We start from the raw sequence: 115,343 nt of genomic DNA on the forward strand, positions 1-115,343 counted from the left end.
ATGTAGGATAGAATACACGCATATGAAAACATTTGAGGAAGGACTAATGCCCAATGAAGATTATTGACGCCCACATCCACTTTTGCCAGGAGCCTTACTTTGACCAGATTGCAGAATTGGCGGGCCATAAAAATACCAGTGCACATCTGAAAGACCAATATGCTGCCCATAATATTGTCCATGGTGTGGTCATGGGCAACCGGAGTCTGGAGCTCTGCGAGCATGATTACCCTGACTATCTTAGCTATTGCATCGGACTGGATAGCACCTGCTTTAAAGTGGAAGAGGTGGTGCAGCAAGCGTATTTGGTAGAAAAACATTTGCAAAGAAAAAATTGTGTAGGCATTAAGCTATATCCAGGCTACAATCACTTTTATATTTACGATCCGGTGGTTGACCCGTTTTATCAGCTGGCAATGCAGTATAAAAAACCAGTGGCCGTTCATACCGGATTGACTGCTACCAGCAATGCCTTGTTGAAATACAGTCATCCTATGACTTTGGATGAGGCAGCGGTACGCTATCCTCATGTTCAGTTTGTTATGTGTCATATTGGCAATCCCTGGCTTGTAGACGCTATCGCGGTTATTGAGAAAAATGAAAATGTAGCTGCCGACCTTTCGGGAATTTTGGAAGGCCGGATCGATAGCATGCCGGATTTTTTCGAAAAAAAGCATGGCTATATTAACTTCTTAAAAGTATGGTTGGAATACCTGGACAACTATGAACGCCTGCTGTATGGGACAGATTGGCCGCTGGCTAATATCTCCAACTATATTGAGTTTGTTGCGCATATTATTCCAGAAAAACATCATGACAAAGTGTTTTTTAACAACGCCAACAGGATTTATGATTTAGGTCTTTGACAGTATCAAAGCTAATGAAATTGTAGTGCATCCTTCGTTAAACTATAAAAAGAGGGCTGATCTAAATTATTTAGGTCAGCCCTCTATTAGTCTTTCGTTTAAAGAGTTGGCAGTTTGTGCTCACCAGCTAGTTCTTTCTCATACTCACAATCATATTATATACTAAATTGAGTATAAGGATGATGCTAGGATGGCTTTTGAAAATCTGACAGAGAATCCTCAAGATTCTACAATTGTTTTAACCATTGTAGGATTGTTTCTTGCTCAAGGATTAAATGCTGTGAATGCTGGTTTACTTGGACGAATTCTTATTTATCTAGGCGAAGTAGTGGCACTGATTGCCGTCTTGACGGCAGCCAAGGAGGCCGAAGAAAATACCCTGGCTAAACAAGTGGAAGCAACAAAAGAAAATAAAATAACGACAGTCAGTAAGGAAGATGCGGCGAAAACTGATGGAGATAATATCAGAGAAATAATTAGCGAATTGCAGCAGCGAAATCAATATTTACAGGATCAGATCTGGGCATTGCAAGAAGAATTATTAAGGATACAAAATAAGCAGTAAGCTATCTCAAAAACCGGATACATTATTTCCAATTTGCCGTTGCCTTGGAATTTTTTTATTAAAAATAAACTTGCTATTAGTTCGGTGACGAACTATACTTATAGTAATAATTACAAAAGTGAGAAGACTGTTTATGATGAATAAATATTTAGCTATATCTAAAATCTCAAAAATTAGAAATGAAGTTATCGACTACATTGAGTGTGAACTAAGAAAGCGTGGTATTGAGGGACTTGTAGTATCCCATGGCAATATATTAGATATACTCTATGAGAATCATAGAAAATTAACTATGAAAGAAATAAGTGAAGGAATTGGCCGTTCAAAGTCTACAGTTACTCAGTTAGTTGATAGATTGTTGAAAGCTGGATATGTTACGAAAGAATCAAACTTAGAAGACAAAAGATACTCATATATAGTATTAACTGAAAAGGGGTTAAGCATAAAAACAGACTTCAAAGAGATTTCACAAAATGTAATGAAAGAGTTCTTTAAAGATTTTAATGAAGAGGAAATTGAAATATTACTTTCATTATTAGATCGGGTAATATATAATTTTACCCGTTAATTTTTACAGTAATAGTTCGGCGGCGAACTACTGCTGTAAATTAAAGTGGGGGAATACAAATAGGAAAGATATATTTTAAGGGAGTGTTAACAATGAATGAGACTATAAGAATAATAGAAAATCTTAAAACCGTTAGAAATTTTTCTGATAGAAATATACCAAAGGAACATTTGTCAGTTATATTAAAATCATGCGTAAATGCAGCTACAGCATCAGCCAGACAGACCTATTCAATTATAGTTGTAGATGATAAAGAAGTCATGAAGGAAATCGGATATGTTGGCAGCATAATGCTTGTATTCTGTGTTGATTATAATAGAGTAATCGATGCTGCTGAATATTTGGGATTTCAATATAAACAGGGAATACCTATTGTAGATTTTATAACTGGTAGTACGGATACAATTCTTGCTGCACAAACGGCTGCTATTGTTGGAAAATCCCTTGGAATTGATTCTTTTTTCAGTAATTGCGTACACAGAGGAAATATTGATAGAATGTACAAGTTGCTAAATCTTCCTGAGAAATATTGTTTTCCTCTAATTACATTACTACTTGGTTATTCAGATGAGAAAAAGTCAAAATTAACAAAGAAAGGACGATTAAGTGGACCAGGTATAATACACTTTCATAAATACCAGAGATTAAATAATCAAGGATTGGAAAATATAGTTTTAGAATATGATAGTAAAGAGAAACACTTTCTATCATTAATTGATGATTGGAGAGAAAAAGGATACAATCATTATCTAGAATATTTTTATGAAAAATGGTGCGGATGCCTCAGGCAAGATGAGAAAAATGAGTATCAGATAAAAGCGAATAATTCATATAATCAAGTAGAAGAAATGCTAATCAAGACGGGATTTTTATCAGATGATATTCATAGAAAAACGCCTGCAAAGTAGCTTGACTTTGCAGGCGTTGCATTTAAATATTTTGCTGATTTTCACGCTACTTTTTTGCTTGCAATCCAAGGGAAAAGTAATATAATTAGAAATAGGTGGAAATTAAAAAGTCGCCGTGTCCTAAGAGTGTTGGAGCACTCTCAGGCACGAGCAGGTGTATAGGCACCTACACGTAACAGTTACCTGTCTACGACGACAATTTATTATACCGTGATCTTTCCTTGAAAACAAGGGATGGTATGTTCGGGATAGTAGGATTGTAGCTCTGGCAGAGGCTGAGCGTCTGCATGCAATCAAGATGAAGCAAAGCGCATGTGTAGGTTTAAAAAACCTCGCATGGGCTTTTTAATTTCTCCCATTATACTAGCTGTGTGCTGGCTTCTTCTATTCGTATCTTTAGGTAGAAGAAGCCCCCATGCAGTATGAATATGGGGGGATATAAATTGGTATCAATAAAAGCTAAGAGAAAAATGATAAGCCGGCGCTGCCAAAGGAATTTGAAAGAAAGAGTGGAGACCATTCAACCCCAGAAGGGGAGAGAAGAGATTAACGTGCCCATTAAAAGTATGCTTACCGGCCAATGGATGGATAAAGGGGATGCATTACGTGATTGGCAAGAATTTATTTTTATGCGCCAAGAGAAAGCAGAAGAGAAGTTACAATTTGGTGCCTTCTCGAGTGAATATACAACGATAATGGAACAAGTCGATCAACTATTAGAAGGGCAGCCGGGAAAAGTGAGTGAAGCCGTTACCCAGTTAGTTGTGACAGCTACGTATATGCACTATAACAAGGGCTTTTTTGATGGCATGAAGATTGGCATGGTTATGGGGAATTTATAGGTAGATATACTATTTAGGTACTAAGGTGATTTTATGAATGAACTTGAATTATTGCTGTCTAGTAAATGAGTATCCTAAATTGTGGAAGTATATTGGAGAAAGAGTTTATATATACCGATGGGGAAATTCTACAAAAATTTTGGGTTTCCCCATAAAAGTGAGTTGTTTTTAAAAAGGAACCATATATAGCTATTGGTTTAATTAGAAGATGGTTGCAAAATTCTAAGTGGAATACATTAAAAAACTGCTCCGACGAACTGACCCTTAAAAATTAAATTTCCATTAGCAAACTGATGCGGCTAGCATTTCCACGTCAGTTTTATACTATACTGGAGATAATTTAAGTTTAGCTCGTAGTTATTTTAATAATTGACTAATCGTTGCTGGAAACGTAAAATATAGTTGTCAAGACAATTATATTATGATGATATAAAGGTGATATAAATGAAGTTTAAGTTAGATGATTCTTTAGGGTTTATACTAAATAAAGTTAACACAAAACTAAAAAATGAATTGTTTCAACGATTAAAAGAAAATGATATTACTCCAGAGCAATGGGCTATACTTAATTGTTTATGGGAACAAGAAGGCATTACCCCTAAAGAGTTGGCAGATATGACGTTTAAAGATAAACCGAATACGAATCGCATTCTGGAGAAACTAATCATAAAGGGGTTCATTGTTCGAAATCATCATCCAGTGGATAAGAGAGCATTTCAAATATTTTTGACAGACAGTGGGTGGGCATTGCGTGAACAATTAATTCCCAGGGTTATGCACCTATTGGATAAAGCAACAATAGGATTGGAAAAACATCAAGTATCAGAGATGAAAAAAATGTTAAATCAAATATACGATAATATTAAATGACTGTTTTTTTGTGATTTTAGTTGTCACAACAACTAAAATAGATAATAATCATAATAATTATCTATGTAAACTCATCAAGATACCCTGTTTATTATTTTAGGATTGTAGCTAATTACTCAAAGGGGGAATGTTATAAGAAGACACCTATAATTTGGACAAGTGATATTTGTGGAGCCATTATTAAATAAGAAAAGTGAGGTAGAGTATATGGAAAGCTGTTTGGTCGAAAAATTGAACTTGCGTTATGAACCTGTAGCTATTTTACTTAGCAATGAAAAACCAGAAGGGGCACTCCAGGGTAAGGAAGGGCAGTGGAGTTGCACAATTCCGTTATTTATTGCTGCGGCAAAAGGCAAAATATCAGTTTTTGAACGTAAAACGACAGTATGTAATGGCGGTAAAACAGGACTAGGGTTTGGCCAATTTCCCAATTATCCAGGTGGAATTGAATATTTTTTGTCAGTTGGTAAAAGCGGTCAATTTGAAGGGGAAGGATATAAAAAAAATCCAGAACTAGGAACAGAATATGTTGAGTGCTTACCAATAACTGATATTCCCTATCAGTATGTCGTCTTTAAACCTTTATCACAAATTGATACTACGAAGGAAATACCCGAGTTAATTGTGTTTTATGTTAATACTGATCAGTTATCATCACTTACGGTACTTGCAAACTATTATAGACCAGGAAATGAAAATGTTATGATACCTTTTAGCTCAGGGTGTCAGTCTATTTTTCTTATTCCCTACGCTGAAGCACAGAAGGAAAATCCAAGAGCAGTAGTGGGGTTGACTGATATTACAGTGCGCCCCATGGTCGAAGCTGACATGCTGTCATTTTCTGTTTCGTACAAAATGTTTTTGGACATGGAAGACAGTGTAGAGGGAAGTTTCTTGGAAAAGCACTTGTGGCATAAGCTAGTAGCGAGAATGGGAAAATAATGAAATTTCTTTGACTTTACTGCTGTTCCCAATGGTCGTTTTGAAAATAATAATACAGACAAGTGTCTGTATTATTATTTTTATCAGCGAGGTCGTGAATGTTATTGCAAGGTTAGGCAAATCATAAGATGAGACGATTTAAAGAGCGGTGGTCATATGCAAAAAAAATAAGTCCCCAATCGATTAGCCGAGGAAAAGTCGCCGTACCTTCTGCAACACGCTTACAATCCTGTAGATTGGTATCCTTGGGCGATAAAGCTTTCCAAAAGGCTAAAACAGGAGATAAGCCTGTCTTCTTATCTATTGGGTATAGCTGATTTCTTTTACAAAATTATAGAATTAAATTGAAGAGGAAAAAAAGGAGATAGTCACTGGAATGTTGGTTATACTAGGTGTCAGCAGGACGAAGAACATCGCTTCTGGCTAGTGAAACTTACTGAAAAAAAGCAATTGAGTAGGAGTGTGGAAAAAATATGGATAACGAAATTAATCCGGTCATTTGGTTCGAGATTCCTGTAGTAGACATGGGAAGAGGTAAGGCATTCTATGAAGCGGTGTTTGATCGAAAATTAACTGTTATTGACATGGGGCCGAGACAAATGGCTATGTTTCCGATGGAAATGGGGGTTCCGGGAATTGGCGGGGCACTGGTCAAAGAGGAACACTTTGTGCCATCCTACGCTGGTACGATGGTATACTTTTCTGTGGCTGACATTGCCGGTACTCTGAACAAGGTAGTTGCGAATAAAGGTAAAGAACTGATCCCTAAGACGAGTATTGGAGAATATGGTTTCTGCGCTTATTTCGAAGACAGTGAAGGCAACCGGATTGGATTACATACAATGTGATGGGATGGTAGCTCATAATCCTTTAACGGCAATTTATCAAGCAGAATTCGATTATAAAGATATATTATTTCCGAAAAAATGATAAATGGTTTGCATGCCAATGGCGGCATGCCTATAAAAGTAACATTTTATATGAAAATTTTACATTGTATATCATCAAGAAACCCGCGAATTTCGCGGGTTTCTTGATCTTGATTTTTATAATTACTGTAGGATACTGCGCGTAGTGGATAACATAACGTTGCTCATTAGTGGCAGTATAGTATAAAATAAAGTATTACGAAGTTTGTTATAAGGGGAAATTGTTTATGATCCAAACTGAGAATCGTCAAGTGACAATTCGATCATTAAAGGGGAAGCTTTTAGCTGCTTATGAATATTTAGTAAAACACAATGATCAAGAAAACGCGGTCAAAGTTAAGCAATTAGCAGGTAAATTAGTAAATAAGGAATTTGCCATTGCATTTTGCGGACATTTTTCTGCAGGGAAATCAACGATAATTAATCGCTTGGTGGGGGAAAATTTACTGCCTTCAAGCCCAATTCCAACCAGTGCCAATCTTGTAAAAGTCAAAGCGGGAGAAGAGTATGTAAAGGTATTTTTTAAAAATGAAAAACCTCGTTTATATCTCGCTCCCTATGATTATAAAATGGTAAAAAACTATTGCAAAGATGGGGACCAAATTCAGGCAATTGAAATTAGCCATTCTGATTCTAAGCTGCCAAGTCAAACCGTTATTATGGATACTCCCGGTATTGATTCTGCAGATGATGCCCATCGTATTGCCACGGAATCCGCCATTCACCTTGCTGATTTGATTTTTTATGTAATGGATTATAATCATGTTCAATCAGAATTGAATTTTATGTTTACAAAAGAGTTAACAGAGGCTGGCAAAGAGGTTTATCTTGTCATTAACCAAGTTGATAAGCATTCCAATCAGGAACTTTCCTTTTCGGAATTTAAAACAAGTGTGGTTGAATCTTTCTCATCATGGGGAGTAAAACCAGCGGATATTTTTTATACCTCTTTAAAACAAGATGATCATGAATATAATCAATTTCTAGAGCTGCAGGCTTTTTTGGCGGAGCGATTAAAGGAAAAAGATAGCTTACTCCTTCAATCTATTTTTCATTCACTGCAAAAAATCATCAAAGACCATTTGGATATAACAAAGAAGAAGAATGAAATGGAGCTAGAGCCATTCAAGGATATCTTAAATGAATTATCCGTTAAGGAGCAGGAAGATTTAGCAGATAACTACAACAGGCTGAGTGAAGAGAAAAACGCTTTAGGCGAGGGGCCCGAAAAGGCAGAAAGCGAATTTGATTCCGAGGTCAATAAAATCATGGCAAATGCCTATTTAATGCCGTTTGAAACCAGGGCGCTTGCGGAGGGCTATCTTGAATCGTGTCAGAGCGAATTTAAGGTTGGATGGCTGTTTACAAAACAAAAAACCTTAGCTGCAAGAGAGGAAAGACTAAATCTCTTTTACCAGGGAATACTCGAAAAAACAAAATCACAGATAGAGTGGCATCTTCGTGATTTTCTGTTGCGATTTTTAAAGGACAAGCGGGTTGAAAATAAAGAACTGCTCGCCAAAATCCAGAACTTCAATGTTCATTTTTCAAAGGACTTATTAGAAGCTGCTGTAAAAACGGGGGCACGTTTATCCGACACTTATGTTATAAATTACACGGATAATGTAGCAACTGAAATTAAACTTTTGGCTAAAAGCGGTTTAGCTGAGCTTAAGATCGAAATACTAAATGCCCTGCAGGATAGAAATACAGCACTCCAAGCAAGAATAACCCAAAAATCAGCAAACTTAGAACGGTATATCACTGCACTTGAGCAGGTGAAAAAATATGAGTCAGCTGAGAGTCTTGAGCAAAGGTCGCTCGAAATGCTGCTTATCGAGACAAATGGGGTGGAGGATGACCGTTTCCATTTGTTTGATCTGAAAGAAGAGGAATTTGAGGTAGTTTATGGGGAAACCGGACAGGCTGAGCAGGTGCAGAAAAAATCGAGTCTCCCGATGAACAAGCCGATCCTAAAAGAAAAAACTCCATTACCCGCTAACGCCTCAGACCGGATGAAACAGACAGCTGAAAAATTGAAGAAGACGGCACAGCTTGTTCAAGGGTTGCCAGGCTTTAAGAAGCTTGCAGGTGAACTGAAGGAAAAAGCGGAAAGATTAGATCATAAAGGTTTTACTGTTGCCTTATTCGGGGCATTTAGTGCTGGTAAATCTTCTTTTGCGAATGCGTTAATCGGAGAAAGAGTGTTACCTGTTTCACCAAATCCAATGACAGCGGCAATAAACAAAATTAAGCCGATCAATGAGTCATATTCACATGGGACTGTTCTCATTAAGCTTAAAGAGGAACGTGCGATGCTCGAAGAGGTAAATCATGCCTTGAAACTATTTGATTTTCATGGGGAGAGCTTAGCCGATGCAAGGACAAAAGTAGAAAAGCTCAATGGGCATTTGGGCCAGCAGGGTGCAGCCGAGAAGACAAATTATGCTTTTTTGCAGGCATTTACCCGGGGGTATGCTGCTTTTAGTGAACAGCTAGGTACTGTACTCAAAAAAACGGTAACGGAATTTAGTGATTATGTTGCAATAGAAGAAAAATCCTGCTTTGTCGAATGGATTGATCTTTATTATGATTGTCCGTTAACCCGTAAAGGAATTACTTTAGTCGATACCCCGGGGGCGGATTCCATTAATGCCCGTCACACGGGAGTGGCCTTTGAATTTATCAAAAATTCAGATGCGATTTTGTTTGTAACCTACTATAATCATGCATTTTCAAAAGCAGATCGAGAGTTTTTAATTCAGTTGGGGCGTGTAAAGGATTCATTTCAATTAGATAAAATGTTTTTTATGATAAATGCCATTGATTTAGCCGATAACGAGGAAGAAAAGGAAACCGTTACTCTATATGTCCACGAGCAGCTAATGAAATATGGAGTCAGAAATCCTCACTTATATCCATTATCAAGCTTACAGGCACTGAAAGAAAAAGAGGAAAAGACAACCCTTCCCGTTTCAGGAATGTCAGCTTTTGAGGAGGCTTTTTATCATTTTATTACCAATGATTTGGCTAACTTGGCGGCTCGAGCATCTGAAAATGAACTGAACCGTGTTTCTCGTTTAGTAGCAAAGCTCATTGATAGTACCAGAGAGGATGCTGCAGTTAAGCAGCGAAAACGGGCAAATATCCAAGCGGAGAAAGCGGGTATAAACGAAATTCTTGTTAAGCAGACGGCACAAGATTTAAAAAACCGCCTGTATCAGGAAACAGAAGAATTAATTTATTATATCAAGCAGCGGGTATTTTTACGTTTTACTGATTTCTTTAAAGAAGCATTCAATCCTACTGTGTTACGCGATGATGGCCGTAACCTGAAAAAAGTTCTGCAGAATGCACTGGACGAATTACTCGAACAAATTGGGTTTGACTTTGCCCAGGAAATGAGAGCAACGACGGTAAGACTGGATCGCTTTGCTGAAAAAATAACAGCAGAGTATCAAGAAATGCTTGTCGAAAAGATTCGTGAGATGAATCAGGATTTATCTTTTTCCCTTTTTGAATTTGAGAATAAAGCACAAATTGATTTTGAAGTCGCTTTCAAAGATATTCAGTACGGGCTGTTTTCGCAAGCAATGGCTTATTTTAAAAATCCAAAATCATTTTTTGAAAAAAATGAAAGTAAATTAATGAGTGATGAGATGTATCGTGTGCTGAGCTCTGCAGCAGATGAGTATTTACAGAATGAACAAAAACGGATACAGGCTCTATATGGAAATGTCATGGAAGATGAGCTTGAACAATTAATCTCGCACATGACGGAACAGGCTGATGACTTTTATTTAAGTTTGCTCTCAGCCTTAGATGGCGGAGTTCCAGCCGAACAGCTAATGGAGATCCAGCAAAATTTAACAGAACTTAAATAAAGGATGAAAGCTGGAATGAACGATTAGCTGTCAAGGCTCGGAGGTATACCAATAGAGATTAGCCAAAGAAAAGTCGCCAGATCTTATGCAGCGTGCTTACACTCCGTGGATTGGTTCCTATGGAAAGGCAAGCAGTTCATGATTTTGAGATAACTTATAGAAACCTGCATGGAAAATGTTTCCATGCAGGTTTCGTTCAATTCTTGAAATAATAACAAGCAAGTCTATACTACACCTAACGTGAGTTGTAGACCTTTAAGATTTTTCAGTACTCAATTCCATTACTTTTTTATTGTTCTTTAATACTGTGTTCGGTTAATTCAGAAAGTTTTTCAATTCTTTCATTAACCATACTTCTAAAGCAATTTGGAAGATGGTCTCTGTGTGCTCGGTGTATAGCAACACATTCTATGCATTTTCCATGATGCTTACATGCTTTTTTACAGGTGCAATGGTCTACTTTCCCTATGCTTTCTCTCAGTTCTGCTACAAATTCATCTTGAAGTTTATACCCTAGTGAGCGTTCATCTCTTTTAAATGCCTCCATGGCTTCTTTTTCTTTTGGATTATTATCAATAATCATTATAAGCCCCTCCACATAATATAAGATGTTGATTAATGCCCCCTTATTAATTATAATTGTTTCATTGATATATTTAAAATTGATATCTAATATAGGAGATATAAGGTGTAGTTATATGTATATTAATTTGGAACTTTATCGTGTATTCTATGTGACTGCTACGATAGGAAGCATATCAAAAGCTGCTAAAGAACTTTGTACATCCCAACCAGCGGTAAGCCAATCTATTAAAATGTTAGAATATAAGCTGGGCGGTCAATTATTTATTAGAACTCCTAAAGGAGTTAAATTAACTGATGAAGGAAATGTCTTTTTTAAATATATTGAACAAGGATATAGCTTTTTCAAAACTGCGGAGCAAAAATTTTTGGAAATGCAGAACCTTCAAGCTGGGCAAATAAGAATTGGTGTAAGCGATACACTTTGTAAATATTATCTTATTTCATATTTGGAAAAGTACACAGTGGCATATCCAGACATAAGAATTCATGTAACTAATCAAACTACGTTTGAAATTATTGATTTGTTGAAAGGGGGAAAAATCGATTTAGGAGTTATAAATCTTCCAATAAAAGATGATTGTTCTCTTGAATTGACACAAACTCTCAAAATTCAGGACTGCTTTATTGTGGGAAAAAAGTTTAAGCATCTTAGCTTATTACCTATTTCGCTAAAAAAATTAGTAGAGTATCCAATGATGCTACTAGAAAAAGATAGTAATTCAAGAAATTTTATTGACAACTATGCTGAAGCAAATGGTACAAAATTATGCCCCGAAATTGAACTAGGTTCTGTAGACCTTTTAGTGGAATTTGCTAAAAGAGGTTTAGGAATTTCTTGTGTAATCAAAAATTTTATAAAGGAAGAGCTAGAAAATGAAGAAGTTTTTGAAATGACTGTACAGGAAGAAATACCTGAAAGAGCGATTGGGGTTGTTCAATTGAAAGGAACTCCAGTTTCTACAGCTGTAAAGAAGTTTATTGAAATTTTAACAAATTAAAAAAATTGAGAGAACAATTACCAATCTTGGAAGACATAATATTAGTTGGTTTTTTATTGCTATAAGATATAAATTTAAGAAAAGTATTAGCGTAATGCTAATACTTTTTTTACATATTACTTAAGAACATGCCATGTAATGGAACTAACTTTGGAGGTGTTTTTGTGGACAAAAAGCCAAATAGATTGATAAATGAAAAGAGTCCATATTTGCTCCAATTGCCTATAACCCAGTCGATTGGCACCCTTGGGGTGATGAGGCATTCGAAAAAGCGAAACGAGAAGACAAGTCTGTGTCTTAAGCATAGGCTATTCCACTTGCCATTGATGGCGCGTGTGTAATAGACACCCAAATAACTGACGTGAATCGTTCTACTGGCAACAGCTAAAACGCCTTCAGCCTGATATTTAGAAGGGCTGAGGGCGTTTGTTTTAGACAATTGGGCAGGATTTTGGAGCGCTTCGTGTCCAACGAAACTAAAAGAGATTACTAACGATTTAGTTAGTGTTAGCTATCTGTTTTTTTTGCTATTTTTATAAATTCTTCCATAGCTTTGGTGATATATTTATTTTGTTTATTGTAGAAGAATACGTTGCGGAATGTGTGAGAACTATTTATTTTGTAATATAGCATATCTGAAGAGTAGTTTGTTTTTTGAGCTAAGGTATCGCTAATGATGGTAATTCCCATGCCAGAACAAGAAACATTATAAGCTGTAGCTAACTGATCTAATTCCAAAATGATTTTGGGTGTTATGCCGTGTTCTTGGAAAATTTTATCTGCACGAATTCGCGTATCGTTTCCGGCCCTTAAAAAAATGCATGGATCGTGGGTAAATAGTGACAAAGGCACGGGCTTTGTCGCTGGTTTTAAGTGTATCCCTTTGCGGATATCGTCTATTGATAATTGGTATTCTTGGGCAAGACTGTTTGAAGGAAATTTTTGAGGAACGGTAAGAATTAGACATTCACGGTAGAAAAAGTGTTTTTCACAGATTAGTTCATTCTGGGGGTTATTATCAAATACAAAATCAAGTGAGCCCGAAAATAGTTGATCTTCTAAATGGGTACTATTGGCTTCCGCTAGATTTACTTTAATAGAAGGGTATTTAGTGGTGAATTTGGTGATGATTGCCGGAAGAATATATGAAGCAAAAACATTACTTGCGCCAATAGAAAGGCGGCCTGTTTTTAATTGGTTTAAATTGCTGAGATAGTTTTCAAACCGATTTTCAATATCCATAATTTTTTCTATGGATTTTACATACTCGGTGCCGGCTTCTGTTAAGTGAACAGGGTTACTGCTTCGGTCAAATATACAACATCCGAGGCGCTTTTCAATTTTTTTGATTGAAGCGCTTAAAGCTGGTTGGCTGATATAGAGATTTTGTGCTGCTTTTGAAAAGCTTTGTTCTTTGTATACTTCATAAATATATTCTTTTCCTCTAAACATGATGCCTCCACAATATAACCAAATGGTTATATTATTTATACTAATATATGTATTTGATTCTATTGTAACTGAAATTTATAATGGAATCAAGGTTGCCGCAGTATTAGCGGCTGCGGCAATTCGGTTTGTTGAGAAGCCGTTAGTGAGAAGAAACTGCGCCGTTTGCCCCGGGGAAAACACCATCATTGAATCCACTTTGGGGGCTTACGCCGCGTAAAGAGACACCATGGGACGGGGTTATTGACATACAAGGTTGTCACAACTTCGTTCTCCTGAAAACTCACGGATATGTTAATGCATGACGAGGGGAATGGTTCCGCTGACATAACTTAATTCCATTAACAAACTGGCGCGGCTAGTATTTACACGTCATTTAGGGACTATACTGGAGATAATAAAGGTAGTTTAGCCTGGCACTTCGGGTAAGCGGCCATAGAGTCCTTAGTATACTAGAACCAGAAATGAAACTAAATTTAAGAGGAGATATACTATGGAATCTAAAATTGTAAGCGGTCTTTTAATTTACAAGCTAAGCATGATTCAAACAGTTGCTTTGGCTCTTGGTGTGTACTTTCTGGGTTCATTTATTCGACGTAAAATACCAGTACTGATACGCCTTAGTATTCCGGCACCTGTTATTGGTGGGTTAATTTTTGCTGGTTTATCCACTTTCCTGCGTATACAGGGGATTTTAGGATTTGAATTGGATAGTACAATGCAAACAGTTCTAATGATTATGTTTTTTTGTACAATTGGCATGGGTGCCAGTGTCACGCTGCTGAAAAAAGGCGGTATGCCGCTAATTATTTTCTTTTTGTTATCCGTTGTATTGGCGGTGCTTCAAAACGTTGTTGGCATAGCTCTTGCCAAGGCTACCGGCATTGATCCGCTTTTTGGTATTATTAGTGGCGCAGTAACGTTGATGGGGGGGCTGGGGACAGGTGGTGCCTTTGGGCCGCTTTTTGAAGAGTGGGGAGTAACTGGAGCTACTACTGCTGCCATAGCATGCGCAACCTTTGGTATGGTTGCAGGCAGCTTGATGGGCGGCCCCTTAGGTGAATTATTAATAAAAAAATACAAGGTGCCTACTCCGTTACAAAATGGTATTGCAGCTGCTACTAGCATAGCTGTAGAGTCGGAAGAAGACTCTGTTAGCAGCGATAGTCTAATAAAAACACTGGGCTTCGTACTTGCTGCAATGGGGTTAGGCTCTATCCTCAGTTTCTACTTAACCGAAGCAGGAATTACACTTCCGGGTTATATTGGGGCCATGATTGTGGCTGCTATAATACGTAACTTGGGCGATCTCACTAAGACTTATGAAATCAAGGGTAGTGCGCTTGAAGTAATTTCAGATATTTCGTTGGCTGTCTATTTAACCATGGCAATTAATGGTCTAAAACTGTGGGAGCTCATTAATCTTGCCTTTCCCTTACTGATAATCTTGCTTGGACAAGTTGTTTTAATGGCCTTCTTCTGTTGGCTTGTTGTTTACTTTGTTATGGGACGCAACTATGATGCCGCACAAACCTCTGTAGGAATGGTTGGTTTCGGTATGGGAGCCACACCGAATGCCTTAGTAAACATGGCATCTTTAAGCGAAAAATACGGTCCTGCCCCTCAAGCCATCATGATTGTTTCGTTGGTAGGAGCCTTCCTTATTGACTTTGCTAATGCATTGATTATCACTGGCATGGCATCAATGTTTCGATAATGGCATTCGATTTGTAAAAACTAGATTTCCTTTAACAAAAGCCAGCCGAAGTACATCGGTCAAGCTATTGACTAAGAAATGTCGAAGGGGAAGGTTCTGCTGACATAGTTAATAATATTAAATTTCCATTAACAAACTGGCGTGGCTATCATTTCCACGTCAGTGAATGAGCTAACAAATACTCAGAAGAAGCCATTACCAAGGTAATGGATATCCTGTTATTAATCCTGCCATTGCAACTAATTTATTGCGCTGCATAGCGAACGCCTATCCAACCAGACTTCCAGTAAATTCTACCAGTGTATCGTTAGTCCTAGTATCTTTGAGTCCACATAGTAAAATAACAGGTGAATTCTTACCGCTTTTTTCATGAAAATTCCCTTTCCAGGCGGGCAAGGTGGTTTTTAAAAATTTTCTCTATTCAAAGAAGAGAATCAGGTCTCATTCTTAACTCTTAATAGGTGTTAATAAAATCCTATATTTTTATTATATATAAAGTTACAATAAGCTATAGGAATTTATTAAAGTATTAGAAGGTGTTATTTTGATACAAAGTTTTATGAAAGCAGATTACACTTCCAATTTTTTAAATGGCAAATTGCCTCGCTTATTTTCAGCTAGCAAAATAGATGCTAGTTATAGCGTCTATCCCCGTATCTTGCATAAACATGAAGACATGTTAGAAATTCTATTAGTGCGCAGTGGCAGTGGGGTTTATATTGTGGATGAGAAGCGCTACTCTATCCAAAAAGGAGATATTATCATTTGCAATTGTAATGTTTTGCATGATGAAGATCCTAGCCAAAGCAAGAATCTGAATACCTATTGCTGTACATTAACTGATGTAGAGATCATAGGATTTGATAAAAACTGTCTGATCAATAAAACAACTTGCCCGATCATTCACAGTAATGAATTGTTTGAAACATTGGAAAATTTAATGGGAATGATTTATTTTTTGCTGGCATCTGACATAGAGCAAATGGAAGAAACTTGCTCTTATCTTGCGGTTTCTTTAGTGGCTATGTTAATGCAAATCATCCGTAAAACTGAAATGGAAGACACCGCAAATAAAAAAAACACCTATGAATTACTTGGTATCCGTATTAAGCAGTATATCGACACTCATTATGATGAACCGCTTACGCTGCAATCGATCAGTGAAGCAATGCATATTAATCCATATTATCTGGCACATGTATTTAAAGATACAATAGGCTATTCTCCCATGAGATACACTATGCGTCGTCGCATTGGTGAAGCACAGAGCCTGCTGATTACCACACGATATTCCGTTACACAGGTTGCCAATATCGTCGGCTATGATAATCCGAATCATTTTAATATTCTCTTTACCAAATACGTTGGTATGCCTCCCAGCAAATATCGTAATTCATATACTAAAGAAAAAAGATAATCGTACAATCAACGATAGAGTAGTTGCTGATCTTTCAGAATTTCAAGGGGCTTTGTTTATGGTTTAGCAGGATTTGTTAGCACTAATAAAATCTTGCTGTACAATAGACAGTAAAGCGAATATTACACTAAGAGACTGGTTCTTTGAACTGGTTTCTTGTTTTTTTGTACCTTGAAATCCAGTTCTATGTACGTGTGATAAGGAGAGCAAATAGAAGAAGATTCATGTCTATTTCTAGGGTGCTTTTGGCTGAAGACTTTCTTTGCATCTTGGCTTGACTAAACAGATTTTTGGGGCGGATTTTACAGAATAAAAATTTAAATCGCAAGATTATATAGAAACTATAGAAACAAAGTTAACGGAATTTCTTTATATATTTAAAGTGAAGCGTGAATTGTGAGAATTATGAGAATTGAAGGAATTGCAAGAAAACAAGAATTGTATAGAAAAACATACAGAATAAATCTATGATAAAAGTGTAGATTGAAATGGAAAAGAGGGCAGTCTGAGACACTTGAAAATACTGTAATCGATTAAAAAAGGGTACAACAAATAGGCCTCATTATATTTAAGCTTTCATTAGATAATAATTTCTTCCTCTTTGAATAAATACATTTAATTTAATATTGGTTGATAGGTAACATTCTGGTTATTCTTTGTATCCGGTTACACTGGATACAGAATAATAAAAAAATTAGAGGGAGGCTATTAATTGAAAATCATGAAAAAAATCTCGGTATTATTACTAGTTTTGCTAATGGTTTTTGTTGCTGCTGGATGTAGCAAAGACACCGGTTCTTCCCCAAACTCTTCAGGTAAATCTTCAGGAAGTAAAGTAGCCAAAGACATCAAGGATATTAAAATAGGTATTTCAGTTGGTACACTTAAGCAGGAGCGTTGGCAGCGTGAAATTGATATGTTTAAGGCTTATGCAAAAGATAAGGGTTTTCAAGTACTTGTCCAGTCGGCAGAGGACGATGCCCAAAAACAGGTTTCACAGTGTGAAAATCTTATAAATCAAGGTATTGATGTTCTTATCGTCCAGTCTATTGATGCAGATGCTTCTGCTCCCATTGTTAACGCAGCTCATGAAGCTAAAATTCCAGTTGTTTCTTATGACAGGTTTATCATGAACGCTGATCTTGATTATTATATTACCTTTGATTCTGTAAAAGTTGGTGAAGCTGAAGCTAAATTCGTTGTGGAAAAGGCCCCAAAAGGCAACTATATTTGGTTGAAGGGCGGTCCTGAAGATAATAATGCCCACTTAGTTGCACAGGGCCAGAGGAATGTACTTCAACCTTATATAGACAAGGGAGATATAAAGATAGTTCTTGAACAGTGGTGTAAAGGCTGGGATCCGAATGAGGCTCTCAAACATGTAGAAAACGGTCTTACTGCAGCACAAAATAATATTCAAGGTGTTATAGCATCGAATGATGGTACTGCTGGTGGAGCTATTCAAGCTATGGCCGCGCAGGGACTTGTAGGAAAGGTGCCAATCGCTGGTCAGGATGCTGATCTTGCTGCTTGCCAGAGAATTGTTGAAGGGATTCAGACAGGAACTGTTTATAAACCCATTGCCAAACTGAATCAAGCGGCTATGGATGTCGCTGTTGCTCTTGCTACGGGCAAAGATGTTAAGACTGCTGTTGATTCGAAACTGGGGCAGTGGACAAAACTTAATAATAAAACTAAGGATGTGGATAGTTTTTCGGTTGATATTATCGCTATTGATAAAAATAATATAGATGAGATTCTTATCAAAAAAGATAAATTCCAGAAAATAGAAGAAGTCTACAAAAATATTCCTAAAGATAAATGGCCTGCTATCTAGAATAATCTGATTTTACAGAATATTAATTCTTTTTGGGATGTTGATGTGGTGTATAGAGTTGTAATTTTCTTCTATGCACCACAAATATCCTTGCAATACCAGCATATTTTTTTATTCTATTTTTTCTTAGGAGGTGTAAGGATGCAAGAATATTTATTGCAGATGAAAAATATAACGAAAGAGTTTCCAGGGGTTAAAGCTTTAAGTGGTGTGAACTTTAGTGTTAAAAAAGGACAAATACATGCTCTGGTTGGTGAAAATGGAGCAGGAAAATCTACCTTAATAAAAATTTTATGCGGCGTATACCCTTATGGTTTATATGGAGGCCAGATCATTTTTAATGGGGAAGAGAAAAAGTTTCACTGTATCAAAAATGTTGAGGATGCAGGCATTGCTTGTATTCACCAGGAGTTAAACATGGTGCCCGAACTTAGCATTTCTGAAAATATTTTTTTAAATAGTAAACCGAGTAAATATGGTATTGTCAATTTTGATGAGATGTTCAAAAGAACAGCGGAATTACTCAAGGAAATAGGTCTAAATTCTGATTCGGGAATTTGTGTAAATCCCAATGATAAGATCAAAAATCTGGGGATCGGTCATAAACAACTCGTTGAAATTGCAAAAGCTCTATCTTCGAATGCGCAACTGTTGATTTTAGATGAACCTACTGCAGCGTTGTCAGAAGCTGAGGCTAAAATTCTTTTAAATATTCTTGATGGTCTAAGAAAAAAAGGCGTTACCTGTATTTATATATCTCATAAACTTGATGAAGTAATGAAAATTTGTGATACCATCACTGTTCTAAGAGATGGTCAGACGATAGAAACTCGTGATAAAAGAAGCATGAATAAAGAAACCATGATCACGTTAATGGTTGGTCGTGAACTTAAAAATATGTTTCCCAGGGTACCACATAATAGAGGTGATGTTTCTTTTGAAATTAGAAATTACAGCGTGCATCATCCTGATATTCCTGGAAAGATGCTGCTAAAGAATGTAAATATCAAAGCTTATCGGGGCGAAATCTTGGGCATTATCGGTCTGGTTGGCGCGGGAAGGACGGAATTGTTTACATCGATTTATGGAGCATTTAATGCACTGGCGGTAGGCGAAGTTTACATTGACGGAAAGAAAGTTGATATTAAAAGTCCGATGGATGCTTTAAAAAAAGGACTGTTTTTGCTAAGTGAGGATAGAAAAAAGTTAGGGCTTAATCTTATTATGAGTATTAAAGAAAATGTTATTTTGTCTTCATTCAATAAAATATCTAAGTTTGGGGTGATTAACAATGACCAGACGGTTTTTGAAGCAAAAAAATATGTTCAAGATCTTAAAATCAAAACTCCCAATGTCGAGGTTTTAGTCAATACACTGAGCGGTGGTAATCAGCAAAAAGTTGTTATTTCTAAGGGTTTGATGATGGGGCCTAAAGTTATGGTACTTGATGAGCCCACACGTGGTATTGATGTTGGCGCAAAATATGAAATCTATAAGATTATGAATCAGCTTGTAGATGAAGGCGTGACAATCATTATGATTTCTTCGGAGATGGAAGAAATATTAGGCATGAGCGATAGAATCATAACGATGAGTAATGGCATGGTGACTGGTGAATTTGATGTTTTTGAAGCCACTCAGGAAAAACTGATGCATGCGTCGGCAGGAAGGGAAGGTTAATTATGGAGAAAACAGCTTCAAGTGGGAGAACGTTATTTAGCACGGAAAAGTTTGATGTAAGAACGTATACAATGATCGCTGCGCTGATACTTATGTGGATTGGATTTACGTATTTAACAAGTAAGGGGTTTACGGATCTGAACGGTTCGTTTATCACATCAAGAAATATATCAAACCTTGTTCGTCAGATGGCTATTGTAGGAATAATGGGGACAGGTATGGTATTGGTAATTGTTACAGGTGGTATTGATCTTTCAGTGGGGTCAGTTATGGGTTTTATTGGCTGTATTGGCACAACACTTCAGGTATGGCATGGTATGGGTACGACGGAGGTAATCGCTATATGCCTTGCTCTTGGATTTTTAATTGGTCTACTTGAAGGCAGCTTAATAGCTTATACAGGGATACCAGCTTTTATCATAACACTTGGTGGCATGCTTGTGTTTAGGGGCGGGGTTCTTGGTATTACACATGGCACAACGGTTGCACCGCTGCAAAAGTCGCTGGTATATTTTGGGCAAGCTTATTTAAGTGAATTGACTAGTTTTATTATTGCGGTAGTTGCTATATTGTTTTTAGTTGGCGGCGAAATAGTAAGTCGTAAAACGAAAGAAAAATACAATAATTTAGATGAACCCTTGAATAGAATGATATTGCGCTGTATCGTCTACAGCTTATTGGTTGTGGCTACCGTGATAATACTGAACAGTTATAGAGGTATTCCTGTCCCTGTTCTTATCATGTTAGTGCTTGTTCTTATATTGACATTTATCGCTGAAAAAACAACATTTGGACGCAGAATTTACGCCATTGGTGGAAATATTGATGCGGCAAAATATTCTGGCATAAATGTTGAAAAAAATATTACCTTCGTGTATGCTCTCAACGGATTGTTAGTAGCGATAGCTGGTTTAATATTAGCGGCACGTCTCAATGCAGGCACACCCGAGGCTGGATTAAACCTTGAATTGGATGCGATTGCTGCAGCCGTTATTGGTGGAACGAGTATGACAGGTGGTGTTGGTAAAGTAGTCGGCGCGATTTTAGGGGGCTTGATTATGGCTACGATTGACAACGGCATGAGTATGATGAATTTAGATGCATATTGGCAGTATATCGTGAAAGGTCTAATTTTGGTTGCTGCTGTTTGGTTTGATATTAAAACCAAGAAGAGTAGTTCAAAAGTCAAAGTAGATACAGGTAGCTCAAATAGTAATACTACTACAGAGAAAAGTTGTACAGGAGCGGGTAAGATATAAGCAATAATAAAATTAATATCTTTAAAAGAAAACTGCAATAAGTAGCGAAAATGCCGCAGAAGCTGAAACTATTTCAGCGGCTAGTGAAGAACAAGCAGCTACCATGGATGAAATGTTGTCAGCAAGCAGTGAACTGGCAAAATTGGCTGATGAATTACATTTTTCAACTCATAAGTTTAGGGTGTAGAGTAGAATATTACAGCGAGCGTCAATCAAAGGAGGCATATAAAACCAAGTTAGGTTTTGTAATGTCTCCTTTGATTGGCTAAATAACCAGATTTTAGTTGCCAATTTTACAGCGTAAAAATATAAATCACAAGATTATATAGAAAATATGAAAACAAACGTAGCTGAAATTTTTAGCATTTTTCAAGTAAATTCGAAGTATAGGAATTACAAGAATTATAAGAACAACAAGAATTGATATGTTGAAAAACTCTTTTGCTGCTGGGCTTGAACAAAGGACTATGGCGGCAAAATTTACAGCGTAAAAATATAAATCGCAAGATTTTGTAGAAATTGTAGAAAGAAAAGTAGCTGATTTCTTTAGTATATTTCAGACAAGCTTGCATCATAAGAATTATAAGAAGAACAAGAATTATATAGTCTAAAATTTTTTTTTGCTGCTTGACTTGAATAAACAGATTATGTCGGGAATTCAGAGCATAAAAGTATAAATCGCAAGATTGTATAGAAACTGTAAAAGTAAAAAATAGTTGAATATTTACTATATTTAGAATAAACGCGAATTATAAGAATTATGAGAATTATAAGAAAAACAAGAATTGTATAGAAAGAAATACAGAATAAATTTATGATTAAGGTGTAAATCGGATATGAAAAGGGGGACAAAAATGAGAGCTTTTTATGTTGAAGCAGACTGGGCTCCCAAGGAGGGATACCAGTTGTCCGAGCGTGAGCTAAGCACTAAGCGGGCACTGAGGGGCAATTCCATTTGGAAAAATATTAAAGGATCTGTAGTTGATCGTCCCATACCCAAATACGACGACGATCAGGTATTAATTAAAGTTGGAGCGGCAGGTATCTGTGGCACGGATGCACATCTTCTGCGCCAGGATGAGAACGGCTATTCCAAATATGACGGACATTCTAAGTATCCGATTATCACAGGACATGAATTCTCTGGTGAAATTGTTGAAGTTGGTAAAAAGGTCAAAAAATTAAAAGTTGGCGATCTGGTCGGTGTGGAATCCATGCATTGGTGTGGCGAATGCGACGCTTGCCGCCGCGGGATGTTCAATCAATGTAAGGATTTAGAGGAACCAGGACTTACCTATGATGGTGGGTTCGCCGAGTATGCTGCTGTAAGAGCAAAATATTGTTATCCGCTCAATGATATTGTCAATTATTATGGCGATAAAATGACGGCGTTAGAGTTAGGGGCGCTGATTGAACCAACAGGCGTCGCATATAATGGTTTATTTGTACGCGGTGGTGGTATTCGGCCTGGCGGGCATGTGGTGGTGTTTGGTGCAGGTCCAATTGGGCTTGCCGCAATTTCACTGATGAAAACAGCAGGTGCGGCAAAATTGATTTGCTTTGAAAGCATTCCTGAAAGGGTAGAGCTGGCTAAACAATGTGGTGCCGACGCAGTCTACAATCCGTTAGATTTTAAATCGCCGGATGAGCAGGCGCAAATGCTTCTGGAACTCACCAATGGAGCTGGGATTTCGCTGTTTGCTGAATGTGCGGGCGCAACGAAATTCACCTATCCGGTGATGGGCAAGTCGCTAGCCATCGGTGGTAAAACCATTCAAATTGGGCATACCATTGGTCTTACGCCAGTTGATATTTTTAACTGGCAATGGAATGCAGCTACCATCAGCGGCTCTAACGGACAATCCGGTCAGGGGATTTATCCAGATGTCATTGCATTAATGGCGTCAGGTCGTATTGATATGCGTAAAATGGTCACGGGACGTTATCAGCTCGAAGATATTGAAGAAGGAATGAAGATTACAGCTGGAAAGGTTCTGGTTTCAACGGCATATGAAAAACGAAGCTAAAAAAGTACTCATCGTTACTTGAAGTTAAATGATAAAAAAATCAGCATTAGAAAAAACCGAAAGATACGAGAAGTAAGCTGAATTACAAAATATCAAAAATAAATAAAAAAATTAGGAGGAATATAACAATGTCGAAATGGCAAATTCCCGCAAAAGGCGGCAATATGGAAGCAGATAACGGCATCTACTATCAGAACATGACGAACCGGGAGGTGGCGGAAAGACTCAAAAAGAATGACGTCATTTTGATTCCCGTCGGTTCCACAGAAAATCATGGACCGAACTCACCTTATGGTGAAGACACATATCTTGATACGCGCCTTTGCGAACAAGTAGCAAAAGCAACCGGTTGTACGGTAGCTCAACCAATATGGTATGGTTCACATCCTTATCATCATCTGGGCATGCCTGGTACTATCATGATACCGGAAGAAACACTGGCAGATTATCTTTGCTATGTATTCGCCGGATTCTGGAATACTGGTTTTCGGAAGATGATTGTCGTCAATGGGCACGGACAAGATTATGTAATCCCATTGGCAATTCATAAGTTTGGTAAAAAATTTCAAGTACCCGGGATTGTCTTATATGTTCATTTCTGGAATTGTGCTAAAGAGCAGCTTGATATTAAAGAAAATGGTGGTCCTTACAATACGCCGTTCATTCATGCTGATGAGGTGGAACAATCCTGGTCGTTGGCTTTATTTCCTGAACTTTGCAAACAAGAATATGCTGTTGCAACCAAAGCAGCGCCCATGCTGCCGCCGGGACATATCAACAATTCGGCCGAACGTGGCGTAGGTCCGATCAAATGGTACAATGCTTTCGGGTCGGTAGGTATGGAGTGTATCTGCACGCCTGAAGGAGTAATTGGTGATCCTACACAGGCAGATGCTGAAAAGGCACGTGCTGGCGTGGAACGCACATTGGACTACTTGGAAAAGTTAGTAAATGATATTCTGGAAAAGTATCCGGCAGGTGAGCTTCCTCCTACTGAAAAAGTAACCCAACGCAAACGTGAAGATATTGAAGCTGTTATCAAAGGCCCGACTAATGGCGGTCGTCATATTTATACACTGACCTATTGATGTTTGACTTTTTTATCTATTAGAAAATGGTTGAGTAACTTATTCTATAAATTAAGAGTAAAAGGGGATAAGAAGAATGAAAAAACGTCCAACAAAATGTAAAGCTGCTTTTATGTATGGTCCGAAAGATTTAAGATTTGAGGATTTGGAATTGCCACCGCTGCAACCTTATCAGGTGCTGATTAAACTCAAAGCCTGCGGTATTTGTGGTTCCGATGTTGAATGCTATGAAGGTGAATCCGCTGAAGGACGTTACGATATAGCGCCGTATGTGCCTGGCCATGAATGGGCAGGACAGGCTGTAGAAATCGGCAGCGCTGTAACTTCAGTAAAGGTGGGTAATAAAGTTGTTGGTGACTGCGTACTGCCTTGTAACAATTGCGCAAATTGTAAAGATGGCAAAATGCCTTCTGCCTGCCTGAATATGCGTGAACTTGGTTTTCGTCCCGATTCTCCCGGCGGTTGGGGTGAATATATGATTTTAGAAGAACAATATACCCATGTAATCCCTGATGATTGGGGGTATGAATTGGGTGCTTGGGTAGAAACCTTCAATGTTGGCTATTGGGGCGTATGGGGCAACGGTTGCAATCCCGATGCTTCCGACGATATTGCCATTATTGGTGCAGGCCCCATCGGTATGTGTGCGGCAATGGTTTGTGCGGCTTCTGGTGCTAATGTTATCGCCATTGACCCTTTGGAAAAAAGACGTCAGAATATTTTGAATTATGGTGCAAATCATGTGGTAGACCCGACTGCTTGCAATGTAGAAGAAAAATTAAAAGAATTGACAAATGGACGCGGTCCCTCTGTAGTCATTGAATGTTCCGGCAATGACATCGGTATTGCTTCGCTGTTCGATATCGCTGGTCATTCTGCCCGTGTTGGTGTAGTAGGGCATTCTATTGGACGTAAAGTACCCGTAGAAATCGGCAAGACTATCTGGAAAACGCTTCGCCTTTCTGGTTCTGGCGGTACGAATAAATGGTTCCCTAAAACGATTCGCTTTATGTCACGTATTAAAGACAAATATGATTTTGCCGCTTTGAATTCTCATCACTATGATTTCTTTGAGCTGGACAAGGCTATGGATCTTGCCTGCCACCATAAAGATATTGCGCGTAAGGTTATGCTGACATTTAAGGATTAAGGTATCTGCTTTACTTAATTTTCTACAAATACAAAATCTGAGTATGAAATTGGAAAGGGTGAGTGTTATGCTTCACTCTTTCCGACTAATCAGGCAATCAAACGTTTAAAGAAGGGGGGGATAAGGATGAAACAGTGGAAACTTGCGGTATCTTCTGCTGACGAAGCACCGCATACTGCACCGATTTTACTACAGGGCGATATTTGCAGCAATCTACGAGCGGCAGCTTGCTTAGGCTATGATGCGATTGAGGTACATACCAGAGAAACCGCGGATTTAAATTATTCTGCAATTGCACAAACCGTAAAGGAGTGCGGCACAAAAGTTTGTATGGTCATTACGGGTCGACTGAACACAGAAGGTCGCTGCAACTTGATTGATGATGTGCCTTACATTACTAAAGCTGCGATGGACGGTATGAAACAGTATATTGATATGGCACAAAAACTTAATGCTGATCTTGTGGTCGGCTGGGTTAAAGGTAACATTCCACCCGGCGGTAAACGTGATAAATATATGGATAGATTGGCAAAGCATTTGAGGGAACTTGCGGATTATGGAGCAAAGCGTAATGTGAAATTAAATCTTGAAGTCATCAACCGCTATGAGGTTAATGTATTCACAACGGCTGAAGAAACGATGGAGTTTCTAGAGCACTATAAAATCGACAATTGCTATGTGCACTTGGATACCTTCCATATGGGGATTGACGAAAGTGATCCGGTCACTGCAATTCAAAGGTGTAAAGGAAAGCTCGGTTATATGCATTTTGCCGATAATTCGCGGCGTTATCCCGGAAGTGGGCAGTTTGATTTTCGGAAGATTCTTAAAACATTAGACGAAATCGGTTATGTGGGGTATTTGTCCGTAGAATGCCTGCCAGAGCCGGATGGGCAGACCGCGGCAGAAAAAGCCTCTGTTTTTTTAAAAAAATTATTTGAGGAGTAACTTTATATAACATCTTTTTTAAATCATTTAAAATATTCAGAATAGGACGACAACATAGCTAATTACAATGCAATAAAATGACCGCTAGGTCAAGTTTATTCTCCAATGGAATTTATCAAGTAGTAGAAGGGGACGATAAAGCTCATGGATAATCAAATTACAAAAGAAGAGACACTTCTCCAACAACCAGATCAATCATTAAATAAAGAGAAACCCACACCAAAATCATATTTAAGGATTATCGCACTTATATCAACATTTGGGGGATTACTCTTTGGATATGATACAGGTGTTGTTAATGGTGCTTTACTGTATATGTCGCGCCCGGATCAATTAAATCTTACTCCCTTTATGGAGGGCCTTGTTGCAAGTTCACTTCTTTTTGGAGCGGCTTTGGGAGCTGTAATGGGGGGGCGTCTGTCTGATAAATACGGTCGGAAAAAAAATATTTCTTATTTGGCTATCGTATTTTTCTTTGCGACAATCGGCTGTGCGTTAGCTCCAAATTCGGATGTCATGATTGGATTTCGTTTCTTACTCGGTTTGGCTGTAGGCGGTGCTTCAGTTACAGTGCCAACATATTTAGCAGAAATGTCTCCAGTGGAAGATCGCGGTCGTGTGGTTACACAAAATGAGCTGATGATCGTAACAGGACAATTTTTAGCATTTCTTATGAATGCGATTCTGGGGAATCTTTTTGGGTCAACTGGTCATATTTGGCGCTACATGTTATCTATTGCTACAATACCGGCTGTGGTTTTGTGGGTGGGTATGCTTACAATGCCAGAGAGCCCGCGTTGGCTGGTATCAAAAGGAAGGATCGGCGAGGCGTTAAATGTGTTAAAACGCGTACGGGATGAAGCACGTGCAGTTGTTGAATTAGGTGAGATTAAAGAACTTTCTGATGCTGAAGCGCATTTAGAAAAAGCAAATATAAAGGAGTTTGCTATAACACCTTGGATTCGCCGACTTTTATTTATTGGAATCGGAGTTGGAATTGTTCAACAAATTACGGGTGTAAATGCTATTAATTATTATGGAACGCAAATTCTGAAAGAGGCCGGCTTTAGTATGCAGGCAGCTTTGATTGCCAATACAGCAAATGGTGCTATTTCCGTAACAGCAACTTTAGTGGGTATGTGGTTATTGGGAAGACTCGGCCGACGAAAAATCTTTCTCATAGGGCTTACAATGACGACTATTACACAATGTTTCATTGGCATTTCTTCAATGACATTATCTGATCAATCTTATTTTCCTTATCTTATTCTTTCGATGACAGTTACCTTTATGGCCTTTCAGCAAGGATGCAGCGCACCTGTTACCTGGCTTATCATGTCGGAAATATTTCCTTTGCGTCTACGGGGGCTGGGAATGGGTACGGTAGTGTTTTTTTCGTGGATAGCTAATTTTACCGTCGGATTAGGTTTTCCTGTTTTATTGAGTAGCATTGGTTTGTCACAGACCTTCTTTACATTTGCCTTTGGCGGATTTATGGCCATCTTATTTGTTGCCAAATGGCTTCCCGAAACAAAGGGACGTTCTCTTGAACAATTAGAACAATGTTTTCAAAATTACAAAACTATTGATTGTAGGAAATTGGAGTAGAAAAAACGAATTTAAGATAGTTAGGAGGAGGGAAATAACTATGAAACTGGGGATAAATGAAGCTACCTGTAAAGGAAATTCTACCTTGGAAAAAGACTTACTGCTTTGTGAAAAGTACCACTATAGTTATATTGAAATTAGGCTGGATATGCTGAAAGATTATTTGAAAGGGCATTCCATAGAAGAACTGCAAAATTTCTTTAAAACAAGTCATGTCAAGCCTTATGCATTTAATTCTATTGAAGATATTAATTTTCGCACGGAGCAACAATGGGAAGAGGTAGTTGCGCTATTTACCTTCGCTTGTGAGATGGGGCAAAAAATTGGCAATCCTTATATCATTGTTGTCCCCACAATGGGTGACGATATGATCCAAAAGACGGAAAAGGAAATATTTGACGATAGTGTTAAAGTACTGCGAAAATTATCCGATATCGCCACATCATATGGAATGAAATTGGCATTTGAGCCTATCGGAAACTCACGTTGGTGTGTCCGCAATCTGGAACAATGCATGGACATTATCAATGCAGTAGATCGAAAGAATGTCGGTGTGGCATTGGATGCGTTTAATCTCTTTCTTTACAATAAGCTACAGAATATTGATTCCCTTGAACTCGTTCCGGCAGAAAAGATCTTTGTTTATCACATTGATGACAGTGAAAACTTGCCGTTGTCGGTGTTAGATCATTGCCACAGATTGTTTCCCGGTGACGGTGTTATCCCTCTTGCGGCAATTACACAAAAACTTCATGCAAAAGGCTATGATGGTATTGCTTCGGTAGAGCTTTTCCGACCAGAATATTGGGCGATGGACCCCGATGAAGTTTTTCGTTTGGCAGCAGAAAAAACAAAACAATTTTTATAATTAATATATTTTTAGGAGGAAAAACAAATGATAAAACAGCTAAAAATTGGCATAATCGGAATGGGCAGAATTGGTAAGCTGCATGGCAACAATTTAGCGTTTTCTGTGCCTAATGCAAAAATTGAAGCGGTAGCTGATCTTTTTCTAAATGATGAAATGCGTGCTTGGGCACAAGGCCTGGGCGTACATAAAATTTATGATAATCCAGCACAGATTTTTGCCGATCCGACAATTGAAGCCGTATTCATCTGCTCATCGTCAGAAGCGCATGCCGACTTAATCATTCAAGCGGCAGTGGCAAAAAAACACATTTTCTGCGAAAAACCAATTCATACTGATGCCGCTAAGATTCGCGAGGCGCTTGCAGCTGTAGAGAAAGCAGGTGTTAAACTGCAAGTCGGTTTTGTACGCCGATTTGACCATAATCATAAAAAAGTAAGAGACATCGTGGCTTCAGGCCAAGTCGGCAAACCACACATTGTAAAGGTTACTTCGCGGGATCCCGAGCAGCAACCAATGGAATATATAAGTACATCCGGCGGAATTTTTCTCGACATGACAATTCATGACTTTGATATGGCGCGTTATCTTTCCGGTAGTGAGGTGACTGAGGTCACAGCAATCGGCGCAATTAAAATTGATGAAAGAATCCGAGAATTTTCTGATGTAGATACGGCGATTGTTTTGCTCAAATTCGAAAACGGCGCTATTGGCGTAATTGATAACAGCCGGGCTGCTCACTATGGTTACGACCAGCGCGTGGAAGTGCATTGTGACAAAGGCTGCGTGCAGGATTACAATGATCTCATTGATACGACGACGATCAGTACGAAAGATGGTGTTTGCAGTGAACGACCAAAATGGTTTTTCCTCGAACGTTATAATCAAGCGTTTATCGCCGAGGCACAAGAATTTACGGCTGCGGTTTTAAATGATACCGAGCCCTCTGTTACAGGAATAGATGGGCTAATGCCTGTATTGATTGCCAAAGCCGCACAAAAATCATTGGATGAAGGACGTACTGTCAAATTAACAGAATTCGCCTAATTCATGATTCGTCTCTGCTAATACAATTCTAATGGTGATGCCACTGTGAAAAGTCTTTTGAGTTATTGATATTCATTTTGCATTTGGCTTGTTGCAGTGGCATCATTGGGTTTATGATACTGGATGGATTGAAAAACATATAGTATTAGTCCTTATATAAATACAAAGGAAGAGCCTTACTATGATGTCTATTACACTCGGGATTTATATATTTATTGTACAATTTATGTCTTTTATTATTAAGGGTCTGGTTGGTTTCGGAAACCCTCTTTTATCCAATCCGCTCATGGCAATGAAACTAGATAATAAGGTCATTACTCCTGCTAACCTGTTACTGGATACTCCAATTAATGCTTGGATTGTGTGGCAAAATCGCAAATTTTTTTCTGTAAAAAAAACTGCACCTATTGTAATTCTCATTATGCTAGGTGTCATTCCTGGTACATTATTTTTAGAAATAGGGACTCCATGGATCATTAAAGTTCTTCTCGGTGTATTTATTATTGGATTAGGTATCGAAATGGTTACCAGAAACCGCAGTGGCAATATCAAACCTAATGTAGCTCTAAAGATAATAATATCAATTGCCTCAGGTTTCATGGCGGGCTTGTTTGGCATTAATATGTTATTTTTAACTTATTTTGAACGCATTGCCATAGATCGAAATGAATTTCGCAGCAACGTATGCTTTGTCTTTCTGGTTGAAAATATATTTCGTTTTATTGTCTATGCCGCAACAGGAGTATTTCAACCAGTCGTTTTTCAGATATTTGCAATATCAGTGCCGGCAGCAGTACTGGGAGTGTTTGTAGGCAGCAAAATTGACAAAAAATTAGATGAAAAAATGGTAAACCAATTGGTAATTGCTACTTTTATCTTGGGTGGTATCAGTATTTTGATAAAAGCGCTTATTTTTAAAGAGTAGAAACTTTAAACACTTATGCCTGATGAAAAGAAATAGTAAGAGAATTCCATATACAGGTGAGGGCAATGATAAAAATTAAGAGGACATATGAAATTAAAAAATTATTACGGGAATACCCTTTAATTATGCCGGTTTACGCAATAAAACCTGCATAGAAATAATATCCATGCAGATTTAAACTGAATATTCTGTAACTTGGTGTACTTTTGTAAACGCCATGTGCATTACCGATAGCTACTGCTAAAGCATTTACGTCAGTGCCTTCATAAAACTGCTTTGCTTCTTGTACAGATGTCGCCATTATTTTGTTAGACCATGATCCAAATGCACAGCGACTGGCACTTTTGCTTTTTTAGCAGCGTCTATCATAACTGGTCCAATTAAATGTAGAGGTGAATATTTCAACCTACCTTCGGCAATTTGAAGAAAGCTCATCCCTTTAAAGTGCTACTTTTTTATTCCTGCTCAATAATCAATCTAACGTTATTAGCAGAAAAAAATCACTTCATGGCCTTTTGTTTCAGCATTATTGATTGGTTACTTTCTAAAGTCTTACAAAGTAACTATTGAGATTATTTTGCGTAACATCAATTTTAAATATAAAGATGTTTGTATTAATCTCGTAACACCTCCTGAACAAAAAACGGAAGAAGAATCTAAAACCACGCCTAATAGACGAGTAATTTGTCAGAGGTTCTTTTGTCCTATTTCCGTTTTACGCTGCTAAAACAGAAATATATTATAATTGATAATTAATTATTGATTCGGTAAATGTTGCTACTGATGAATGATTGCGTATATCTTCATAATAATGGACAATCTAACCATATAAATTATCGGGAGGCGTATTCATGGAAAATAAAACCTACTACGACCCAAAAACTAAAAATCACGACATCCACAGCCAAAATACTAACAAACCCAATAGATTAATCCACGAGAAATCCCCATACTTACTCCAACATGCCAATAATCCAGTAGATTGGTATCCATGGGGAGCAGAAGCGTTTCAGAAAGCACAGCGTGAGAATCGGCCTGTATTTTTGTCTGTAGGCTATTCTTAGCTGTGCTTAAAATAAATGATAGGATGTTACTTTAATTTACATGCCATTGGTGCCACGTCATGGAGCGAGAATGTTTCGAAGATCAGGAAGTTGCAGATGTATTAAATGCTCATTTTGTTTCTATAAAAGTGGATAGAGAAGAACGTCCAGATGTGGATGGAATCTATATGTCAGTGTGCCAGGCACTTACGGGACAAGGCGGATGGCCTTTAACGATTATTATGGGGCCAGATAAGAACCCTTTTTTTGCTGGGACATATTTTCCTAAGCATCGCAAGATGGGCAGGATGGGATTACTCGAACTCTTAACCGTAGTACATAAAAAGTGGCAAGATAATCGAGTGGAAATCCTCGAAGCTAGCGATCAAATTGTTAATATCCTTCAGCGACCTAACCAACCAAATGAAGAAGGGCAAATTGGGAAGGATATATTAGAGAAAGCTTATTTAGAGTTGGAAAGTAGCTTTGATCCTAAATATGGGGGATTTGGTACTGCGCCCAAATTTCCGACACCCCATAAAATGAATTTTTTACTTAGGTATTGGCGGCATTTTAAGAAAGAGAAAGCTCTTAACATGGTAGAGAAAACTCTCATGTCGATGTGGCAAGGCGGAATCTACGATCATTTAGGATATGGTTTTGCTAGATACTCTACAGATCAAAAGTGGTTAGTACCTCATTTTGAAAAGATGTTATATGATAATGCGTTATTATGCGATAGCTATCTTGAGGCGTATCAATGTTCTGGTAATCAAGAATTTGCTAGAATTGTTGAGGAAATCCTGACTTATGTTATGCGAGATATGATGAGCGAGAAGGGCGGATTTTTCTCGGCTGAAGATGCTGACTCTGAAGGGGTGGAAGGCAAGTTCTACGTATTCACTAGAAAAGAAGTAGTGGATATAGTAGGGGAAGAAGCAGGGACTGTTTTTGCCGATTTTTATGAGGTTTCCTCTCAGGGTAACTTTGAGCATGGGACAAGTATTTTACATGTCATTGGAAGAGATTTTGAGGCTTTTGCCAGTTCTGTAAATAAAACGACAACAGAATTGGCAGACTTATTACAGCGAGGGCGGGAAAAAATCTATCAGGTAAGGGAAAAACGTATTCACCCTTATAAAGACGATAAGATTCTTACAGCTTGGAATGCATTAATGATTGCTTCTTTTGCGAAAGCATCTCGGATATTGGAACGAGATAATTATTCGGTGGTAGCAGAAAGGGCAATTGAATTCATCTACGACAATCTTGTACGCGAGGATGGACGTTTACTGGCTCGCTACCGTGACGGAGAAGCTGCTCACTTAGCTTATCTTGATGACTATGCATTTTTGTTGCTGGCACTTCTTGAAACTTATCAAACAACCTATAAGGATGCTTACTTGCAGCGCGCCATTAAGATAGCTGACGATATGAAGGCTTTATTTTGGGACGAAAAAGCAGGCGGATTTTTCTTTTATGGTGTGGATGGAGAAGAACTAATTACAAGACCCAAGGAGATTTATGATGGAGCTATTCCTTCCGGCAATTCTGTCGCGGCTTTGGCTTTGCAAAAATTAGCTGACATTACAGAGAATGAAGATGTAAGTAAAATGGCAGAAAAAATATTGGATCGCTTTGCTGGAGAAGTTAGCCATTATGCAGCAGGTTATACTTATTTTTTGATGGCTGTTGACTATTATTTGGCTGAAAAAATAAAAGTTGTCATTGTAGGTGACAAGGATTTGCCTGATACGAAGGCGATGTTACAGGCAATGAATCACGTATTTTTACCTACAGCAACAGTACGTTTTTATGATATACATTCGCAAAATACTAGTAATTATAAAGGTACTGAGGGGAAAGCTACGGCTTATCTATGTAAAGGCGTTGCATGTCAGCCTCCAATTACAGATGTGGAATTTTTTCGTACGAAAATTAAATCTAATATTTAAGTATTAATAATTGTTATTAAATAATAATTAAAACATATTGATAAGAATAGAAAAATATGCTAAAATTGAGTTAATAAAAATGATAAGTGGTTCTAATGAAAGGGGAATATAAAATGATTGGTAAAAAACTTCAAGATGCAATTAATAATCAAATCCAAGCTGAAATGAGCTCTGCACATCTTTATTTAGCAATGTCTGTAGAAAGTGAAGAGAAGAATCTTAAGGGATTTGCTCATTGGCTTAAGTTACAATACCAAGAAGAAAACGGTCATGCCTTTAAACTGATTGATTATTTATTAGAGCGAGGCGGTAGTGTTAAGCTACAAGCAATTGAAGCTCCAGCAAGTGATTTTGGCACTCCTGTTGAGTTATTTGAAAAGGTATTGGCTCATGAAATACACATTAGTAAATTAATTAACAAGTTATATGAAGTAGCCATAGAAGAAAAAGACTATGCTGCACAAATCTTCTTGCAATGGTTTATAACAGAACAAGTAGAAGAAGAAGCGAATGCTTCTGCAGTATTAGAAAGATTGAAATTTGTTGGCGATAAAGGCGGCTCCCTTCTTTATATTGATAAAGAACTTGGGAAACGCGATTAATAGTATTGAAGAAGAATTCATTCCTGGATGGGATGGATTCTTCTTTTTGATTTTTTTGCTATGGCGACGCTTACTCGTTTTGCTAGGCATGGGAGTAGTTGCCCATTGATTTTAAAGAGCTTAGGATGAAATTAGCAGCCAGTGAAATCATAACTTGATTATTTTACCAGTTATTACTATAATAGTATTGTTAACGTCACCGTGTTATTTGGTTAACAATACTATTATAAAGGAGTGTCTAAGATGTCAGTCCTTTTCATTCATGGTTGGGCAACTAATAAAGCCATTTGGCCGCAAAGTCTTACGGGGGAAGGAAAGCATATTTATGATTGTGCAAACTACCCTAATTATCAACATTTGACAAAAACTTTTTTGGAGATATGCAAGCAGGAAGAGGAAAAAATTACACTGGTGGGATGGTCTTTAGGAGGGATGTTATCGTTGCAATTGGCGGCTGAGTATACCGAGAAAATTGCGCGGCTGATTCTTCTATCCACTACACCGCGCTTTACTTTGTGCCAGAGTTATGAGGGGGGATTACCTGGAAGTGTAGTAAAAAAATTAAGCCGCAAGCTTCCTCGTAATCCATGGGAGACCCAAATGGAGTTTTATCATTTAATGTTTTCTCCAATGGAAAAAGAATGGCAACAAAAATTTATTACTCACATAGCGCCTCATTTTTCTAACATTAATGTTAAGAATTTGCAAGCAGGGCTTTCTTATTTAATGGAACAAGATTTACGGCAGGAGCTGGCGAAAGTTAATATTCCCTGTCTCATTATCCATGGTATGGAAGATAAGATTTGCCCCCCTAACGCTGCTCAATACTTGTTGCAGCATTTGCCACAGGCCGAGCTAAGGTTGCTGCATGGCACAGGGCATGTTCCTTTTATAACGCAAGAAAAGTATGTAAAAGATCTAGTACTGGAGGGGATATCATGATTAACAAAACCCAGGTAAGCTGTCATTTTGGCAGAAGGTCTCAAGCGTATGATGAATATGCAGTTGTACAAAAAAACATGGGATATTCCCTATTGGAATTGGTTAAAGAAGCTGGAGTATTTCAGAATATCTTGGAAATTGGCTGTGGTACAGGATTCTTGACAGGATTGTTAGCACAAATGTATCCGAAGGCAAAAATTACCGCTAGCGATATTTCATCAGAAATGTTAACAGTGGCTAGTAAAAATTTATCCCAATATGAGAATGTAAGTTATGTGTTGGAAGATGGAGAAGATCTAAAGTTGTCTGAGAAGTTTGATTTGATTGTTTCTAATGCTGCGTTTCAGTGGTTTAATGATTATCAACAGGCTTTTACGCAAATGGAGCGTCATTTATTACCTGGAGGGTGTCTTATCTATGCTACCTTTGGTGAACATACTTTTTATGAATTGAATCAGTCCTTTCAAGCTGCCCATAGGTCTTTAGAAATTACAAAGGTGCATCATGGCCCTGAGTTTATTTCTATGCAAAAATTAGCTCATATTACTTCTGGTCTAGGGCTTTCAGTTCACCTTCAGGAAGAAAATATAACAGAAAAATTCAAATGTGTTCGGGAGTTTTTGACGTCAGTAAAAAAAATAGGAGCTAACAATTCTTCTAACGGGAATAATATATTAATTCATCGACAGCTTATGTTATCGATGATGGATTTTTATAAAAATACATTTGAGCAGCTTGGGCAAATACCTGCTACATATCATATTATTTATGGCAGCCACCAAAAAAGCTAGGGTGCTTTTGGAGTCATACTTGTATTATGGTTTGGTAGAAACTTTTTTTGAAATGAATAGCTTTTAAGATAACAGTAGATAATATAGTCAGATCCTCAAAAATCTACTGGAGGTGAATAGTATGGGTAAAGGCGTAATGTCACAAGAATACAAAGATAAATTAGCCCATGATCTTGGCTTCGGTGAGAAAGTGGAAGATGGAAATTGGAGCGATGTCACTACCGGTGAAGTCGGATCTATGGTACGTGAGGCTATAAAACGCGGTGAGCAGGCAATGGTAGAAAAAGCAGAAAAAAATGGTAATAGCCATCAAAATATACAGTAGTCCTTTTAGTCCAGAAGTTTGAAAAACTTCTGGACTATACTTTCTATAGTAAGGGAATGTGTGGTTTCAAGGAGATGTTTTATGAAGTTACTTTTACATCCACTGCCAATACGGATTTTTCATTGGGTATTGTTTAGTTGTGTTATGGTGCTATTATTTACAGGGCTTTATATAAACACAGCTTGGGATATGGTACTACTGCCAATGCGAGTCAATCGAAAACTTCATACCCTTTTTAGTGCCATCTTAATCGTGAATCTAATAGGGCATTTGTATTATTATTTATACACGAGAAAAATCACTGATGTTATATTTACACTTCGTGACTGGGTAAATATACCCAGCTTTCTACGTTATGTTTTCTTTATTAAGCCAGATCATCCTAACTTTGGTCGCTATAACCCGGGACAGAAGGTTTTGTTCTCCTTTTGGTTTTTAACAATAATAATTGCTGCTATTACAGGCATCATCTTATTATTCCCCGAACATTCTCAATGGTTTCAGCGAATGCTAGGTGGGTTAAATATCATTCGAATTTTGCATTTTTACGTAGCAATCTTTTTTGCCATGTCGATTCCTTTACATTTATATCTTGTATTTACGGAAAGTCCAGCCAATTTACAGGCTATGTTTACTGGATATATTAACAAAGATATAAAACCCGAGATAATCAACAAAGAAAAGGAAGATCCAAGTATTTAATGTTAGGTTAGAGAGTCATAGGCGGTTTATGTTCTGGGGCATCTATCGTATGGACGGCGCAGGTAAAGCAAGGGTCAAAGGAGCGGATTACCCGACCAATTTCTATTAGATCTTCTGTATTTGCGACGGGTGTATCTAGCAGGCTTTCTTCGACGGGGCCTCGTTTTCCTTGATTATCGCGAGGGGAAAAGGTCCAAGCGGTTGGTGTAACAATTTGATAATGTACAATTTTACTATCCTTTATTTTAATCCAGTGGCCTAAAGGTCCACGCATTGCATCTGTTAGGCCTGCACCTTCCCCTTGCATTGGCACCGCATATTTTGAAAGAGTGGGGCCACCAGGGACAAGCTGGCTAATCCAATCTTGTGCCATGCGGCATATTTTGAGTGTTTCTTGGGCACGTGTGATGATTCGATCCATAACACCTGTTCCTCGCTGATATTCGCCACTAATCCAAGCCCTGGCTAGTGGTCCTCCTTCAAAGGCATAACCCTCATAGCGAGGAGATTTTATCCAAGAATAAGCCTCTGCTTTATTCCGGTCGGGTACTGTTGTTCCCTCTATAGGATTACGTGTTTCTTGATCATCCTGGTACCAACTGTGCCGTATATCTTCACTAATTTTACTAGTATCCAGAGGCTGTACCTTACCCTTTTCGAAAATAACACCCGACGGAAATTCCCGTTTACCAGTTATCGGTTGGGGAAACATACCGTAGGATATCATATTGCCTTTGGTACTGCCGATAGTATAGTAATCTTTATAATAATCTGCTAAGACTGCCACATCATAGAGATAGACGTTTTCAACCCAGTCTGTTAGTTCCTGTAAAATACCTAGGTACGCACTGATGCGGTCAGCGGATGCTTGCTCAGTGACTCCAGTAACAAGAATTGTTTGCTGCATTGGAATTTTGGCACCAAATATCGCCAGCATTTCATGGGCACGCATCGCCTTGAGCATACCTTCTTTTGTATGAGCCATTAATTCGTCAGTCAGCTTTTGGGGTAAGCGATAGTCACCCTCAAGTCGAGGAGTATAGGGAGGCATGTTTGGACCTTTCAAATAATCATAAATGGCCAGAACGTAAAAGTGACGGATCTGATTTTGTATAATATCTGCTGCAAAAATTAAATTGATGATGTGCTGACCATTTAATGTCGGTGATAATCTAAAGGCCTGCTGCATGGCAAATGTAGCAGCTACAGCATGTGCGCTGGAACAAATTCCGCAGATACGCTGGGTTAGAAGCGCCGCATCACGTGGATCGCGTCCAATCATCATTATTTCAAATCCACGAAACAAAGTAGCCCCAACTGTGGCATCCACTACTTTACCATTTTGAATATCAACGTCCACTCTAAGGGGTTCGTGTACCCTTGTCATAGGGAAAATTACTTTTTTTGTCATACCTTTTCAGTCCTCATTTTTATCTTTGCCTTGAAAGATTTCAGCCAACTTACGTCGCCACCACTTGCGGTGTCGTACAGGATGATTCGCCTCTAACTTTCTTGTTTTAGCAAGTAAGGCGTTTTTTTGTTTTGTTAGCTCTTCTAATTCTTTTTTCGCTTGCTCTAGTGTCTCAGGTTCCGAGACTTCGAGGGGTTTGGTACCATCAACATAATGCTTATGTATTCGTTTTTTGTATATTCCAACCGCAAAATGTGTGGCAACACCGCCTGTACCTAAAGCTACCATCGCTGCGCCGATCTTCTTTACATTTAATGCAGTGAAAGGAGTTTGAATGTCTGGTAAGTGGTTATAAAAAGGCATCATTCCATCTGGAAAATTAGGACTGGCACAGCCGATGCAGGGAGCGCCAGCTTTGACAGGCCAATTAACATAATGATTCCACTGGCGCAAAGGGCAATCGGCATGAGTAACAGGACCTTTACAGCCTACCCGAAACAAACAACCCTCGCCACCAGGAAAATCAGCAAATATTCCATCCTCAAATTGCTGACGTCTTTGGCATAAATCGTGAATCGTTTTGCCAAAGAACATAAGGGGACGATTATAACTATCCAATTCGGGTACGCCATAAAACAAAAGGTGACTAAAAGTTCCCGTCATCCAATCAGGATGAGCAGGACATCCAGGGATATTGATCACTTGCCTATTTACTACTTCCCATACACCTTTCGCGCCAGCAGGGTTAGGATGAGCTGCGGAAGGGCCACCGAAGGCAGCACAATCACCAACAGAAATCACATATTTTGCTTTTGCCGCAATATCCATTATTGCATCAAGACCTGTCACCATGTTGCCATTCCTGAGAAAGACTTCATTATAGCGGCCGTTATCAGCTGTCATTACAGATCCTTCTACGACAAGCCAAAACTTTCCGGCTTCCTTTTCTAACGTTTCTTCTAATGCTTTGGTGGCATCCTCACCATTGGCAACATTTAATAGCCAATGATAGCGAACATCTAGTATTTCTGACAGTAATTGTTCTAAGGTGGGGTTCACGGCATTTTCTAGTGATACAGAATTTCCCGTGCAAGAGCCAAGTTCCAGCCAAATTACAGGTGCCTTGTTGGTTTTACTTTGCGCAATGGCATTATGCATGATAGGAATTAGGTACTCTGTTAGGCTCATTCCCACAGCCGTCGACATACATAAATGAATAAATTCTCGTCTTGAAAGCATAATGAGTCATTCTCCTCAGTGTCACTATACCGTTTAGTTTTTCCAAGATTGTCTAAAATTATGTGAATGTGGGAAAATAACCCATATGTCCTTCAAGAATAGTAATAATAAGGATACGCAATACTACTGTAAGGGTGAGTCGTATGTTAAGAGATTGGTATAAGGCAAAAAAATCACGTGAAATCGGCGCGCAAGGCGATCTGCATAATGAGAGCAGTAACGTGAAAAACTATGACGTTATTGTGGTTGGAGCGGGTCCCGCAGGAGCTAGTGCTGCTTATTTTATGGCAAAAGAAGGACTGGATGTTTTGCTTTTGGAGCGAGGGCCTTTTCCAGGGGCTAAGAGCTGTGGTGGTACTTCACTGATTGCCGAACATACTCACAAATTATTCCCTAACTTCTGGGAAGAATGTCACTGCGAACGTATTGTAATCCAGCAAGCTTATTGGTTTATGACAGAGGATTCGTTACTGTCATCCTCTTTTCAAAGCATGAAACTGGCTGCTGCCCCTTATAATCATTTTACAGTAAAACGTAGAAGTCTTTATCAATGGCTTGTTGATAAGGCTAATGCTGTAGGAGTCTCTGTACATCTTAATCATCATGTTACAGAAGTAATATTTGAAGGTACTCAGGCGATTGGCGTTGAAGTATCATTACCACAAAAATCTAGATTCTTTGCAAATGTTATTATTTTAGCTGACGGGGCCAACTCCTTGGTTGGTGAACGTTCTGGACTTATACCGAGAGTATCATCCCAAAACTTAGCCCTTTATGTAAAAGAAACCATTGCTCTGTCAGCTCGGGTGATTGAAGAGCGGTTTAATTTGTCTCCTGGGTATGGTAGTTTAATTGGGTTGATCGGTTATCCTACGGCTGGTTTTAATGGCACTGGCTCGATACATACATTTAAAGACAGTCTCAATATTAATGTAGGTATGGCAATTTCTGATTTTGCCATATCAGGTATTCGCCCTTATGAGCTGTTGGATCGGATAAAGAACCACCCTTTTATTAAGACCCTATTGATTGGTGGTAAGACAATCGAATATGGAGGATCGGTAATTCCAGAAGGTGGGTATCATGCCATCCCGAAACTAGTTCATCCGGGATTAATCATCATTGGTGATGCCGCATCCCTAGTTAATGGTACCCATGGCATAAATTTGGCAATGTGGTCGGGCTTTTTCGCTTCTCAAGCAGTTTATGAGAGTAAAAAAAGTAGGGATTTTTCAGTAAAAAAGTTATCGTTATATAGTACCTTGTTAGATGAAAGTTTCGTTATGCAGGATCTAAAAGCGAATGCCAAAATTGCCAGCCTACAACGTGACCTTCCTTATTTATTCGATTTATATACCAAGATAGCGAACGACACAGCCTATCATGTGGCAAAAGTATATTCGATGCCAAAAAAAGCGAAACGTAAATTTATCTTTAAGAAAATAACCAGTATCCAGCCAATTTTTAAAATGGCTAGTGATATATGGAAAATACTGAAGGTAGTAAAAGGATGAATAAGATTGATGATCGGCTACAATTTCTTCATTATCAAATCGATGAGGACTGGCAGCATGTTATCGTCATAGACGAGGCAATTTGTCAGACCTGTCATAATAAACAATGCTTAACCTTCTGTCCATCTGGTGTATTTAAAGAAAATAAAGAAAAAGAACAACCGCTACTCATACTGTATAAACAGTGTATCGAGTGTGGCGGTTGCCGTTTGATTTGTGATAATATTGATTTTTCTTACCCCAAGGGTGGTTATGGCGTTCTATTTATGGAAGGGGAGTTATAAAAGGGACTTAGTCATCCGATAAGAAATTAGCTTGTCCTTGTGAAAATGAGCCAATCCTTGCGAGTGATTCCACTCGGTAACCAGCTTGCGTTAATTTTTGGGCTCCAGGTTGGAAGGACTTTTCAATTACAATACCTATCCCGACTACCGTAGCATTCGCTTGCTTAACAATGTTAGCCAAACCTGCAGCAGCTTCGCCGTTAGCTAAAAAATCATCAATAATCAGGACCTTGTCCTCTTTTTGCAAAAATTGCTTTGAGACAATAATGTCATTGCTCTCATTTTTTGTAAAAGAATAAACTTTTGTGGAGTATAAGTTATCATTAACAGTAACAGATTTCTTTTTGCGGGCGAAAACAACGGGTACTTTAAGTACCAGCCCTGCCATAACTGATATTGCGATTCCTGATGACTCAATAGTTAAGATTTTAGTAATTAACTCTCCTTCAAAGCGGCGAGCAAATTCTTCTCCAATTTTCATCATAAGTTCAGGATCAATTTGATGATTTAAAAAGGAATCAACTTTTAGCAAAGAATCATTTAGAATTAAGCCATCGGTCTGAATCCTTTGTTTTAGTAAATCCATATAGCCTCCTTTATTTATGGGAACTGTATAGTAAATAATTAACAAAGCCCTGACAGGGAAATTCGCCTTAAAAGATGAGCGAAAATTCCTCGTCAGGGCTTTTATCCCTTCGATATAGTGTATTAACACTTGCATCACTGGCCACAACCACTATTGAAAATAAGAATTATTGTTTCGATAGTGTGGAACCCTAGATGCATTTTCACCCGTAGACGGCAATTCATGGTTGCCTGTAGAAACTTTTGGGCCATATTCCCAAAAATATACGAGAATGTAGTAACATGTGAATTTATTCTAGCAGTCTCAAATCTCGTTGTCAATGAAGAGTAAGACAAAAAGTTACTTATTTTGCGTTATAAGAATGTCTTATAAAAAAATACCTCATTATTTCCTGGAAATAGTATAAGTTGGTAGTTATTAAAATCATAGGAGTGAGAGCGTATTTCTATCAATCTATATCTTTAGGTAGATGCATTTATTTAAATAATATTTTATATTAGAAGTAATTGATTTGACTATATCAGCAAGTGGCAGGAAAAATAGCACACTTTGTCAAAATCTAGCCCGACTATTTAGATAGAATGAAGGATTACTAGTGCAAATGAAGAAATGATACACTAATAGTCTGTAAGTATTGGTAGTAGGAGGATAGGTGTGTGTCAAAAGTACTGGATATAATCAAGAAAGCACAAAGCACTCATTGTTTAACCAAAGAAGAAATCGTAGAATTACTTAATTGTAATGAGTGTGACCAAGAATTATTTATGGCAGCTGATAGGGTGCGCAGTCAATTCGTGGGAGATCAAGTACACTTGCGTGGTTTAATCGAGTTTTCAAATATCTGTCAACAGAACTGCTGCTATTGTGGACTAAGAAGGGATAATGTTAAGGTTAAGCGATATAAGCTGCTGCCTAACGCTATTATTGAACTTGCTAAAAAAGCAAAAGATTATGATTATAAGACGGTTGTGCTGCAATCGGGTGAGAGTCAATCCTACACTGTAACTGAGATGGAGCATATAATTCGCAGTATAAAGGCATTGGGATTGGCTATTACACTAAGCCTTGGTGAGAAAAGTAAAGAGGAATACCAAAAATACAGAGAAGCCGGTGCTGATCGGTATTTGCTTAGGATCGAAACTACAGATGAAAAGGTTTATGAAAGCTTACATCCAGGTATGAGTCTTACCAATAGAATGCGGTGTTTGGTTGATTTGAAAAATCTTGGGTATGAAGTAGGAACTGGATGTTTGGTAGGACTTCCGAATCAAACGATGGAATCATTGGCTGGGGATATTTTATTCTTTAAATCCTTGGATGCTGATATGATTGGACTAGGTCCCTTTATCCCTAATGAAGATACACCATTAGCGCAAGAGGCAGGTGGCAATTTTACCCTCAGTATTAAAGTGATGGCTATTACTCGATTGTTGTTGCCCGATGCGAATATACCAGCGACTACTGCTATGGAAACTCTAAATAAAAACGGTCGTATGATTGCATTGCAAAGTGGTGCCAATGTAGTTATGCCAAACGTTACAGAAGGTGAGTATCGAGAAATGTATATGCTATACCCTGGTAAAATTTGCATTAATGATACACCGAAACATTGTAGAGGTTGTATTACAGGCAAAATTCAAGGGATTGGTAGACAGGTTTCAACCGAATATGGTTATCGACGAAGGAAAAAATAGACTACATCTTTGCAGGAATATGCAGAAAAATGAAGAAATATGTATAATGGTTTTTGGATTAATTTAGATATTATATATATTATTCATAGGTTATACCTGTGAATAGAATTTTAGGGGGCTGTAATTTTGGAATTATCGACAGTATTAGGTGTTGTAGTTGGTTTCGTGGCTGTTGGTGTTGGGATGGTACTTAAAGGGGCAAATTTGGCGGTGTTAATCAATCCAGCGGCTTTTTTGATTATTCTCGCTGGTACAGCTGCTTGTTTGTTAAATGCCTTTCCTATGGAAATTCTTCAAAAATTTCCGACGCTAATTAAAATGCTATTTAAGAAACCGGAGTTTATGTCAAAGGTTGATATGCTGAAAATGTTTGTGGAATTATCCCAAACAGCGAGACGTGAAGGTATTTTGGCACTTGAAAGCCGTGTAGACGAGGTGCCAGACGTTTTTCTTAAAACTGGTTTGAGTATGGTTATTGACGGTCTTGATCCGGATTTTGTAGGGGACGTATTGGAAGCTGAAATTCAGGGAATGGAAGAGCGCCATCGTGTAGGAGCGTTAATTTTTTCCCAGGCTGGCTCTTATGCTCCAACATTAGGGGTACTTGGTGCGGTAGTTGGTTTGATTGCTGCATTAGGAAATTTAAATGATATCGATGCCCTTGGACATTCTATTGCAGCGGCCTTTGTTGCTACCTTATTAGGGATCTTTACGGGATATGTTATTTGGCATCCATTCTCAAATAAATTAAAAATGATGTCCAAAAAAGAGGTTGAAATAAGGAAGATGATGGTTGAAGGGATATTATCCCTGCAAGCTGGTGATTCACCTACAGCAATTGAAGCAAAACTTACTGTGTTTATTTCCCAAACAGAGAGAAATCAGATGAAGGCCAAAACGGAGGAAGCATAATGTCCAGACGGAAAAAACATCATGATGCTCATCATGAGGAACACATGGATGAATCATGGCTCATTCCTTATGCTGATATATTGACATTGCTGCTTGCACTGTTTATCGTGCTATTTGCATCGGCCCAAGTAGACCAAAAGAAATTTGATCAGATGGCTTATTCTTTTAATGCAGCGTTTAGTGGCAGCCCCTCTGTTTTTGATAACAATCGGGCTATCACGCCAGAAGTTGATGCTTCTAAGCCTAATCAAAGTACGATGGATAGTGCTACAGAACAATCACATCTAAAAGAAACCGTTCAGCTTTTAGAAATTAAAAAACAGATGGACCGTTATATTCAAGATAATAATTTATCTGGTGATCTAAATACTCTGCTAACAGATGATGGTCTGATGATTCGTATTAAGGACTCAGCATTGTTTACTTCAGGAAGTGCTGATCTGCGTCCCGAATCCTTACGTTTGGGTGAAGAGATAGGCAAGTTATTAGCTCCATTATCGCAAAAAATCGTTATCTCAGGTCATACCGATAACGTACCGATTAACACGCGGGAATTTCCTTCCAACTGGGAATTGAGCGCAAAACGATCGATTAATTTTATGAAGTTCCTGCTAAGTAAGGAAAGTAAATTGCAGCCTGAAAAGTTTAGCGCGATTGGCTATGGCGAATATCGTTCACTTGTGCCCAATGATACGATTGATGGACGTGCGAAAAATCGACGCGTAGAAGTGCTCATTATGAGAAACGTTAAAATGTAAGTGATAATGAAAGACTTAGCATATAGCTAAGTCTTTCATTTTTGTCTGTCTATTAAAAATTAACCGCTTGTATTGGCAAAACCCGGTCAATACTGATACAATGCATAGTAAAGAGTAAAATTTGGAGTGACGTTAGTGATTATTGGTACTGGTATTGATATTATTGAAATTGATCGTATTAAAGCTGCTATTATACGCCAATCCTTCGTAGAGAGGGTGTTTACTTTAAGTGAACGACAGTATTGTGAAAGCCGAGGTTTGCAAAAGGCATCTTCTTATGCAGCTCGATTTGCTGGTAAGGAAGCGATAATGAAAGCCTTTGGTACGGGTCTAGCAGGTGGAAGTCTTCAAGATATTGAAATTTTTCTCAATGACAAAGGGTGTCCACATGTAAATTTAAGCGGCCAATTTGCCGCTTTGGCTAGAGAGTTGGGGGTCAGCTCAATTCATATATCATTGACACACGCGCGGGAGTATGCCGCTGCACAAGCTATTTTATGGGGAGGTAAATAAAGATGAAAGTAGTGACAGTTGCCCAAATGCGAGACATTGAGCAGGCAGCAATTGAAGAATATGGTATCCCCGGTATTGTTCTCATGGAGAATGCTGGTGTAGAAGTAGTAAAGCAAATAGAAAATGTACTAGGTAGTATACATAATAAAAGGATTTCCGTTTTTGCGGGTACTGGTAATAACGGAGGCGATGGCTATGTTGTCGCTCGGCATCTATATAACCAAGGTGCTAAGGTTAAGGTTTTTTTAATTGGAAGTAAAGCGAGTGTTGTGGGAGATGCATTGACTAATTTGCAGATCATTACTTACATGGGAATTGATGTACTAGAGGTAACTAACTCTCATGATTGGGATAAAGTGAAAATAGCGATGACTTTCACTGATTGTCTAGTAGATGCATTATTAGGTACGGGTTTTACAGGACAATTACGAGAAAATATGACACAAGTTGTGGAAAGTATTAATAAAATGAATAAGGTGACGATTGCAATTGACGTGCCAACAGGTGTTGACGCGGATACTGGTCAAATTCAAAGTGTAGCAGTAAAAGCGAGTCATACAATAACCTTTGCCTTGGCGAAACAAGGGCTTTTGCTATATCCAGCTGCTTCTTATGTTGGGGAGTTATGTGTTGCTGATATCGGAATTCCCAGACTGTTATTAAGCGATTCTCAAATCCAGCAAAATCTTATTACAAGCAATGATGCCCGGGAAATATTTTCCAAGAGGCAACCAGATGTTCATAAGGGGAGTTGTGGAAAAGTCTTAGTGGTAGCTGGTTCTAAAGGCTTGACTGGCGCTGCTGCTCTTGCGTCAGATGCTGCAATGCGCTGTGGTGCCGGCATGGTGACCTTAGGTATTGCCGAAAGTTTGCATGAAATTATGGAGATCAAATTAACGGAAGTTATGACGAGTCCTTTACCGGAAGTCGGGGATGGTTTTGTAGGGGAAGATGCTTTTGATGAAATTGTAACGCTTTCTTTGAAAAATGATGTAGTGGCTATCGGCCCTGGTTTAGGAAGACAGACAGAAACATTAGATCTTGTGCGTCAAGTCGTGAAAAGTATAGAGAAACCTTTAGTACTCGATGCAGATGCTCTATATGCACTAATCGATCATACTTCTATTTTATTAGAGGCGAAGTCAATGCCTGTGCTTACACCTCATCCAGGGGAAATGGCGCGGCTTGTCGGCTTAACAACGGAAGAAGTAAATCAAGATCGGATTTACATTGCTAGGCAAGCAGCTACAGAGTGGGGAAGTATCGTTATTCTAAAAGGTGCACGAACAGTTGTAGCATTTCCAGATGGTGAGGTATATATTAATAGTAGTGGTAATGCTGGTATGGCTACAGCTGGTGCTGGTGATGTTTTAACTGGGGTAATTACAGGACTTATTGGTCAAGGTTTATCGAGCCACGAGGCCGCATTAGCTGGCGTGTATCTTCATGGATTAGCTGGAGACATTGTTGCTAGAGGTGGAATGATCGGTATGGTGGCCAGTGATCTTATTAAAGCATTGCCAGCAGCAATATTTGGAATTCAAGAAAAGGACTAAGCATAAAATAACCTTTTTTCATGCATACTTAATGGTGGTAGGTATATTTTCAAATATAATTTGCAGCCGGTTATCATCCGCCAAATGATAAAATCGTGTATAAAAAAATTGACATTTGTATATAAAAAAATTATAATCAATCTATATGAATGTATGTGTTAACTGGCGGGGGTGAAGGCGTGGCAGAATTGAGGCGTATTATGATTAGTATCCCGAATAGTTTGCTTCAAGAAGTGGATGGTATTATTGCTATAGAAAAATTAAGTCGGAGTCAATTTGTGCGCGACGCTATGCGTCTTTGTATTGAAGAACGTAAACGTAAAGAAGTGTATGATAGAATGCGTAAGGGATATCAGGAGATGGCGGGAATTAATCTGACATTAGCTGAGGAAGGATTGCTGGCTGATGCAGATACATTTGAAATGCCTACCCTGCTGGCGGAGCGTGAATAAAAATGGTCGTAAAACGTGGGGATATTTATTATGCCAATTTAAGCCCGGTAGTGGGTTCGGAACAAGGAGGGCATCGTCCCGTTTTAGTCATACAAAATGATGTTGGTAATAAATATAGTCCGACCGTTATCGTGGTAGCCATTACTTCACAAATTTCGAAAGCTAAACTGCCGACTCATGTAGAAATCAATTCGAAACAATCTAGTTTGGAAAAAGACTCCGTTATTTTATTGGAGCAATTACGTACTATTGATAAACGTCGATTAAAAGAAAAAGTTTCTCACTTAAATGATGATATTATGAGTATGGTTGATGAATCGATAAAGGTGAGTTTGGGTTTGGTTGTGGTATAATTTGTGATCTAAAGTGAACTGTTTTATTTTAACAAACAACTAGGACTTGGTGAAAACCAAGTCTTTTTAGTTAGAAAATGATATGTTGTGAGGAGTTTTATTATGATACGTAGATGGTTAGCAGTATTCATGTTGCTAATGTTTGTTATTATGGTTGTAGCAGGTTGTAGTAAACAAAGTGTAAAACCAGCAGGGCAAGGGGGGCAAAAGCAAACCAGTTCAGCAAGTTCACCTCTTACTGTGAAGGTACTAGATATTGGACAAGGTGATGCTATTTTAATCCGCGTAGCTGGGCAAACTGTATTGGTTGATTCAGGAGATATTAGTACTAGAGAAAAATTAGTACAATACATAAAAAAAGAGGGCATTACCACAATTGATAAGGTAATCATTACTCACCCACATGCCGATCATTTAGGCGGAATGCCAGGGGTGCTGGATAATTTCAAAGTTAATCAGATTTACGATAGTGGACAAACTACGACCACTGCCCTGTATCGTCAGTATTTAACTCTAGTAAAAAAGAAAGAGATACCTTTTACAGTGCTTACTGCCGGTACTGAGATTGTTATTTCTGATGATATTAAACTTAAAATTCTTGCGCCAGAAAAGCCATTTATAACGGAATCTGAGTTGAATAATAATTCTATAGTTACTAAACTGGTTTATAATAACTTTTCCATGTTATTAACTGGGGATGCAGAAAAGGAATCTGAAAACCGTATGGTGAAAACCTATGGAAATGAGCTTAAAAGTACTATATTGAAAGTTGGACATCATGGTAGCAACACCTCTTCGTCAATTGAGTTTTTAAAAATCGTAGCTCCGGAGGCTGCTATTATCTCACTAGGCGCTAACAACGATTATCACCATCCTCATCCCTCTACAATGAAAAAATTAAATGAGGCCAAGGTGAAAGTATATCGCACAGATACAGATGGGACGGTAACAGTAAATAGCGACGGAAAAACTTATACAATAACAAAGGAGCAGTAATATGAAAGTTCGAGCTGTTATTGATCGTTTTGAAGGTAGTAAGGCAGTATTATTAGTAGGTGAGGATGAAACGCAAGTATCATGGCCTTGTTGTAGTCTACCTGGTGAAGCGGCAGAAGGAGACATATTACAAATTACCTTGCAGGTTGATCAGCAAGCCACTAGTGCGGCAAGGCTAGAGGCAGAAAATCTCTTGAAAGAAATAGTGAAGAGAAATCAGGAAAGCTAATGCTTTCCTGATTTCTTTTGTATTAAAGAATTGATTTGAATAAAAAGAAGTAGACATTCACTATGCTTTGATCAAAAAAAGGTCTTAAATCAAGTTTATTCTTATAGGTGTAAAAAATATTCATAGTTCTATGAGTGAATGTAGAAATTTAAAATAAAATTAAAAATTCTGAAAAATATCAAAATGACAGCAGGATTTTTTTTGCCTTTGGAAGAATAAGTAATGTAAACGTTTACAAGATGCAAATAGGAGTTTTTTATGCAGAATGATAAGCAGGTTCTAAAAAATACAACAATTAAAGATGTAGCGCAATTAGCTAACGTTTCTATTGCAACTGTTTCCCGTACGTTAAGTGGTAAAGATAAGGTATCGCCATTGCTAGCAGAACGTGTAGCGGCAGCCATGAAAGAATTACAATATCAACCTAATGATGTAGCCAGAGCATTAAAGATAAAAGAGTCACGCAGTATTGGTCTTATGATTCCGGATATTGAAAATCCATTTTTCCCAGCGTTAGTAAGGGGAGTGCAGGATGCTGCTAAAATCCATAATTATGCCGTTATTTTGTGCAATACTGATGGAAGGCTAGAAGAAGAAAGAAATTATATCCATTTTTTGTATAGTAAACGAGTGGACGGTATTGTCTTTACTGACAGTGTTTATAACAAACAAAGTATTTCTCTCTTAGATTCTTTAGGCATTCCTGTTGTTCTCCTGGATAGACGGGTAAGTGGAATTCATGCCAGCACAGTTACTTCTGACAATCGTTTAGGTGCTTTTTTGGCTACGGAACATTTAATTGAGTTAGGTAAGAAACGGATTGCATTTATTAGCGGGCCTTTAAAGTTATCTTCTGGCGCCGATCGGGCGAGTGGTTATCAAGATGCCCTTGTTCGTTATAACATTTCATATAATAAGAATCTAGCGTTTATTGGCGCGTTTACTTACGAAAGTAGTTATAAGGCAGTGGAAGATTTACTATTTAGTCGAGAAAAGTTTGATGCAGTATTTGCTTCTAATGATCTGATGGCAATTGGTGTTATTGAATGCTTAGCTAAATATGGTATCAGGGTGCCAGAAGATGTAGCGGTGGTTGGCTTTGATGATATACGTATGGCGGCATGGTATAAACCTTTGTTAACGACGATTCGGCAACCTGTATATGATATGGGGCAATATGCAGTAAAACTTTTAGTGGAGCATATTACGGGTGTAAGAGAGACTTATTATGAAAAGATATTTAAGCCTGAACTTATTATTCGTCAGTCTTCAGGCAGTGTGGAGGAAAGAAAATGAAGGATTTAGCAAAACCGATATTGGTTGTAGGCAGTTTAAATATGGACTTAGTAATAAGGGTAGCAAACTTACCGCTCAAGGGAGAAACAATTTTTGGGAAAACGTTTACAACCTTTCCAGGTGGCAAGGGCGGGAATCAAGCAGTGGCTGCATCTAAATTAGGAGCTAAGGTAACGATGGTAGGGGCAGTCGGACGGGACGATTTTGGCGACAAACTGCTTTGCAGTTTGTCAGAGGGGAATGTCGATACTTCCTACATAAGCATAACAGAGAATTCTACTGGTACAGCGTTAATTACAGTGGATGATAATGGTGCTAATTCTATAGTGGTTGTGCCTGGGGCCAATAATGCTTGTTTTCCTAGTGATATAGACACAGTATTAGACTTGGTAGAGGGACCGGGAATTCTTTTAGTACAAAATGAAATACCAGAAGAAACGGTAGGATATGCGATTAAAAGAGCTAAGGAGCAAGGATGGATTACTATTTTAAATCCTGCACCCGCTCGTCAAATTGATAATGAATTACTATCTATGATTGATATTATTATTCCAAATGAGACGGAGGCAGCTGTCCTTACTGAAAGTGAAGCTGGATCAGAGGAACAAGCTGCACAAGAATTATTAGCTAGGGGCGTTGCAGCTGTTATTGTTACATTGGGTAATAAAGGAGCGTTATACTGTACTGCAAAAGAAACTTGCTATATTCCAACCTATAAGGTAAAGGCTGTAGATACTACTGCGGCTGGAGACGCTTATGTAGGTGCCTTAGCTACTGCCTTAAGCCAGGGAAAGACAGTATTAGAGAGTGCAAAATTTGCTACTGCTGTTGCTGCATTATCGGTTACGCGGCCAGGGGCGCAGCCTGCATTACCATGGCGAGAAGAAGTGGATGAATTTATTAGTAAGCAGGAGGAAAAGTAATGAAAAAAACTGGCATATTAAATCAAGGAATTAGTGAAGTAATTGCTGGTATGGGACATGGGGATATGTTGGTTATTGGTGACTGTGGTTTGCCAATACCTTCTGGAGTACGCCGTATTGATTTGGCTTTAACTCATGGAGTGCCAGGGTTTTTAGAAACTCTTCGGGTAATTTTGCAAGAGTTAGAGGTTGAAAAGGCCGTGATTGCCACAGAGATGGAAACCATAAGTCCCAAAATGCTTGAGTCTGTGAAACGAATGATGGGCAGCGTGCTTTTAGAGAAATGTACCCATGAAGAATTTAAGGAAATGAATAAGAGGGCAGTAGCAGTGATTCGCACTGGTGAGTGTACACCTTATGCGAATATTATTCTAAGGTCTGGTGTTAATTTTTAAAGTGCGGGGGTGATAACAGTATGGAGCAGGAAGTTATTTTACGCATGAGCAATGTTAGTAAGGCTTTTCCAGGAGTGCAGGCACTAGATAGTATTAATTTTGAGCTCCGTAAAGGCGAAGTTCATTGCTTATTAGGAGAAAATGGTGCAGGTAAATCAACATTAATTAAGATTTTGAGTGGCGCTCACCAAAAAGACAACGGAACAATTTTTTTACATGAAAACGAGGTAGACATTCGAGATGCGCAAATGTCTCGTGATCTTGGGATCAGTACTATTTATCAGGAAATGAGTTTAATTCCAGCGATGAGTGTGGCAGAAAACATATTTTTGGGAGAGGAAATTGTCAAAAACTCCTTCTGGATGGTAAATAAAAAAGAGATGGAGAAACGGACGCAAGCAATTTTCCAAGAAATGAATATAGATATTGATCCTAAGAAACTGATTAAGGAAATCAGCACAGCTCAGCAGCAAATGGTAGAAATTGCTCGATCTTTAGTTAAGAAAAGGCAAATTATTATTATGGATGAGCCAACTTCATCAATTAGTGATAAAGATACTCATGAGTTATTTCGGATTATCCGCAAGTTGAAAAGTCAAGGAGTGGCAATTGTTTATATTTCTCATCGACTACAAGAGCTAAATGAAATTGTAGACAGAATAACCGTTATGAGAGATGGTCGAGATATAGGGACCGTCAATATGAAAGATGTGACAATTGACAAACTTATTAACATGATGGTGGGACGAACATTAGAGAAGATGGATAAACCAGTTAGTGACCACATTGGTGAGGTCATGCTGGAAGTAAAGAATATTAGTTGGGGTAATAGTGTACAAGATGCGAGTTTCAGCCTTAGGAAAGGCGAAATTTTAGGTTTTGCAGGCCTGGTTGGCGCTGGTAGAAGTGAGTTAATGAGGCTTATCTTTGGTGCAGAAAAAATGGAAGCAGGCAAAATAGTACTACATGGACAGGAAGTGAAAATTAATTCTCCTATGCAGGCCATTAAACATGGCATTGGTTATTTAAGTGAAGATCGCAAAAGAGACGGTCTAGTTCTTATCATGGGGATTGATCAAAATATTACGATGGCCAATTTGGCAAGTGTTTGCAAAGGTTTTCTCGTTAGCCGCAAAAAAGAAAGTTTGGAAGCTAATAATACCATCAAGTCTTTAAATGTAGCTACTAGTTCTGCAGATAAGCTAGCTAAGTTTTTAAGTGGCGGAAATCAACAGAAGGTAATCATAGGTAAATGGCTTTTGACGGATTGCGAAGTATTAATTTTTGATGAGCCTACTCGGGGTATTGATGTAGGAGCGCGAGCGGAAATTTATAAATTAATGAATGGGTTAGCCGAAGCTGGCAAGAGCATTATTATGGTATCTTCTGATTTACCTGAAATTCTTAGGGTTAGTAATCGCATTATTGTGATGAATCAAGGACGAGTTGTTGGTGAATGTAATAATGATGGTACAGTGGCTCAAGAAGATATTATGCCGTTGATGTTAGGGGGGATTAGTCATGTTTCATAAAATTACAGATCGATTTGGCATCGGAATTGCCATTATTATTTTATTTATATTTTTGTCGATTAGTAGTCCGCATTTTTTAGAAATTAACAATCTACTTAATATTTTATTACAAGTGTCTATTTCTACGATTATTGCTGTAGGTATGACCTTTGTAATAATGACTTCGGGAATTGATTTGTCGGTAGGCCCATTAACTGCTTTTTCCAGTGTAATTATCGGATTAACACTGCATTTAGATATAGGGATAGGTATACCTATTCTTACAGGGATTTTGGTTGGTGGTCTCTTGGGGCTTATTAATGGTGTATTAATTGCTAGACTTAAGATTCCAGCCTTTATTGCTACCCTTGGTATGATGAGCGTGGCGAGAGGTGCAGCTCTGTTTATTACAAATGGGCAGACCATTCATATGTTTCCCAGTGAGTTTCGCTTTTTCAGTGCTGGCAGTATTGAAAAAATTCCAATTCCAGTCATTTATGCCCTAATTGTGGTAATTTTAGCGGTTTTTATTTTGAATTATACTAAGTTTGGAAGATATATTTATGCGATTGGTGGTAATAAGGAAGCGGCTCGCTTATCAGGAATTAATGTAAAGGCAGTGGAAACTTGGGCATATATCATCTCTGGCATAACTTGTGGTATTGGTGCTGTCATATTGACTGGTCGTTTGAATGCTGCCCAGCCGATTGCTGGGATTGGATATGAATTAGATGCTATTGCAGCAGTTATTATTGGTGGCACTAGCTTAAATGGTGGCGAGGGAACGATTACAGGTACGTTGATGGGGGCAATTCTTATTGGGATGTTGCGTAATGGGTTAAACCTTTTAAATGTCTCGCCCTTTTTACAACAAATTGTCATTGGCAGTGTTATCGTCGGTGCTGTGTTTTTTGATCAGTACAGAAGATCACGAAAAGATAGTAAAGCCGCTAAAGGGCTTAGCAGAAGCAACGAGGTTACAGAAGGTAACAACAGTATTAGTCCTAAACTATGATGTGTATTAAAAAATTATCGATGGTAGTCAATGAAACAAATAGCAGTGCTGTTTGATAATTGTGACATAAAACCATGCCTCTAAGTGGCAAATGAGTCCTTTGCCGCTTTTAAGGAATTACAGGTGGGTACACAATCAATATCTTTTGAAAATTGAAGGGAGAGTTGAAAATGTCCATGTACAAAAAAACATTAGCGGTTGTGGTCGGCATAGGAGTAATGGCTTCTTTATTAACAGGATGCGGTGGAACTAGTAGTGATAAACCAGCTGCTAAAGCAGACAAAAAGGAATTGAAAATTGGTTTTGTTATGAAAACCCTAAGTAATCCATTCTTTATGAGTATGGAAAAAGGTGCTCAAAAGGCTGGAAAAGAGTTAGGTGTTAAATTGGATGTGCAAGTAGGGCAGGAAGAAACTTCAATTGAGCAACAAATTGCTATTGTAGAAAATATGATTGCAACCAAGGTTGATGCAATTTGTATTGCCCCAGGTGGATCGAAAGAAATTGTGCCTGTATTGAAGAAGGCACAAGATGCTGGCATTCCAATTATAAATATTGATAACCGTATCGATGGGGATGCTGCTAAAGCAGCTGGTTTAAAACCCATTCCTTATGTTGGGGCTAGTAATACGGATGGTGGTTACTTAGCTGGTAAATATTTGGCCGAGCAACTAAAAGGTAAAGGTAAGGTTGCTATTATTGAAGGTATTCAAGGTGTTGATAATGCAGAGGGTAGAAAAAATGGCGCTAAAAAAGCGTTTGGTGAATACAAAGATATTCAAATTGTAGCCTCTCAATCTGCAAATTGGAAAACCGAAGAAGGACTCAATGTAATGACAAACATTTTACAAGCCAATCCAGACTTAAATGGTGTATTTTGTGCGAATGACATGATGGCCTTTGGTGCTATTCAAGCGATTGATGCCGCTGGTAAAACTGGGAAAATAGTAGTTACCGCATATGATGCTTTGGACCAAGCTAAAGTTTATATTAAAGAAGGAAAAATGGTTTCTACTGTTGACCAAAAGCCAGATGATCAAGGTTATTATGGTGTAAAGTACGCAGTTGATTTGATTAATAAGAAAGAAGTTCCTATGGAATACATGGTGAAGTTAGAGAATCTAACGAAATAAACCTAGGTATCTAATGTTACTCACCTATCTTGTAATGTTTGTAAAGGACTCTATAAATGGCCTATAACAATTATAAGAAGACTTTATCAAGTGAAACATATATTTCAATCCTAGTTACATTACCTAGGAAGATAGTCCAACAATAAAGGTTTACACTTATAAAAAAGATCAATCTTAGACTAGATCATCGTAAAAAAGGGCCACGGCAGTCTGACTGCTGTGGCCTTTTGGTATGTCCAGCATAGGCGTTTATTAGTCGGGTAAATAAGGCATCTACAGGAACTAAATTAAATAATTACATAGCTCCTACTCGACTCATTATAAGTAACAAGTATTTTGCAGGAGTTTTATATTTTAAGGTAAATAAGGTGTAAATATAGCTTAAAGTTGAAAAATGAACCAAATGCGGAACAAATTCGTATATATAATAAGGATTAGGGGTGGTGGTTTATTGGTCTCTGATGAGGAATTAGCATTGCAAATGCAAATGGGTAGTGAAGAAGCTTTTGAGGAAATTATTAAGCGCTATCATGGACCAATACATGTCTATATATTAAGGATGTGCGAGGATTATCACGCTACCCATGATATTACTCAAGAAAGTTTTATTAAAGTGTGTAGAGGAATACAGTATTATAGACCAGGACTTCCTTTTAAGGCATGGTTGTATAGTATTGCTATTAATACATATAAAGATTATCGAAAAAAAGCTTACATAAGGAAAGTAATCCCTGGACTGGAGAAAACAAAGAGTTGCTCCACTAACACTGCAACACCAGAAGAATCCCTAGTAAAAGATTATGAAAGAGCTAGGCTGATCCAAGAGATTAATAGCCTTGGCGATATTTACCGTGAAACGTTAATCTTGCGCTATTATGATGAGTTAAAATTAGACGAAATAGCCAGTGTACTTAATATTCCAACAGGTACAGTAAAATCTAGGTTATCGAAAGGCTTGTCACAGTTAAAAAAGATTTTCTCCACAAAGGAGCTTTAATGATGAAGAAAAGACAGGAAATAGTGCGCGATATCGGTGAGGATTTGGTAAACATTGATATGAACGATGTTTTTGATCAATTAGACAAATATCATATGGATTCGCCGTCAATGGAAGCTACGAACCAGCTTATACAAAGTATTAAACCCGTATTTATCCAGGAGAGAGCAAGGATAAATCAAGGACAACGTTTTAGAGACGTAATTGTGAATACGCGCCAAGATAATGGTATCCCTGTAATATTACAGTTAATCGTATCTCAGATGACTCTAATGAGCAGAGGGTTCGTAACTTTAACTATTACATTTTTTATTGTTAGTTTACTGTTAGCTAGCATTTTCGAGAGAAATTTACCAAGAGTTTTGGTTATCGCGTCACCTTTGTTGGGTTTGTTAACCCTTTTCTATGAGTATCGTGCTCAAATATACAAGGTAGAAGAAATGGAAGCGACTTGTCGCTATTCACCTGTTCAGGTAGCTACGGCACGAATGTTGATAGTTCTGAGTTATAATGTGATGCTTTGCACTGCAGCTACAGTAATAATTCAATCTTCCTATAACGTTGTTATTTGGAATTTGATGTTGAATTGGTTATCGCCCCTATTGTTGATGTTAGGAGTCGCGTTGTTTACGTCCTTAAAGCTCGGGATAACAAGTGGTTGTACAATGGCAGGTGCATTGTGGATTTGCCAGGTAACCCTTATAGACGGAGACTCTTTTCTACACCTATTATTACCTAACCTGACGAGTGTTGTTATTAATCTTATCAGTATGTTGCTTGGGATTGGACTACTAATTTTTTCTTTACGTATTTGGAAACCTGAAGAGCGGTTAGTTTAGGAGTAGTAAAGAGGGGGGGAGGCAAGATGTTAACTCTGGAGCTCGCAGATATATCAAAAAAATATAAAATGGATTCATGGGTGTTACATAATGTTTCGACCACTATTACGTCGGGGATTTACTCGTTGATTGGTCCTAATGGAGCGGGAAAAACCACGTTATTGCGCCTAATGGTAGGTATGCTGCGACCTAGTTCAGGAAGGATATTGTTTAAAGGGCAAGATATTAACCAAGATTATAGGCAATATAAACAAAACATAGGGTACTTGCCCCAAGAGTTCGGTTTTTATCCTGATATGACTGGTAGGGATTTTTTGCATTACATGGCAAGGCTAAAAGGTATCCCATCCAGTTTATACCCAGGCAGGGTGGAAGAAGTTTCCCAATTTATAGGGGTGACCTCTTTTTTAGATAGGAAGATTGGCAGTTGGTCTTTTGGGATGAGACGGCGCCTCGGAATAGTCCAGGCATTACTTGCTGATCCCGATGTTTTAATTCTTGATGAACCGATGATTGGGCTTGATCTAGAAGAAAAACTTTTTATTTGGAATTATTTCTCTCATCTATCAAAAGACCGTATCATCATATTTAGCAGTAACATCTTGACGGATTTCACTACGTTTACTGATGGAATGTTATTAGTAAACGGAAAAGTACGTTTTAATGGACGTATTCAAGAGTTAATTGATCTTATGAATGGGAAAGTCTGGGTCGTAGATGTACCAGTAGAATCAGGGCAGCAAATAGCAAATATATGGGCTGTAAGCGAATTACATGCTGATGAGGAAACTTGTCAAGTAAGAATCGTAAGCGATGTTATGCCAGGCATTCTGGGAGTGCGGTCGGCTCAGCCTAGAGTCAAAGATGCTTATATCTACATAGTCAGGCAAAAGGAGTAAAAGAAATTGCGATTGCAGGTAACGAATCTTATGAAAATTTATAAGGGAAGCATAACCGCTTTGCATGATGTTAGCTGTAGCGTGGGAACGGGGATCGTTGGTCTGATTGGTCCTAACGCCTCTGGGAAAACGACTTTTTTAAAGATCGTAGCAGGCTTGGAAGAACCGACTGCAGGGGAAGTGTATTTTGATGGATTAGAGTTAATGCAAAACAAACAGTTATTTCGCTCGATGATAGGGTATCTTCCCCAGGAATTTGGTTTTCATAAAGCAATTACTGGGGAAGTGATGCTAGATTATATTGCTGTCCTTAAAGGCATCTATGATAAGAAAATACGGCGACATATGGTGGATGAAGCAATTGATGGGGTAAATCTTAATGAAGCTCGTAAGTTAATTATAGGGGAATATTCCTTCGGAATGAAACGTAGGCTGGGTATAGCTCAAGCACTGCTTGGGAGGCCTCGTATATTAATCCTAGATGAAGCGATGGAAGGGCTTGATCCAGAAGAAAGTAGGAGGTTAGAGGGACTAATTGCCGAGGTGGCTGGCCGGAGCTTAGTCGTAATTTCAACACATTCCTTAAGCAATGTGTTCGGTTGTAGTACTCTATTGGTTTTACGTGAGGGTTACATGCTGTATAAGGGAACCCCAGTAGAATTAATCGGTCTGGCAGATGGATTAGTATGGCAGGTGGAAACGGATTATCAGCAAATGGAAAAGCTTAAGATGAGCTGTAAAATACTCGGCGTACAAGAAGCGGATAGACATGTGGTAGTAAGGGTATTGTCTGCCCAAAAACCTCACGGAAAAGCAATGCCAGCAAAAGCCCGTATAGAAGAAGGATATTTGGCATTGATGAATGCCGGAGTGCAGCCATGATTACTGTAATTACGCATACAGTTATATTTGAATGTAAGATATATTTTAAAAATAAAAAATTTTGGCTTATTGCTCTCTTGATTAACGCGTACGCTTGGGCAGCATTTCTTTTAGCAGGGCAGGTGATCTCAGGTGTTGCTCAAATGTTTATACCTGCGTTACTTTTTTTGTCTGCAGAAGTTGTAACGAAAGATCAACGGGACGATTTTACGGAGATTATATATACCCTTCCCTATAAGAATCTGTTCCTGTTAGGCGGGCGGGCACTTGCTGTATTGTTGTTGTTCCTGTTTTTAGGAATAGAACTATTACTAACCATGCTACTAGTTGCAAATACGTCATTGCCTGTCTATATTAGTTGGTCGGCTTGCTGGGCTTTTATGGTGAAGTATCTTGTTGCCTGTATCAATGTAATTGGCATAACATTTATGGTGTTCAGTCTAACGAAGAATGCGGTTCGCCTTTATTTTTTATTATTGTTTTGGTGGCTGCTAGGAGTATTCCTGACGGGTAATGCAGGCGTTTTATTTCCCCAATGGGTTGCAATTGTTAATTTTACTTTTATTCATGGTTTTGGAGGGAACCCTTCGGAAGTTACTGGGGTATATCCCTATGATGGAGTAATAGAGGCAATTATTTTTTTTCAAATTACTTGGTCTGTCATATTATTTACTATTGCGGTTATCATTGAAAACGTAAGGCGGGAACAGAGAAAAAATATAATAAGAACTTGTCTTCCCTTATTTTTGACCTGCAGTGCTATAGTAGTATTGACTTTTTATACTACATGGCAGTATTTGGAGATTGAAAGTTCGAATGATAAAAATGATAGTACTATTTCCAGGGGTGTATTACTTCCAAGAGCAAACAGTGATGTACAAAGCATATTTCCTGCTGCTTATGACCTATATATCACATTGGATTCTAATACGCATAATATGGTAGTAAAGGCGCAGATAACCTTGAAAAACCTTGGAAAAACTTCACCACCTACTATTGAATTTACGCTTCGTGACTACCTTTGTGTACAACGAGTGGTCAACAGAGCTACTGGTGAGGCACTAGTATGGCAGCAGCAAGGACCAACTGTAACCGTAAACCTTCCCCACGGAAGTTTCGCAGCTACAGAGTTATTGACGGTGGAGATAAGCTACTCAGGTAAAGTGTGGGAGTGGGCGGAGGATATTTATGGACAGTCAACAGGACTTGTTAATTTTGTAGCTTCTCCATTTACCTTTTTACGTGGAGGGTATGCCTGGTATCCTGTTTTAGGCAGGCAGCCTCTACACTCCACGTTCAGTTATTTCTCACCTTGGACGAATCAGCCAAAACAGTTAAAACAGAGTGTGCTCGTTACCCATATCCCAGTGCCCTTCAAGATGACAGTAGAGAGTGATCAAGATGTAATGTTTATTTCAAATATAGAATTTAAAAAAAAGGTTAGAGATGGTACTATACAACGGAATGAATTCACTTCCGAAGCAGGTAGGGATGTGTTTTTACTTGCCGGACCTTATGAACATACAAAAATAGTGGTTGCTGGGACCGACAAATTGGTTGATTTTTATCATTTTTCTAACCATGATTATAATTTGAATAACATGGCATATAAGGTCAGTCAGATTGATTATTATGGTAGCTTGGTTCCTCGAGGTGGCGATGCTGCCAGGAGTGATGTGAAAAACGGTTATGTAATATTTGAAGCTCCACGCTTTCTTACGTATGATAGTTTAATGAATACGAGTAACTTAGGTGTTATTGATGCAATATCCATGCCGGAAGCCATATTTTTAACGAAAGCATTGTATTCTCCTTGGTGGTCGCAGTCAGCAGGACGTATTCTGAGCGAAGCACGTAGTTTAAACCTTTGGTGGCCAAATTGTTTTAGTAAACCAAAGGGTGATATAGCTGACGGTTTGGCACTTTATATGTATATCCTATATACTGAAAATAAGCAGGGAAAGAAGTTTTATGACCATGCTAGGGAATACTGGCTATTTTACAATGAAAAATCTCCTGACAACGAAGAGATGCTGGGTCAGCGAGGGCGAATCGTACAGGAAATATTTCTATTGCTAGACAGTATTCGGCAGTCAAACTTGGGAGACGATGGGGTCAGGCAATTTTTGCGTTTTGTTAACAGGAGATATCAAGATAAACGTGTGATTGAAATAGCTGACATGGTTGATGCCCTGGAGTTAATCGGTGCGTTGAAGCAACATGATGACGTAAGAAAAGATGCGGGATCTAGGGATGACAAATATCGTAACAGTATAAACACGTTAAGCCATCATTTGAAGAATCCGCCAGAGAACAGAATACGTAGCACTTTGACGTTCAAATTAAACTGGGATTTCGGTGCTCAAATTACAAATAAAGAAGCGCAGTGATGATTGCGCTTCTTTTTTTTTTATTTTTTTGAGATTATTCCAGGAAATGGTGAACCTAATGATAAGTATAATCGTATTACTTTATGAACATCTGGTTTGCAAAAATATGGGGAAGGAGCTATGAAATGTGAAACAATTTTTTTCTAAAACTTGTCTAATGGGTTTATTGGTATTGATTCTGGTAGGTTCATTTCAATCTGTGGTGTGGTGTGCTGATTTTGAGCGGCGTGATGTTACATTCAAGAGCCAAGGTTTGGTGTGCGCAGGTTGGTACTATATACCTAAAGATGTAAATCCTGAAACAAAGCATCCCGCAATTGTCATGGCACATGGTTTTACTGGGGTAAAGGAGATGAGTCTTAACAAGTTTGCTGAAAAGTTCGCGGAAGCCGGATTTGCTGTTCTAGTATTCGATTATCGGTATCTTGGTGCTAGTGAGGGGGAACCAAGGGGGCAAATCTTCTATTTTGACCAACAACAGGATTACCGAAACGCTATTACTTGGATATCCCTACAGAAGGAGGTAGACCTTGAGCGTATTGGTATTTGGGGGACCTCGGATAGTGGGGGGCACGTTCTGCATTTAGGAGCCTTTGATAGACGTGTGAAAGCGGTGGTTGCCCAAATGCCAACAATTAACGCCCGTTATCAAAATATGGGTGAGGAAGCTCGAGAACGGAGGGCGGCATTTTATGCTCGCAATCGAGTGGAAGAGTATGCAAAGGGAATCGTGAACTACTATCCTGTAGTCGCGCCTACGGGGCAGCCCGCCTGTCTTCCTCAAAAGGAAGCCTACAATTATTTTATAGAAGCAGCAAAGGAAGCTCCAAATTGGAAAAATCAAGTTACGATAGAGTCACTTGATATTTATAAGGAATTCAATCCGGCAGCGTTTATTCATCTAATTTCGCCAACTCCCTTGTTGATGATTGTTGCCAGTGAAGATATTGTGACGTCGGCTGACGGTGAAATAAAGGCGTTTGAGCGTGCTGGAGAACCCAAAAAGATGGTTGTTATAAAAGGTGATCATTTTTCTTCCTATGAAGGTTCAAGTTTTTCTGAGGCCTCTACAACAGCTGTTGAGTGGTTCGGACACTACCTTAAGCCGTAGTTTGAAATAATAGGTAAGGTATCATAGTTGTGAGTGGCTCAAATGCGAAAGTAGCATTCACGAAAGGAGAATGGTTCCTTACGTTCAAATAGAAGTGGATGAGGAAAATCGACCCTATGTGAACACGAATTTGTGCGTGGGATGTGAAAACTGTTGCCCCCTTGGAGAAGTCGCTATTACTGTAGGACCGGTAAAAAAATAAGGATAAATCGGAGGTAAATAAAATGAAGAAAAATAGGTTCGTTGCATTAATGACCATTCTGATTGGAATCATATGGATTTGCGCCCCAGTTGTTACGGTATCAGCAGAAACAGAACATTCTCTGCAGGTGGAGGCTACAAGTTATATTGTTTCTTCGCAGTGGCTTCCTGCGGGGGACGAGGCAGGACACGTAATTGGTATGACACAACGAGAGGGAGAGGCTATATTCAGTAATGGAGAAACAGCTAAGTACTCAACGGTTTCCACTTTTGATTCCCGCCGTAGTAAGGGTGGAACGGCTCAAGGTTATTCTAAATTTGCTTTTGATGATGGATCTTTGATCGTATTTTCTTGGATCTCAGAAATAATCAGGACCCAAGATGGACTTCCTTTGAATCAGGGACAGGGAACCATTATAAAAGGAACCGGACGTTTCGAAGGTATAAAAGGTGTATCAGCTTTTAGTGGTAAGCAGTTAAAATCTGTAGAGGATGACACAAAGCTCACTTCATTCCAGAATGCGACTATTACATATACTCTTCCATGACAAGTATGATGTGTATTAGTTATAAAAAATGTAGAATAGTTTGCTAGAAGGAGAGTGAGTAGGTTGGTAACTATGGCAAAACAAAGCTCTACCGGACAAGAAAATCTTATCAACAGAATGTATTTTTTAGATAATTTACGGTCGCTTATCATTTTATTGGTAGTGGCTTATCATGCTGCTTTAGCGTATATGGTTCGCGGCCCACAGTGGTATTATGTGATTGACCCCCAAAATGATTTCTTTTTCAATTTATTTGTTATATTCAACGATGTATTTGTAATGCCGGTTATGTTTTTACTTGCTGGATTCTTTGCTATCCGTTCTTTAACACGAAAGGGACAATTGGTATTTTGGCAAGGCAAAATACTGAGGATTGTCATTCCATATTTTGCGGGGATCATATTTCTGGCGCCAGCTATTAACTATATTTATTTTTTAAGTCGATTCGATACACCTCCAGCTTATTTAGATTACTGGGTTAACATTTTTTTCGACTTAGCACGTCAACATGCTCATCTTTGGTTCTTAGGTGTGTTGATCTTGTTTTATCTAGTGTTGTCTCTTGTCTATTATTTTTATAAGCCGTTGGTAAGTGGTGAAGTTAAAACGAGTTTACCGTCAATTAAATTTATTATTGGATTTGGTCTGGTTACAAGTATTGCTTTCTTTGGTGTAAAACAGTTTTTTGATGATTATACATGGATAATGGTAAAACATGTACTCATGTTTCAACCTACGCGATGTATCTTGTATAGTTTTTATTTTGCTTTAGGTATTTACGCCTACCATCAGCAGTGGTTTACTGCTTGTGGATATATGCCTGGAATAAAAATTTGGGGACCAATTGCTATCGTGTTAGGTAGCATCTATACTCAATTTAGAATTATGTTTTGGGCAAAACGGGAGCTTCTAATAGTAATGATTGCTAACGATTTATTGTATTCCTTTTTTTGTCTTTCGGCAGTATTCGCCTTGGTGGCCTTATTTTATCGTTGGATGAATTACACATCCAACATGTTGAACAAGCTGGCGACCAATTCCTACGGTATTTATTTTGTCCACCAGCCGATTCTAATGCTGTTAATCTTAGCTATCCGTGGTTATCAAATAAACGTATTCGTTAAGTTTCTAGTTGTCTCAGTGTTAACGATAGCATTGTGTATTTTCGTATGTGAATTTATTTTATCGAAAATACCATCACTTATTTATCGGGCAAGACCGCACATACTAAGTAAATAGTTTATTCTTACTCGTCTCCACTATACAAATCTATATTTCTTCTGAAATGATAAGAAATAATATTATAACTTTCTAAAAGAATCGCAATAGTGGTATTAAAATTATTGGATATACAAGAACTACGCAGTCTACAAAGTAGCAGTTTATAATTAATTGTTGCTGACTGTAGTAAAAGGGTACTTTACACGTAAAGCGTAAGGTACCCTTTTATGTATTCAAGATGAAGAGTCGATAAAAGGGGATTATTAGTACAGTACTAATAATCTATTAACCAAAGATTTTGTAAATCTGATTATATAGTATCTAAAAGTTAATCCTTACGACCTTGCAGGAATTTTGTCAATCAGCGCGAATTTTAATAAAAGAACTCACAATATTGTTTTTATGCGGGATAAAACATAAAAATTGTCTTGTGTTTTGTAGATTTTTAGATGTCTTTCACATACGGAGGTGTTAAATTTGCGTCGATTTCGTTCTATATTTCTAAGCCTGCTTTTATTTATGATGTTTTTTGTACCTCAAATAAGCATGGCAGAAACGTTGGATAATAATGTACCTGACGCCAGTCCGGCTGCTAGCGTACCTATATTGAAATCAGCTATTTCATTGCCAATGGCAGGGGCTAGGGCGACAAATCAGCTAAACAGTGCTCGATGGTTAGTGCATAAAGATGCTGTTGAGGGAACCAGCAAATTACGACTGGTTATTGATACAAGTGACCCAGTAATAGTTAGTAGTACTTTAGATGGAAATGGCCCACAGTTAGTTCTTGATATAAAAGGTGCAGTAGTGGGAGATGTAGATGATTCGATAACTTTAGACGGTCAAATTGCTGAAAAAGTTAGGTTTATCAAAAAAGATGGTAATAATAGTCAGGCCGTTGTGGACTTACCTGCGATGATTGATGATGGTGATTATAAAGTATTCACTTTGAAGAGTGATACTGCTAATAAGAAATCTTTTCGTGTTGTAGTGGATATTAATAAACCTGTACCTAAGGTAGTATACAACTTTACCCCTGGTCTAAGAAACAAGGTGATTGTGATTGATCCTGGCCATGGCGGTAGTGACCCTGGCGCGATTGGTCCTAATAAAGTGCAAGAAAAAACAGTAACGCTGGCAGTTGCACAAAAGGTAAAAGCAATGTTAGAAAATGCGGGAGCCAAAGTATTGATGACTAGGCAGACCGACGTAGATGTATATGGACCGAATGCCAGTGCAGTCGACGAGTTAAAAGCGAGAACTATCGTTGCCAATAATAATAAAGCAGATGTTTTTGTAAGCATACATATTAATGCTTTTTCCAATCCAACAGTAGGTGGCACGGCTACCTATTATTATCAGAAAAGTAATTATGACGCTTTGTTAGCAAATTGTATTCAAGATGGTTTGGTTGCAACGGGCGGTCTTCAAGATCGAGGTACTTATTCTGCTGGCTTTTATGTAATAAAACGTACCACAATGCCATCAATACTAGCGGAGCTTGGTTTTATTTCGAATCCTGCTGAGGAGAAGCTATTGAGTACATACCAGTTCCAACAACAAATGGCCCAAGGAATTGTTCAAGGATTGGACAAGTTCTTTAGTCAAGCCGCTAAAAGGGGAGGTGGCTTATGATGTTTCGTAAGAGAATATTCCTATTCATTATGTTACTGCTTATGACAGTAATGCTAGGCGGGTGTGATAATACAACTCAACAGCCACCAGTTCCTTTGCAAAATGAAAACCCACAGCAGCAAGCTGCGCCAATAGAGGGAGGTACTGTTACACCTTCTTCAGTGGGACAAGATACGATGAAGATGACAGTATATTATTCAACTAAGGATGCGCTAAATTTAGTCGGGGAGCAGTATGTAGTTCCCAAAAACACTCATCCAGCGCAAACTGCGATGGAGCTATTAGTGGCTGGAACGAAGAACCCAGAATTGATTTCTGTAGTTCCTGCGGGTACCAAATTACGAAATATTTCGGTGAAAGAACATATTGCTTATGTTGATTTTAGTGACCAATTAGTGAAAAATAACAAAGGTGGTTCGGCATCCGAGATCTTACTAGTTGCCTCCATTGTAAATACGTTGACTGAGTTTCATGACATAAAAAAAGTGCAAATTTTGGTTGAGGGTAAAAAGATCGATACCATATCGGGGCATATGGATATTGGAGAACCTTTAAGTCGTTCGGAAAAAATTATAAAAAAGTAACATTTAGATAGCGAAAAAAGCGTGAGTAACAGCAGTAATCTGATTTCAGATTACTGCTGTTGCCTATATACAAGAAGGGTGCATTAAAAACCTAGATAAATGGTGATGATAATAGGTAAGCTTTAAAATTCGTGGAGAATAATAAAAAGATGCAGGAATTTTTTACTATTAGGCAGAATCGTTATATATTTATACTGATTGGGTGGTGACTAAAATGGAGCTGAAGCAATTAGGGGAATTTGCCTTAATTGATCTAATAAAGAAAGATACAATTAAAAATAAGGGGAATGTTGTGTTAGGAATTGGTGATGATGCAGCTGCTCTTTTGCCAAGTCCTGGTCAATTGCAATTAGTAACAACAGACATGTTAGTAGAGCAAGTTCACTTTGATTTACGTACAACCAGCCCTCGGCAGCTAGGATATAAGGCCATCGCTGTAAATTTAAGCGATATTGCTGCAATGGGCGGAATTCCTAGACATGTAGTTGTGTCGATTGCTTTACCCAAGCATTTGTCGGTAGATTTTGTTGTTGCGTTATATGAGGGTGCGAAAGAAATTTGCGAGAAATTTAACGTCAATATTGTGGGTGGCGATACTGTAGCAAGTCCTCAAGGGCTCATTATTAATGTAACTGCAATGGGAGAAGTAGCGCCAGAAAAACTGCAAAAACGATCAGGAGCCAGTGCGGGAGAGCTGCTTGTAGTGACTGGTACCCTTGGTGACTCAGGTTGTGGACTCGATCTTTTGCAAAAAGAAGAATGGAAAAAGTACGACTTTTTTCTACCATTAGTAACAAAGCATTTAGTACCGTTACCTCAGGTAGAAGCAGGGGGGAGATTAGCCTCCTTTGGTACAACCAGCATGAATGATATTAGTGACGGTTTAGCAAGTGAAGTAAATGAGATTGCCAAGGCAAGTCAGGTAGGGATGCGAGTATATCAAGATAAGATTCCATTATCTCCTGAATTGAGGGATGCATCTTCTAAATTAAATAAATCTGGGGTTGAATATGCTTTATATGGTGGTGAAGATTATCAACTGGTCTTTACCATTTCATCTCAGAATTTTAAATTACTATCGCAAAATAGTGATAGGTTAAACCTAACGGTTATTGGTGAAGTGGTTGAAGAACAGCAAGGGGTGAGACTTGTTTTTGAGGATGGCAAAGAAACTCTGCTGGAGCCAAAGGGATACAATCATTTCCGTTAAGCGAGGTAATTAGGAGGAACAATTTTTTATGTTAGAATTTAAAACAACCTCGCCTGAGGAAACCTTTGCATTTGGGCAATGTTTAGCAAAGGTATTGTCGGCGGGACAGGTAGTATGTTTAGTAGGAGATTTAGGAGCAGGAAAAACACTATTGGTACAAGGAATGGCAGCTGGATTAGATATACAAGATGCCATAAATAGTCCAACTTTTACTATTTTGAATGTATATGAAGCCAGCTTTCCTGTATATCATTTTGATTTGTATCGATTAGAGGATGCAGCAGAATTATATGATATTGGATTCTATGAATATACAGAGGGTGATGGTCTTTCCATTATCGAATGGCCAGACAAATTCCCGGATCAATTGCCTGACGAATATTTATGGATTGAAATAAATTCGGATTTTGTAAATAATGGCGGTAAGGTAAATGAGCGGGTGATACGTATTTCTGCTCTTGGTACTGCTTATGAACACATTTGTGAGGAGCTGAAACAGATATGCCCATTCTTGCCTTAGACACAGCTACCTTAGTATCCAGTGTCGCTTTAGCGACGAATGATACATTGTTAGCTGAGATTACATTACAAACAAAAAAAACGCACTCAGAATTATTAATGCCCCATATAGTCAAACTAATGGACATGGCAGAAGTAGCAAAGAGTGATATTAAAGCAGTTGCTGTTAGTATTGGCCCAGGGTCCTTTACTGGTCTGAGAATTGGTTTATCAACGGCCAAAACCTTGGCTTATGCTTTGAATATTCCTCTTGTAGGGGTGCCAACTTTGTCAGCGATGGCCTATGGTTGCCCAGTACCAGGGGTGATTTTAGCTCCTATGCTTGACGCACAAAAAGGCAATGTATACCAGGCCTTATTTGAATGGCAGCAGGGTGAGTTAAAGGAAATTGAACCTGCAGCTGTAATACATGTGGATGTTGCATTGGAAAAATTAAGCCAGCTGGATCGTCCCGTTATTTTGCTTGGAGAATCTGCTGTGATGTATAAAGAAAAAATAAAGCAAATAGGCAAAAATTTAATAGTAGCAGCACCTCATATTATTATTCAACGAGCAAGTAGCGTGGCTGGCCTAGGGCATAAATTAATAGCACAAGGCATACAGCATGATGTTATGAACTTGGAGCCTGTATATGTTAGACGTTCTGAAGCCGAGGTGTTGTGGGAACGTCGTCATGGAATCACAGTATGAATTCAATTTCCATAAGGCGTATGAATGCCCTAGATATTGATGGTGTACTCGCTGTGGAACAGCAGTCGTTTATTACACCTTGGTCACGTGAGGGCTTTGTTAATGAGATGAATAATGATTTATCCTATTACTTAGTAATGGTTGAAGCAGGTCAGATTATTGGGTATGCGGGTATGTGGCTCATTGTTGATGAAGCGCATGTTACCAATGTGGCAGTTTTACCAACACATCGAGGGAGAAAACTCGGAGAACAGTTAATGACTGCTCTTATCGAACATGCTAAAAAACGGGGAGCCCTTCGAATGACACTAGAAGTGCGCGCATCAAATGAGGTTGCTCAAAATCTGTATGGGAAATTCGGTTTTGTGCCACAAGGGAGAAGGCGTAATTACTATGTTGAGACAAAGGAAGATGCAATTATTATGTGGTGCGATTTCCCATAAGAAAAGACTTGGTTTGTGCCAAGTCCTCGGACGCAGGCAGAAGCCTTAGTCGTTCTTACTTGGAATCAAGAAAGTGTTATACTTTCTGATTCCGTAAAAAAAGAGCCACTTGCGTGGCTAATAGGGTGATTGATGATACTTACAATATGTAGCAGAGAATAAAAGTGTGACAATACTTTTAGATTGCGTCAGATAGAAGAAAAGATGGAGGCCATTGTTTTGGAAAAAATGCAAGAAAAACGCAAACCTTGTTTAACACTGGCTTTAGAAACCAGTTGTGATGAAACATCCGCAGCTGTAGTGGCTGATGGACGTGTAATTTTATCAAATGTCATTTCCTCTCAAGTACCAGTACATCAAAAATATGGAGGAGTAGTTCCGGAGATTGCCTCTCGTAAACATATCGAAAATGTGATTCCTGTAGTTGACCAAGCTCTGCGTGACGCAGGTGTAACATTTAACGATATTTCAGCTATAGGTGTTACTTATGGTCCAGGTTTAGTCGGAGCTTTGCTGGTTGGCGTGTCCGTTGCCAAAGCCTTATCTTTTGCGACAGGTATCCCATTAGTTGGGGTGAACCATTTAGAAGGGCATATTTTTGCTAATTTTTTAGCTCATACTAAGTTAGAACCACCTTTTATGGCCTTGGTTGTATCAGGGGGGCACACTTCCTTAGTGCATGTCAAAGGGTATAACGAGTTCGAATTGTTAGGTCAAACCCGAGATGATGCTGCGGGTGAAGCCTTTGATAAGGTAGCAAGAGTTATGAAACTGCCTTACCCGGGTGGGCCTTACATTGATCGTTTAGCCCTGACAGGAAATCCAGAAGCCATTTCTTTTCCCAGGGCTTTACCTGGAAAAGATAGCTTTGAATTTAGTTTTAGCGGATTAAAATCAGCAGTACTTAATTACTTGAATAGTGCTGCTCAAAAAGAGGAAGAAATAAACACGGCAGATGTAGCTGCTAGTTTTCAAGCTGCTATAGTAGATGTATTAATCAGCAAGAGTTTACAGGCGGCAACGAATTGTGGTGTAAAACAAATCGTCTTGGCTGGAGGAGTGGCTGCCAATAGCAGCCTTAAAGCGAAAATGGAAAGTGCATGCCAAAAGGCGGGCTTTTCTTTATATTTCCCAGATATTATTTTATGCACAGATAATGCGGCAATGATTGCTTGTCGGGCTTATTATCAACATCTCGTTGGAGATTATGCGGACTTACATCTGAATGCAAAGCCTTCTCTAAAATTAGGTAACCGGTAGAAAGGGCTTCCATTACATAAAAGAAAGCGCCCGTAGCCAGTAACAAGGAATTTTTAAGGAATAAGTGGAATAAGTATTTATAGTATTTTACATACAGTAGTAAGAATAGATGGAGGTATATATGGGAGTGGCTGGAGATGTTTGTCGGAAAATAACTGCATTAGCTCCTGCGCAAATAGCAGTATTAGACAATATTTGTGCAGTGTTAGGACTGGCGAGTGATCTAGCTCATGCTCAGGTTACCTTATATGCTAAGGCACGAAATGAAAATTTCCTGGTGATTGCTGCCCAGGTAAAGCCAAATACTAGCTTTGTACAACACAAGCCGAATTTACTTGGGAGTACCGTTTATGCTTCTGAAGAGCCGCTTATTTGGCGCAGCATTTCTAAAGGCGAAGCAATTCATGGACAACGTGAATGGGCACTTGGCATGTGGATGGAAATGCAAGTCTATCCTGTACGGGATGCAAGTGGTAACGTAATTGCTGCTATCAGTTTTGAAACCAGTTTGGAAGAATCTCATATGGAAGGTCATCAATTGCTTGTAGAGACTGCTCAACTATTACTGTCAACAGTGAAAATACCAAGTAGTAGTAAGTATTATCGATCTTTATCAGCGAGTGATGGTATTTTGATAATCAACGAACAAGGAAAGATTGTTTTTGCTAATTCAACAGCAGAGAGTATTTATAAGGTTTTAGCTGTAGGGTGTATTGTCGGAAGGCGCATTTATGATCGTCAGGCCAATATGGGATTAGCCCAGAAGGCTATAACAGTGCAAGAACCTTGTGAGACTGAATTAACTGCTGGAAATATGATTTTAGTACAAAGGGCCATTCCTATTGTCGTTAACCGGGTAAGTGTCTGCACAGTGATGATTTTGACAGATGTTACCGAATTAAAAAAGAAAGAAAAAGAGTTACTAATAAAATCTGCAGTGATTCAGGAAATACATCATCGAGTAAAAAACAATTTACAAACCATTGCTAGTTTGTTAAGGTTACAAGCAAGACGCACTAAATCACAGGAAGTAAAAGCAGCTTTAAGGGAAAGCGTGAACCGTATTTCCAGTATATCCGTTGTTCATGAATTTTTATCACAGCAAGATGCAGAGTTTATTGATGTGGCAGAAGTCGCAAAAAATATTCTCGATTTAGTCATACAAAACATGCTAGAACCCGATTTCAACCTGCAAACTATTTTCAATGGGGAAACAGTAGTATTCCCTTCTGAACAAGCTAGTAGTTTGGCACTCGTCATCAATGAACTCATTCAAAATTCAATAGAACATGGTTTTATTGGCAGGCATGAAGGTATCATTGGGGTTGACATTACGACGATGGAAGACAAGTATAAAATTGAAATATATGATAATGGAATTGGCATGCCGCCAACATTTAATCCACAATTATCGAATAGTTTAGGATTGCAGATTGTACGTACTCTTATTGAAAGCGATGTTGGCGGGAGTTTTGAAATGTATACAGATCAAGGTACCCATGCTTGTATTACCATTCCCCGTAAGGTGGAGGGAGGAGTTTGAAAATGGAACCATTGCGTATTGTAATTGCAGATAATGAATCCATTATTCGAATGGATTTAAAGGAAATTCTAGAAGAGGCGGGTCATACAGTAGTAGCTGAAGCTTCTGATGGTTCACGGGCCGTTGATTTGGTTCGTCAATATAGACCTGATTTGGTTATCATGGATATTAAGATGCCGGAAATGGACGGTATTACAGCTGCCAAAATAATTTCTAACGAAAAACTTGCACCGGTATTATTACTTACAGCCTTTAGCCAAAAAGATATTGTGGAAAAAGCCAAAGATTCAGGGGTTTTGGCTTATTTAGTTAAGCCTGTGAAAGAAGTTAATTTATTCCCTGCAATGGAAATTGCTTTATCACGCTTTCAAGAATTTGCCGAATTAGAACAAGAACTAGAAAATGTAAAACAGTCTCTGGAAACTAGGAAGATTTTAGATCGTGCAAAAGGAATACTAATGGATGCATATAACTTGAGTGAAACAGAAGCATATAGGCGCATTCAACAATATAGTATGAGTAAACGCAAAGCAATTAAAGATGTGGCTGAATCCATAGTGCAAGCAGCAACTAAGAGAAATTAAGCGTGAAAAAGTAGGCGAATTTATATTTTTTAAAAAAAATACTGATTTTTACCATGAAAACACTTGCTTTTTCTTGCTGAATTTTATATCATAAATTATGTGATTAGCACTCGCTAGCATTGAGTGCTAACAACGTTGCTACTATAATACACATCATGAAGGAGGATATTTCAATGATTAAGCCATTGGGTGACAGAGTCGTCATTAAGGTCTTAGAGGGTGAAATGAAAACAAAAAGTGGTATCGTATTACCGGATACTGCAAAAGAAAAGCCACAAGAAGGAGAAATTATCGAGGTTGGTACTGGTAAAGTGTTAGAAAACGGCCAACGTATTGCTCTTGATGTAAAAGTTGGCGATAGAATTATATTCTCCAAGTACGCTGGTACAGAAGTGAAATTCGAAGGACAAGAATATCTGATTGTAAGCGAAAGAGATATTTTAGCAGTTGTACAATAATAAAAATTAATTAGGGGGATTACATAGAATGGCAAAGCAAATTTTATTTGATGAAGATGCACGTCGCGCGCTAGAAAGAGGCGTTAATGCTCTGGCAAATGCAGTAAAAGTAACACTAGGACCTAAGGGTCGTAATGTTGTTCTTGACAAAAAATTTGGTGCTCCTACCGTTACAAACGATGGTGTAACAATTGCTCGTGATATTGATTTGGAAGATCCGTTTGAAAATATGGGTGCGCAACTGGTAAAAGAAGTTGCTACCAAAACGAATGATGTCGCAGGCGATGGTACTACTACTGCAACTTTATTGGCACAAGCTATGATTCGCGAAGGTATGCGCAATGTAGCAGCAGGTGCAAACCCTATGATTATTAAAAAGGGTATCGAAAAAGCAGTAAAAACTTTAGTAGAAGAAATTAAAAAATCTTCTAAAAAAGTGGAAACCAAAGATGCTATTGCTCAGGTTGCTTCTATTTCTGCAGCTGATGAAGAAATTGGTAACTTAATTGCAGAAGCTATGGAAAAAGTAGGTAAAGACGGTGTTATCACTGTTGAAGAATCCAAAGGTATGGGAACTAACCTTGATGTAGTTGAAGGTATGCAATTTGATCGTGGCTACATTTCCCCATACATGGTAACTGATACTGACAAAATGGAAGCGGTCTTAAATGATCCTTATATTTTGATTACAGATCGTAAAATTGGTGCTATTGCAGACTTACTTCCTACTTTGGAAAAAGTAGTACAACAAGGCCGGGAACTTTTGATCCTTGCTGAAGATATCGAAGGCGAAGCATTAGCAACCTTGGTTGTGAATAAATTACGTGGTACATTTAAAGCCGTAGCTGTAAAAGCTCCTGGTTTTGGTGATCGTCGTAAAGCTATGTTAGAAGATATTGCTGCTTTAACTGGTGGTACTGTTGTTACAGAAGAAATTGGTCGTAAGCTTGATACTGTTGAGCTTGTTGATCTTGGTCGTGCGCGTCAAGTACGTATTTCTAAAGAAGAAACTACGATCATTGATGGTGCTGGCGATGTAACTCAAATTAAAGCTCGTGTTAGTCAAATCAAAACACAAATCGAAGATAGCACTTCAGATTTCGATAAAGAAAAATTACAAGAACGTCTTGCTAAATTATCTGGCGGCGTAGCTGTCATTCAAGTAGGTGCTGCTACAGAAGTAGAACTGAAAGAAAAGAAATACCGTATCGAAGATGCTTTGAACGCAACTCGCGCTGCTGTTGAGGAAGGTATTGTCGCTGGTGGTGGTACTACTTTCATTGACATAATTTCTGCTCTTGATAGTATTCAAGCAACTGGTGATGAAAAGACTGGTGTTGATATTGTAAGACGTGCTATTGAAGAACCAGTACGTCAAATCGCTAACAATGCAGGTCTTGAAGGTTCCATCGTTGTTGCAAACGTGAAGAAAGCTGGTAAAGGCATGGGCTTCAATGCATTAACTGAGCAATATGTTGATATGATTGCTGCAGGTATTGTTGATCCAGCAAAAGTAACTCGCTCTGCACTGCAAAACGCAGCCAGCATTGCAGCTATGGTATTAACTACTGAAACTTTAGTCGCTGACAAGCCTGAAAAAGACGGTGGCGCTGCTGCTGCTATGGGCGGCATGGGCGGCATGGGTGGCATGGGCGGCATGGGCGGAATGATGTAATATAAGCCTCAAACCCCTTTGCAGGAACGGGTTTGTCCGCTGATGTACATCGAATGCTAACATTTTGCTAACATAAATGTAGAAGTTGCGCGCAAGTTAGAAACTTGCGCGCAACTTCTTTTTTATTTTATCTTCATAAATTCTCCTTTTCCTGCATACATACTATTGTAGCGGCGGAAGGGGGACGGATATGGTTTTAAATCTAAGACGTTTATTTAATCGTAGACATTTATTTTATGGGATGATAGGACTTTTTGCGATTAGTGCGGTTTATATTCAAGTGGCGGAACTTATTGCATCAGGACCTATGGCGATTGCTGGTACTCGGACTGAACGTAAAGTGGTAGCATTAACCTTTGATCATTCTTGGGGCAATAAGTTTACCCCCTCAATATTGGATACATTAAAACAGCATGATACGAAAGTAACATTTTTTATTATGGGGCCTTGGGCTAAGAAGTATCCAGATGTGGCAAAACGTATGGTGACAGATGGACATGAAATCGCAAGTCATGGTTATCGCCATGAAAATTATGGTGATAGAACAAGAGAATGGGTTAAGGAAGATATTGAAAAATCACATGAACTGATAAAAGAAGTGACTGGTGTAGATGCTACGTTAATTCGTCCACCAAATGGTCATTATAGTCAACAATCTTTAAAAGTAACAGATGAATTAGGATATAAAACCATTATATGGAATATTGATTCTTTGGACTGGAAGAATCCTGGTCGCGATGTTATTATCGAAAGGGTTATGAAGCGTTTGAAACCTGGAGGGATTATTCTTATGCACGCATCTGATACTCCAGTTCAGACAGCGGAAGCATTACCTATTTTGTTAGATAAAATAAAGGCCGAAGGTTATGAAATTGTCACTGTGGGCCAACTGTTAAGTCAACACGCACAAAATGGGATACTTAGGCATTAAAAGATTGCTTTATAGCAGTCTTATTTTTTTTCTGATTGGGCAGGGAAACGGTAATAATACCGCGAAGAATAATAAGTTGCATAACTTGACAAAGTAGTATGATAAACTACATCATATGATGATGAGGTGTCAAAAAATGAATTTGATAGATAAAGCCGTAAAAAAGGTAAGCAGCGGTGAACGCTTGCATTTTACGGAAGCCTTAGCCTTATATCAGGATAATGATATTCTAAAGCTGGCTAGTCTGGCACGCAGTGTCAAAGAGCGTAAATCAGGTAATTATGTGTATTATAATGTGAACCGACATATTAATTTAACTAATATTTGTGTATCAGGCTGCCCTTTATGTGCCTTTGGCTGCAAAGCGGAAGAGGAGAGGGCTTATGTTATGGAAAAAGCAGAGGTAATCCGGATTGTACGTCAAACAGTAGAAGATACCCCTGACCTTAGTGAAATACATATGGTAAGCGCACTACATCCAGACAAGCCTTTTTCCTATTATCTTGAAATTGTCGCCGCAGTAAAGGCTACCGCACCTCAGGTTCATTTAAAGGCCTTTACTCCTGTAGAAATTGTACATTTTTCCAATATTTCTAAGTTAAGTATTAAGATTGTGTTGGAACAATTAAAAGCTGCAGGTTTAGATTCTTTGCCAGGGGGTGGGGCGGAAATTTTAGATGACAGTGTTCGTAAGGTGATATGTCCTAATAAAGCTACGACGGCTGAATGGATAAAGGTTATTACTACAGCCCATTCTTTAGGACTGCCCACAAATGCCACCATGCTATACGGGCATATTGAGACCATAGAACAACGTATACAACATCTCATTACATTACGAGAAATTCAGGATCAAACAGGCGGGTTCCAGGCTTTTGTGGCCTTTCCTTTTCATCCTGCCAACACGGGTCTTTCTGAGTTAGAACGAGTAGCCTCTTGGGAAGATTTAAAAATGATTGCCCTTGCAAGAATTATTTTGGATAATTTTGATCATGTAAAAGCCTTTTGGATGATGTTAACATTACCTATTGCCCAATTAGCGCTAGCCTTTGGGGCAGATGATCTAGATGGTACAGTGGTAGAGGAAAGGATTATTCACGCGGCAGGTGCTACAACTAAAACAGGCATTACAAAAAAAGAAATCATTCATTTCGTCGAGGAGACGGGTTACCTTGCTGTGGAACGAGATACTTTTTATCATCCACTAAAAATATCGAGTGGAGTGAAAATAAATGCATGAACCGAGTTTAGGAAATATTAATTTTATTAACTGTTTACCCCTTCACTATGGATTAGACCATGGTGGCTTTGGGCAACATGTTCATATACAGTCAGCTACCCCATCAGAACTCAATAACTCTGTTATTACTGGGAAATTAGCCGTGAGTCCAGTGTCATCTATTATTTATGCACAAAACAGTGAAAATCTTGTGCTGATGCCTGATGTATCAATCAGTGCCAATGGGGCATTAGAAAGTATTGTATTGGTATCAAAGGTTCCAATTGAAGAGCTAGGTCAAGCTCGTATTGCCTTGACAGCAAAATCAGCTACTTCCCATGGTCTGCTAAAAATTATTCTGCATCATGGGTATCAAGCTGCTCCAGAATATTTTATTAGTCCATTATCACTTACTGAAGGAGTACTTGATCAGGCACAGGCGGTCTTATTTATTGGCGATGATGCTCTTACAGCGTATCATAATCGTGTGCCTAGCTACTATTACTATGATTTAGGAGCGGAGTGGAGGAAGTTAACAGGACTTGCTATGGTCTATGCGGTATGGGTTGTCAATCGAAATTTTTCCATCTTACAGGCGAAGGCCGTACAAATGTTATATGAAAAGGTGACAGGCGGGTTTGCCTATGGATTAGCTCATATAAAAGATGCTGCGGATACGTTGTGCGGTAAATTTCCTTTGACAGCGGCGCAACTCATACATTATATTGGTCTTCTCAATTATCAATTTACTCCTGCTCATGAGGAGGCATTATTAACTTATTATAAAATGGCATATGGTCTAGGGTTGATCCCTATCGTGCCAAAGCTTGAATTTGCGAAGGTGATACGATGAATAAAATGCTTACAACAGAAAAAGCCCTAGAGATGTTGTCTACTAAAGATGTGTTAGAGCTGGGTCAGGCTGCGAATAAAGTGAGACAAGAAATGCATCCAGATAATCTTGTCACCTTTGTTATTGATCGTAATATTAATTACACGAATGTATGCACCAGTGAATGTCGTTTTTGTGCTTTCTTTCGCACAGAAGGGCATCCGGATGGGTATACCCTATCCAAGGAGATTATCTTTGAGAAACTGAAAGAAACCATCGAGGCAGGGGGAACCCAGGTAATGTTGCAAGGTGGTCTTAATCCTGCTCTAGGATTAAATTATTATATCGACTTGCTGACCTTTATTAAAAAGAACTTTGACATTGTCATTCATTCCTTTTCTCCAGCAGAGATTCTACATATTGCCAAGAAAGAAGGTATCTCCATCACAGAGACCCTGGTAAAGTTAAAGGCAGCAGGTCTCGATTCTCTGCCTGGCGGTGGCGCTGAAATTTTAGTGGACGAGGTCCGCCAAAGGGTGAGCCCTAAAAAGATTAGTGCTAGTGATTGGCTTCTGGTGATGGAAGCAGCTCACCAAGTTGGCCTGGAGACCACAGCCACTATGGTAATTGGTATGGGTGAGACGTATGCCCAGCGTATGGAACATATGGAGAAAGTACGTACTCTTCAAGAAAAGACGGGAGGATTTCGTGCCTTTATCATTTGGTCTTTTCAACCGGGAAATACACAGATGGGCGGAGAAAAAATTTCTGCATGGGACTATTTAAAAACATTATCGATAGCCAGGTTGTATTTCCATAATATTAAACACATTCAGGGTTCATGGGTGACGCAAGGACAGAATATTGGACAATTGACATTGGCTTTTGGTGCTAATGATTTAGGGAGCATAATGCTAGAGGAGAATGTGGTCAAAGCCGCAGGTACATCTCATCAAATGACAATTGACAAGATGCTCAGTTTAATTCGCGAAACAGGTAAAAAACCAGCGCAGCGTGATACCCAGTATAATATAATTAAAACTTTTGAGTAGAGAGTGAATCTCTAATACATGAGAAGGATGGGTTAGATAAGATGGATTTACACGTTGAATATGCAGTGATTGGTGGTTCAGGAACCTTATCCAGTAATTTTCCTTTGGGGGCTGAAGATCCTGGGGTTATATTGATTGATGATGATTTACAATTTGCTACACCCTATGGATTAAGCCCTGTGTTTAGGTTGTTCAGTGTAGATGATAAGCAAGTACTCACTTGTAAGATGCATGGCTGGCGTAGTGGGGTAAGCAGGGCTGATGCATCACGTCAGATTTTTTGGGTTTTTCGTAAAGCAGGTGTAAAACGTATTATTAGTGAAGGTGGCGTAGGAACCGCGAATCACTTGTTAGATCCTCGTGATTTTGTAATTCCTGATGATTATCTTGATTTATCTGTACGCAAAGACGTAGAGCTAGATGGAAAATATTTGCTAATTATGCGTGATGCCCTATGTTCTGAAGTGCGTAGTACGTTAGTAAAAGCCACTGGGAAAAATTATAATGGACGTATTTTTACAAGAGGAATCTATGCCAATACGGATGGACGCCATTTTGAGAGCCCCGCAGAAGTTGCGATGATGAAAGGTCATGCAGATATTATTGGACAAAGTATTTGTCCAGAAGTGTATTTAGCAAGGGAAATTGGGGCATGTTATGCTGGGCTTTACTTTGTAGTAAACTATGGAGAAGGGCTAGTAAAAGAATGGTCTCATCAGGATTTAAAAGACATCTTCTATGATGATGCGCCCATGGTAAGTCGGATTATTTTGGAGACAATTCGCAATTTATCAGCAGAGGGAAAATGTAGTTGTCGTGATTTAAGAAAAGAAACTTTGCTGAAAGGCATTTACAATAAGTAGCATTATGTGCTATATTTTGATTTAATATCTAAACGTAGGAGGAATATTTTTTACTATGCAAAATAAGGAAAATCAATTAATTCTAATTATGGACTTTGGTGGTCAATATAGTCAGTTGATTGCCAGACGTATTCGTGAGTGTGGAGTGTACTGTGAAATTGTGTCTTTTAAGACATCAATTGAAAAAATAAAAGCCATGAATCCAATTGGTATTGTATTCTCAGGTGGCCCGTCTAGTGTATATGCAGATCAAGCACCGAAATGCGATCCACAAGTTTTTGAACTAGGCACCCCTGTATTTGGAATTTGCTATGGGATGCAATTAACAGCCCATACGTTAGGTGGCGTTGTAGCTCATTCCAATTCTCGTGAATATGGTAATACTCACTTGGTTATTGATAAGAATACGGATGTATTTTCAGAACTAGGTTCGGAAACTCAAGTTTGGATGAGTCATGGTGATTATATAGAAACTCCTCCTACGAATTTTACTGTTACAGCCCATACTGCAAATACCCCAGTAGCAGGGATGGCTAATGCAGAACGTAAAATTTATGGCGTACAATTCCATCCAGAAGTCGTACATACGCCAGAAGGTATGAAAATGCTGAGGAACTTCTTATTTGACATTTGCCAATGTCGTGGTGATTGGAATATGGGTTCTTTTGTAGACCATGCTATTGCATCAATACGCAAACAAGTAGGCAACAAACGTGTACTTTGTGCCTTAAGCGGCGGTATTGATTCTTCCGTAGCGGCAGTGTTAGTTCATAGAGCTGTTGGTGATCAATTAACTTGTGTATACGTTAATCATGGCTTTATGCGTAAAAACGAGTCAGAACAGGTTGTTAAAACCTTCCGTGAAGGGTTCAACATGAATCTAGTATATGCCAATGTCCCAGAGCGTTTTATGAATCGTATTGCTGGAGTTGTAGAACCAGAAGAAAAACGTAAAATTATTGGCGATGAATTCATTCGTGTCTTTGAGACGGAAGCGAATAAATTAGGAGAAATAGACTTCTTAGTACAAGGAACTTTGTACCCTGATGTTATTGAAAGTGGCACGGATACAGCTGCTGTTATTAAGAGTCATCATAATGTGGGTGGTCTGCCAGAAGATATGAAGTTTGCTTTAGTCGAGCCATTACGTGATTTGTTTAAAGATGAAGTACGGGCATTGGCTAGAGAATTAAATTTACCAGAAGAGATCGTATGGCGTCAGCCTTTCCCAGGACCTGGACTTGCCATTCGTATTATTGGTGAAATCACAGAAGAACGTTTAGAAATCCTGCGGGAAGCAGATGCTATTGTTCAGGAAGAAATTAAAAATGCGGATCTTTATCGCAAGGTATGGCAATCCTTTGCTGTGTTGCCTGCTATGAAGAGTGTCGGTGTAATGGGTGATGAACGTACCTATGCTTATACAGTAGGATTGCGGATAGTATCTAGCGAAGATGGTATGACAGCAGATTGGGTCAGAATGCCTTATGAAGTATTGGATTCAATTTCACGCCGTATTGTAAACGAAGTAAAAGGTGTCAATCGTATTGTGTATGATATCACATCAAAACCACCTTCCACTATTGAGTGGGAGTAATGGTGGGATACATTCTAGGTTAAACAGTGAAAGGCCAGCTATCCTTTAGGGATGCTGGCTTTTCTAGCGGAATTTTAAGTTTTGTAATGCGCCGGTACTGGTTTTAGAATTATATGACTTCTACAGGTAGAATCATTATAACGGAGTCTTGATTAATTGCTACATCTGAAGTTGTAAGTTGGGCTATCGTAAGTGGGAACCCTGGTGGAAGTACTGCTCCCGTGACCTCGACAATAAGATATTCTTCTTCTTCTGTAATTTTCCCTCCGATAGGGATGATATCATCGTGCTTTCGACCACAAAGCTTAAGTGTTGTTATTTTCTCTATTACTCCAGTTAGAGACAAGGGCACAGTGCTGCCGACATTCACTAAAATAGTGACAGCTCCAAAACTAATCTGATTTCCACTCATACATTTACGCACTCCTTTTTTAAAATGATTCCTATATAGACTATTCGAATGCAATGGTTTACGTGATATGTAAATTAATAAAAACATGTAAATGAGTATCTAGGATACCTTATTACAAAGCAATATAGGATGTAGTAAGTTTCTCTCTAATATATATTCATATGAAATATGGTAAAATAGATAGCAATAAGAAAGATTATTAAATAGCTATGTATTTAACTGAAAAAAGTTGTTATTATCATGCGCCTGATTGTCTTTTAGGAATGATTACTGGATGTACCTCTACAAAAGGACATAAATTGGAATATGGTCGTACTAAAAAAAGCATAAAGGGATAACAGCAAACTGGGAGTAAGAAAGGGTTAAAAAACACAAAGAATAAGATATAATGTATTTATAGTAGTAAAGGCAAGTAAGAGTTGAACAACAGATAGGGGGAACAAGGGTGATACGTGATAGTAATAAAGTGGTTCAATCCCAGAGGGAGAGTTTGTGGAAGGATGCTATTTTTATTTTTTTCTTGGTATTTATTAGCCTAATCTCTGTATTATATATATATGCGAAATCATTGCTTATTCTATTATTTATAACGGCACTGCTATTTATTTTACTTGATCCTATTGTCAAGAGAGTTTCACGTTCTATCCCTCACGGGTTGGCAGTTCTATTAGTTCTTATTGGCTTTTTTGGTATATTAGCAGTACTCGTGAGTATGATTTTTCGTACGATACTGCCTGATTTGGCAGGCTTTATCCGAGAGTTTCCAGCTTTTATTATTCACTTCGATTCATCCATCGTAGTCAATTTGTTGCCTCCTGAGTTTACTGAATATGGAAACCAGGTGTTGCGGGATGCCGTAGTTTTTGCTGTGGATATAGTAAAGGAATCGGTTATTCCCTTAATACGTACCTTTTCAGGGGTTGCGGAAATGATTGCTGTACCTTTTTTAACTTTTTACTTATTAAAAGACGGACGGAAAATTTCGTCTTCCATCGCTGATTTTTTTCCTCCTCAGCAAGTGAAAAAATTTGCAGCTTTTTTTGGTGATGTAAGTATTGTACTGGGGGGGTATATTAGGGGACAAATGCTAATTTCCATCGTTTCTGGTAGTGTTGTTTTTGTAGCAATGTATATTTTAGGTCTGCCTTATGCCCACGTACTTGCTATGGTTTCTGCCTTATCGGAATTCGTTCCTGTAATTGGCTCGGTAGTAGCAACTGTCCCAGGAACTTTAGTTGCTTTATCTTATTCGCCAATACTGGCCTTTAAAGTGCTATTGTTTTATATTATTTTGCTAAAGGTAAATCACAATATTATATATCCTAAGGTAGTTGGCAAAGCCATCAAGATTCATCCCATATTTATTATGGTTACCATTTTGCTCTTTGGACATCTTTTTGGGATTACTGGTATGTTATTTGCTGTACCGACTGTCGCTGTAGGTAGAGTATGGTTACTACACTTGCTTGGTAAATCGAATAGCACTTCATGAGTGATTGAAAAACACAGACAAATCAACGATTTGTCTGTGTTTTTCAATTATTCTAAATATTATAATTTTTGGGAGGAATGGATGTACTTGGTGGCGAATTTTCTACAAGGCTGTAATATTGGTGCGGATTGTAAAAAGTTTGTAACTTGAGAGGGGGGGCGTGAATGGGAAAGATCGATGCTGTATATAAAGCATTAGTTGAATTAGAAACTCCTGAGAATGGGGTGACTACGGCTATGCTGAGTAGTTACTTAAAGTTGGATAGAGCCAATGTTAGTCGTTATTTGAATCAGTTATGTGATGAGAAGCAAATTGAAAAAAATGATGGTAGACCTGTATTATATCGTTCCATAAGAAAAAATCTAAAGCCGGCAATAATGAATAGTTTAGATGGAATGATTGGGGCAAGCTTAAGTTTACAGTTACCGATTCAGCAGGCGAAGGCAGCTATTCTTTATCCCCCTAGAGGTCTCCATACTTTGATTTTAGGTGAAACAGGTGTAGGAAAATCCATGTTTGCAGAACTGATGTATCAATTCGCAAAAGAATCTCAAGTAATAAATGAAAATGCACCTTTTGTTCGTTTCAATTGTGCTGATTATGCGGACAATCCTCAGTTGGTAATGGCACAAATCTTTGGTGTAAAGAAAGGGGCCTACAGCGGAGCAGATTGCGATAGAGAGGGATTGCTTAGAAAAGCGGATAAAGGTATTTTTTTCTTTGATGAAATACATCGTTTATCACCTCAAGGTCAAGAGATGTTATTTACCTATATTGATAAAGGATATTTCCGTCCTTTAGGAGATACTGAGAAGGTAGTATATGTAGAAGTGCAGATTATTGCTGCTACCACAGAGGATACTCATTCCCATTTACTAAAAACCTTTACGCGTAGGATACCCATGACGATAACCTTGCCTTCTTTACAAGAACGTAGCTTGAAAGAACGTTATTATTTAGTAGAAGAATTTATTAAAAGTGAAGCAAAAAGGTTAGGTAAAGATATTTATATCAACAAAAATGCGCTGCTATCTTTTTTATTATATGATTGTCCTAATAATACCGGACAGTTAAAAAGTGATATTCAATTATCCTGTGCAAAGGCGTTTTTAAATTTTAAAGCCCAAAGTCGTGACTATATTCTAATTGAGCAGGCTGAGCTGCACCATCGAGTTAAATGTGGCTTCATGAAGATGCAAGAATATAGGGGTGAAATTAATAAATTTTTTAAAAAGAAGGAAGAAATCCTAGTTTTTTCTCATAATGATCAATGGCGTGCAGCCAATATGGATGAAACAGAAGCAAATAAAAATGGTGAGTACTTTTACGATATCATTGAAGAAAAGCTAAAAAAGTTAAAGAAACAAGGGCTAACAGAAAATGAAATTAATGAGATATTAAATATAGATATTGAAAGTTATTTTAAAAAGTATATAAGTGATTTGCCAGAGAAATTTCGTAAAGAAGAAATTGCTAAAGTAGTTGCTATTGGAATTGTGGATATAGTAGAGAAAATCCTTAATTTTGCCCAAACAAAACTAAACAAAGAATTTGACGAGAAAGTTTACTATGGGTTGGCTCTTCATTTAAATAAAAGTGTTGAGCGAATTCGGCATGGTAATAAAATTTATCATCCTAAATTGGATTTTATTCGAACTCAATATGCGGATGAATTTTTAGTTGCAATTGAAATTGCAAAAATGATTGATACCCATTTAGAAATTGAAATACCGCTAGATGAAATTGGCTACATCACCATGTTCTTAGCCTCAGATTTATGTGAAAGTTACATAGAAGATTGTAGCAAAGTAGGGGTATTGGTCATTATGCATGGACATGCTACGGCTAGTAGCATGTGTCAAGTAGCCAATAGCTTAATCGGAGCTGAATTTGTCCAAGGACTCGATATGGCGTTAAGTATGAAAGTAGAAAAAATGTATGAAGAGGCTAAGAAGAAGATCATTGAAATGGATAAAGGCAAGGGTATTTTATTGCTGGTTGATATGGGTTCTCTTACTAATTTTGCCGATATGCTTACGGAAGAAACGGGGATAAAAGTAAGAGGTATAGATATGATTAGTACCCCTATCGTAATTGAGGCTTGTAGAAAGGCTGTCATTGGGAGTGATTTGGACTCAGTCTACCAATCCTGTCAGGAAATGGGCAGATATAGAATACAAACTAATTATGAAAAAAGAAATTATAAGAAATTCTTAATCATTACTGCTTGCTTTACAGGGGAAGGAGCTGCAGAAGGATTAAAAGAAATAATCCAAAACCACTTAGGGCATAAATCGGTATTACATATCATGGCTCTTAAGATTTTAGATTATAATGACTTTTTGGGAAAAATACAAATGCTGAATAAAGAATATCAAATATTAGCAGTTGTTGGTACGATCAATATAGTTATTGAAAATATACCTTCCTTTTCTGCATCTGACATTCTATCAGGAGATGGTATGGAAAAAATAGAATCTTTAATTAGTAGGGAGCAGGATTATATAAAAATTAAAAACTCCCTTAAGAGTCACATTAAATCTGTTTCTGCTGAGGAACTTGTGTCAGATATACGAAAAATCATTCGAGATATTGAGCAGAGTTTATATGTCGTTATTCCCCAAGATGTTACTGTAGGTATTGTGCTGCATATCAGTTTCATGGTTGATAAATTAAAGTCTGGTAATAGAGCAATTGTATTTCAAGATGTAAGTAGTTATCGCAGTCTGCATCAAAGAGAATTTATATTGATTAGTCAGGCTTTAAAACCATTGGAAAATAATTATCAAATACAGATAGTGCAAGATGAATTGGCATACATTGCTCGTATGGTTATCGAAAATAGCGTAAGTGTGTAAGTTTACTATACTGTGTAATAGAATTTTAAAATAGTGTGTAGGAAAACTGCACACTATTTTTTCGTATATAGTAATAAAATAACCTTTCAAAGTCCTAATAAAGAAGGGGAAAAGCAAAAATAAGGCTTGAACTCTTGATAAGTCAATATTGGCATGCAACTTGCAATAAACAATAGTGTAAGGAGAAAGCTATAGGACTAACTATGGAGCTCGTGAGAACTTCAGTATTAATTAAGGCACATATCTTATGCGAAGATGTAGCCCATAGTCTATAGCAATAAGAAAGGGGGACTGTTAGTGAAGAGGATTTTATTGGTTTGCTCAGCAGGTATGTCAACAAGTTTATTAGTTAGCAAAATGAGGATCGCTGCTTCTGAGCAAGAAATTGAGGCTGACATTCATGCAGTGGCTGAGGCTGAGTTGAGTGATCATAGTGACAAAGTAGATGTTGTATTATTGGGCCCACAAGTAAGATTTTTATTAAGTAAGATGAAAGTTTCTTTAGAGCCAAAAGGAATTCATGTAGCTGTAATTAATAGTGTTGATTACGGTACTATGAATGGAGAGAATGTATTAAAACAAGCCATTGAACTAATTGGTTAGAATTTGAGCTGTTAAGCGATTGATAGAGTATTTATAATTTTACGTAAGGAAGGCGGTAAAATAAGATGGGATCTGTTATTGAATTTCTTGAGAAATATTTTGTTCCGTTTGCTGGCCGGATAGGCTCACAGAGACATTTGGTAGCTGTTCGTGATGGCTTTGTAGCAATTATGCCCTTAGTACTGGTTGGTGCTTTAGCGGTTTTAATTAATAGTTTTCCGATTCCTGCCTACCAGGATGTAATGATTAATATCTTCGGAAAGTCATGGAAATCTTTTGGTGCTAACTTATGGACAGGTACTTTTGCTATTATGGCTTTGATTACAGTCTTTAGTACAAGTTTCAGCTTGGCAAGATCCTATAATGCAGATGGATTAGCTGCGGCATTAGTTTCTTTCGGTTCGTTGATTATGCTTTATAGTGGATCGGAAAAAGATTGGGCCATTCCTTTTGGTTTTCTAGGTGCCCAAGGCTTATTTGTAGCTCTGTTTGTAGCGCTCATATCGACAGAAATATTTGTTAAACTTATGGGGAATCCAAGGCTGCTAATTAAAATGCCCGAGGGCGTGCCTCCAGCCGTTGCTAAATCCTTTGCGGCGTTAATACCATCGATTGTAGTGCTAACCCTATTTGGCGTTCTAAAATGCATAACGAATACCTTAGATATACCTAATATTCACCAAGCGATATTTAATGCGATACAAGCCCCTATTGCAGGTTTAGCCGATCATTTAGGTTCTGCCATATTAGTTGCTTTCTTGGTACATATTTTATGGTTCTTTGGTTTACACGGTACCAATATTTTAGGACCATTGTTGAATGCTGTATATTTACCAGCTATCAATGATAATATTGCGGCTCTACAAGCAGGTACAGCTATTCCCAATATTGTAACCATGCCTTTCTTTGATGCCTTTGTGTGGATGGGGGGAGCTGGAACAACGATCAGTTTATTAGCGGCCTTGTTTATCGCTGGCAAAAGAAAGAGTAATCAGAGTATGGCTAAACTAGCAGCAGGTCCAGCTTTGTTTAATATTAATGAACCGATGATGTTTGGGCTGCCAATTGTATTAAATCCCTTATATTTAATTCCTTTTGTCTTAACCCCGATTGTATTAACAATCGTAACCTACATGGCGATTGCTTCTGGTTTAGTTCCTAAAACCATTGCCATGATGCCTTGGACCACTCCTCCGGTAATTGGTGGATTCTTGGTGACGGGTTCCGTGATGGGTGCTCTACTGTCATTAGTGAATTTAGTAATTGGTGTAGTACTATATATACCTTTTATTATATTAGGTGAAAGGCATGAAAATAAATCCGATCTTGCAGCCAAAACTGGGAGCATAAAAGGTACTAATGTCAGAAGCGAAGGAGTATAAGTTAAGCTATGGAGACCATAATACTAAATATCATAATACAAAGCGGCGACGCTAGAAGCTTTGCAATGGAAGCTATACAATGTGCTAAAAACGGAGAGTTTGATAAAGCAAGAGAATTGATGGAGCAGTCAAAAGATAAACTAGGCTGTGCCCACAAAGAACAAACCAAGCTAATTCATGCAGAAGCCGGAGGAGGGAAAACAGAAATTTCATTACTCTTGATACATGCACAAGATCATCTAATGACAGCAATGACGGTAAAAGATCTTGCCAATGAAATCATTGAGGTTTATTCAAGGTTGTAATGCTAACGTACTATAGCCTAATAGGAAAGTAATATTTTCTATTAGGCTATAGCTTTATAGAATTAAGGGGGGATTATACTATGCGGCAATTGGGAATATCCTTGTATCCAAATCATACGAGCGTGGCAGAAAATATAGCATATATTGAGCTTGCTTCCCAATATGGGTTTAAAAGAATCTTTACTTGTCTACTATCTGTAGATCAAGATATTGAGCAAGCGATAAATGATTTTAAGATAATAACTGCCTGTGCAAAGCAAAATAGTATGGAAGTGATTGCTGATGTTGCGCCAGTAATCTTTACAAAGTACGGAGTATCGTACCAAGATCTATCATTCTTTAAGGAATTAGGTCTTGATGGGATACGTTTAGATTTAGGTTTTAGCGGTATAGAAGAAGCATATATGACTTTAAATCCTTATGGATTAAAAATAGAGTTAAATGTTAGTAATGGTACTAAGTATGTAGATAATATTATTTCTTATCATCCTAATGTAGAAAATATTTTAGGGTGTCACAATTTCTACCCTCATGTTTATACTGGATTGGGATATAACCATTTCATTAAATGCAGCAAACAATTCAAAGATTTAGGGATTAGAACAGCAGCTTTTGTAAACTCCAAATCTGCTATGTTCGGTCCCTGGCCGGTAACAGAAGGGCTATGCACCTTAGAGATGCATAGGGATTTATCGATTGATGTGCAAACCAAGCACTTGTTTGCTACAAATGTAATTGATGATGTCATTATCGCCAATGCTTTTGCTTCCGAAGGAGAATTAAAATGTTTAAGTGAAATTGACAAATATATGCTAGAATTTACGGTTGTATTTGCAAATAATATTCCTGAGTTAGAAAAGAAGATTGTCCTAGAAGAATTTCACTTCAATCGAGGAGACGTGTCAGAGTATGTTGCTAGATCAACACAATCTAGAGTGAAGTACAAAGATCATAATTTTCCACCATTTAATACCCCAGATATAAGAAAAGGTGATGTTTTAATCGAATCTTCTCTATATTCTAGGTATGCAGGTGAGTTACAAATTGCCTTAAAAGACATGAAAAATAGCGGGAAAACAAATGTAGTAGGTAGAATCGTTGAAGAAGAAATATTCCTATTAGACTATCTGGAACCTTGGATGAAATTTAAATTTACTGATCTAAATAAATAGTAAAGGGCACCTATTATAGGTGTCCTTTTTTAGTCGTACTTATTCGCTGGATTGGTCATTAGATAAATGGTGTTGCATCCTCACAGTAAAGGAAATTGGATGGCCTGTGTAACGCGTAGAACTATTTTAACTCAGCAAAACTGGTAGTGTGTAGAGAATACACGATATAAAAAGGTTTAAAAGCAGTGTGTAGTTACAAATACACACTGCTTTTAAACCTTTTAATGGCGTTTAAGGTATCGTATGTCCCAATAATTCAATGGTTGGCAGGCCTTATCTTTTTTAATTATTTTTATATAAGCTTGGCATGCATATTGCATTATAGCTAAGTGTAAATAGTTAGAATTTCTAAAGGGTAAGTAGTAGATTGTTGCTATCGCTGAAGATGGGGAGAGATAGGGGGAAAGGAGATGTGATAGGTACAAGCCCAAAATCCCCAAGTAAGTGTTAACAATGAGTGCTCGTTTGAAGGAAATATTTAAGGGAACATGGAGACTTAGATAGTAATTCATCTTAAGTGCACTCAAATAAACCAAAAATAAGATTCTAAGGAGCGTAAAAAGATGAACAAAAAAATGATCGCCACTGTGGTTACCGCTTTTGTATTAGGTTCAGGAACTGCTCTTGCAGCTAGTAATCCCTTTGCTGATGTTTCTCCTAATGACTGGGCATATGATGCTGTAAAGAGCTTAAAGCAAGCAGGCATTATTGATGGTATGGATGATAGCAACTTTCAAGGCAGCAGGACGATGACTCGTTACGAAATGGCGCAAATCGTAGGTAAAGCTATGTATAGAAGTGATAAGGCCAATGCTGAGCATAAAGCGATTATTGAAAAATTGGCTGTTGAATATAAAGATGAATTACAAAGTATGGGTGTTCGTGTTAGTAATGTGGAAAAGAAAACTGCCGGCATAAGCGATTGGAAAATCAGTGGCTGGGCCCAAACTGAAAATACATATGGTCATGCTGGAGATGCTAAAACATTTTATGACAAAGACGTATGGGCACCTGGCGTATTTGATCCAGCGACTGGGACAACGGGACCAGCAACACTCATTCACAAGAAAGGTGACGTATCAAATAAGGGACAGACCCCATTGCATGAATATAACTTAGAAATGCGCTTGGCAGCTGAAAAACAAATAAGTGATAAATTGTATGGTTATTATCAAATTAGAACATATACTGGTCTTGATGGTGCTCGCCGTACTACTTCCGATAAAGATAATCGTGGTACAGTGGAAACACGTCAGGCTTGGCTTAGCTATAATACTTCACCGTCTACCAAGTTTACTGCTGGTAAAATAATTATGTGGGATGGTTTTCTGCATGATGATTATCTAAATGGTATTACGGTAGATACTAAACTTAGTAATATTACTAGTTTTTATGGTGCAACAGGTCGTTCATCGGTTAACCCCGATACTATTGTTAATGCTGCAACTCTTTCTACAAAAGCTGGCGACGTAGACTTATCCGCCCGTTATTTAACGGGTCATGTTGTTGGCGGAGCAGATAAGGGTAATATTATTGGTGGTACTTTTGGATATAACTTTAAGAACGGTCCTGCCTTTATGTTTGGTTATGCGAATAATACTCGTGCGGCAGACGGGAAAGATGGAAAATTGGAAAAGGTAAACCTTTATAAAAACATTGGTGGTACTGATGTTACCCTAAGATATGAGAAACAAGGTCCTGCCTTCGATACTCCTATAGAAAATTGTATTCATACAGGATGGTGGGGTGACCAGTACATAAGGGGGCTAAAGGGCTACCGCGCAATTGTAGGTCGTACAATTGCACCGAATACGTATCTAGAAACATTCTATGGCGATTACAAAACGATTGATGGTGACATGTCTGCTAAAAAATATGGATTTAGCGTACAAGTAAGCTTCTAAATATATAGATTTCCTGAGTCTGAAGACTTATAGCCTAGATACTAGGTTGTAAGTCTTATTTTTTTTACACATTACTCACGAAAAATTAGCCTGAGCTTAATGATAGTACGGTTTTGCAGCAAAATGAATGAGTTTAGACAAGAGGTTAAGGTGACAACTTTTGACTACTTTGCAATAAAATAGGAAGGTTATGGATGAATAATGGCGAAAGTTGTATTACAGGTTAAAACGTTTGATACGCAGGAGGGAAATGCTGTGAAATATGCAGTGTCTTTGAGTTTACTAACTGTGCTGATTATTACGTTTTTATTGGGTGGAACTTTTATTTTTCTAATCAAGCACGAATTAGCAGTAGACATTCCTTGGCTGAGGCATAAAGAAGCTAATATTCTACATTCTGCTGCTAATGAAAATATAGAGTCTTTTCACAATGACCGGAAAAAGATATTGGTTCTTCATTCCTATGACTCTGAAATGCCCTGGGTGAAATTAGAAGAAGAGGGGATTAAGTCGGTTTTTCAACAGGAAAAACAAGCGATACTTTCTTTTGACTATATGGATACGAAATACAATATTACTCCTGATTATCTAAGTAACTTATATAAGTTTTATGAACAAAAATATAAAGGGAAGAAATTTGATGCTGTGATTGTTACGGATGATGCAGCTTATGACTTTGCACGAACATACCAGCAAACCCTTTTTCCTCTCACTCCTATTATTTTCTGTGGTGTTAATTATTTTAATGAAGCAGATATAAAAGACAAGGAATGGGTAACGGGAGTCATTGAGGACGTTGATATAAAGGACACTATTGATGTTGCTTTAGCCCTACAGCCTCAAGTGAAAAAGATTGTTGTTATTAATGATGAAACTGCAGTTGGTAAAGCCAATAAACAATTACTAGAAAAGAGTATGCCTGTTTTTAAGGAAAAGGTACAATTTGTATTCTTAGAAAAGATGGCGATGTCAGAAGTTCTAGAGCAAGTAGCTGCCCTTTCAGATGACACAATCGTATTACTTATGACTTTTAATGTGGATAAGAACGATACTATCTTTAGTTATGAGGAAAGTGGTAGTTTAATTGGTGCAAAAAGTAGGGTGCCTGTATATTGTTTTTGGGACTTCTACTTACAAGATGGTATGTTAGGCGGGATGATAACCAGCGGGTATAATCAAGGGAAAACTGCGGGCCAGATGGCCCGAAAGATTGTCTTTGAAGGTGCAAAATTAGCTGACATGCCTGTGGTAACAGAAAGTACAAAGCAGTACATGTTTGGCTTTAATGCACTACGCAAGGCTGGTATCAAGGAAGAGCAATTACCAGCAGGTAGCGTTATTGTGAATAAGCCAGTTACCTTCTATGAGACGTATAAATCCTTAGTTTGGTTCTTGATGGTACTATTTGTAGTATTACTGTTTTTAGTAACAGTATTAGCTATTAATATAAACCGCCGTAGGAAGGTTGAGGAAGAGATCCGTCAGCTCAATAGGGCCTTAGAGAATCAAGTATCTGAGCGAACTAGGGCATTGCAGGATACGAATTCTACCTTGCGGCAGACCTTGGAAGATTTGCATCAGGCTCGTCGTCACTTGGTAGAGTCAGAGAAAATGGCCTTATTAGGTGAGTTAGTAGCAGGTATAGCCCATGAAATAAATACACCGATAGGAAATAGTATTACGGCAATTTCGCATTTGACAATGTTGACAGGAGAATTCAATCAAAAATTCTTGGGTGGTCAAATGAAACGATCCGATTTAGAAACCTATTTAGAGTCTTGTAATAAAGTAAGTAAAATTATTACTACTAATCTAGATCGTGCTGCAGAGTTGATTCGTAGTTTTAAAAAAGTTGCAGTTGACCAATTAGTTGAAGAACGACGGAATTTTGATTTAAAAGAATACATACAGGATGTATTGATAAGCCTAAATCCTCAATTAAAAAAGACTCAGCACAAGATAAACGTAACTTGTCCTGAGGGCATTAATGTTTATTGGTATCCCGGAGCCTTTTGGCAAATTATATCAAACATGCTGAATAATTCCATATTGCATGCTTATGATCCAGAAGAATCAGGCACGATTTCCATTACTATTTCTTATGAAGCTGGGATTATTACCTTGATTTATGCAGATGATGGAAAAGGTATGGAGGCAGAGGTACAAAAGAAGATATTTGAGCCATTTTTTACAACTCGGCGGGGTACTGGTGGTACTGGTCTTGGTATGCATATTGTATATAATCTGGTGGTTTTTAAAATGAAAGGAACCGTTGAGTGTGCTAGTCAGCTGGGAAACGGTACGGTTTTCACAATAAAACTTCCAGAACGTACTTAAGATAAAGGAGAAAGAATCATGGATGATGAATTGTTATTTGTAGAAGAGACGGATGTACGTGATACTAAGGCAGCAGGACAGATAAAAGTTTTGATCGTTGATGATGAAGAAGAAGTACATATTGTTACCAAGTTAGTATTAAATAACTTTGTATTTGAAGGTAAAAAGATTGAGCTTCTTAGTGTTTATTCTGCTAGTGAAGCTAAGACGGTACTAGAGGAACATGGGGATATTGCTCTTATTTTATTAGATGTTGTCATGGAGAGAGCTGATGCCGGGTTAGAATTGGTAAAATACATTCGAGAAGTTATGGAAAATAAGTTGGTACGGATTGTATTGCGTACGGGCCAGCCGGGGGAAGCGCCAGAAGCCCAGATTATTGTAGAATACGACATTAATGATTATAAAGAAAAAACGGAATTAACAGCCCAAAAGCTGATAACTACCTTAATCTCTGCGTTACGTTCTCATCGAGATTTATTGACAATTGCCATGAATAAACAAGGGTTAGAAAAAATTATCAAGTCTTCACCTGAGATTTTTCGTATGCAATCCATGCAAAACTTTGCCGCTGGCGTACTAATGCAACTCATCGCAATGCTTGGACTTAATAAGAATAGCTTGTATGTCAAGGTATCGAGTTTTGCCGCTACGCGAAAGAAGGACGGAGAAATAAAAGTTTTAGCAGCTACAGGTACCTTTGATAGTGAAACCTACGAAGATATTTCGATTGACGTGAAAAATAAACTTGATTACGTTCTTATGGCAAAACAAAGTATATTTTTTGAGGATTACTTTATCTTATACTGGCAAAGTGCAGACGATTATGTGTACCTAATTTATATGGAAGGTGGACAAAGACTTAGTGAGTTAGATAGGCGTTTATTAGATGTTTTTTGTTTAAATGTTTCTTCTGCCTTTGAAAATCTTAAATTGCATTTAGAAATGTATAATACACAACGAGAGGTTTTCTTTCGTTTGGCCGAAGTGGCAGAAACACGATCAAAAGAAACAGGCAATCATGTAAGGCGTGTTGCTGAATACGCTCGTTTGCTGGCTGAAAAATATGGATTACCAGATGATGAAGTGGATCTCATTCATTTGGCGACTCCTATGCATGATATAGGTAAACTAGGGATACCTGACGAGATATTAAATAAACCAGGGAAATTAACACTAACTGAGTTTGAAGTTGTCAAACTTCACGCTAATATTGGCTATGATATGTTAAAGGGATCTCATTTAACGATGTTAAAAGCAGCAGCTATTATTGCGCAGCAACACCATGAACGATATGATGGCAAGGGATATTCCAGTGGGCTAAAAGGGGAAGAAATTCATATTTATGCTAGAATCGCCGCCATTGCCGATGTATTTGATGCACTAAGCTGCAAAAGAGTATATAAAGAAGCCTGGCCATTAAATGAAATTTTGACCTATTTCAAAGAAGCTAGGGGAGGGCAATTTGATCCTGTATTAGTTGATTTGTTTTTTGCTAATTTGGATGAAATCATTAAGGTGAGAGAAAAGTATGCAGATGAATAATTGCGGCGTACTTCTGGGGATTGTATAATATGGTTAGAATAGGATGGAGGTAGAAAAATGAGTTTACATATTGATGCAAAAGAAGGCGATATCGCTAGTACGGTATTAATGCCTGGTGATCCACTTAGGGCCAAGTTTATAGCGGAGAACTTTTTGGAAAATGCTGTTTGTTATAATGAAGTGCGCGGTATGTACGGGTACACAGGATATTACCAGGGCAAAAGAGTTTCTGTACAAGGTTCGGGAATGGGGATTCCTTCTATATCTATTTATGCCCATGAGTTAATGGCGAGCTATAATGTGAAAAATATTATTCGGATTGGTACTTGTGGATCATTACAGGAAAATGTAAAAATTAAGGACATTGTTCTAGCTATGTCAGCTTCTCATGATTCTAATATTAATCTACAACGGTTTGAGGGTATGACCTTTGCTCCTACAGCAAATTTTGAATTATTAAAAAAGGCATATGATGTAGCACAGCGGTTAGGGATTGAAGCTAAAGTCGGAAATGTGTTTACAACGGATACCTTTTATCATGATGATTATGAGGATTGGAAGCGTTGGACCAAATTTGGTGTATTGGCGGTCGAGATGGAAACTGCAGGATTATATACTTTGGCTGCAAAACATGGTGTAAAAGCGTTAACCATTGTGACAGTGAGTGATAGCTTAGTTACAGGTGAAGCTACTTCTGCTGCAGAACGCCAGACGACTTTTACGCAAATGATGAAAATTGCTTTAGAAATGGTAGAGTAAAAAAAGCATTGCACTTTATGAAGGTCTATAATATACTGTAGGAAATTACATATGATGCTGGGGGAGCCTTATGGCTGAGAGGGAATTTCGATTCCTGACCCTTTGAACCTGATGTGGTTAGTACCATCGTAGGGAAGCTATTTTATATTTGTGTATGTTATTTATAAAAGCTTATCCTCTTTGGATAGGCTTTTTTTATTTGCCATTACATGTTTCAAATATTTCTCTACGATCGCTAGCTATACTATTTCATTCTTAAAATGCATTAAAGAGGTGAGGTGAAAAAGTTGGAGGTTATGCTAAACGGAAACCTTGAAAAATTAGCGAAGGAGATGAATTTATTTACGTTTTTACTTAGTAAGGGTTTGAATCTCGACACCATTATTGTGGAATATCAAGGTAATATAGTAAAGAAAGAGGAATGGGCAATGATTACTTTGCAAGATAAAGATTGTTTAGAAGTGCTAAATTTTGTTGGCGGAGGCTGATTTGATGAGTGATTCATTAATGATTGGTGGGAAAAGCTTAGCTAGTCGTCTATTTATTGGTACAGGTAAATATTCTGCAGACACTATGATTCCTGAAATTATAAAAAAATCAGGATCACAAGTTATTACCGTGGCGCTTCGAAGAATCGATTTTAATTCTCCTACTGGGAATGTGATGGACCATATTCCCTCCAGTATGCAACTCTTGCCGAATACTTCTGGGGCGCGAAATGCACAGGAGGCAATACGAATTGCTCGGTTAGCCAAGGCCGCAGGGTGTGGCAATTGGATTAAGATTGAGGTCATTTCGGATAATAAATACTTGTTGCCAGACGGCTATGAGACAATTAAAGCAACGGAAATATTAGCTAAGGAAGGGTTTGTAGTATTACCTTATATCAGTCCAGATTTAATGGTAGCAAAAAAACTAGTTGAAGTTGGTGCAGCAGCAGTTATGCCATTAGGTGCCCCCATTGGCAGTAATCGAGGTTTAAAAACCAAAGAATTATTAAAAATAATGATTGAGGAAATATCTTTACCAGTGATTGTTGATGCAGGGATTGGCAAACCTTCCGACGCTTGCGAGGCGATGGAAATGGGGGCAGCAGCTTGTTTATTAAATACTGCAATTGCTAGCGCAGACGATCCTGCCTTAATGGCTGAGGCATTTGGTATGGCTGTAATTGCCGGGCGTAAAGCGTATTTAGCGGGTCTTGGGCGTTCTCATAAGTGGGCAAGTTCTTCATCTCCTTTGACTGGATTTTTACATAATTGAGGAGGAAACTATGAGCTTTTATGATGAGTATTGGCAATATGCTAAAGGCAATATAGAAGAAGTATTCCAAAATACAACCTCTGAAGATGTTGTAAAGATTCTTGGGAAAGAGCGGTTAACAGCAAAGGATTTTTTAGCATTATTATCTCCTAAAGCGGAAGAACATTTAGAATCAATGGCCCAAAAGGCAAATCAGTTGACCGTACAAAATTTCGGGCGTGTCATTTTATTGTACACACCTATGTATTTATCTGATTACTGTACAAATCAATGCACCTATTGTGGTTTTAATATAACCAATACGTTTACCCGTAAGCAATTGACCATGGAAGAAGTAGAAAAAGAAGCCAAAAATATTGCGGCTTCCGGCATCCAACATATTTTAATTCTAACAGGAGATGCTCCAGTAAGAGCTGGCGTCTCTTATATGGAAGATTGTGTTCAGATCTTAAAAAACTACTTTTCCTCCATTGCGATTGAGGTCTATGCCTTAACAAAAGAGGAGTACGCCAAACTTGGAGAAGCTGGCGTAGAGAGCATGACAATGTATCAGGAAACCTACAATCCAATCATCTATGACAAACTCCATGTGAAAGGGCCTAAGAAGGATTATCACTTCCGCCTTGATGCACCAGAGAGGGCTTGTCAGGCTGGTTTGCGCTCTGTAAATATTGGAGCTTTGCTCGGGCTTGATGATTGGCGAAGAGATGGATTCTTTACGGGCTTGCATGCTAACTACTTGCAAAATAAATATCCAGATGTAGAGGTCAGTATATCACTACCTCGGATACGTCCTACTATGGGGGCTTGCGAAACGGGAAGCAGCGTGAACGATAAGAATATGGTTCAATTTATGACCGCTTTTCGATTATTTATGCCTAGGGCGGGGATGCCTTTATCGACTAGAGAAAGTGCAGAATTTCGGAACTACGCTATTAAATTAGGGATTACGAAAATGTCTGCAGGAGTCAATACTGCAGTAGGGGGACATATTGAGGTTCAGGAAAACGCAGGACAATTTGCCGTTTCTGATACACGGAGTGTGAAGGAGATGTCTAAGGCCATTCTGCAATTAGGTTATCAACCTGTATTTAAGGATTGGCAAGCTATATGACAGTAAAATATAGAAATTTATTTGAAAAAGCATTAGGTATGGCTCTAGGAGAGAACAATTTAGAAAAGATCCAACAAATTACGGTAGGTATTGGAGGAGCTGGGGGACTAGGTTCCAACTGCGCAGTGAATTTAGTGCGCAGTGGTTTTAGCAATTTTGTAATTGTAGACTTTGATACAATTGAGTCTTCTAATCTTAATAGGCAGTTTTATTTTTACAATCAAATTGGTAAATCTAAGGTAACGACCTTAAGGGAGAACTTACTGGCAATTAATCCTGCTATACAAGTCCAAATCTTGCAGGAACGAATCGAGGAACACAATGTTGCTGCCATGTTTAAGGATTGCCATATTATTGTTGAAGCCTTTGATCAAGCAAACTATAAGAAAATGATTGTAGAAGAATACCTACAGTCTGAAAAGTTTATTGTGTCTGCTTCTGGTATCGCCGGCTATGCTGATAGTGATGAAATAAAAACTCATAAGATTAGAGAAAATTTATATGTTGTCGGTGATTTATCCTCTGCTGTTGGCAAGGAGTTGCCGCCTTGTGCTCCTAGAGTTAGTATTGCGGCAGCAAAACAGGCAAATCTTATTTTACAATTTGTGTTAAATAACCTCTAATGTCAAAACGATAGAGGAAAGGTGGGGTGATTGTATGGATAGGAATTATTCCTTACCCAATGATTTATACTGTATTACAGCGGAAGACTTTTCCTTAGGTCGAAGCAATATTGAAGTAGTAAAACAATGGATTGATGCTGGTATTAAAGTCATTCAATACCGCGAAAAAGATAAAAGTATGAAATTGAAATATCAAGAGTGTAAAATCATTCGAAGGTTAACAAAAGAAGCGGGCGTATTTTTTATTGTTAATGATGATATTGATTTGGCAATGATGGTGCAAGCTGACGGAGTACATATTGGACAAGATGATTTTCCTCTTGAGGCAGTGAGAGAATTGGTGGGTGATATGATGATTGGTATATCAACTCATTCGCCCCAGCAAGCCCAAGAGGCTGTTGCTTCAGGCGCCGACTATATTGGGGTAGGGCCAATTTTTAAAACTTCCACAAAAAAGAATGTATGCCAGCCAGTTGGACTAGAATACTTAGATTATGTAGTTAAGAATATACCCATTCCCTTTGTTGCTATTGGGGGGATAACAGAAAGTAACGTAGCAGAGGTTGTTAAAACGGGAGCAAAATGTATTGCTATGGTTACAGAAATAACGAAAGCTCATGATATGGGCGATAAGATTCATAAGGTTAGAACAATAATAAAAAGTATGGGAGAGAATATACAATGACATATACGACACAGATGGATGCAGCAAAAAAAGGAATTGTAACAAAAGAAATGAACTTAGTAGCTGCTAAGGAAAACATGGATGTAAAAAAACTCATGGATTTAGTGGCGCAAGGAAAGATTGCTATACCAGCTAACAAAAATCATACATCTTTGCAAGCGGCAGGTGTTGGGGAAGGCCTTAGTACAAAAATTAATGTCAACTTAGGTGTATCAGAGGATTGCTGTGATATTGAGCAAGAAATCTGCAAAGTAAAGAAAGCCATCGAACTAAAGGCTGATGCCATTATGGATTTAAGTTGTTTTGGTAAAACCAGGGAATTTCGTCGCAGATTAATCGAGTTTTCACCTGCGATGATTGGTACGGTTCCTATGTATGATGCTGTTGGCTTTTTAGATAAGGAATTAAAAAATATTACAGCAGAGGAATTCTTATCCGTTGTTGAGAGACATGCAGAAGACGGTGTAGATTTTATGACTATCCATGCTGGACTCAATCGAGAAACAGCAGGTAAGGTTAAGTTAGAGAAAAGGTTAACTAATATTGTATCTAGAGGTGGGTCGTTGCTTTTTGCTTGGATGGAACTTAACAATCAAGAAAATCCTTTCTACGAACACTATGACCGAGTGTTAGATATTTGTGCTAAATATGACGTCACTATTAGTTTGGGAGATGCCTGTAGACCAGGTTGCATAAATGATGCGACCGATGCAGCGCAAATTCAAGAATTGATTGTATTAGGAGAATTAACAAAAAGGGCTTGGGCAAAAAATGTGCAAGTGATTGTTGAAGGTCCTGGTCATATGCCGTTGAATCAGATTACAGGTAATGTAATGTTGCAGAAGAAGTTGTGCCATGGTGCGCCTTTTTACGTCTTGGGACCCCTCGTTACAGACGTTGCACCTGGCTATGACCATATTACCAGTGCGATTGGGGGAGCGATCGCCGCTGCCGCTGGAGCCGATTTTCTATGCTATGTAACGCCAGCAGAACATTTACGTCTGCCAACGATGGAAGATATGAAGGAAGGTATTGTTGCCGCTAGAATCGCTGCTCATGCTGCTGATATTGCCAAAGGAGTATCAGGGGCTAAAGATTGGGATAATCAGATGAGCCAAGCTCGTGCCGATATTGATTTTGATAAAATGATTGAACTATCCATTGATCCAGAAAAATCAGGAAGATATCGTAAAGAGTCATTACCTGAACACAGTGATACCTGCACCATGTGTGGCAAAATGTGCGCCATGAAAACTATGAAAAAAATATTAAATGGAGAAGAAGTAGACATCTAAACGGGCAAAAGGAGGGTCTTCACGAATCATTCGTGAAAGACCCTCCTTCTTTGTTAATCTAGAAGTGCCTTAAGATGTTCTTCAATTTCTTCTCGACTTACCGCACCTCGAATGGTTTTCATAATATTGCCTGCTTTATAAAAGTGGAGAGTAGGTATGCTCATTACGTTAAATTGGTGAGTAAGACTGCGATTTTCTGAAGTATCTACCTTACAAAATTTTATTTTACCGTCATATTCTGCTGCTAACTCTTCGAATATAGGCATTAATCTTTTGCAGGGAATACATCTTGGACCCCAAAAATCCAGCAATACTGGTAGTTGGCTTTTCAATACTTCTTGTTTAAAGTTTTCCTTTGTAATTTCAATGATTTCCATAAATTTATTACCTCCTAAAGTTGTTTTCCATAGACTCAGGAAAATATTCTTCTATATATTTTTCCGCATGGTAGGCGGCAATTGCTCCGTCGCTTACTGCGGTAACTACCTGTCGTAACAGCTTATGCCTCACATCACCAACCGCGTAAACTCCTGGGATATTGGTGCGCATAAAATCATCCGTTTTGATATAACCTTCCTCTGTGAGTTCAATAAGGTTTTTTACAAAATGAGTATTTGGCTCATTCCCAACATAAATAAATACGCCGTCAATGGGCAGTTCGATTCGTTGCTCTGTTTCCAGGTTTTTAAGGATTACTTTTTTTACAGTTTCTTCGCCTAAAATTTCCTCAATCACCGTATTCCAGATAAGTTCTATCTTGGGATTTGTCAATGCTCTTTCTTGAATAAGCTTTGTAGCACGCAAGGCATTTCTTCTGTGGATGATAGTTACCTTATCGGCAAATCTTGTTAGATAACATGCTTCTTCCACTGCGGCGTTCCCACCACCCACAACAACTATATTAGCGCCTTCAAAAAAAGCACCATCACAAGTAGCGCAGTAAGAAACACCTCGCGACCGAAAGGTGTTTTCGCCAGGACAATTCAGGTACCTTGGAGTGGCGCCGGAAGCAATAATTATTGTTTTACTAACGAAAGTCCCTTTTGTGGTTTTGACAATATGGTATTTATCCTTTGCTTCCAAGGAATGTACTTTAGCGATTAAATTCTTTGCTCCGAATCGTTGGGCTTGTTCTTCCATTTGCGTTGATAGTTCAAAGCCATTTATGCCTTGGGAAAATCCAGGATAGTTTTCAACTTCCTCAGTAGTTGCTACTTGGCCACCTATTCCTAGGCCTTCAATATATAGTGTATCTAACTTACTTCTGGCACTGTATAAGGCCGAGGTTAAGCCAGCAGGCCCAGCACCAATGATGATGACATCATAGGATTGCATGGAAAATCTCCTTTTTACATTTTTTTTTTTGCTGGTTTAGTATGATTGTAGAATACTTTAGGTAGTGAAAATAGTAATATTTTATAACAAGAAATTTACATGGTAATGCGTGGTATTGGAAATACTAGCAAGGGCACATGAGATACATAAAATTTTCTGTAAGGAATTTCTTATATTATATTCAAGTAGTAAGGTAAAGAAAACTTGTCACACTATAGTTTTTAATTCCACAGAAAAAGGGTGGATCTTAGAATGGAATATGTCTTACTTTTACTCAGCATTATTATGATCAATATTCTGCTTAGTGGTGATAACGCGTTGGTAATTGCGTTGGCGAGCCGCAACCTGCCAATCGAACAACAAAAAAAAGCAATGCTGTGGGGAAGTATTGGTGCGATTGTTCTCAGAGTTGCGTTAACCTTTATTGCGGTATTTATACTTAACATACCCTATTTACAAGCCCTTGGTGGATTTATGCTGCTTTGGATCGCAATCAAACTTGTGGCTGATCAAAAGGGACCTACTTTTTTAGAGGGCAAGAAAAATTTATGGGATACGATTAAGACGATCATAGCCGCAGACTTTGTCATGAGTCTTGATAATGTTATTGCTATCGCAGGCGTAGCGAAAGGGAAGATTAGTTTATTGATAATTGGACTAGCAATTAGCATTCCAATTATTATATGGGGAAGTAAGTTTGTGGCAATGCTAATGCGAAAGTGGCCGATGATCATACTGATCGGTGCATTTTTTTTAGGGTGGACGGCTGGTGAGATGATTTTCTCTGACAAAAGAATAGTTCTGGTAGTGAGTCAGTATTTGTGGATGGATAAAATTTTTTCTGGGATTTGTGGCTTACTTGTTGTCTTTATTGGTAAAAGAAAGAGATCTAAAAAAGATAAAAGTAGAAAATAAAACCATTAAATCCGAACGATGAAGAAATATTTATGACAAACGTTCACATTTTGTTTGACAGTTTTTTCTCTATGCTATAAAATAAATAGCGTAAAGAAAATATAACTCGTATAATTTTGAGAATAAGGCTCAAGCGTTTCTACCGGACGACCGTAAATTGTCTGACTACGGGTGAAAGTGTACCTAGGGTTCCGCATAACCAAAACAGATTATATTCTGTTTTTTTATGGTCCGTGACCAAGTGGTACAGGCACTATGGCAGTGCTACACCGATGGGATAAAAACCCGGGCGGGGAGGTTTCGCTCATTACCTGATGCGATCCTCCCTGCCCGGGTTATTCTTTTACAATGGAGGTGATATTACAGAGTTAACACACGGTAAAGAGAGTTCTTTCTAGATAAGGAACGGCTCTTCTCATGTGTCTACTAATTACATAAAAAAATAGTTTTTTGCATGGTGTTAATGCGTGTTATAAAAATATTATATTGAGGGAGAGGCATATATGTTAGAAAAATTATTTAAATTAAGTGAACGTAATACCAATGTACAGACAGAGGTAATGGCTGGTATTACTACATTTATGACCATGGCCTATATTTTATTTGTAAATCCTAGCATCTTAGGATCCGCCGGAATGGATAAGAATGCAGTATTACTAGCCACTGCAATCGGTTCAGCAGCAGTTACTATTATGATGGGGCTATTTGTTAATTACCCGATTGCCTTAGCACCTGGTATGGGCTTGAATGCTTTTTATGCTTTTACAGTAGTTATCGGCATGGGGATTTCTTGGCAAGTCGCTTTAGGGGCTGTATTCATATCTGGTATTATTTTCTTGCTCTTAACAGTAACTAAAATTCGCCAACTTTTAGTTGAAGGTATGCCTAATTCTCTAAAACACGCGATTACCGTAGGGATTGGTCTTTTTATTACAATTATCGGTTTAAAACTGTCAGGTATTATGAATATTCGCTTATCCTTGATCCCGCCTACCTTAGAGAAAATCGTGGCTGCAAAAGGAAATGGCTCACCACTGTCTTTCGAAACAATTATTGAAATGGGCAAACTCGCAGATAAAGAAATATTGCTCGCAATATTTGGTCTTGTTTTGATTAGCGTTTTAATAGCGCGTAAAGTCAAGGGCGCTATGTTACTTGGTATTATAATTAATACTCTTGTTGGTATTGCTATGGGTATTGTAAAGGTTCCAACCGGATTCGTACCTGTAGCCATGCCTGATTTTACTAACAATGCTTTCTTTGCTCTTGATATTCCAGGAGCTATCAGCATGGGTTTAACAACAATTATCTTTACCTTTACCTTCGTTGAATTGTTTGACACTATGGGAACTTTAGTAGGGACAACGAGCAAGGCTGGCCTAATGGACAAGGATGGAAAAATCCCTGGAATTGGCAAGGCAATGTTGGTTGATGCTACGGGGGTAAGCCTTGGTGCTTTACTAGGGACAAGCACAATTACTGCCTTTGTTGAAAGTGCCGCCGGTGTAGGTGCAGGTGGTCGTACAGGACTGACTGCTGTTGTCTGTGGAGGAATGTTCCTTCTTGCTCTCTTCTTTACTCCGATCGTTGGTTTGATTCCTGATGCAGCTACAGCTCCTGCTCTGATTATTGTAGGTTCCTTAATGATGGAAAGTGTAAAACATATTGATTTTGCTGATTTTACAGAAGCTATGCCAGCTTTTATGACAATTGTTATGATGCCTTTTACTTATAGTATTGCAAATGGTATTTCTTTTGGTTTGGTTTTGTTTCCTTTATTAAAATTAATTACGGGTCGCGGTCGCGAAGTACATTGGATTGTATACATTTTAGCAGTTCTAGTTGTTGTACGTTTAGGATTTTTGGCTTAGGTAAAAGTAAACCCAGATGGTAGTGTATACGATATCTGGGTTTACAAATTATTATTAACATTGCATACAATCGCCTTTTGCCCTATTGGCAATATGGCAATTCTATAGATTATAGCAAATAGAAAAGGAGGAACTTTAGTGAAAGTAGCTATTATTATGGGTAGTGATTCTGATTGGTCTATTGTAGAGCCAGCAAGCCAATTATTAACTGAATTTGGCATAGCAACAGAAGTTGTTGTGGCTTCGGCCCACCGTACACCAGATAAAGTTCATACCTTTGCAACAGAAGCACGAGATCGAGGTGTAGAAGTTATTATTGCAGCAGCGGGGGCAGCGGCTCATTTACCAGGGGTGATTGCAGCTTACACAACATTGCCTGTTATTGGTATCCCCATAAACAGCACTTGTTTAAATGGTCTTGATGCACTTCTTAGTATTGTACAAATGCCTGCGGGAATTCCAGTTGCTACTATGGCTGTCAATGGTGCTAAAAATGCCGCAATTTTTGCAGTTCAGATCATGGCAGGAAAACATGCTCAGCTGGCTGAGAAATTGAATGAAAATCGTAAAAAGATGGCAGAAGAAGTAGAAGGAAAAGCTGCAAGACTTTCAACAAAATTATTAGGTTAAAATATAGGAGGGATTTACAATGGAAAAACAACCATTATACGAAGGAAAAGCGAAAAGAATATTTGCTACTGATGTGGCAGATGAATTATTGGTCTATTACAAGGATGATGCAACTGCTTTTAACGGTTTGAAAAAAGGAACAATTGAAAGTAAGGGCGTACTAAATAATAAAATTACTACATTTTTCTTTAATTTATTAGGTAAGAATGGAATACCTCATCATTTTATTCGTTTCGTAAGTGAACGAGAACAATTAGTAAAGGCATTGAAAATTTTACCAGTGGAAGTAGTAGTGCGTAATATTGCAGCTGGCAGTTTGGCAAAACGGATTGGCTGGGAAGAAGGTAAAAAACTCCCTGCACCAATTGTTGAAATGTATTATAAAAATGATGATCTTGGAGATCCTCTAATTAACCAATACCATATTAAAGTTCTCGAATTGGCTACGGAAGAGCAAGTAAAACAATTGGAAGAATACGCTCTTAAAATTAATGAAATTTTGACTAGTTATTTGCAAGAAAAGAAAATAGAGTTGATTGACTTTAAACTGGAATTTGGTACTCATAAAGGCCAAGTGCTTTTGGGAGATGAGATTTCTCCAGATACTTGCCGTTTTTGGGATAGTGAAACAGGAGAAAAATTGGATAAGGATAGATTCCGTCGTGACCTTGGCAACGTAGAAGATGCCTATAAGGAAATATTGTTCCGCTTAACAGGAGAAAAAGCATGACAAACCAAGTCCTGGATATCGATAAAATGCAGGAAGAATGCGGAGTATTTGGTATATACTCCCGTAAAGAAAATGTAGCATTAAATGCTTACTGGGGTTTATATGCGTTGCAGCACCGAGGGCAAGAAAGTGCAGGGATAGCTGTAACCAATGGGTCTTGGATGGATGTTTCCCGAGGAATGGGGTTGGTTGGCGAAGTATTTCGTCACCAATTGCCTAATCTTCCAGATCAGAATATTTCCATCGGACATGTACGTTACTCGACTACCGGTTCCAGCTCATTGATGAATACCCAGCCGCTTATGGTAAAGTATTCAGGTGGACATATTAGCTTGGCTCATAACGGAAATCTGACCAATGCGTTAGTGTTAAGAGAAAAAATGGAAGCACAGGGCAGTATCTTTCAAACCACCATTGATAGTGAAGTAATTGTCAACTTAATTGCTCGTTCCCGAAAAGCAACATTAGAAGAAAAAATTGTAGAAAGTTTATCGCAAATTGAAGGTGCTTATTGTTTAGTCATCATGACAGAAGAAAAATTAATTGGTGTTAGGGATCCTCATGGTTTGCGTCCCTTGTGTATTGGTAAGTTAAACGATGGTTATGTCATTTCTTCTGAATCCTGTGCCCTTGATACTGTTGGAGCAGAGTTTATCAGGGATGTTGAACCAGGTGAAATGGTTGTAATTGATGATAAAGGTCTGCGGTCTCAGCAATTTGGCAAGAGTAACGGGCAAGCATTGTGTGTATTTGAATATATTTATTTTGCACGTCCTGACAGTGTAATTGATGGACAAAGTGTGTACCAAGCTAGATTTGAAATGGGTAGAGAATTGGCACGTCAGAGTGGTCTTAAGGCCGATATTGTTATTTCTGTGCCTGACTCTGGTACGACTGCTGCCCTTGGTTTTAGTCATGAATCTGGAATTCTTTTTGCCGAAGGATTGATAAAAAATCGATATATCGGTCGTACTTTTATTCAACCAGATCAAAAATCCCGCGATTTGAGTGTAAAAATCAAATTAAATGCAGTAAGATCCGTGGTTCAAGGGAAATCCGTTATTATGGTCGATGACTCCATTGTACGGGGTACTACAAGTGGGAAGATTGTGCGTATGATTCGTGAAGCAGGGGCTACTGCTGTTCATATGTGTGTCAGCTCCCCGCCAATTATGTATCCTTGCTACTACGGAATTGATACCTCTGTGCGCAAGGAATTGATTGCTGCTTCTAAAATGATAGAGGAAATCAGAGAATTTATCGGCGCTGATTCACTGCATTATTTATCAATGGAAGGATTGGCGAATTCTCTTAGTCAGGTAAAATATAAAGAAATGTGCTATGCCTGCTTTAACTCAAAGTATCCAGGCGATATGCCTTGTGAACAACCTTGTGGCGGCAGCAAATACGTTTTTGAGGAGGGCCATGTATGAGCCAATTAACCTATCGTGATGCTGGCGTGGACATAGATGCTGGTAATAAAGCTGTTGATTTAATGAAGAAACATGTGAGATCTACTTATCGTCCTGAAGTATTAGGTGATATTGGTGGCTTTGGTGGCTTGTTTGCTCTTGATGTGGCGAAATATCGCCAACCAGTGTTAGTATCAGGTACAGATGGTGTAGGAACGAAACTCTGTATTGCGTTTATGGCTGATAAACATGACACGATTGGTCAAGATGCAGTAGCTATGTGTGTTAATGATATTTTGGTGCAGGGTGCTGAGCCATTATTCTTTTTAGATTATTTAGCAGTTGGTAAGTTGTCACCCGAACAAGTAGCAGCCATAGTAAGTGGGATAGCAGGAGCTTGTCTGGAATCCGGTTGCTCCTTGATTGGTGGAGAAACTGCGGAAATGGCAAGTTTCTATAAAAATGGTGAATATGATATTGGCGGTTTTGCCGTAGGGGTTGCAGAACGCTCTAAGCTAATTACGGGACAAAACATAAAGCCGGGAGATGCTTTGATTGGTCTTCCTTCTAGTGGATTACATTCCAATGGTTATTCCTTAGTACGAAAGATTTGCTTTGATGTAAAGAAAATGGATATTAATGAACAAATTCCTGAGCTTTCAAAAACCTTAGGCGAAGAATTACTAATTCCAACTAAATTATATCCCAAAGCCTGTCTGCCGTTAGTTGAAAAATTTGATATACGTGGTATGGTACACATTACGGGTGGCGGCTTTTATGAGAATATCCCTCGTGTATTGCCAGAGGGCTGTGGAGTTGAAGTTGATACAGAATCTTGGCCTAAACCTCCTATTTTTTCCTTGTTACAGCAATGGGGTAATGTTGCTTGGCCCGAAATGTATCGGACCTTTAATATGGGAATCGGCATGATCCTTGTAGTTCCTCAATCTGAGGTAAAAAGTATCCAAGATGATCTTACAGCAAGAGGTGAAACTAGTTATATCATTGGTCACGTGACTGAAGGGCCTAAGGAGACTGTGCTGAAAGGTGGCATCTTTGGTGAGTGAAACCATATTGGGCATATTGGCTTCCGGACGGGGCAGTAATATGCAAGCCATTTGTAACAGTATTGATGCTGGCAAGCTTCACGCAAAAGTAGGCTTAGTGATTAGTGATAAGGCGAATGCTAAGGTACTGGAGCATGCAATGGCGAAAGGAATTCCTTGTATTTGTATTGAACGCAAGAATTTTGCCTCAAAGCAAGACTTTGAGGCCGCCATTGCAAAAGAGCTTACCTTATATAATGTGAAATTAGTAGTTTTAGCTGGTTTTATGCGTATTTTAAGTTCGTTTTTTGTAAATTTATTTCCTGGTAGCATTATGAATATCCATCCATCCTTATTGCCAGCGTTTCCTGGCTTGGATGCTCATGAACAAGCTCTTGCTTATGGTGCAAAAGTTTCTGGCTGTACCATCCATTTTGTGGATGAAGGCATGGATACGGGGCCAATTATTATGCAACAGGCTGTACCAATTCTTGTGGATGATACAGTTGATAGTTTAGCTCAGCGTATACTCGCGGTAGAACATGAATTATACCCTCAGGCAATTGGCCTGTATTGTGATCAACGTCTTTCAATAGAAGGACGGAATGTGAAAATTATATAGTTACAAGTGAGGAATAAATATGAATATCAAACGTGCCTTGATTAGCGTTTCTGATAAAACTGGGCTTGTTGAATTTGCCAAGCAATTACATAAATATGGTGTAGAAATTATTTCTACTGGCGGCACTATGAAAACGCTCAGGGAGGCAGGTATACCTGTTCGTTATGTCAGCGAAGTAACTGGTTTTCCAGAAATTATGGATGGGCGAGTAAAAACCTTGAATCCTTATATTCATGGTGGAATTTTGGCTGTTCGTGATAATACTGCTCATCTAGAAGCGATGGAACAACATCAGATTCCTGCTATAGATATGGTAGTTGTCAATTTATATCCTTTTCGCCAGACGATAGAGCGTCCTGATGTTTCCCTTGAAGATGCGGTAGAGAATATTGACATTGGTGGACCGGCTATGATTCGGGCTGCTTCGAAGAATTTTCAGTATGTAACAGTTGTAGTAAATCCAGCACGCTATAATGATGTTTTAGATCAATTGGCCAAAGAAGGCGATATTCTGCCTTCCTATCGTATGGCGCTAGCGAAAGAAGCGTTCCATCATACTGCAGAATATGACGCTTGCATTGCTAATTATTTGGCTGGTCAGTTGGGAGAGGGAACCTTTGCCGATACGGTCCATGTTGTTTATGAGAAAGTACAACCTTTACGTTATGGAGAAAATCCGCAACAACAGGCAGCTTTTTATCGGGAAAAAAATGTTACAGGCGTGGGTGTAGCCAATGCTCGCCAGCTTCATGGTAAGGAATTATCTTTTAATAACATTGTAGATGTAGAGGCTGCTTATCATATTGTGGCTGAGTTTGATAAGCCAGCGGCTACTATTATAAAACATACAAATCCTTGTGGTACAGGAATTGGGGTTGATTTGGCTGAAGCGTATGCTAAAGCATATCAAGCGGATCCTGTGTCTGCTTTTGGTGGGATTATTGGGTTGAATCGTGAAGTAGATGTTGCAACTGCCGTACAAATTGGCAAATTATTTGCAGAAGCCATTATTGCGCCTGGGTATACCAAAGATGCTTTGGAAATTTTAACGAAAAAACAAAACATTCGCCTCTTGGTTGCTGAAAAGATGCAACCCGGCTGTAAACAGGTAGACATTAAAACTGTTTCTGGCGGTATGCTGATTCAAGAGAAAGATACAGCTCTTGAAACCTTTCATGATATGAAGGTTGTCACAAAGCGCCAACTAAGTAATACAGAATGGGAACAATTGATTTTTGCTTGGAAGGTAGTAAAACATGTGAAATCCAATGCAATCGTAATAGCAGATGATAACCAAACCTTAGGCGTTGGTGCAGGACAAATGAACCGAGTGGGAGCAGCTGCGATTGCACTAGAACAAGCTGGTGATAAGGCACAAGGTGCTGTAATGGCTTCCGATGCATTTTTACCATTTCGTGATACGGTAGATACTGCTGCAAAAGCTGGAATTAAGGCGATTATTCAGCCTGGTGGTTCTGTGCGCGATGTAGAGTCTATTGAAGCGGCAGATGAGCATGGTATTGCTATGGTATTCACAGGTATCAGACATTTTAAACATTGATAAAATTATAGGGCAGTTCGCGCTGCCCAGTAGAAGGGATATTAGCTATGAATCTTTTGGTTATCGGTAGTGGTGGACGGGAGCATGCACTAGTCTCCAAATTAAAAGAAAACAATAAAGTGGAAAAGATATACTGTATTCCTGGTAATCCAGGGATTGCTGAGCTTGCCGAATGTGTTGAGATGGATAGTATGGATAATAACGCTCTCACGGCATTTGCTGCTGCTCACAACATTCGTCTTACGGTAGTGGGTCCTGAAATGCCTTTATCTAATGGCGTTGTAGATGCATTTAAGGCAAAAGGGCTTACTTGTTTCGGGCCTACCCAAGCTGCTGCTCGTATTGAAAGTTCAAAAACCTTTGCCAAAGAATTAATGGAAAAGTATGATATTCCTACTGCTAAATTTGCTGTATTTAATCATGCAGATAAGGCCAAGGAATATATAAAACTTCAAGGTGCACCTGTAGTAGTCAAAGCGGATGGTTTAGCGGCGGGTAAAGGTGTAGTGGTAGCTATGACGCTCGAGGAAGCTTTAGCGGCAATCGATATGATTATGAGTGACGGAGTTTTTGGTCAGGCAGGCAGCCAAGTCGTAATTGAAGAGTTTTTAGTAGGTGAGGAAGCATCAATATTGGCTTTCACTGATGGGAAAACCATTATTCCTATGGTAGCTGCTCAAGATCATAAACGAGTATATGACAACGATCAAGGACCGAACACAGGCGGAATGGGGGCTTATGCGCCTGCTCCAGTGATTACCCCAGCTATTCGTGAACAAGTTCTTAAAGAAATTTTGGAGCCAACGATTAAGGCTATGGAAAGCGAAGGATGTCCTTATTCAGGGTGCTTATATTTAGGATTAATCATGACTGATGATGGTCCAAAGGTTATTGAATTTAATGCTCGTTTTGGTGATCCTGAAACGCAAGTTGTATTACCCTTGTTAGAGAGTGATTTGGTGACGGTCATGGAAGCTTGTATAAATGGGACATTAACTGATACTACAGTAGCGTGGAAAGAGGAAGCGGCTGTGTGTATCGTATTGGCAGCAGGGGGATATCCGGCAGATTATCGTAAGGGAGATAGCATTCACGGTATCCAAGATGCGCAAAAGCAAGGCGCTTATGTGTTTCACGCTGGCACTACAAGTCGAAATGGTCAAGTGGTGACAAATGGTGGACGTGTACTGGGAGTAACTGCTACATCGAAAGATATTCTACAAGCGGTAGGGAAGGCTTACAAGGCTGTAGAAAAAATAAAATTTAATGACATGCATTATCGCAGTGATATTGCTCACCGGGCAATAAAAAGGTAGATAGGGAAAATCCCTATCTACCTTTTTATTATGGGAACAAATTATAAGCTGCAAAGAAGTGAGGAAAAAATTTAACCACAGAGGCACAGAGTGCTATATTATAAAGACCTATTTATCTTCTCTCTGTGACCTCTGCATCTCTGCGGTTAAAAAGATCTATAAATTATATTGTAATATCCATATTGAGTGCCAGGATTTTACATTTTAAAAACGAATATAGAATGTATTATGAATGATTAACTCTCCTTATTCTGTGATCCGTAAAGATATCAGCTTCGTCTGTTGAGCGGGTAGAGAATTCTGAGATGACTGCACCTAAGCTGCCTGCTTGGAACCAATGCAAAGTATCAGGATACAATGTATATTGCTCTCCAGGGGTTAGGAGTATTTCTTTCCATACAGTATAGTATTGCTGGGAGCCCCTTGGGGGATTACAATGAGAATTTTCCGTTTTTTCTCCTTCTATATAGAGATAGACCGAGCCGTATCTACAACGAAACGTTTCTTCCTTTCCTGCTACATCGTTGATTGTTGGATGCTTATGCTCAGGGCAAGTTTGGTGAGGCAGGAGAACCATTTCTTTGGCGCACACTCTTTCCGTATTGATATAAGTTAATAATTGTAAACCTGTATTCTGTAGATCCTGCAAACCAAAATCTGCTATTTCAATACGAGCTTCTTCTTCCTTCCTAATAGCAATACCCGCTTGGCGGTAATAGGCAAGGACTTCTTTTAGAGCCTGTTCTTTTTCTTGTTTATGGATCATTCTTTAGGCCTCCTATTTTCAATAAAGGAGATTATTTCACTTATACTTTTTATACCACTCGATGCACCTATTGACATAACGCAATGGGCACCTACTGCATTGGCGAACTGACCACACCGCTTTAAATCCCAATTGTGTATAAGTCCTGTTATAAACCCTGCAACAAAGGAATCACCAGCCCCGTTTGTATCGACAGCGTGCACTTTAAAGGCTGGAAGGAAGTGTTCTTCCTGCTCATTTTTTATATAGCATCCTTTGGAGCCACACTTAATAACCACATTCCTAGTTCCAGCATCTAAAAATATTTTCGCCATTTCCTCCACGGTATTTTTTCCAGTGAGCATCTGTGCTTCCTCTAAGCTCGGAATGAACAAATCAAGATGGGGTAGGCAGGGACCAATCACATTCATCCATCTGCCAGTTGGATCCCAGGCTGTATCAAGTATAGTATACTTGCCAATATTCTGTGCTCTTTGCAATAATCTAGCAGTAGGCAATCCATCAAAAGCAGGTAGAAGTAAAGAGCCAGCAATAAACAAAAAATCGCAGTTTTCAATGGGGGTAAAATTGATATCTTCTTCTGTAAAAATGCCATTTGCGCCGCTATAGTAAAGAAAACTTCTTTCTCCGTCAAGATCGGAAAGGACAATAGAGGTAGAGGTACCTACTTTTGTCGTACTTTTTAAACCGTCGATGTTCACATTTTCAGATTTTAATTGGTTACTGACGAAAGAACCAAGGCCATCTTCACCGATGAGACCAATTACTCCGACATCTTCACCTAGCTTTGCTAAGGCAATAGCCGTATTTGTTGCACAACCTCCAGTATGAAGTTCCATTTTATCAACGTTGGTAAGTTTACCTCTTGCCGGAAAATGGGTGACTGGTTTTGCAATGAGATCTGCGACTAGAATGCCGAGACAGATAACTTTGCTCATTATGTACCTCCTGATAGGAATAGTTGATATGAATTACGCTTTTCCGTCACTCATGAAAATTTGCATATGTTCTTTTACTGTTTCGTAAGTGCCTTCAATTGCAAAATCCATAATTGAAAAGTAAGCAGGCCTGCTATTGGCATCACAATAGGTTTTTATTTT

At 38.4% G+C, this 115,343-nt stretch carries 110 protein-coding genes, 1 pseudogene and 3 riboswitches (1 of these 114 cut by a window edge); of the genes and pseudogenes, 99 read left to right on the forward strand and 12 right to left on the reverse strand.

Annotated elements, in window-relative coordinates:
• Nucleotides 1-53: 53 nt before the first annotated feature.
• The 10 genes from UFO1_RS06080 (at nt 54) to UFO1_RS06120 (ending at nt 10,374) form a co-directional block, all read left to right on the forward strand.
• Nucleotides 54-866: an amidohydrolase family protein gene (locus tag UFO1_RS06080; protein WP_038669113.1), complete on the forward strand. Its 813-nt coding sequence runs from the start codon at nt 54-56 to the stop codon at nt 864-866.
• Nucleotides 867-1,056: 190 nt separating this feature from the next.
• Nucleotides 1,057-1,431 (forward strand): hypothetical protein, encoded by a 375-nt coding sequence (locus UFO1_RS06085; RefSeq protein ID WP_038669116.1) that lies wholly within the window; start codon nt 1,057-1,059, stop codon nt 1,429-1,431.
• Between the two features lie 133 nt (nt 1,432-1,564).
• Nucleotides 1,565-1,999, forward strand: a complete 435-nt coding sequence (locus UFO1_RS06090) for a MarR family winged helix-turn-helix transcriptional regulator (RefSeq protein WP_038669119.1) — start codon at nt 1,565-1,567, stop codon at nt 1,997-1,999.
• Between the two features lie 92 nt (nt 2,000-2,091).
• Nucleotides 2,092-2,907 (forward strand): nitroreductase family protein, encoded by an 816-nt coding sequence (locus UFO1_RS06095; RefSeq protein ID WP_038669122.1) that lies wholly within the window; start codon nt 2,092-2,094, stop codon nt 2,905-2,907.
• Between the two features lie 470 nt (nt 2,908-3,377).
• Nucleotides 3,378-3,749 (forward strand): hypothetical protein, encoded by a 372-nt coding sequence (locus UFO1_RS06100; RefSeq protein ID WP_051789095.1) that lies wholly within the window; start codon nt 3,378-3,380, stop codon nt 3,747-3,749.
• A 444-nt stretch (nt 3,750-4,193) separates the two neighbouring features.
• Complete coding sequence (locus UFO1_RS06105; RefSeq protein WP_038669125.1) at nt 4,194-4,619, forward strand: MarR family winged helix-turn-helix transcriptional regulator; 426 nt, start codon at nt 4,194-4,196, stop codon at nt 4,617-4,619.
• A 207-nt stretch (nt 4,620-4,826) separates the two neighbouring features.
• Nucleotides 4,827-5,561 (forward strand): DUF169 domain-containing protein, encoded by a 735-nt coding sequence (locus UFO1_RS06110; protein ID WP_038674960.1) that lies wholly within the window; start codon nt 4,827-4,829, stop codon nt 5,559-5,561.
• A gap of 210 nt (nt 5,562-5,771) precedes the next feature.
• On the forward strand, nt 5,772-5,909 hold the full coding sequence (locus UFO1_RS24345; protein ID WP_236639408.1) for a thioredoxin domain-containing protein: 138 nt from the start codon (nt 5,772-5,774) through the stop codon (nt 5,907-5,909).
• Between the two features lie 125 nt (nt 5,910-6,034).
• Nucleotides 6,035-6,409, forward strand: coding sequence for a VOC family protein (locus UFO1_RS06115; RefSeq protein ID WP_038669128.1), 375 nt, complete (start codon nt 6,035-6,037; stop codon nt 6,407-6,409).
• Nucleotides 6,410-6,717: 308 nt separating this feature from the next.
• A complete protein-coding gene (locus tag UFO1_RS06120; protein ID WP_038669131.1) occupies nt 6,718-10,374 on the forward strand; it encodes a dynamin family protein in 3,657 nt (1,218 codons plus the stop codon).
• Between the two features lie 289 nt (nt 10,375-10,663).
• On the opposite strand, the gene UFO1_RS06125 is transcribed toward UFO1_RS06120, so the two are convergent.
• Nucleotides 10,664-10,957 (reverse strand): hypothetical protein, encoded by a 294-nt coding sequence (locus tag UFO1_RS06125; protein WP_038669134.1) that lies wholly within the window; start codon nt 10,955-10,957, stop codon nt 10,664-10,666.
• A gap of 115 nt (nt 10,958-11,072) precedes the next feature.
• Here UFO1_RS06125 and UFO1_RS06130 point away from each other — a divergent pair, with 115 nt between their 5' ends.
• Entirely contained in the window at nt 11,073-11,957 is an 885-nt protein-coding gene (locus UFO1_RS06130; RefSeq protein WP_038669136.1) for a LysR family transcriptional regulator, read from the forward strand.
• A 217-nt stretch (nt 11,958-12,174) separates the two neighbouring features.
• Nucleotides 12,175-12,258, forward strand: coding sequence for a DUF255 domain-containing protein (locus UFO1_RS25665; protein WP_236639409.1), 84 nt, complete (start codon nt 12,175-12,177; stop codon nt 12,256-12,258).
• A 206-nt stretch (nt 12,259-12,464) separates the two neighbouring features.
• On the opposite strand, the gene UFO1_RS06135 is transcribed toward UFO1_RS25665, so the two are convergent.
• The gene (locus UFO1_RS06135; RefSeq protein ID WP_038669139.1) at nt 12,465-13,409 is read right to left on the reverse strand and encodes a LysR family transcriptional regulator; all 945 of its coding nucleotides are present in this window, start codon (nt 13,407-13,409) and stop codon (nt 12,465-12,467) included.
• Between the two features lie 490 nt (nt 13,410-13,899).
• On the opposite strand from UFO1_RS06135, the gene gltS reads away from it, so the two are divergent.
• The 13 genes from gltS (at nt 13,900) to UFO1_RS06200 (ending at nt 30,977) form a co-directional block, all read left to right on the forward strand.
• Nucleotides 13,900-15,123, forward strand: coding sequence for a sodium/glutamate symporter (gltS, locus tag UFO1_RS06140; RefSeq protein ID WP_038669142.1), 1,224 nt, complete (start codon nt 13,900-13,902; stop codon nt 15,121-15,123).
• A gap of 544 nt (nt 15,124-15,667) precedes the next feature.
• The gene (locus UFO1_RS06145; RefSeq protein ID WP_038669145.1) at nt 15,668-16,540 is read left to right on the forward strand and encodes an AraC family transcriptional regulator; all 873 of its coding nucleotides are present in this window, start codon (nt 15,668-15,670) and stop codon (nt 16,538-16,540) included.
• Between the two features lie 712 nt (nt 16,541-17,252).
• Complete coding sequence (locus tag UFO1_RS06150; RefSeq protein ID WP_038669147.1) at nt 17,253-18,377, forward strand: sugar ABC transporter substrate-binding protein; 1,125 nt, start codon at nt 17,253-17,255, stop codon at nt 18,375-18,377.
• A 141-nt stretch (nt 18,378-18,518) separates the two neighbouring features.
• A complete protein-coding gene (locus UFO1_RS06155) occupies nt 18,519-20,057 on the forward strand; it encodes a sugar ABC transporter ATP-binding protein (RefSeq protein ID WP_038669151.1) in 1,539 nt (512 codons plus the stop codon).
• A gap of 2 nt (nt 20,058-20,059) precedes the next feature.
• On the forward strand, nt 20,060-21,316 hold the full coding sequence (locus tag UFO1_RS06160; protein ID WP_038669154.1) for a sugar ABC transporter permease: 1,257 nt from the start codon (nt 20,060-20,062) through the stop codon (nt 21,314-21,316).
• Nucleotides 21,317-22,170: 854 nt separating this feature from the next.
• Nucleotides 22,171-23,343 carry a scyllo-inosose 3-dehydrogenase gene (gene iolM / locus UFO1_RS06165; protein ID WP_038669157.1) on the forward strand — a complete coding sequence of 391 codons (1,173 nt, stop codon included), beginning with the start codon at nt 22,171-22,173 and terminating at the stop codon, nt 23,341-23,343.
• Nucleotides 23,344-23,471: 128 nt separating this feature from the next.
• Entirely contained in the window at nt 23,472-24,431 is a 960-nt protein-coding gene (gene iolN / locus UFO1_RS06170; protein WP_038669160.1) for a 3-dehydro-scyllo-inosose hydrolase, read from the forward strand.
• Between the two features lie 76 nt (nt 24,432-24,507).
• Nucleotides 24,508-25,581: a zinc-binding dehydrogenase gene (locus UFO1_RS06175; RefSeq protein WP_038669164.1), complete on the forward strand. Its 1,074-nt coding sequence runs from the start codon at nt 24,508-24,510 to the stop codon at nt 25,579-25,581.
• Between the two features lie 126 nt (nt 25,582-25,707).
• Nucleotides 25,708-26,529: a sugar phosphate isomerase/epimerase family protein gene (locus tag UFO1_RS06180; protein ID WP_038669167.1), complete on the forward strand. Its 822-nt coding sequence runs from the start codon at nt 25,708-25,710 to the stop codon at nt 26,527-26,529.
• Nucleotides 26,530-26,673: 144 nt separating this feature from the next.
• A complete protein-coding gene (locus tag UFO1_RS06185) occupies nt 26,674-28,137 on the forward strand; it encodes a sugar porter family MFS transporter (RefSeq protein WP_038669171.1) in 1,464 nt (487 codons plus the stop codon).
• Between the two features lie 40 nt (nt 28,138-28,177).
• Nucleotides 28,178-29,005 carry a sugar phosphate isomerase/epimerase gene (locus UFO1_RS06190; protein ID WP_038669175.1) on the forward strand — a complete coding sequence of 276 codons (828 nt, stop codon included), beginning with the start codon at nt 28,178-28,180 and terminating at the stop codon, nt 29,003-29,005.
• 27 nt (nt 29,006-29,032) lie between these two features.
• Nucleotides 29,033-30,052, forward strand: coding sequence for an inositol 2-dehydrogenase (gene iolG, locus UFO1_RS06195; protein WP_038669177.1), 1,020 nt, complete (start codon nt 29,033-29,035; stop codon nt 30,050-30,052).
• A 181-nt stretch (nt 30,053-30,233) separates the two neighbouring features.
• Nucleotides 30,234-30,977 carry a sulfite exporter TauE/SafE family protein gene (locus tag UFO1_RS06200; protein ID WP_038669180.1) on the forward strand — a complete coding sequence of 248 codons (744 nt, stop codon included), beginning with the start codon at nt 30,234-30,236 and terminating at the stop codon, nt 30,975-30,977.
• Between the two features lie 196 nt (nt 30,978-31,173).
• Here the strand turns inward: UFO1_RS06200 and UFO1_RS25930 are convergent.
• A pseudogene (locus tag UFO1_RS25930) lies at nt 31,174-31,403 on the reverse strand (class II fructose-bisphosphate aldolase); the annotation flags it as partial.
• 425 nt (nt 31,404-31,828) lie between these two features.
• Between UFO1_RS25930 and UFO1_RS25935 the strand changes: the two are divergent.
• The 7 genes from UFO1_RS25935 (at nt 31,829) to UFO1_RS06235 (ending at nt 37,337) form a co-directional block, all read left to right on the forward strand.
• A complete protein-coding gene (locus UFO1_RS25935) occupies nt 31,829-32,041 on the forward strand; it encodes a DUF255 domain-containing protein (RefSeq protein WP_038669184.1) in 213 nt (70 codons plus the stop codon).
• Nucleotides 32,042-32,100: 59 nt separating this feature from the next.
• Nucleotides 32,101-33,975 carry a thioredoxin domain-containing protein gene (locus UFO1_RS06210; RefSeq protein ID WP_038669186.1) on the forward strand — a complete coding sequence of 625 codons (1,875 nt, stop codon included), beginning with the start codon at nt 32,101-32,103 and terminating at the stop codon, nt 33,973-33,975.
• A gap of 113 nt (nt 33,976-34,088) precedes the next feature.
• Nucleotides 34,089-34,577, forward strand: coding sequence for a ferritin (locus UFO1_RS06215; RefSeq protein ID WP_038669189.1), 489 nt, complete (start codon nt 34,089-34,091; stop codon nt 34,575-34,577).
• Nucleotides 34,578-34,820: 243 nt separating this feature from the next.
• Entirely contained in the window at nt 34,821-35,519 is a 699-nt protein-coding gene (locus UFO1_RS06220) for an alpha/beta fold hydrolase (protein WP_038669192.1), read from the forward strand.
• Nucleotides 35,516-36,310 carry a malonyl-ACP O-methyltransferase BioC gene (bioC, locus tag UFO1_RS06225; protein ID WP_236639340.1) on the forward strand — a complete coding sequence of 265 codons (795 nt, stop codon included), beginning with the start codon at nt 35,516-35,518 and terminating at the stop codon, nt 36,308-36,310. The genes UFO1_RS06220 and bioC overlap by 4 nt, the downstream gene beginning before the upstream one ends.
• A 121-nt stretch (nt 36,311-36,431) precedes the next feature.
• The gene (locus UFO1_RS06230; RefSeq protein ID WP_038669195.1) at nt 36,432-36,635 is read left to right on the forward strand and encodes a hypothetical protein; all 204 of its coding nucleotides are present in this window, start codon (nt 36,432-36,434) and stop codon (nt 36,633-36,635) included.
• Nucleotides 36,636-36,716: 81 nt separating this feature from the next.
• Nucleotides 36,717-37,337: a cytochrome b/b6 domain-containing protein gene (locus UFO1_RS06235; protein ID WP_051788847.1), complete on the forward strand. Its 621-nt coding sequence runs from the start codon at nt 36,717-36,719 to the stop codon at nt 37,335-37,337.
• A gap of 7 nt (nt 37,338-37,344) precedes the next feature.
• On the opposite strand, the gene UFO1_RS06240 is transcribed toward UFO1_RS06235, so the two are convergent.
• Both UFO1_RS06240 and UFO1_RS06245 read right to left on the reverse strand, forming a co-directional pair.
• Entirely contained in the window at nt 37,345-38,748 is a 1,404-nt protein-coding gene (locus UFO1_RS06240) for a nickel-dependent hydrogenase large subunit (RefSeq protein WP_038669198.1), read from the reverse strand.
• 6 nt (nt 38,749-38,754) lie between these two features.
• Nucleotides 38,755-39,987 carry a hydrogenase small subunit gene (locus UFO1_RS06245; RefSeq protein WP_038669201.1) on the reverse strand — a complete coding sequence of 411 codons (1,233 nt, stop codon included), beginning with the start codon at nt 39,985-39,987 and terminating at the stop codon, nt 38,755-38,757.
• A gap of 143 nt (nt 39,988-40,130) precedes the next feature.
• Here UFO1_RS06245 and UFO1_RS06250 point away from each other — a divergent pair, with 143 nt between their 5' ends.
• Both UFO1_RS06250 and UFO1_RS06255 read left to right on the forward strand, forming a co-directional pair.
• A complete protein-coding gene (locus UFO1_RS06250; protein WP_038669203.1) occupies nt 40,131-41,501 on the forward strand; it encodes an FAD-dependent oxidoreductase in 1,371 nt (456 codons plus the stop codon).
• Entirely contained in the window at nt 41,498-41,785 is a 288-nt protein-coding gene (locus UFO1_RS06255; protein ID WP_038669206.1) for a ferredoxin family protein, read from the forward strand. The genes UFO1_RS06250 and UFO1_RS06255 overlap by 4 nt, the downstream gene beginning before the upstream one ends.
• 7 nt (nt 41,786-41,792) lie before the next feature.
• On the opposite strand, the gene UFO1_RS06260 is transcribed toward UFO1_RS06255, so the two are convergent.
• A complete protein-coding gene (locus UFO1_RS06260) occupies nt 41,793-42,371 on the reverse strand; it encodes a xanthine phosphoribosyltransferase (RefSeq protein WP_038669209.1) in 579 nt (192 codons plus the stop codon).
• A gap of 189 nt (nt 42,372-42,560) precedes the next feature.
• Nucleotides 42,561-42,660, reverse strand: a riboswitch (purine riboswitch).
• 367 nt (nt 42,661-43,027) lie between these two features.
• Here UFO1_RS06260 and hydE point away from each other — a divergent pair.
• The 40 genes from hydE (at nt 43,028) to guaA (ending at nt 82,290) form a co-directional block, all read left to right on the forward strand.
• Entirely contained in the window at nt 43,028-44,065 is a 1,038-nt protein-coding gene (gene hydE, locus UFO1_RS06265; RefSeq protein WP_038669212.1) for a [FeFe] hydrogenase H-cluster radical SAM maturase HydE, read from the forward strand.
• Between the two features lie 126 nt (nt 44,066-44,191).
• Nucleotides 44,192-44,977 carry a flagellar motor stator protein MotA gene (gene motA, locus UFO1_RS06270; RefSeq protein WP_038669214.1) on the forward strand — a complete coding sequence of 262 codons (786 nt, stop codon included), beginning with the start codon at nt 44,192-44,194 and terminating at the stop codon, nt 44,975-44,977.
• Entirely contained in the window at nt 44,977-45,735 is a 759-nt protein-coding gene (motB, locus tag UFO1_RS06275) for a flagellar motor protein MotB (RefSeq protein WP_038669217.1), read from the forward strand. Before motA ends, motB begins: the two co-directional genes overlap by 1 nt.
• Before the next feature lie 135 nt (nt 45,736-45,870).
• Nucleotides 45,871-46,248 (forward strand): holo-ACP synthase, encoded by a 378-nt coding sequence (gene acpS, locus UFO1_RS06280; RefSeq protein WP_038669220.1) that lies wholly within the window; start codon nt 45,871-45,873, stop codon nt 46,246-46,248.
• Between the two features lie 2 nt (nt 46,249-46,250).
• Entirely contained in the window at nt 46,251-47,804 is a 1,554-nt protein-coding gene (locus UFO1_RS06285) for a bifunctional ADP-dependent NAD(P)H-hydrate dehydratase/NAD(P)H-hydrate epimerase (RefSeq protein WP_038669223.1), read from the forward strand.
• A 149-nt stretch (nt 47,805-47,953) separates the two neighbouring features.
• The gene (locus UFO1_RS06290) at nt 47,954-48,256 is read left to right on the forward strand and encodes a CopG family ribbon-helix-helix protein (RefSeq protein WP_071841989.1); all 303 of its coding nucleotides are present in this window, start codon (nt 47,954-47,956) and stop codon (nt 48,254-48,256) included.
• A 2-nt stretch (nt 48,257-48,258) separates the two neighbouring features.
• On the forward strand, nt 48,259-48,609 hold the full coding sequence (locus tag UFO1_RS06295) for a type II toxin-antitoxin system PemK/MazF family toxin (protein WP_038669229.1): 351 nt from the start codon (nt 48,259-48,261) through the stop codon (nt 48,607-48,609).
• 102 nt (nt 48,610-48,711) lie between these two features.
• The gene (locus UFO1_RS06300; RefSeq protein WP_038669231.1) at nt 48,712-49,605 is read left to right on the forward strand and encodes a ComEC/Rec2 family competence protein; all 894 of its coding nucleotides are present in this window, start codon (nt 48,712-48,714) and stop codon (nt 49,603-49,605) included.
• A gap of 1 nt (nt 49,606) precedes the next feature.
• The gene (locus UFO1_RS06305; RefSeq protein ID WP_038669235.1) at nt 49,607-49,834 is read left to right on the forward strand and encodes a DUF3006 domain-containing protein; all 228 of its coding nucleotides are present in this window, start codon (nt 49,607-49,609) and stop codon (nt 49,832-49,834) included.
• A gap of 258 nt (nt 49,835-50,092) precedes the next feature.
• A complete protein-coding gene (locus tag UFO1_RS06310; RefSeq protein WP_038669238.1) occupies nt 50,093-51,130 on the forward strand; it encodes a LacI family DNA-binding transcriptional regulator in 1,038 nt (345 codons plus the stop codon).
• On the forward strand, nt 51,127-52,053 hold the full coding sequence (gene rbsK, locus UFO1_RS06315) for a ribokinase (RefSeq protein WP_038669241.1): 927 nt from the start codon (nt 51,127-51,129) through the stop codon (nt 52,051-52,053). Before UFO1_RS06310 ends, rbsK begins: the two co-directional genes overlap by 4 nt.
• On the forward strand, nt 52,053-52,448 hold the full coding sequence (gene rbsD / locus UFO1_RS06320) for a D-ribose pyranase (protein WP_038669243.1): 396 nt from the start codon (nt 52,053-52,055) through the stop codon (nt 52,446-52,448). Before rbsK ends, rbsD begins: the two co-directional genes overlap by 1 nt.
• Nucleotides 52,449-52,468: 20 nt before the next feature.
• Nucleotides 52,469-53,980, forward strand: coding sequence for a sugar ABC transporter ATP-binding protein (locus tag UFO1_RS06325; RefSeq protein WP_038669246.1), 1,512 nt, complete (start codon nt 52,469-52,471; stop codon nt 53,978-53,980).
• Nucleotides 53,970-54,974, forward strand: a complete 1,005-nt coding sequence (locus UFO1_RS06330; protein WP_051788848.1) for an ABC transporter permease — start codon at nt 53,970-53,972, stop codon at nt 54,972-54,974. Before UFO1_RS06325 ends, UFO1_RS06330 begins: the two co-directional genes overlap by 11 nt.
• Nucleotides 54,975-55,144: 170 nt before the next feature.
• On the forward strand, nt 55,145-56,107 hold the full coding sequence (locus tag UFO1_RS06335) for a sugar ABC transporter substrate-binding protein (protein WP_236639341.1): 963 nt from the start codon (nt 55,145-55,147) through the stop codon (nt 56,105-56,107).
• Nucleotides 56,108-56,558: 451 nt separating this feature from the next.
• Complete coding sequence (locus tag UFO1_RS06340) at nt 56,559-57,104, forward strand: RNA polymerase sigma factor (protein ID WP_236639342.1); 546 nt, start codon at nt 56,559-56,561, stop codon at nt 57,102-57,104.
• Nucleotides 57,104-57,943: a hypothetical protein gene (locus UFO1_RS06345; protein ID WP_144390865.1), complete on the forward strand. Its 840-nt coding sequence runs from the start codon at nt 57,104-57,106 to the stop codon at nt 57,941-57,943. Before UFO1_RS06340 ends, UFO1_RS06345 begins: the two co-directional genes overlap by 1 nt.
• A gap of 26 nt (nt 57,944-57,969) precedes the next feature.
• Nucleotides 57,970-58,842, forward strand: a complete 873-nt coding sequence (locus UFO1_RS06350) for an ATP-binding cassette domain-containing protein (protein WP_038669253.1) — start codon at nt 57,970-57,972, stop codon at nt 58,840-58,842.
• 6 nt (nt 58,843-58,848) lie between these two features.
• Entirely contained in the window at nt 58,849-59,724 is an 876-nt protein-coding gene (locus tag UFO1_RS06355; protein WP_038669256.1) for an ATP-binding cassette domain-containing protein, read from the forward strand.
• Nucleotides 59,721-62,114, forward strand: a complete 2,394-nt coding sequence (locus tag UFO1_RS06360) for a hypothetical protein (protein ID WP_038669260.1) — start codon at nt 59,721-59,723, stop codon at nt 62,112-62,114. Before UFO1_RS06355 ends, UFO1_RS06360 begins: the two co-directional genes overlap by 4 nt.
• 127 nt (nt 62,115-62,241) lie before the next feature.
• Complete coding sequence (locus tag UFO1_RS06365) at nt 62,242-63,225, forward strand: alpha/beta hydrolase (protein WP_051788849.1); 984 nt, start codon at nt 62,242-62,244, stop codon at nt 63,223-63,225.
• A gap of 224 nt (nt 63,226-63,449) precedes the next feature.
• Nucleotides 63,450-63,974: a hypothetical protein gene (locus tag UFO1_RS06370; RefSeq protein WP_038669263.1), complete on the forward strand. Its 525-nt coding sequence runs from the start codon at nt 63,450-63,452 to the stop codon at nt 63,972-63,974.
• A 72-nt stretch (nt 63,975-64,046) separates the two neighbouring features.
• The gene (locus UFO1_RS06375) at nt 64,047-65,213 is read left to right on the forward strand and encodes an acyltransferase family protein (protein ID WP_144390866.1); all 1,167 of its coding nucleotides are present in this window, start codon (nt 64,047-64,049) and stop codon (nt 65,211-65,213) included.
• A gap of 450 nt (nt 65,214-65,663) precedes the next feature.
• Entirely contained in the window at nt 65,664-66,830 is a 1,167-nt protein-coding gene (locus UFO1_RS06380) for an N-acetylmuramoyl-L-alanine amidase (RefSeq protein ID WP_236639343.1), read from the forward strand.
• Nucleotides 66,827-67,414, forward strand: a complete 588-nt coding sequence (locus UFO1_RS06385) for a GerMN domain-containing protein (protein ID WP_236639344.1) — start codon at nt 66,827-66,829, stop codon at nt 67,412-67,414. The genes UFO1_RS06380 and UFO1_RS06385 overlap by 4 nt, the downstream gene beginning before the upstream one ends.
• Nucleotides 67,415-67,628: 214 nt before the next feature.
• Nucleotides 67,629-68,624, forward strand: a complete 996-nt coding sequence (gene thiL / locus UFO1_RS06390; protein WP_038669272.1) for a thiamine-phosphate kinase — start codon at nt 67,629-67,631, stop codon at nt 68,622-68,624.
• 28 nt (nt 68,625-68,652) lie between these two features.
• Nucleotides 68,653-69,144: a tRNA (adenosine(37)-N6)-threonylcarbamoyltransferase complex ATPase subunit type 1 TsaE gene (gene tsaE, locus UFO1_RS06395; RefSeq protein ID WP_038669274.1), complete on the forward strand. Its 492-nt coding sequence runs from the start codon at nt 68,653-68,655 to the stop codon at nt 69,142-69,144.
• Nucleotides 69,126-69,833: a tRNA (adenosine(37)-N6)-threonylcarbamoyltransferase complex dimerization subunit type 1 TsaB gene (gene tsaB / locus UFO1_RS06400; protein WP_038669277.1), complete on the forward strand. Its 708-nt coding sequence runs from the start codon at nt 69,126-69,128 to the stop codon at nt 69,831-69,833. Before tsaE ends, tsaB begins: the two co-directional genes overlap by 19 nt.
• Nucleotides 69,830-70,276: a ribosomal protein S18-alanine N-acetyltransferase gene (rimI, locus tag UFO1_RS06405; protein ID WP_038669280.1), complete on the forward strand. Its 447-nt coding sequence runs from the start codon at nt 69,830-69,832 to the stop codon at nt 70,274-70,276. Before tsaB ends, rimI begins: the two co-directional genes overlap by 4 nt.
• A 228-nt stretch (nt 70,277-70,504) precedes the next feature.
• Complete coding sequence (gene tsaD, locus UFO1_RS06410) at nt 70,505-71,536, forward strand: tRNA (adenosine(37)-N6)-threonylcarbamoyltransferase complex transferase subunit TsaD (protein ID WP_038674968.1); 1,032 nt, start codon at nt 70,505-70,507, stop codon at nt 71,534-71,536.
• Nucleotides 71,537-71,657: 121 nt separating this feature from the next.
• On the forward strand, nt 71,658-73,079 hold the full coding sequence (locus tag UFO1_RS06415) for a histidine kinase N-terminal domain-containing protein (RefSeq protein WP_038669283.1): 1,422 nt from the start codon (nt 71,658-71,660) through the stop codon (nt 73,077-73,079).
• A 2-nt stretch (nt 73,080-73,081) separates the two neighbouring features.
• Nucleotides 73,082-73,663: an ANTAR domain-containing response regulator gene (locus UFO1_RS06420; RefSeq protein WP_038669286.1), complete on the forward strand. Its 582-nt coding sequence runs from the start codon at nt 73,082-73,084 to the stop codon at nt 73,661-73,663.
• A gap of 173 nt (nt 73,664-73,836) precedes the next feature.
• On the forward strand, nt 73,837-74,121 hold the full coding sequence (gene groES, locus UFO1_RS06425; RefSeq protein WP_038669289.1) for a co-chaperone GroES: 285 nt from the start codon (nt 73,837-73,839) through the stop codon (nt 74,119-74,121).
• Nucleotides 74,122-74,149: 28 nt separating this feature from the next.
• Nucleotides 74,150-75,796, forward strand: a complete 1,647-nt coding sequence (gene groL / locus UFO1_RS06430; protein WP_038669292.1) for a chaperonin GroEL — start codon at nt 74,150-74,152, stop codon at nt 75,794-75,796.
• A gap of 190 nt (nt 75,797-75,986) precedes the next feature.
• Complete coding sequence (gene pdaB / locus UFO1_RS06435) at nt 75,987-76,727, forward strand: polysaccharide deacetylase family sporulation protein PdaB (RefSeq protein ID WP_038669294.1); 741 nt, start codon at nt 75,987-75,989, stop codon at nt 76,725-76,727.
• A 136-nt stretch (nt 76,728-76,863) separates the two neighbouring features.
• On the forward strand, nt 76,864-77,967 hold the full coding sequence (gene mqnE, locus UFO1_RS06440) for an aminofutalosine synthase MqnE (protein WP_038669298.1): 1,104 nt from the start codon (nt 76,864-76,866) through the stop codon (nt 77,965-77,967).
• Nucleotides 77,960-78,799 carry a menaquinone biosynthetic enzyme MqnA/MqnD family protein gene (locus UFO1_RS06445; protein ID WP_038669301.1) on the forward strand — a complete coding sequence of 280 codons (840 nt, stop codon included), beginning with the start codon at nt 77,960-77,962 and terminating at the stop codon, nt 78,797-78,799. The genes mqnE and UFO1_RS06445 overlap by 8 nt, the downstream gene beginning before the upstream one ends.
• On the forward strand, nt 78,796-79,830 hold the full coding sequence (gene mqnC, locus UFO1_RS06450) for a cyclic dehypoxanthinyl futalosine synthase (RefSeq protein ID WP_038669304.1): 1,035 nt from the start codon (nt 78,796-78,798) through the stop codon (nt 79,828-79,830). Before UFO1_RS06445 ends, mqnC begins: the two co-directional genes overlap by 4 nt.
• A gap of 41 nt (nt 79,831-79,871) precedes the next feature.
• Nucleotides 79,872-80,693 (forward strand): MTAP family purine nucleoside phosphorylase, encoded by an 822-nt coding sequence (locus UFO1_RS06455; protein ID WP_038669307.1) that lies wholly within the window; start codon nt 79,872-79,874, stop codon nt 80,691-80,693.
• Between the two features lie 55 nt (nt 80,694-80,748).
• The gene (guaA, locus tag UFO1_RS06460) at nt 80,749-82,290 is read left to right on the forward strand and encodes a glutamine-hydrolyzing GMP synthase (protein WP_038669310.1); all 1,542 of its coding nucleotides are present in this window, start codon (nt 80,749-80,751) and stop codon (nt 82,288-82,290) included.
• A gap of 109 nt (nt 82,291-82,399) precedes the next feature.
• On the opposite strand, the gene UFO1_RS06465 is transcribed toward guaA, so the two are convergent.
• A complete protein-coding gene (locus tag UFO1_RS06465) occupies nt 82,400-82,702 on the reverse strand; it encodes a hypothetical protein (RefSeq protein ID WP_038669313.1) in 303 nt (100 codons plus the stop codon).
• Nucleotides 82,703-83,147: 445 nt separating this feature from the next.
• Here UFO1_RS06465 and UFO1_RS06470 point away from each other — a divergent pair, with 445 nt between their 5' ends.
• The 16 genes from UFO1_RS06470 (at nt 83,148) to thiC (ending at nt 102,039) form a co-directional block, all read left to right on the forward strand.
• On the forward strand, nt 83,148-84,194 hold the full coding sequence (locus UFO1_RS06470) for an AI-2E family transporter (RefSeq protein WP_038669316.1): 1,047 nt from the start codon (nt 83,148-83,150) through the stop codon (nt 84,192-84,194).
• 164 nt (nt 84,195-84,358) lie between these two features.
• A complete protein-coding gene (locus UFO1_RS06475; RefSeq protein ID WP_038669318.1) occupies nt 84,359-87,052 on the forward strand; it encodes a sigma 54-interacting transcriptional regulator in 2,694 nt (897 codons plus the stop codon).
• A 297-nt stretch (nt 87,053-87,349) separates the two neighbouring features.
• Nucleotides 87,350-87,655 (forward strand): PTS sugar transporter subunit IIB, encoded by a 306-nt coding sequence (locus tag UFO1_RS06480; protein WP_038669321.1) that lies wholly within the window; start codon nt 87,350-87,352, stop codon nt 87,653-87,655.
• 65 nt (nt 87,656-87,720) lie between these two features.
• The gene (locus tag UFO1_RS06485) at nt 87,721-89,037 is read left to right on the forward strand and encodes a PTS sugar transporter subunit IIC (RefSeq protein WP_038669324.1); all 1,317 of its coding nucleotides are present in this window, start codon (nt 87,721-87,723) and stop codon (nt 89,035-89,037) included.
• A gap of 8 nt (nt 89,038-89,045) precedes the next feature.
• Entirely contained in the window at nt 89,046-89,342 is a 297-nt protein-coding gene (locus tag UFO1_RS06490) for a PTS lactose/cellobiose transporter subunit IIA (protein ID WP_038669326.1), read from the forward strand.
• Nucleotides 89,343-89,422: 80 nt separating this feature from the next.
• On the forward strand, nt 89,423-90,514 hold the full coding sequence (locus UFO1_RS06495; protein ID WP_038669328.1) for a DUF871 domain-containing protein: 1,092 nt from the start codon (nt 89,423-89,425) through the stop codon (nt 90,512-90,514).
• Nucleotides 90,515-91,077: 563 nt separating this feature from the next.
• Nucleotides 91,078-92,418 carry an S-layer homology domain-containing protein gene (locus UFO1_RS24015; RefSeq protein WP_051788850.1) on the forward strand — a complete coding sequence of 447 codons (1,341 nt, stop codon included), beginning with the start codon at nt 91,078-91,080 and terminating at the stop codon, nt 92,416-92,418.
• 255 nt (nt 92,419-92,673) lie between these two features.
• Complete coding sequence (locus tag UFO1_RS06505; RefSeq protein ID WP_038674970.1) at nt 92,674-94,755, forward strand: sensor histidine kinase; 2,082 nt, start codon at nt 92,674-92,676, stop codon at nt 94,753-94,755.
• A gap of 18 nt (nt 94,756-94,773) precedes the next feature.
• Entirely contained in the window at nt 94,774-96,300 is a 1,527-nt protein-coding gene (locus tag UFO1_RS06510; RefSeq protein WP_038669332.1) for a DUF3369 domain-containing protein, read from the forward strand.
• A gap of 57 nt (nt 96,301-96,357) precedes the next feature.
• A complete protein-coding gene (gene deoD / locus UFO1_RS06515) occupies nt 96,358-97,059 on the forward strand; it encodes a purine-nucleoside phosphorylase (protein ID WP_038669335.1) in 702 nt (233 codons plus the stop codon).
• A 49-nt stretch (nt 97,060-97,108) separates the two neighbouring features.
• Nucleotides 97,109-97,211, forward strand: a riboswitch (TPP riboswitch).
• Nucleotides 97,212-97,337: 126 nt separating this feature from the next.
• Nucleotides 97,338-97,547: a sulfur carrier protein ThiS gene (gene thiS / locus UFO1_RS06520; RefSeq protein ID WP_236639345.1), complete on the forward strand. Its 210-nt coding sequence runs from the start codon at nt 97,338-97,340 to the stop codon at nt 97,545-97,547.
• Between the two features lie 4 nt (nt 97,548-97,551).
• Nucleotides 97,552-98,322, forward strand: coding sequence for a thiazole synthase (locus UFO1_RS06525; protein ID WP_038669338.1), 771 nt, complete (start codon nt 97,552-97,554; stop codon nt 98,320-98,322).
• 10 nt (nt 98,323-98,332) lie between these two features.
• Nucleotides 98,333-99,436, forward strand: coding sequence for a 2-iminoacetate synthase ThiH (gene thiH / locus UFO1_RS06530; protein ID WP_038669340.1), 1,104 nt, complete (start codon nt 98,333-98,335; stop codon nt 99,434-99,436).
• Nucleotides 99,433-100,059 carry a sulfur carrier protein ThiS adenylyltransferase ThiF gene (thiF, locus tag UFO1_RS06535; protein ID WP_038669342.1) on the forward strand — a complete coding sequence of 209 codons (627 nt, stop codon included), beginning with the start codon at nt 99,433-99,435 and terminating at the stop codon, nt 100,057-100,059. The genes thiH and thiF overlap by 4 nt, the downstream gene beginning before the upstream one ends.
• 34 nt (nt 100,060-100,093) lie before the next feature.
• Entirely contained in the window at nt 100,094-100,744 is a 651-nt protein-coding gene (thiE, locus tag UFO1_RS06540; RefSeq protein ID WP_038669345.1) for a thiamine phosphate synthase, read from the forward strand.
• A complete protein-coding gene (gene thiC / locus UFO1_RS06545; RefSeq protein ID WP_038669348.1) occupies nt 100,741-102,039 on the forward strand; it encodes a phosphomethylpyrimidine synthase ThiC in 1,299 nt (432 codons plus the stop codon). The genes thiE and thiC overlap by 4 nt, the downstream gene beginning before the upstream one ends.
• 53 nt (nt 102,040-102,092) lie before the next feature.
• Here thiC and trxA read toward each other — a convergent pair whose 3' ends face one another.
• Nucleotides 102,093-102,416 (reverse strand): thioredoxin, encoded by a 324-nt coding sequence (trxA, locus tag UFO1_RS06550; protein ID WP_038669352.1) that lies wholly within the window; start codon nt 102,414-102,416, stop codon nt 102,093-102,095.
• A 7-nt stretch (nt 102,417-102,423) separates the two neighbouring features.
• Entirely contained in the window at nt 102,424-103,374 is a 951-nt protein-coding gene (gene trxB, locus UFO1_RS06555) for a thioredoxin-disulfide reductase (protein ID WP_038669355.1), read from the reverse strand.
• A 252-nt stretch (nt 103,375-103,626) separates the two neighbouring features.
• Here trxB and UFO1_RS06560 point away from each other — a divergent pair, with 252 nt between their 5' ends.
• From UFO1_RS06560 to purD, 9 genes are all read left to right on the forward strand, one after another.
• On the forward strand, nt 103,627-104,289 hold the full coding sequence (locus UFO1_RS06560) for a TerC family protein (protein ID WP_038669358.1): 663 nt from the start codon (nt 103,627-103,629) through the stop codon (nt 104,287-104,289).
• Between the two features lie 86 nt (nt 104,290-104,375).
• Nucleotides 104,376-104,477, forward strand: a riboswitch (purine riboswitch).
• A 315-nt stretch (nt 104,478-104,792) separates the two neighbouring features.
• Entirely contained in the window at nt 104,793-106,160 is a 1,368-nt protein-coding gene (locus tag UFO1_RS06565) for an NCS2 family permease (protein WP_038669361.1), read from the forward strand.
• Between the two features lie 138 nt (nt 106,161-106,298).
• The gene (gene purE, locus UFO1_RS06570; RefSeq protein ID WP_038669365.1) at nt 106,299-106,790 is read left to right on the forward strand and encodes a 5-(carboxyamino)imidazole ribonucleotide mutase; all 492 of its coding nucleotides are present in this window, start codon (nt 106,299-106,301) and stop codon (nt 106,788-106,790) included.
• A 19-nt stretch (nt 106,791-106,809) separates the two neighbouring features.
• A complete protein-coding gene (purC, locus tag UFO1_RS06575) occupies nt 106,810-107,520 on the forward strand; it encodes a phosphoribosylaminoimidazolesuccinocarboxamide synthase (RefSeq protein WP_038669368.1) in 711 nt (236 codons plus the stop codon).
• Nucleotides 107,517-108,953 carry an amidophosphoribosyltransferase gene (purF, locus tag UFO1_RS06580; protein WP_038669371.1) on the forward strand — a complete coding sequence of 479 codons (1,437 nt, stop codon included), beginning with the start codon at nt 107,517-107,519 and terminating at the stop codon, nt 108,951-108,953. Before purC ends, purF begins: the two co-directional genes overlap by 4 nt.
• Nucleotides 108,950-109,999, forward strand: coding sequence for a phosphoribosylformylglycinamidine cyclo-ligase (gene purM / locus UFO1_RS06585; protein WP_038669374.1), 1,050 nt, complete (start codon nt 108,950-108,952; stop codon nt 109,997-109,999). Before purF ends, purM begins: the two co-directional genes overlap by 4 nt.
• Complete coding sequence (gene purN, locus UFO1_RS06590; protein ID WP_038669377.1) at nt 109,992-110,600, forward strand: phosphoribosylglycinamide formyltransferase; 609 nt, start codon at nt 109,992-109,994, stop codon at nt 110,598-110,600. Before purM ends, purN begins: the two co-directional genes overlap by 8 nt.
• Nucleotides 110,601-110,619: 19 nt before the next feature.
• The gene (gene purH / locus UFO1_RS06595; protein ID WP_038669380.1) at nt 110,620-112,161 is read left to right on the forward strand and encodes a bifunctional phosphoribosylaminoimidazolecarboxamide formyltransferase/IMP cyclohydrolase; all 1,542 of its coding nucleotides are present in this window, start codon (nt 110,620-110,622) and stop codon (nt 112,159-112,161) included.
• Nucleotides 112,162-112,208: 47 nt separating this feature from the next.
• A complete protein-coding gene (gene purD / locus UFO1_RS06600; RefSeq protein WP_038669384.1) occupies nt 112,209-113,477 on the forward strand; it encodes a phosphoribosylamine--glycine ligase in 1,269 nt (422 codons plus the stop codon).
• A gap of 226 nt (nt 113,478-113,703) precedes the next feature.
• Here purD and UFO1_RS06605 read toward each other — a convergent pair whose 3' ends face one another.
• The 3 genes in view from UFO1_RS06605 to UFO1_RS06615 are tightly spaced (at most 33 nt apart) and all read right to left on the reverse strand, a layout consistent with a single transcriptional unit that may run on beyond the window.
• A complete protein-coding gene (locus UFO1_RS06605; RefSeq protein ID WP_038669387.1) occupies nt 113,704-114,243 on the reverse strand; it encodes a D-lyxose/D-mannose family sugar isomerase in 540 nt (179 codons plus the stop codon).
• Nucleotides 114,240-115,181, reverse strand: coding sequence for a carbohydrate kinase family protein (locus tag UFO1_RS06610; RefSeq protein ID WP_038669390.1), 942 nt, complete (start codon nt 115,179-115,181; stop codon nt 114,240-114,242). The genes UFO1_RS06605 and UFO1_RS06610 overlap by 4 nt, the downstream gene beginning before the upstream one ends.
• 33 nt (nt 115,182-115,214) lie before the next feature.
• Nucleotides 115,215-115,343 carry the 3' portion of a class II fructose-bisphosphate aldolase gene (locus tag UFO1_RS06615; RefSeq protein ID WP_051788851.1) on the reverse strand. It continues 717 nt past the right edge of the window, so the window shows 129 of its 846 coding nt (coding positions 718-846); its start codon lies beyond the right edge, outside the window — the gene reads right to left on this strand; its stop codon occupies nt 115,215-115,217.

Origin of the sequence: Pelosinus sp. UFO1 (genome assembly GCF_000725345.1) — a bacterium.
In the GTDB taxonomy this organism is placed as follows: Bacteria; Bacillota; Negativicutes; order DSM-13327; family DSM-13327; genus Pelosinus.

Bases quoted from the DNA above. Each gene is read 5' to 3' on its own strand.
- UFO1_RS06080 (WP_038669113.1), top strand. From the start codon at position 54: ATGAAGATTATTGACGCCCACATCCACTTTTGCCAGGAGCCTTACTTT.
- UFO1_RS06085 (WP_038669116.1), top strand. From the start codon at position 1,057: ATGGCTTTTGAAAATCTGACAGAGAATCCTCAAGATTCTACAATTGTT.
- UFO1_RS06090 (WP_038669119.1), top strand. From the start codon at position 1,565: ATGATGAATAAATATTTAGCTATATCTAAAATCTCAAAAATTAGAAAT.
- UFO1_RS06095 (WP_038669122.1), top strand. From the start codon at position 2,092: ATGAATGAGACTATAAGAATAATAGAAAATCTTAAAACCGTTAGAAAT.
- UFO1_RS06100 (WP_051789095.1), top strand. From the start codon at position 3,378: ATGATAAGCCGGCGCTGCCAAAGGAATTTGAAAGAAAGAGTGGAGACC.
- UFO1_RS06105 (WP_038669125.1), top strand. From the start codon at position 4,194: ATGAAGTTTAAGTTAGATGATTCTTTAGGGTTTATACTAAATAAAGTT.
- UFO1_RS06110 (WP_038674960.1), top strand. From the start codon at position 4,827: ATGGAAAGCTGTTTGGTCGAAAAATTGAACTTGCGTTATGAACCTGTA.
- UFO1_RS06115 (WP_038669128.1), top strand. From the start codon at position 6,035: ATGGATAACGAAATTAATCCGGTCATTTGGTTCGAGATTCCTGTAGTA.
- UFO1_RS06120 (WP_038669131.1), top strand. From the start codon at position 6,718: ATGATCCAAACTGAGAATCGTCAAGTGACAATTCGATCATTAAAGGGG.
- UFO1_RS06125 (WP_038669134.1), bottom strand. From the start codon at position 10,957: ATGATTATTGATAATAATCCAAAAGAAAAAGAAGCCATGGAGGCATTT.
- UFO1_RS06130 (WP_038669136.1), top strand. From the start codon at position 11,073: ATGTATATTAATTTGGAACTTTATCGTGTATTCTATGTGACTGCTACG.
- UFO1_RS06135 (WP_038669139.1), bottom strand. From the start codon at position 13,409: ATGTTTAGAGGAAAAGAATATATTTATGAAGTATACAAAGAACAAAGC.
- gltS (WP_038669142.1), top strand. From the start codon at position 13,900: ATGGAATCTAAAATTGTAAGCGGTCTTTTAATTTACAAGCTAAGCATG.
- UFO1_RS06155 (WP_038669151.1), top strand. From the start codon at position 18,519: ATGCAAGAATATTTATTGCAGATGAAAAATATAACGAAAGAGTTTCCA.
- UFO1_RS06160 (WP_038669154.1), top strand. From the start codon at position 20,060: ATGGAGAAAACAGCTTCAAGTGGGAGAACGTTATTTAGCACGGAAAAG.
- iolM (WP_038669157.1), top strand. From the start codon at position 22,171: ATGAGAGCTTTTTATGTTGAAGCAGACTGGGCTCCCAAGGAGGGATAC.
- iolN (WP_038669160.1), top strand. From the start codon at position 23,472: ATGTCGAAATGGCAAATTCCCGCAAAAGGCGGCAATATGGAAGCAGAT.
- UFO1_RS06175 (WP_038669164.1), top strand. From the start codon at position 24,508: ATGAAAAAACGTCCAACAAAATGTAAAGCTGCTTTTATGTATGGTCCG.
- UFO1_RS06180 (WP_038669167.1), top strand. From the start codon at position 25,708: ATGAAACAGTGGAAACTTGCGGTATCTTCTGCTGACGAAGCACCGCAT.
- UFO1_RS06185 (WP_038669171.1), top strand. From the start codon at position 26,674: ATGGATAATCAAATTACAAAAGAAGAGACACTTCTCCAACAACCAGAT.
- UFO1_RS06190 (WP_038669175.1), top strand. From the start codon at position 28,178: ATGAAACTGGGGATAAATGAAGCTACCTGTAAAGGAAATTCTACCTTG.
- iolG (WP_038669177.1), top strand. From the start codon at position 29,033: ATGATAAAACAGCTAAAAATTGGCATAATCGGAATGGGCAGAATTGGT.
- UFO1_RS06200 (WP_038669180.1), top strand. From the start codon at position 30,234: ATGATGTCTATTACACTCGGGATTTATATATTTATTGTACAATTTATG.
- UFO1_RS25935 (WP_038669184.1), top strand. From the start codon at position 31,829: ATGGAAAATAAAACCTACTACGACCCAAAAACTAAAAATCACGACATC.
- UFO1_RS06210 (WP_038669186.1), top strand. From the start codon at position 32,101: ATGGAGCGAGAATGTTTCGAAGATCAGGAAGTTGCAGATGTATTAAAT.
- UFO1_RS06215 (WP_038669189.1), top strand. From the start codon at position 34,089: ATGATTGGTAAAAAACTTCAAGATGCAATTAATAATCAAATCCAAGCT.
- UFO1_RS06220 (WP_038669192.1), top strand. From the start codon at position 34,821: ATGTCAGTCCTTTTCATTCATGGTTGGGCAACTAATAAAGCCATTTGG.
- bioC (WP_236639340.1), top strand. From the start codon at position 35,516: ATGATTAACAAAACCCAGGTAAGCTGTCATTTTGGCAGAAGGTCTCAA.
- UFO1_RS06230 (WP_038669195.1), top strand. From the start codon at position 36,432: ATGGGTAAAGGCGTAATGTCACAAGAATACAAAGATAAATTAGCCCAT.
- UFO1_RS06235 (WP_051788847.1), top strand. From the start codon at position 36,717: ATGAAGTTACTTTTACATCCACTGCCAATACGGATTTTTCATTGGGTA.
- UFO1_RS06240 (WP_038669198.1), bottom strand. From the start codon at position 38,748: ATGACAAAAAAAGTAATTTTCCCTATGACAAGGGTACACGAACCCCTT.
- UFO1_RS06245 (WP_038669201.1), bottom strand. From the start codon at position 39,987: ATGCTTTCAAGACGAGAATTTATTCATTTATGTATGTCGACGGCTGTG.
- UFO1_RS06250 (WP_038669203.1), top strand. From the start codon at position 40,131: ATGTTAAGAGATTGGTATAAGGCAAAAAAATCACGTGAAATCGGCGCG.
- UFO1_RS06255 (WP_038669206.1), top strand. From the start codon at position 41,498: ATGAATAAGATTGATGATCGGCTACAATTTCTTCATTATCAAATCGAT.
- UFO1_RS06260 (WP_038669209.1), bottom strand. From the start codon at position 42,371: ATGGATTTACTAAAACAAAGGATTCAGACCGATGGCTTAATTCTAAAT.
- motB (WP_038669217.1), top strand. From the start codon at position 44,977: ATGTCCAGACGGAAAAAACATCATGATGCTCATCATGAGGAACACATG.
- UFO1_RS06285 (WP_038669223.1), top strand. From the start codon at position 46,251: ATGAAAGTAGTGACAGTTGCCCAAATGCGAGACATTGAGCAGGCAGCA.
- UFO1_RS06290 (WP_071841989.1), top strand. From the start codon at position 47,954: ATGTATGTGTTAACTGGCGGGGGTGAAGGCGTGGCAGAATTGAGGCGT.
- UFO1_RS06295 (WP_038669229.1), top strand. From the start codon at position 48,259: ATGGTCGTAAAACGTGGGGATATTTATTATGCCAATTTAAGCCCGGTA.
- UFO1_RS06300 (WP_038669231.1), top strand. From the start codon at position 48,712: ATGATACGTAGATGGTTAGCAGTATTCATGTTGCTAATGTTTGTTATT.
- UFO1_RS06305 (WP_038669235.1), top strand. From the start codon at position 49,607: ATGAAAGTTCGAGCTGTTATTGATCGTTTTGAAGGTAGTAAGGCAGTA.
- UFO1_RS06310 (WP_038669238.1), top strand. From the start codon at position 50,093: ATGCAGAATGATAAGCAGGTTCTAAAAAATACAACAATTAAAGATGTA.
- rbsK (WP_038669241.1), top strand. From the start codon at position 51,127: ATGAAGGATTTAGCAAAACCGATATTGGTTGTAGGCAGTTTAAATATG.
- rbsD (WP_038669243.1), top strand. From the start codon at position 52,053: ATGAAAAAAACTGGCATATTAAATCAAGGAATTAGTGAAGTAATTGCT.
- UFO1_RS06325 (WP_038669246.1), top strand. From the start codon at position 52,469: ATGGAGCAGGAAGTTATTTTACGCATGAGCAATGTTAGTAAGGCTTTT.
- UFO1_RS06330 (WP_051788848.1), top strand. From the start codon at position 53,970: ATGTTTCATAAAATTACAGATCGATTTGGCATCGGAATTGCCATTATT.
- UFO1_RS06335 (WP_236639341.1), top strand. From the start codon at position 55,145: ATGTCCATGTACAAAAAAACATTAGCGGTTGTGGTCGGCATAGGAGTA.
- UFO1_RS06345 (WP_144390865.1), top strand. From the start codon at position 57,104: ATGATGAAGAAAAGACAGGAAATAGTGCGCGATATCGGTGAGGATTTG.
- UFO1_RS06350 (WP_038669253.1), top strand. From the start codon at position 57,970: ATGTTAACTCTGGAGCTCGCAGATATATCAAAAAAATATAAAATGGAT.
- UFO1_RS06360 (WP_038669260.1), top strand. From the start codon at position 59,721: ATGATTACTGTAATTACGCATACAGTTATATTTGAATGTAAGATATAT.
- UFO1_RS06370 (WP_038669263.1), top strand. From the start codon at position 63,450: ATGAAGAAAAATAGGTTCGTTGCATTAATGACCATTCTGATTGGAATC.
- UFO1_RS06375 (WP_144390866.1), top strand. From the start codon at position 64,047: ATGGCAAAACAAAGCTCTACCGGACAAGAAAATCTTATCAACAGAATG.
- UFO1_RS06385 (WP_236639344.1), top strand. From the start codon at position 66,827: ATGATGTTTCGTAAGAGAATATTCCTATTCATTATGTTACTGCTTATG.
- thiL (WP_038669272.1), top strand. From the start codon at position 67,629: ATGGAGCTGAAGCAATTAGGGGAATTTGCCTTAATTGATCTAATAAAG.
- tsaE (WP_038669274.1), top strand. From the start codon at position 68,653: ATGTTAGAATTTAAAACAACCTCGCCTGAGGAAACCTTTGCATTTGGG.
- tsaB (WP_038669277.1), top strand. From the start codon at position 69,126: ATGCCCATTCTTGCCTTAGACACAGCTACCTTAGTATCCAGTGTCGCT.
- rimI (WP_038669280.1), top strand. From the start codon at position 69,830: ATGAATTCAATTTCCATAAGGCGTATGAATGCCCTAGATATTGATGGT.
- tsaD (WP_038674968.1), top strand. From the start codon at position 70,505: ATGCAAGAAAAACGCAAACCTTGTTTAACACTGGCTTTAGAAACCAGT.
- UFO1_RS06415 (WP_038669283.1), top strand. From the start codon at position 71,658: ATGGGAGTGGCTGGAGATGTTTGTCGGAAAATAACTGCATTAGCTCCT.
- UFO1_RS06420 (WP_038669286.1), top strand. From the start codon at position 73,082: ATGGAACCATTGCGTATTGTAATTGCAGATAATGAATCCATTATTCGA.
- groES (WP_038669289.1), top strand. From the start codon at position 73,837: ATGATTAAGCCATTGGGTGACAGAGTCGTCATTAAGGTCTTAGAGGGT.
- groL (WP_038669292.1), top strand. From the start codon at position 74,150: ATGGCAAAGCAAATTTTATTTGATGAAGATGCACGTCGCGCGCTAGAA.
- pdaB (WP_038669294.1), top strand. From the start codon at position 75,987: ATGGTTTTAAATCTAAGACGTTTATTTAATCGTAGACATTTATTTTAT.
- mqnE (WP_038669298.1), top strand. From the start codon at position 76,864: ATGAATTTGATAGATAAAGCCGTAAAAAAGGTAAGCAGCGGTGAACGC.
- UFO1_RS06445 (WP_038669301.1), top strand. From the start codon at position 77,960: ATGCATGAACCGAGTTTAGGAAATATTAATTTTATTAACTGTTTACCC.
- mqnC (WP_038669304.1), top strand. From the start codon at position 78,796: ATGAATAAAATGCTTACAACAGAAAAAGCCCTAGAGATGTTGTCTACT.
- UFO1_RS06455 (WP_038669307.1), top strand. From the start codon at position 79,872: ATGGATTTACACGTTGAATATGCAGTGATTGGTGGTTCAGGAACCTTA.
- guaA (WP_038669310.1), top strand. From the start codon at position 80,749: ATGCAAAATAAGGAAAATCAATTAATTCTAATTATGGACTTTGGTGGT.
- UFO1_RS06465 (WP_038669313.1), bottom strand. From the start codon at position 82,702: ATGAGTGGAAATCAGATTAGTTTTGGAGCTGTCACTATTTTAGTGAAT.
- UFO1_RS06475 (WP_038669318.1), top strand. From the start codon at position 84,359: ATGGGAAAGATCGATGCTGTATATAAAGCATTAGTTGAATTAGAAACT.
- UFO1_RS06485 (WP_038669324.1), top strand. From the start codon at position 87,721: ATGGGATCTGTTATTGAATTTCTTGAGAAATATTTTGTTCCGTTTGCT.
- UFO1_RS06490 (WP_038669326.1), top strand. From the start codon at position 89,046: ATGGAGACCATAATACTAAATATCATAATACAAAGCGGCGACGCTAGA.
- UFO1_RS06495 (WP_038669328.1), top strand. From the start codon at position 89,423: ATGCGGCAATTGGGAATATCCTTGTATCCAAATCATACGAGCGTGGCA.
- UFO1_RS24015 (WP_051788850.1), top strand. From the start codon at position 91,078: ATGAACAAAAAAATGATCGCCACTGTGGTTACCGCTTTTGTATTAGGT.
- UFO1_RS06510 (WP_038669332.1), top strand. From the start codon at position 94,774: ATGGATGATGAATTGTTATTTGTAGAAGAGACGGATGTACGTGATACT.
- deoD (WP_038669335.1), top strand. From the start codon at position 96,358: ATGAGTTTACATATTGATGCAAAAGAAGGCGATATCGCTAGTACGGTA.
- UFO1_RS06525 (WP_038669338.1), top strand. From the start codon at position 97,552: ATGAGTGATTCATTAATGATTGGTGGGAAAAGCTTAGCTAGTCGTCTA.
- thiH (WP_038669340.1), top strand. From the start codon at position 98,333: ATGAGCTTTTATGATGAGTATTGGCAATATGCTAAAGGCAATATAGAA.
- thiF (WP_038669342.1), top strand. From the start codon at position 99,433: ATGACAGTAAAATATAGAAATTTATTTGAAAAAGCATTAGGTATGGCT.
- thiE (WP_038669345.1), top strand. From the start codon at position 100,094: ATGGATAGGAATTATTCCTTACCCAATGATTTATACTGTATTACAGCG.
- thiC (WP_038669348.1), top strand. From the start codon at position 100,741: ATGACATATACGACACAGATGGATGCAGCAAAAAAAGGAATTGTAACA.
- trxA (WP_038669352.1), bottom strand. From the start codon at position 102,416: ATGGAAATCATTGAAATTACAAAGGAAAACTTTAAACAAGAAGTATTG.
- trxB (WP_038669355.1), bottom strand. From the start codon at position 103,374: ATGCAATCCTATGATGTCATCATCATTGGTGCTGGGCCTGCTGGCTTA.
- UFO1_RS06560 (WP_038669358.1), top strand. From the start codon at position 103,627: ATGGAATATGTCTTACTTTTACTCAGCATTATTATGATCAATATTCTG.
- UFO1_RS06565 (WP_038669361.1), top strand. From the start codon at position 104,793: ATGTTAGAAAAATTATTTAAATTAAGTGAACGTAATACCAATGTACAG.
- purC (WP_038669368.1), top strand. From the start codon at position 106,810: ATGGAAAAACAACCATTATACGAAGGAAAAGCGAAAAGAATATTTGCT.
- purF (WP_038669371.1), top strand. From the start codon at position 107,517: ATGACAAACCAAGTCCTGGATATCGATAAAATGCAGGAAGAATGCGGA.
- purM (WP_038669374.1), top strand. From the start codon at position 108,950: ATGAGCCAATTAACCTATCGTGATGCTGGCGTGGACATAGATGCTGGT.
- purH (WP_038669380.1), top strand. From the start codon at position 110,620: ATGAATATCAAACGTGCCTTGATTAGCGTTTCTGATAAAACTGGGCTT.
- purD (WP_038669384.1), top strand. From the start codon at position 112,209: ATGAATCTTTTGGTTATCGGTAGTGGTGGACGGGAGCATGCACTAGTC.
- UFO1_RS06605 (WP_038669387.1), bottom strand. From the start codon at position 114,243: ATGATCCATAAACAAGAAAAAGAACAGGCTCTAAAAGAAGTCCTTGCC.
- UFO1_RS06610 (WP_038669390.1), bottom strand. From the start codon at position 115,181: ATGAGCAAAGTTATCTGTCTCGGCATTCTAGTCGCAGATCTCATTGCA.